Source organism: Phaeodactylibacter xiamenensis (genome assembly GCF_965229835.1).
In the GTDB taxonomy this organism is placed as follows: domain Bacteria; phylum Bacteroidota; class Bacteroidia; order Chitinophagales; family Saprospiraceae; genus Phaeodactylibacter; species Phaeodactylibacter xiamenensis.
In genome coordinates this window covers 749,729-865,071 of sequence record NZ_OZ245931.1, presented here as the reverse complement: position 1 = coordinate 865,071, position 115,343 = coordinate 749,729, and the positions used below count along the sequence as shown (strand labels likewise).

89 protein-coding genes and 1 tRNA gene (2 of these 90 running past the window's edge) are annotated in these 115,343 nt (G+C 51.1%); 45 read left to right on the top strand and 45 right to left on the bottom strand.

Going from position 1 to position 115,343, the window contains the following annotated elements; genetic code table 11:
- The 6 genes in view from ACO08I_RS03235 to ACO08I_RS03210 are tightly spaced (at most 44 nt apart) and all read right to left on the bottom strand, a layout consistent with a single transcriptional unit that may run on beyond the window.
- A protein-coding gene (locus ACO08I_RS03235) for a hypothetical protein (protein ID WP_421948463.1) crosses the window boundary here: on the bottom strand, positions 1-223 show its 5' portion. Its footprint begins 158 nt before the window's first position; only the first 223 of its 381 coding nucleotides appear in the window; the start codon lies at positions 221-223; its stop codon lies beyond the left edge, outside the window.
- Between the two features lie 44 nt (positions 224-267).
- Positions 268-969, bottom strand: coding sequence for a class I SAM-dependent methyltransferase (locus ACO08I_RS03230; RefSeq protein ID WP_282775752.1), 702 nt, complete (start codon positions 967-969; stop codon positions 268-270).
- A 2-nt stretch (positions 970-971) separates the two neighbouring features.
- The gene (locus tag ACO08I_RS03225) at positions 972-2,309 is read right to left on the bottom strand and encodes an NAD(P)/FAD-dependent oxidoreductase (RefSeq protein ID WP_421948462.1); all 1,338 of its coding nucleotides are present in this window, start codon (positions 2,307-2,309) and stop codon (positions 972-974) included.
- A gap of 12 nt (positions 2,310-2,321) precedes the next feature.
- Positions 2,322-3,455, bottom strand: a complete 1,134-nt coding sequence (locus ACO08I_RS03220; RefSeq protein ID WP_282780220.1) for an acyl-CoA dehydrogenase family protein — start codon at positions 3,453-3,455, stop codon at positions 2,322-2,324.
- A complete protein-coding gene (locus ACO08I_RS03215; protein ID WP_282780218.1) occupies positions 3,455-4,954 on the bottom strand; it encodes an amino acid adenylation domain-containing protein in 1,500 nt (499 codons plus the stop codon). The genes ACO08I_RS03220 and ACO08I_RS03215 overlap by 1 nt, the downstream gene beginning before the upstream one ends.
- The gene (locus tag ACO08I_RS03210) at positions 4,938-5,201 is read right to left on the bottom strand and encodes an acyl carrier protein (RefSeq protein ID WP_044227394.1); all 264 of its coding nucleotides are present in this window, start codon (positions 5,199-5,201) and stop codon (positions 4,938-4,940) included. Before ACO08I_RS03210 ends, ACO08I_RS03215 begins: the two co-directional genes overlap by 17 nt.
- 771 nt (positions 5,202-5,972) lie before the next feature.
- On the opposite strand from ACO08I_RS03210, the gene ACO08I_RS03205 reads away from it, so the two are divergent.
- Positions 5,973-7,733, top strand: coding sequence for a sodium:solute symporter (locus tag ACO08I_RS03205; RefSeq protein WP_282780215.1), 1,761 nt, complete (start codon positions 5,973-5,975; stop codon positions 7,731-7,733).
- Positions 7,734-7,816: 83 nt separating this feature from the next.
- Here ACO08I_RS03205 and ACO08I_RS03200 read toward each other — a convergent pair whose 3' ends face one another.
- From ACO08I_RS03200 to ACO08I_RS03190, 3 genes are all read right to left on the bottom strand, one after another.
- Positions 7,817-8,692, bottom strand: coding sequence for a mechanosensitive ion channel family protein (locus ACO08I_RS03200; protein ID WP_282780214.1), 876 nt, complete (start codon positions 8,690-8,692; stop codon positions 7,817-7,819).
- 214 nt (positions 8,693-8,906) lie between these two features.
- Positions 8,907-9,302 carry a hypothetical protein gene (locus tag ACO08I_RS03195; RefSeq protein ID WP_421948461.1) on the bottom strand — a complete coding sequence of 132 codons (396 nt, stop codon included), beginning with the start codon at positions 9,300-9,302 and terminating at the stop codon, positions 8,907-8,909.
- 332 nt (positions 9,303-9,634) lie between these two features.
- Complete coding sequence (locus ACO08I_RS03190) at positions 9,635-10,498, bottom strand: hypothetical protein (protein ID WP_421948460.1); 864 nt, start codon at positions 10,496-10,498, stop codon at positions 9,635-9,637.
- Positions 10,499-10,716: 218 nt separating this feature from the next.
- Here ACO08I_RS03190 and ACO08I_RS03185 point away from each other — a divergent pair, with 218 nt between their 5' ends.
- The 6 genes from ACO08I_RS03185 to ACO08I_RS03160 all read left to right on the top strand — a co-directional run bounded on the left by ACO08I_RS03185 (position 10,717) and on the right by ACO08I_RS03160 (position 19,851).
- The gene (locus ACO08I_RS03185; RefSeq protein WP_421948459.1) at positions 10,717-11,367 is read left to right on the top strand and encodes an ABC transporter ATP-binding protein; all 651 of its coding nucleotides are present in this window, start codon (positions 10,717-10,719) and stop codon (positions 11,365-11,367) included.
- Positions 11,368-11,379: 12 nt separating this feature from the next.
- Positions 11,380-12,855 carry a DUF389 domain-containing protein gene (locus ACO08I_RS03180; RefSeq protein ID WP_282780205.1) on the top strand — a complete coding sequence of 492 codons (1,476 nt, stop codon included), beginning with the start codon at positions 11,380-11,382 and terminating at the stop codon, positions 12,853-12,855.
- 14 nt (positions 12,856-12,869) lie between these two features.
- Positions 12,870-13,490 carry a bifunctional nicotinamidase/pyrazinamidase gene (pncA, locus tag ACO08I_RS03175; RefSeq protein WP_282780203.1) on the top strand — a complete coding sequence of 207 codons (621 nt, stop codon included), beginning with the start codon at positions 12,870-12,872 and terminating at the stop codon, positions 13,488-13,490.
- A gap of 16 nt (positions 13,491-13,506) precedes the next feature.
- Positions 13,507-14,754, top strand: a complete 1,248-nt coding sequence (gene rocD / locus ACO08I_RS03170; protein WP_044227156.1) for an ornithine--oxo-acid transaminase — start codon at positions 13,507-13,509, stop codon at positions 14,752-14,754.
- A 249-nt stretch (positions 14,755-15,003) separates the two neighbouring features.
- Positions 15,004-18,117, top strand: a complete 3,114-nt coding sequence (locus ACO08I_RS03165; RefSeq protein ID WP_282780201.1) for a tetratricopeptide repeat protein — start codon at positions 15,004-15,006, stop codon at positions 18,115-18,117.
- 78 nt (positions 18,118-18,195) lie between these two features.
- Positions 18,196-19,851, top strand: a complete 1,656-nt coding sequence (locus ACO08I_RS03160; protein ID WP_421948458.1) for a hypothetical protein — start codon at positions 18,196-18,198, stop codon at positions 19,849-19,851.
- 79 nt (positions 19,852-19,930) lie between these two features.
- On the opposite strand, the gene ACO08I_RS03155 is transcribed toward ACO08I_RS03160, so the two are convergent.
- Positions 19,931-20,833 (bottom strand): NINE protein, encoded by a 903-nt coding sequence (locus ACO08I_RS03155; RefSeq protein ID WP_282773850.1) that lies wholly within the window; start codon positions 20,831-20,833, stop codon positions 19,931-19,933.
- A 111-nt stretch (positions 20,834-20,944) separates the two neighbouring features.
- Complete coding sequence (locus ACO08I_RS03150) at positions 20,945-24,283, bottom strand: WG repeat-containing protein (protein WP_421948457.1); 3,339 nt, start codon at positions 24,281-24,283, stop codon at positions 20,945-20,947.
- A 303-nt stretch (positions 24,284-24,586) separates the two neighbouring features.
- Here ACO08I_RS03150 and topA point away from each other — a divergent pair, with 303 nt between their 5' ends.
- A complete protein-coding gene (gene topA / locus ACO08I_RS03145; RefSeq protein WP_282773847.1) occupies positions 24,587-27,178 on the top strand; it encodes a type I DNA topoisomerase in 2,592 nt (863 codons plus the stop codon).
- A 4-nt stretch (positions 27,179-27,182) separates the two neighbouring features.
- Here topA and ACO08I_RS03140 read toward each other — a convergent pair whose 3' ends face one another.
- A complete protein-coding gene (locus tag ACO08I_RS03140; RefSeq protein WP_282773845.1) occupies positions 27,183-27,701 on the bottom strand; it encodes a DUF4442 domain-containing protein in 519 nt (172 codons plus the stop codon).
- A gap of 205 nt (positions 27,702-27,906) precedes the next feature.
- Between ACO08I_RS03140 and sucC the strand changes: the two genes are divergently transcribed.
- The 3 genes from sucC to ACO08I_RS03125 all read left to right on the top strand — a co-directional run bounded on the left by sucC (position 27,907) and on the right by ACO08I_RS03125 (position 39,407).
- Positions 27,907-29,109, top strand: a complete 1,203-nt coding sequence (sucC, locus tag ACO08I_RS03135; RefSeq protein WP_044227147.1) for an ADP-forming succinate--CoA ligase subunit beta — start codon at positions 27,907-27,909, stop codon at positions 29,107-29,109.
- A 132-nt stretch (positions 29,110-29,241) separates the two neighbouring features.
- Positions 29,242-29,418: a DUF6435 family protein gene (locus tag ACO08I_RS03130; RefSeq protein ID WP_152605222.1), complete on the top strand. Its 177-nt coding sequence runs from the start codon at positions 29,242-29,244 to the stop codon at positions 29,416-29,418.
- 974 nt (positions 29,419-30,392) lie between these two features.
- Positions 30,393-39,407: a T9SS type A sorting domain-containing protein gene (locus tag ACO08I_RS03125; protein WP_421948456.1), complete on the top strand. Its 9,015-nt coding sequence runs from the start codon at positions 30,393-30,395 to the stop codon at positions 39,405-39,407.
- Between the two features lie 333 nt (positions 39,408-39,740).
- Here the strand turns inward: ACO08I_RS03125 and ACO08I_RS03120 are convergent, their stop codons facing one another.
- Both ACO08I_RS03120 and ACO08I_RS03115 read right to left on the bottom strand, forming a co-directional pair.
- Positions 39,741-41,600, bottom strand: coding sequence for a hypothetical protein (locus tag ACO08I_RS03120; RefSeq protein ID WP_421948455.1), 1,860 nt, complete (start codon positions 41,598-41,600; stop codon positions 39,741-39,743).
- A gap of 120 nt (positions 41,601-41,720) precedes the next feature.
- Complete coding sequence (locus ACO08I_RS03115) at positions 41,721-42,356, bottom strand: N-acetylmuramoyl-L-alanine amidase (protein ID WP_044227135.1); 636 nt, start codon at positions 42,354-42,356, stop codon at positions 41,721-41,723.
- Positions 42,357-42,554: 198 nt separating this feature from the next.
- On the opposite strand from ACO08I_RS03115, the gene ACO08I_RS03110 reads away from it, so the two are divergent.
- A complete protein-coding gene (locus tag ACO08I_RS03110) occupies positions 42,555-43,061 on the top strand; it encodes an FKBP-type peptidyl-prolyl cis-trans isomerase (RefSeq protein ID WP_044227130.1) in 507 nt (168 codons plus the stop codon).
- A 78-nt stretch (positions 43,062-43,139) separates the two neighbouring features.
- On the opposite strand, the gene ACO08I_RS03105 is transcribed toward ACO08I_RS03110, so the two are convergent.
- Positions 43,140-44,033, bottom strand: a complete 894-nt coding sequence (locus ACO08I_RS03105) for a glycerophosphodiester phosphodiesterase family protein (RefSeq protein WP_421948454.1) — start codon at positions 44,031-44,033, stop codon at positions 43,140-43,142.
- A gap of 359 nt (positions 44,034-44,392) precedes the next feature.
- Here ACO08I_RS03105 and ACO08I_RS03100 point away from each other — a divergent pair, with 359 nt between their 5' ends.
- The 3 genes from ACO08I_RS03100 (at position 44,393) to ACO08I_RS03090 (ending at position 51,446) form a co-directional block, all read left to right on the top strand.
- Positions 44,393-47,662 carry a TonB-dependent receptor domain-containing protein gene (locus tag ACO08I_RS03100; RefSeq protein ID WP_421948453.1) on the top strand — a complete coding sequence of 1,090 codons (3,270 nt, stop codon included), beginning with the start codon at positions 44,393-44,395 and terminating at the stop codon, positions 47,660-47,662.
- Between the two features lie 264 nt (positions 47,663-47,926).
- On the top strand, positions 47,927-50,593 hold the full coding sequence (locus ACO08I_RS03095) for a DUF5689 domain-containing protein (RefSeq protein ID WP_421948452.1): 2,667 nt from the start codon (positions 47,927-47,929) through the stop codon (positions 50,591-50,593).
- A 61-nt stretch (positions 50,594-50,654) separates the two neighbouring features.
- The gene (locus tag ACO08I_RS03090) at positions 50,655-51,446 is read left to right on the top strand and encodes a patatin-like phospholipase family protein (RefSeq protein WP_421948451.1); all 792 of its coding nucleotides are present in this window, start codon (positions 50,655-50,657) and stop codon (positions 51,444-51,446) included.
- On the opposite strand, the gene ACO08I_RS03085 is transcribed toward ACO08I_RS03090, so the two are convergent.
- Positions 51,439-51,933 (bottom strand): phosphoribosyltransferase family protein, encoded by a 495-nt coding sequence (locus tag ACO08I_RS03085; RefSeq protein ID WP_421948450.1) that lies wholly within the window; start codon positions 51,931-51,933, stop codon positions 51,439-51,441. The two genes, ACO08I_RS03090 and ACO08I_RS03085, sit on opposite strands and share 8 nt — an antisense overlap.
- 99 nt (positions 51,934-52,032) lie before the next feature.
- Between ACO08I_RS03085 and ACO08I_RS03080 the strand changes: the two genes are divergently transcribed.
- On the top strand, positions 52,033-53,460 hold the full coding sequence (locus ACO08I_RS03080; protein WP_421948449.1) for a 4Fe-4S dicluster domain-containing protein: 1,428 nt from the start codon (positions 52,033-52,035) through the stop codon (positions 53,458-53,460).
- A gap of 28 nt (positions 53,461-53,488) precedes the next feature.
- A complete protein-coding gene (locus ACO08I_RS03075; RefSeq protein WP_421948448.1) occupies positions 53,489-54,280 on the top strand; it encodes a (Fe-S)-binding protein in 792 nt (263 codons plus the stop codon).
- Between the two features lie 195 nt (positions 54,281-54,475).
- On the opposite strand, the gene ACO08I_RS03070 is transcribed toward ACO08I_RS03075, so the two are convergent.
- The 4 genes from ACO08I_RS03070 to fbp form a co-directional block, all read right to left on the bottom strand.
- A complete protein-coding gene (locus tag ACO08I_RS03070; RefSeq protein ID WP_421948447.1) occupies positions 54,476-54,799 on the bottom strand; it encodes a type II toxin-antitoxin system PemK/MazF family toxin in 324 nt (107 codons plus the stop codon).
- Entirely contained in the window at positions 54,796-55,035 is a 240-nt protein-coding gene (locus ACO08I_RS03065) for an AbrB/MazE/SpoVT family DNA-binding domain-containing protein (protein WP_421948446.1), read from the bottom strand. Before ACO08I_RS03065 ends, ACO08I_RS03070 begins: the two co-directional genes overlap by 4 nt.
- 128 nt (positions 55,036-55,163) lie before the next feature.
- Positions 55,164-55,460, bottom strand: a complete 297-nt coding sequence (locus ACO08I_RS03060; protein WP_044227114.1) for a hypothetical protein — start codon at positions 55,458-55,460, stop codon at positions 55,164-55,166.
- 139 nt (positions 55,461-55,599) lie between these two features.
- Positions 55,600-56,604, bottom strand: a complete 1,005-nt coding sequence (gene fbp / locus ACO08I_RS03055; protein WP_421948445.1) for a class 1 fructose-bisphosphatase — start codon at positions 56,602-56,604, stop codon at positions 55,600-55,602.
- A gap of 101 nt (positions 56,605-56,705) precedes the next feature.
- Here fbp and ACO08I_RS03050 point away from each other — a divergent pair, with 101 nt between their 5' ends.
- The 3 genes from ACO08I_RS03050 to ACO08I_RS03040 all read left to right on the top strand — a co-directional run bounded on the left by ACO08I_RS03050 (position 56,706) and on the right by ACO08I_RS03040 (position 58,998).
- A complete protein-coding gene (locus tag ACO08I_RS03050; RefSeq protein WP_421948444.1) occupies positions 56,706-57,185 on the top strand; it encodes a hypothetical protein in 480 nt (159 codons plus the stop codon).
- An 88-nt stretch (positions 57,186-57,273) separates the two neighbouring features.
- Entirely contained in the window at positions 57,274-57,741 is a 468-nt protein-coding gene (locus ACO08I_RS03045; RefSeq protein WP_044151820.1) for a sporulation protein, read from the top strand.
- Positions 57,742-57,750: 9 nt separating this feature from the next.
- Positions 57,751-58,998: an ABC transporter permease gene (locus ACO08I_RS03040; protein WP_421948443.1), complete on the top strand. Its 1,248-nt coding sequence runs from the start codon at positions 57,751-57,753 to the stop codon at positions 58,996-58,998.
- 80 nt (positions 58,999-59,078) lie between these two features.
- On the opposite strand, the gene ACO08I_RS03035 is transcribed toward ACO08I_RS03040, so the two are convergent.
- Both ACO08I_RS03035 and ACO08I_RS03030 read right to left on the bottom strand, forming a co-directional pair.
- A complete protein-coding gene (locus ACO08I_RS03035) occupies positions 59,079-59,702 on the bottom strand; it encodes a DsbA family protein (protein WP_421948442.1) in 624 nt (207 codons plus the stop codon).
- A 292-nt stretch (positions 59,703-59,994) separates the two neighbouring features.
- On the bottom strand, positions 59,995-62,421 hold the full coding sequence (locus tag ACO08I_RS03030) for a prolyl oligopeptidase family serine peptidase (protein WP_421948441.1): 2,427 nt from the start codon (positions 62,419-62,421) through the stop codon (positions 59,995-59,997).
- Positions 62,422-62,635: 214 nt separating this feature from the next.
- Between ACO08I_RS03030 and ACO08I_RS03025 the strand changes: the two genes are divergently transcribed.
- From ACO08I_RS03025 to ACO08I_RS03015, 3 genes are all read left to right on the top strand, one after another.
- The gene (locus tag ACO08I_RS03025) at positions 62,636-63,226 is read left to right on the top strand and encodes a YceI family protein (RefSeq protein ID WP_282782517.1); all 591 of its coding nucleotides are present in this window, start codon (positions 62,636-62,638) and stop codon (positions 63,224-63,226) included.
- Between the two features lie 145 nt (positions 63,227-63,371).
- Positions 63,372-64,688, top strand: a complete 1,317-nt coding sequence (locus tag ACO08I_RS03020) for a hypothetical protein (protein ID WP_421948440.1) — start codon at positions 63,372-63,374, stop codon at positions 64,686-64,688.
- A 98-nt stretch (positions 64,689-64,786) separates the two neighbouring features.
- Positions 64,787-65,386 (top strand): hypothetical protein, encoded by a 600-nt coding sequence (locus tag ACO08I_RS03015; RefSeq protein WP_421948439.1) that lies wholly within the window; start codon positions 64,787-64,789, stop codon positions 65,384-65,386.
- 6 nt (positions 65,387-65,392) lie between these two features.
- On the opposite strand, the gene ACO08I_RS03010 is transcribed toward ACO08I_RS03015, so the two are convergent.
- A complete protein-coding gene (locus ACO08I_RS03010) occupies positions 65,393-67,348 on the bottom strand; it encodes a hypothetical protein (RefSeq protein WP_421948438.1) in 1,956 nt (651 codons plus the stop codon).
- Positions 67,349-67,363: 15 nt separating this feature from the next.
- Positions 67,364-68,374, bottom strand: a complete 1,011-nt coding sequence (locus ACO08I_RS03005; RefSeq protein WP_421948437.1) for a PorP/SprF family type IX secretion system membrane protein — start codon at positions 68,372-68,374, stop codon at positions 67,364-67,366.
- Between the two features lie 61 nt (positions 68,375-68,435).
- Between ACO08I_RS03005 and coaE the strand changes: the two genes are divergently transcribed.
- The 3 genes from coaE (at position 68,436) to rsgA (ending at position 71,470) form a co-directional block, all read left to right on the top strand.
- Entirely contained in the window at positions 68,436-69,059 is a 624-nt protein-coding gene (coaE, locus tag ACO08I_RS03000) for a dephospho-CoA kinase (protein ID WP_282782508.1), read from the top strand.
- Positions 69,016-70,164, top strand: a complete 1,149-nt coding sequence (locus tag ACO08I_RS02995) for an LOG family protein (RefSeq protein ID WP_421948436.1) — start codon at positions 69,016-69,018, stop codon at positions 70,162-70,164. The genes coaE and ACO08I_RS02995 overlap by 44 nt, the downstream gene beginning before the upstream one ends.
- A 238-nt stretch (positions 70,165-70,402) precedes the next feature.
- On the top strand, positions 70,403-71,470 hold the full coding sequence (rsgA, locus tag ACO08I_RS02990) for a ribosome small subunit-dependent GTPase A (RefSeq protein ID WP_421948435.1): 1,068 nt from the start codon (positions 70,403-70,405) through the stop codon (positions 71,468-71,470).
- Here the strand turns inward: rsgA and ACO08I_RS02985 are convergent.
- Both ACO08I_RS02985 and ACO08I_RS02980 read right to left on the bottom strand, forming a co-directional pair.
- Positions 71,467-71,985: a GAF domain-containing protein gene (locus ACO08I_RS02985; RefSeq protein WP_421948434.1), complete on the bottom strand. Its 519-nt coding sequence runs from the start codon at positions 71,983-71,985 to the stop codon at positions 71,467-71,469. The two genes, rsgA and ACO08I_RS02985, sit on opposite strands and share 4 nt — an antisense overlap.
- A gap of 83 nt (positions 71,986-72,068) precedes the next feature.
- Positions 72,069-72,145, bottom strand: a tRNA-His gene (locus ACO08I_RS02980).
- A 128-nt stretch (positions 72,146-72,273) separates the two neighbouring features.
- Here ACO08I_RS02980 and ACO08I_RS02975 point away from each other — a divergent pair.
- Positions 72,274-73,041 (top strand): hypothetical protein, encoded by a 768-nt coding sequence (locus ACO08I_RS02975; protein WP_421948433.1) that lies wholly within the window; start codon positions 72,274-72,276, stop codon positions 73,039-73,041.
- Between the two features lie 10 nt (positions 73,042-73,051).
- Here ACO08I_RS02975 and ACO08I_RS02970 read toward each other — a convergent pair whose 3' ends face one another.
- Complete coding sequence (locus ACO08I_RS02970; RefSeq protein WP_421948432.1) at positions 73,052-73,591, bottom strand: hypothetical protein; 540 nt, start codon at positions 73,589-73,591, stop codon at positions 73,052-73,054.
- A gap of 136 nt (positions 73,592-73,727) precedes the next feature.
- Between ACO08I_RS02970 and ACO08I_RS02965 the strand changes: the two genes are divergently transcribed.
- The 6 genes from ACO08I_RS02965 to ACO08I_RS02940 all read left to right on the top strand — a co-directional run bounded on the left by ACO08I_RS02965 (position 73,728) and on the right by ACO08I_RS02940 (position 80,909).
- Positions 73,728-74,315 carry a Uma2 family endonuclease gene (locus ACO08I_RS02965; protein WP_421948431.1) on the top strand — a complete coding sequence of 196 codons (588 nt, stop codon included), beginning with the start codon at positions 73,728-73,730 and terminating at the stop codon, positions 74,313-74,315.
- 24 nt (positions 74,316-74,339) lie between these two features.
- The gene (locus ACO08I_RS02960) at positions 74,340-75,773 is read left to right on the top strand and encodes an ArnT family glycosyltransferase (protein ID WP_421948430.1); all 1,434 of its coding nucleotides are present in this window, start codon (positions 74,340-74,342) and stop codon (positions 75,771-75,773) included.
- Positions 75,774-75,884: 111 nt separating this feature from the next.
- Entirely contained in the window at positions 75,885-77,645 is a 1,761-nt protein-coding gene (locus tag ACO08I_RS02955) for an NAD(P)H-dependent oxidoreductase subunit E (protein ID WP_421948429.1), read from the top strand.
- 2 nt (positions 77,646-77,647) lie between these two features.
- On the top strand, positions 77,648-78,922 hold the full coding sequence (locus ACO08I_RS02950) for a 2Fe-2S iron-sulfur cluster-binding protein (protein WP_421948428.1): 1,275 nt from the start codon (positions 77,648-77,650) through the stop codon (positions 78,920-78,922).
- A 2-nt stretch (positions 78,923-78,924) separates the two neighbouring features.
- Positions 78,925-80,418: a Ni/Fe hydrogenase subunit alpha gene (locus tag ACO08I_RS02945; protein ID WP_421948427.1), complete on the top strand. Its 1,494-nt coding sequence runs from the start codon at positions 78,925-78,927 to the stop codon at positions 80,416-80,418.
- 23 nt (positions 80,419-80,441) lie between these two features.
- Positions 80,442-80,909 carry a hydrogenase maturation protease gene (locus ACO08I_RS02940; RefSeq protein WP_421948426.1) on the top strand — a complete coding sequence of 156 codons (468 nt, stop codon included), beginning with the start codon at positions 80,442-80,444 and terminating at the stop codon, positions 80,907-80,909.
- A gap of 289 nt (positions 80,910-81,198) precedes the next feature.
- On the opposite strand, the gene ACO08I_RS02935 is transcribed toward ACO08I_RS02940, so the two are convergent.
- Both ACO08I_RS02935 and ACO08I_RS02930 read right to left on the bottom strand, forming a co-directional pair.
- The gene (locus ACO08I_RS02935) at positions 81,199-81,738 is read right to left on the bottom strand and encodes a hypothetical protein (protein ID WP_421948425.1); all 540 of its coding nucleotides are present in this window, start codon (positions 81,736-81,738) and stop codon (positions 81,199-81,201) included.
- 21 nt (positions 81,739-81,759) lie between these two features.
- Positions 81,760-82,890, bottom strand: a complete 1,131-nt coding sequence (locus ACO08I_RS02930) for a hypothetical protein (RefSeq protein ID WP_421948424.1) — start codon at positions 82,888-82,890, stop codon at positions 81,760-81,762.
- Here ACO08I_RS02930 and ACO08I_RS02925 point away from each other — a divergent pair.
- From ACO08I_RS02925 to ACO08I_RS02905, 5 genes are all read left to right on the top strand, one after another.
- The gene (locus tag ACO08I_RS02925) at positions 82,889-83,608 is read left to right on the top strand and encodes a glycosyltransferase (RefSeq protein ID WP_421948423.1); all 720 of its coding nucleotides are present in this window, start codon (positions 82,889-82,891) and stop codon (positions 83,606-83,608) included. The two genes, ACO08I_RS02930 and ACO08I_RS02925, sit on opposite strands and share 2 nt — an antisense overlap.
- A complete protein-coding gene (locus tag ACO08I_RS02920; RefSeq protein WP_421948422.1) occupies positions 83,605-84,525 on the top strand; it encodes an aldo/keto reductase in 921 nt (306 codons plus the stop codon). Before ACO08I_RS02925 ends, ACO08I_RS02920 begins: the two co-directional genes overlap by 4 nt.
- A 2-nt stretch (positions 84,526-84,527) precedes the next feature.
- The gene (locus tag ACO08I_RS02915; protein ID WP_421948421.1) at positions 84,528-85,664 is read left to right on the top strand and encodes an NAD(P)/FAD-dependent oxidoreductase; all 1,137 of its coding nucleotides are present in this window, start codon (positions 84,528-84,530) and stop codon (positions 85,662-85,664) included.
- A 212-nt stretch (positions 85,665-85,876) separates the two neighbouring features.
- Positions 85,877-87,088, top strand: coding sequence for a hypothetical protein (locus ACO08I_RS02910; RefSeq protein WP_421948420.1), 1,212 nt, complete (start codon positions 85,877-85,879; stop codon positions 87,086-87,088).
- A gap of 231 nt (positions 87,089-87,319) precedes the next feature.
- Positions 87,320-88,582: an arginine deiminase family protein gene (locus ACO08I_RS02905; RefSeq protein ID WP_421948419.1), complete on the top strand. Its 1,263-nt coding sequence runs from the start codon at positions 87,320-87,322 to the stop codon at positions 88,580-88,582.
- Positions 88,583-88,637: 55 nt separating this feature from the next.
- Here ACO08I_RS02905 and ACO08I_RS02900 read toward each other — a convergent pair whose 3' ends face one another.
- The 5 genes from ACO08I_RS02900 to ACO08I_RS02880 all read right to left on the bottom strand — a co-directional run bounded on the left by ACO08I_RS02900 (position 88,638) and on the right by ACO08I_RS02880 (position 96,241).
- Positions 88,638-89,759 carry a hypothetical protein gene (locus tag ACO08I_RS02900; RefSeq protein WP_421948418.1) on the bottom strand — a complete coding sequence of 374 codons (1,122 nt, stop codon included), beginning with the start codon at positions 89,757-89,759 and terminating at the stop codon, positions 88,638-88,640.
- Positions 89,760-89,868: 109 nt separating this feature from the next.
- A complete protein-coding gene (locus tag ACO08I_RS02895) occupies positions 89,869-92,148 on the bottom strand; it encodes a gliding motility-associated C-terminal domain-containing protein (protein ID WP_421948417.1) in 2,280 nt (759 codons plus the stop codon).
- 119 nt (positions 92,149-92,267) lie between these two features.
- A complete protein-coding gene (glgP, locus tag ACO08I_RS02890) occupies positions 92,268-93,890 on the bottom strand; it encodes an alpha-glucan family phosphorylase (protein ID WP_421948416.1) in 1,623 nt (540 codons plus the stop codon).
- A gap of 241 nt (positions 93,891-94,131) precedes the next feature.
- On the bottom strand, positions 94,132-95,796 hold the full coding sequence (locus tag ACO08I_RS02885; RefSeq protein ID WP_282784486.1) for a DEAD/DEAH box helicase: 1,665 nt from the start codon (positions 95,794-95,796) through the stop codon (positions 94,132-94,134).
- A 187-nt stretch (positions 95,797-95,983) separates the two neighbouring features.
- Positions 95,984-96,241 carry a hypothetical protein gene (locus ACO08I_RS02880; RefSeq protein WP_282784484.1) on the bottom strand — a complete coding sequence of 86 codons (258 nt, stop codon included), beginning with the start codon at positions 96,239-96,241 and terminating at the stop codon, positions 95,984-95,986.
- A gap of 373 nt (positions 96,242-96,614) precedes the next feature.
- Between ACO08I_RS02880 and ACO08I_RS02875 the strand changes: the two genes are divergently transcribed.
- Positions 96,615-96,992: a hypothetical protein gene (locus tag ACO08I_RS02875; protein ID WP_421948415.1), complete on the top strand. Its 378-nt coding sequence runs from the start codon at positions 96,615-96,617 to the stop codon at positions 96,990-96,992.
- A 282-nt stretch (positions 96,993-97,274) separates the two neighbouring features.
- On the top strand, positions 97,275-98,162 hold the full coding sequence (locus tag ACO08I_RS02870; RefSeq protein WP_282784482.1) for an RNA-binding domain-containing protein: 888 nt from the start codon (positions 97,275-97,277) through the stop codon (positions 98,160-98,162).
- 6 nt (positions 98,163-98,168) lie between these two features.
- Here ACO08I_RS02870 and ACO08I_RS02865 read toward each other — a convergent pair whose 3' ends face one another.
- From ACO08I_RS02865 to sufB, 8 genes are all read right to left on the bottom strand, one after another.
- The gene (locus tag ACO08I_RS02865) at positions 98,169-99,113 is read right to left on the bottom strand and encodes a nucleoside hydrolase (RefSeq protein ID WP_282784480.1); all 945 of its coding nucleotides are present in this window, start codon (positions 99,111-99,113) and stop codon (positions 98,169-98,171) included.
- A gap of 61 nt (positions 99,114-99,174) precedes the next feature.
- Positions 99,175-99,648, bottom strand: coding sequence for an RrF2 family transcriptional regulator (locus ACO08I_RS02860; RefSeq protein ID WP_421948414.1), 474 nt, complete (start codon positions 99,646-99,648; stop codon positions 99,175-99,177).
- A gap of 53 nt (positions 99,649-99,701) precedes the next feature.
- The gene (locus tag ACO08I_RS02855) at positions 99,702-100,013 is read right to left on the bottom strand and encodes an SUF system Fe-S cluster assembly protein (RefSeq protein WP_044227009.1); all 312 of its coding nucleotides are present in this window, start codon (positions 100,011-100,013) and stop codon (positions 99,702-99,704) included.
- A 44-nt stretch (positions 100,014-100,057) separates the two neighbouring features.
- Positions 100,058-100,483, bottom strand: coding sequence for a SufE family protein (locus ACO08I_RS02850; protein WP_282784476.1), 426 nt, complete (start codon positions 100,481-100,483; stop codon positions 100,058-100,060).
- Positions 100,484-100,492: 9 nt separating this feature from the next.
- Entirely contained in the window at positions 100,493-101,731 is a 1,239-nt protein-coding gene (locus ACO08I_RS02845; RefSeq protein ID WP_282784474.1) for an aminotransferase class V-fold PLP-dependent enzyme, read from the bottom strand.
- A 6-nt stretch (positions 101,732-101,737) separates the two neighbouring features.
- Entirely contained in the window at positions 101,738-103,078 is a 1,341-nt protein-coding gene (gene sufD, locus ACO08I_RS02840; RefSeq protein WP_421948413.1) for a Fe-S cluster assembly protein SufD, read from the bottom strand.
- Positions 103,079-103,211: 133 nt separating this feature from the next.
- Positions 103,212-103,973 (bottom strand): Fe-S cluster assembly ATPase SufC, encoded by a 762-nt coding sequence (sufC, locus tag ACO08I_RS02835; protein ID WP_044226995.1) that lies wholly within the window; start codon positions 103,971-103,973, stop codon positions 103,212-103,214.
- Positions 103,974-104,045: 72 nt separating this feature from the next.
- On the bottom strand, positions 104,046-105,491 hold the full coding sequence (gene sufB / locus ACO08I_RS02830; protein ID WP_044226993.1) for a Fe-S cluster assembly protein SufB: 1,446 nt from the start codon (positions 105,489-105,491) through the stop codon (positions 104,046-104,048).
- Positions 105,492-105,993: 502 nt separating this feature from the next.
- Between sufB and ACO08I_RS02825 the strand changes: the two genes are divergently transcribed.
- Complete coding sequence (locus ACO08I_RS02825) at positions 105,994-107,802, top strand: hypothetical protein (RefSeq protein WP_421948412.1); 1,809 nt, start codon at positions 105,994-105,996, stop codon at positions 107,800-107,802.
- A 445-nt stretch (positions 107,803-108,247) separates the two neighbouring features.
- On the opposite strand, the gene gcvP is transcribed toward ACO08I_RS02825, so the two are convergent.
- On the bottom strand, positions 108,248-111,133 hold the full coding sequence (gene gcvP / locus ACO08I_RS02820; RefSeq protein WP_282784468.1) for an aminomethyl-transferring glycine dehydrogenase: 2,886 nt from the start codon (positions 111,131-111,133) through the stop codon (positions 108,248-108,250).
- Positions 111,134-111,286: 153 nt separating this feature from the next.
- Positions 111,287-112,582, bottom strand: coding sequence for an NAD(P)/FAD-dependent oxidoreductase (locus ACO08I_RS02815; RefSeq protein ID WP_421948411.1), 1,296 nt, complete (start codon positions 112,580-112,582; stop codon positions 111,287-111,289).
- A gap of 218 nt (positions 112,583-112,800) precedes the next feature.
- On the opposite strand from ACO08I_RS02815, the gene ACO08I_RS02810 reads away from it, so the two are divergent.
- The 4 genes from ACO08I_RS02810 to ACO08I_RS02795 all read left to right on the top strand — a co-directional run bounded on the left by ACO08I_RS02810 (position 112,801) and on the right by ACO08I_RS02795 (position 114,928).
- Positions 112,801-113,385, top strand: a complete 585-nt coding sequence (locus tag ACO08I_RS02810; RefSeq protein WP_421949746.1) for an FKBP-type peptidyl-prolyl cis-trans isomerase — start codon at positions 112,801-112,803, stop codon at positions 113,383-113,385.
- A gap of 91 nt (positions 113,386-113,476) precedes the next feature.
- Complete coding sequence (locus ACO08I_RS02805; protein WP_282784462.1) at positions 113,477-113,788, top strand: DUF6122 family protein; 312 nt, start codon at positions 113,477-113,479, stop codon at positions 113,786-113,788.
- A gap of 45 nt (positions 113,789-113,833) precedes the next feature.
- Positions 113,834-114,517, top strand: coding sequence for a tRNA (guanosine(37)-N1)-methyltransferase TrmD (gene trmD / locus ACO08I_RS02800; RefSeq protein ID WP_421948410.1), 684 nt, complete (start codon positions 113,834-113,836; stop codon positions 114,515-114,517).
- A 15-nt stretch (positions 114,518-114,532) separates the two neighbouring features.
- Positions 114,533-114,928 (top strand): hypothetical protein, encoded by a 396-nt coding sequence (locus tag ACO08I_RS02795; RefSeq protein WP_282784458.1) that lies wholly within the window; start codon positions 114,533-114,535, stop codon positions 114,926-114,928.
- Between the two features lie 256 nt (positions 114,929-115,184).
- Here the strand turns inward: ACO08I_RS02795 and ACO08I_RS02790 are convergent, their stop codons facing one another.
- Positions 115,185-115,343, bottom strand: partial view of a choice-of-anchor B family protein gene (locus ACO08I_RS02790; RefSeq protein ID WP_421948409.1) — the 3' end only. The gene runs 1,416 nt beyond the window's last position; only the last 159 of its 1,575 coding nucleotides appear in the window; its start codon lies beyond the right edge, outside the window — the gene reads right to left on this strand; its stop codon occupies positions 115,185-115,187.

Here is a 115,343-nt window from a genome sequence, read left to right as displayed (position 1 = left end):
CTCGTTTGTTCAATGCCTTTTTGAGTTTAGCAAGAACAAATTCTTCTGTAGATTGCTCATCAGGAATAGCTATTTTAGTATCATTTGGCTTTGCTGGGACTTCAGTCGCTTCCGTATTGGTGGCAGTTTCTGAATTATTGTTATTGTCGGACTCGCCTCCGGAGCAGGATACCATAAAGAGGCCCAGCATAAAAGCAAAAAACAGGGCTGGTGACTTTTTCATTATCGTTGGTTTTGTATGGATGATAAAATGAGTTTCAAAATAACTCAATTCTTTGCAATCAAACCGAATACGGCGGGAATTTTTACAGGTGTACCGTCTCTCAACAGCAAATTAGTATTTAAAAACCCGCTGCCTTGCCGGCGTAACTGATAGCCTTCCCTGCAGAAAAGGGCAGCGATTTCTGACCCGTCCACGCCGTGGGGCGGCAGGTTGCTGATAAAGGTTTCTTGTACGGCCTCAGGTAGTTCGTGGAAGGAATTGGAGGCAGAGCGGAAGTATTCTTTGATGTTTTTTCCAACCTCTACCAGGTATAAGGCACCTTTATCGCCTATCAATTGGAGTAAGTTGCCAGCGACTTTCTCCCGGTCGGGCTGCCGGATTTGATGGAGCACTCCACGCATGTAGACATTCATATCGCCAAACTGCGACCGGAGCCCATCTATGAAGGCACCGTCAGATAAATCCCCAACCTGAAATTGTACATTGGGTGGATGATCCGAGGCATTGGCAATTTCTATGGCTCGGGGGGCGGCGTCTACCCCAATGACTTTGGTATAGAGCCCCCCCAGGAATTTAGATTGTTCACCTGTACCACAGCCTATATCCAAGACGGTCCCTACCTGCTTGAAAGCCGGGCTGAATACTTCGTAGTCTTTTAGTACGGACTCCTCAGGCGGGACATCCCAAAGGGCTTTTCCGGCAGAATAGGTTTTCTGATAAAAGGCATCCCAGAATTTTCCGTACATAGCTACGCGGGCATTAGGCACACTTCGTGCATTTTCGCTTCATCAGCATGGCCGGTCAGGCTCTTGAACTTTTCAATCATTTCTGCGCTCTTGAGCGTCGCTATCGCTTTGAGGTACCGCTCGTGGTCTTTGAAGAAGTCGCCAGCGAGGATCAGGTGCAAAATAGAATAAGCGGTTTCGAACTTCCTGAAGCCGAAGTTTTTATCCACTGTTATGTCCGAGAAGGCAATCGAGTTAGGCTCATAAAAGGTACAAATGAGTTCTTCCACCACCTGATAGCCACCGGAAATATCCTTGTAAGCTTCTTCAAGGCGCTCTTTGCCTTTGCCTTTCAGCATTTCATCAATCCCGCCTGAGACCAGCTTCGCGCTCATCATGCCCAGGTAAATGCCGCTGGAGAAGATAGGATCGAGGAAGCCACTGGCATCACCAACGATGGCAAACTGATCATCAAACTTTTTCTCACTGTAATAGGAGAAATCACCATTACTGGCCACTTCGTCAATCATTTTGGCACCCTCCAGGACAGACATCACTGCCGGCGAAGACTGCACTTCCTGCAGGTATAGGGCTTTTTCCCAACCATCACGCCCGTGCTCGGCCATCAGCCGTTTGCGCTCCTGTTTGGCATAGCTCATATTGAGCGCCACGCCGATACTCAGGCTGTCTTTGATCGGGATCATCCAGATCCAGCCCAGCTTTTCTCCGCCCAGGTGGACAATTTTGATGTTGCCATTAGCCAGACTGGCGTCCAGCTTCGTATCTACCCAGTGTGCTGAAAGGGCCTGCCGCACATTGAGCCGCTTAAATGGCTTTTGTGTGCCGAGTTTTCGTGCGACAAAAGCATTCTGCCCACTGGCATCCACCAAAAAGCGGGCTTTAAATATTTGCGGAGCACCGTGATCAATTTCAGCAGTGACTTTGACGCCCTGCGGCTCAAAATTCACGGCCGTTACTGCTGCGCCCTCGATAACGGTGGCGCCATTTTTTTCACTATTTCTCAGCAGCAGATCATCAAAGTGGGCACGGCGGGCGTGGAAGGAAAGCGCCTGCGGACCGTCGATGACCCGGTTGAAACACCAATGTGACTCCTGGCTGGCATCCGCATTGGAAAACGTAACCCCGGGCTTTCTGGTAAAGCGGGCTTTCATTTCTTCCAGCAAACCCAGTTCTTCAAAGAGGTCGTAAGTGAAGGGAAGCATGGACTCACCAACGTGTTCGCGCGGGAAATGCTCTTTTTCCAGCACAAGAACGTCATATCCAAGACGGGCGAGGTAAGTGGCTGTGGACGAACCGCTTGGCCCGCCTCCAATAATGATAATGTCTGCTGAGGTGTTCATGATAAAGATGGTTTACAGCCCTATCGACTGAGCTATGATTTGTTTTTGAATTTCGGACGTGCCAGAGTAAATGGTGCTGCTAAGTGCATCTGCCTGCGACCGGTTAAAGTCACCATCAAGATATTGCTTTTCCCCTAAGCAGTTGCAAAGGGCTACTGTCATTTTTTTGTACAATTCACTGATGAGTAGTTTAGAGGAAGCTGCTCCTCGCGGATTAGCCTTCTTTTGGCTCAGTTGCCACGCCTGAGCGTACCCGTTGATCCTTACTGCGTCAAGCTGGGCCTGCCAGTAGGCGATTTCCTGCCGGACGGCTTCGCCGAAGGCGCCTGCATCAGTGTTCTTAATCAGCTTGGCCGCTTTGTCAAGCAATCGCTGCATATTGCCGATATGCGTAGCGCCGAGACAGCTCCGTTCCCACTCCATAGACCGGTTGAAGACCAATGCGCCACGGCCCATTTTACCGAGTACAAAGTGAGCTTCCACCTGGGTTCGGTCGAAAAAAACATCTCCGAGCGGGCAGGTATGCAAGCCTGCCTTTTCAAGAGGGGTTCCGGTTGAAAAGGAGTGTTTTTTGCGATCGATAAGGAAGGCGGTAATGCCTCCCATGTGGGCCCGTTCAGGGTCATTGGCAGCGTAGGCGACCAGCACATCAGCAACCGGAGCATTACTGGAGAAGCACTTGTTGCCATGCAGCATGAAGCCTCCGGATTCAAGCGGCAGGGCGGTCGTTTGCATCCGGAAAGCATTGGAGCCTGATGCAGGTTCTGTCATTGCATTTGCGGCAATGCGTGCCCCATTGGATAAGCCAGGAAGGTATTCCGCTTTGAGTCCTTCCGTCCCAAACAACCAGACCGGCACTGTACAAGCCAGCAGATGGGCGCTAATTGCAAAGTTGAAGCCGTTGTCTTCGGAATGATAACCCAGGGTTTCAAGCGCCAGGAAAACATCCATTGCATCCAGCCCGCACCCACCGTATGTCTCCGGGATGGCGAGCCCCTGTAGCCGTTGCTCACCGGCTTTTGCCCAGGCTTCGGAGGGGAACGTTTTTGCATCGGGATTAAGTAGCGGAGCAAGCTCCTGCCTGATGAATTCGGCAAGAGATATTTGAAGTTGCTGCTGTTTTTCCGACGGTGCAAAAGAGTACATTATAGTAATTGCTTTAGGGCCTGATAGTCGGTTTTCTGGCTGGAAGTCTGTGGGATTTCCGGCAGATGTACAAACCGGTCTGGCAGCATGTATTCCGGTATCCGGCCTGCCAGAAACTCCGTCAATAGGGTATGGGGCAGCGGGCCTTCCGGAGCTACATAAAACACCCATATCGCACTTACCGATTGTTCTTTTTCCAGAGCCAGACAGGCGGCCTGAGCGATAGCTTCATACTGGTGCAGGGCTGCTTCTATCTCGCCAAGTTCTATGCGGTATCCCCGTCGTTTGACCATTCTGCCCCGGCGCCCGTGGTACAGGAGGTCACCATTTGAATCTACTTCCACCAGGTCTCCGGTTTTGTACCACACCCGTTCTTCGTGTTCTACCATCGCCTGACGAGTCTGCTCCGGCATACCAAGGTATCCGGCCATTACAGAAGCACCACTCACCAAAAGCTCGCCACTACCAGTAAGCTCACTGCTAATGCTCCCATCCTCCTTCAATACAGCACACTGATCGTAGGGGCAGGGCTGTCCGATTGGGTAGGGGGCCTGCCGGTCGTCCGTGCCGGTTGGCGGCAGTGGGTGCCAGGTGCAGACGTTGGTTTCTGTAGGGCCGTAGAGATTGTAAAATTTGGCTGTATGCCATATCTCCTGCAGGGCTCTAAGCGCAGGTATTGGAAAGACTTCCCCCGCAAAAAGAACCTGACGGAGTTGACTGTGATTGTAACGACCTGCTTTCCCGAACCGGGGCATCAATTGGAGAAGGGTAGGAGTGGCATAAATTGTAGTCACACCATATTCTGCTATATAGCTGCTGAGGAGCAAGGGGTTTTTGGACTCTGATGGCGTAAGGAGCAAAAGTGTACAGCCCGCACTCAGTCCGCCAAAGATATCAAAGATGGACAGGTCAAAGTGGAGGGGCGCAATGGAGGTGAGCGTATCCTCCGGCCGTAGTACAAAAGTATCACGAGCCCAATCCACAAACGCAAGAGCTGCTGTGTGCGTGACCATCACGCCTTTAGGTACGCCGGTCGAGCCTGAGGTGTAAAGCACATAAGCCAGCCCTTCAGGTAATTTTAAGCCGGATGCCTCTGCAGAAGACCGGTACAGGGCAAGGCCTTCGACCGTACCAGAAGGACTACTCAGTACCGGGAAAGGACTTTCGGCCATTTCTCTGGTCAAAATAACCTGAGCCTGGCTTTGCTCAATGATGAATTGATTCCTTGAATCGGGTGCATCCACATCCAGTGGCAGGTAGGCAAGTTCTGCCATTAAAATACCCAGGATGGCAGCGATTGCTTCCGGCGATTTGTCCAGATAAAGGGCTACAATACTGCCCTTGGGCAGAGAAAGTCTCTCAAGCGCAAGGGTTATCCCGCGTGCCTGAGCATAGAGTTGCCTGTAAGAGAGGTTTCTTTTTTCAAATGGAAATTGAATCGCAACACCTCCAGGGTTATTTGCAGCTTGCTGAAGAATGTCTTTATGCAGCCTTTGCACTAACTTGTTTCTGATTGACGAATGCCTCGATAATGTTTAGGGAGTCAAGATTTTCCGCGGTCACCTCATGTGGCTCAAAGCTGATGTTGAAGGTTTTCTCCAGGTACTCTACCAGCATGAGGGAGGATATGGAATCCATGATACGGTCGCTAACCAGCATGGTATCGTCTTGTAATTCCTCAGGCTGTAAAGGCAGGTTTAATTCATTCAGGAGGTAGTCCCGCAGTTGGGCTTTAATATGTGCCATGTTGATTATGATTTGTTTTTAGCTCATTCCGGTGTAGGTCTGAATACCTAAACAAATGTCGCTTTACTTGCAAAAGTATTTATATTTCGTGAATTTGCAAAGGAAGCCAAGTTGCTTCTGACGGATAATTCGATTCGCCATATTTCAAAAGGCAAAAAAAGAAATCCGGAAGAATTTAACAATGTATGGCTGTTGCCTCGTTGATCAACAGGGAGTCTTTTTCAGTATCGTAGCCTTACCGCCTCTTTCAGCTGAAACAAATATTGGAGCATATATTATAAGGTAGGCAAAGACAACCGGCTTGATATGGCAGGCTATATTCATCCGGGTTAGTATCCAAATTTGGTCTAATGGGAACAAAACCGGGGCATTATCTGTATTTAAAGGTAAGCAACAGCGAATATTCTCTATTTTCATATTAGTGTAAAAACTAAAGGAAATTGGCGAATCTGTTAAGATTGCTTTAACATTTAACTTGTTTTCGTTAACTTTGTTTTGCAATAAACGCACAATCGAGGTGCCAACCTCTGAAAGTATATAAGAATGTATATTTCGAAGAAGGCAACTTCTTCTTAATAACAGTCGGGTGATTTCTTACAAGAGCGGGTCTTTATGACGCCGCTCTTTTTTTGCCCGGTGGTCAGGGTTCCTGCCGTGGATTTGCCAAAAGGCACTGTAAATTCCTTGCAGAAACCAAAAAAGCTCTATTTTAGCCCATGCCTCTGTGACCAAATTTTACCAAAACAAACGTTAAACTAACCAAACTAAATTATGGACCAATTTCAGCTCAGTGGGCTCGACATCGGTATCATGCTGGCCTATGCCGTACTGATTATCGGGTACGGTATCTACCATGGTAAACGCGATAGTTCTGAAGATTACTTCCTGGCCGGCAGAGGCATGACCTGGCCGATTGTGGGGATTGCCCTGTTTTCTGCCAATATTTCCAGTTCCACCCTCATTGGCCTGGCGGGAGATGCCTACAAAACCAATATCCACGTCTACAACTACGAGTGGTTTGCAGTGGTGGTTCTGATTTTCTTTGCCATCTTCTTCCTGCCGTTTTACCTGAAATCGGGTGTATACACCATGCCCGAGTTCCTGGAAAAGCGGTACGACCGGAAATCGCGGTACTATTTCTCTTTCATTACCATCGTCGGTAATGTCATGGTGGATACAGCAGCGGGCCTATACGTTGGCAGCATTGTGCTGAAACTGTTGTTCCCGGCATTGCCCTCCTGGCAGATTATCCTCATGCTGGCGATTGCAGCAGCGGCTTATACCATACCCGGTGGCCTTAACTCCGTAATCCAGACCGAAGTCATTCAGGCGATTCTTCTGGTCATCGGCTCTTGTTTGCTGACCTACTTTGCCTTTCAGGAATTTGGTGGCGGATGGGGCGATATGATGGCTGCCCTCACGGAGCGCCTGCAATCGGGGAGCGTAGCCAGTGTGGAAGCCGCCCGTGCCGCCGGGCATTTTGCGCCCAGTACTGCCGAGGAAGCCTTCAGCCTGGTCCGGCCGGGCAATGATGAGTTTATGCCCTGGTACGGCTTGCTTACCGGTGTGCCCTTGCTTGGGTTCTATTTTTGGGCCAACAACCAGTTCATGGTACAGCGGGTGCTCGGCGCGCGCGACCTCAACCATGGCCGCTGGGGTGCCCTCTTTGCCGGATTGCTCAAACTGCCAGTCATCTTTATCATGGTGGTACCGGGTGTGCTGGCCCTGCTGGTCTACAACGACCTCGATATTTCCGGTTTGAATTACATTACCGCAGATGGCACCCCTTGTCAGGACCTTTCTGAGTGTGCCAACCTGACTTATCCGGTACTGCTCATGCAACTGCTGCCTTCCGGTATCCTCGGGCTGGTCGTCGCTGGTTTGCTGGCCGCGATGATGTCTTCCGTATCTGCGACTTTCAACTCCGCCTCCACGCTAATCACCATGGACTTCGTGCGCAACATTAAGCCCGATATGACCAGTAAGCAGTTGGTTCGTGCCGGGCAGATTGCAACGATCATCCTGGTGGTGCTGGCCGCTGCCTGGGTACCCTTTATTGAGAAGGTGTCCGACTCGCTTTGGCAGTACCTGCAGCTGGTGATCAGTTATACCGCGCCTCCGGCAGTAGCCACCTTTGTCCTTGGCCTGTTTTGGAAAAGAGCCAGTGCCAGAGGGTCAATTGTGAGCCTGTTGTTTGGCTTTGTCTTCGCGGTGATTATGCTCATACTAAAGGTCTACGTAGGCGGGCTGCCCGAAGGTGAAGCCCCGGCCGGCTGGATTGCCGCCCTTACAGATATCCACTTCCTAACCATGGCTTTCATCATGTGGATACTTTGCCTGATCGTGCATGCTCTGGTGAGCCTTTCTTCTCCCGCTCCAACTGAAGAGCAGGTCAACAGCCTGACCTGGAACCGGCGCTTGTTCCGGGAAGAAACAGAGGAACTGCGTAGCTTGCCCTGGTACCAAAACTATCGTTACCTGGCGATTATTCTGCTGTTGATTACGTCGGTGGTGGTGGGGTATTTTTGGTAGTGGGTGATCTGCCGCCGGCGTATTGGGTGTTGGCGGCAGATTACCATCCCATCAGCACAGCAAGCTTTCGAGAGGCGCGTATTCTAATTTTTCATCAGCTGCACAGGAATAGGCTTCCCTTCCTGGTAGATTTTCAGTTCAACAATATCAGCGGGGAGTGAGAAGCCGTTTTTGGTTAAATTCAGAAGAATGCTGTTCATGACTTCTGTTTTTAAACGGGCTATTTGGCCTGTGAAATTATAGGAATTGATCCAGTAGAACACGCGGATATTTACAGTGCTTGTACCGAATTCTTCCAGTAGCATAAAGGGTTCGAGGTCATTTCCCTGTTCGATTCGCTGGTCAGCCTGTATGGACTTTAGAATAAGCCGACGGGCTTCCAGGATATCATTGCCGTAATCGATGCCAATCACGAAATCGTGCCGCAACAGCCCATCGCGGGTGTAATTGATCAAAGGGTTTTTGATTAGCATGGCATTGGGGATAAATATATCTTTCCCTTCAAATGTCCGGATGTGGGTGTTGCGAAAATTCAAGGCTTTTACTATGCCTGTCAGGCCCTCGACTTCAATGTAGTCGCCGGTTCCAAAAGGCCTGCTGAAAGCCAGGAAAAAGCCGGCAAGAAAGTTCTCTCCGATATCTTTAAAAGCGAAACCTAAAATTATAGCCGATACACCGGCGCCAGCAAGTAGTCCGCTTGCTGTTTTGCCAAGGCCTATTTGATTTAAGAAAATGGTGATCCCGCAAATCAGGAAAACCAAGAAAATCATCCTCCCGATAAAATTCACCAACAACCGGTCTTCCACCCGCCTGGAAAGCCTTTTCTGGGTAACCGAACGCAGAAATACCCCCAAAAACGTAAATACAATCAACATCAGTATGCCCACGGCTATCTCCGGTGATTGATCAATGATGGAGTTTTGAAATTCCTCAAAAGACTTAATGAACTCTTGCCACATATTCTAAATATTGGACTATATGAATTAGTCGCCCTGTCTTTTTGTTAAATCCAGGATAGTGCCGGGAGTTGGTTTTGGTGGCAAAACCTTTTTCAAGGAGGTACCCCTATCCGGAAATGCAGAAACGAGCAACGCGCCCATTACTGCATTTCAACTCATCGTAGCTCGAAGAGCGAAGTCAGGCTCTCCTTTCACATTAAAGTATTATCTCTATCTACAGCAAATCCAGTAGCCACAGGAATAAACCTACTACCAACACTACAATACCTATGGTAACCAGGAGATCTGCTATCCCGGCAAAGCCAAGTATGGCGACCAGCAAACCAATCAATACAATGACCAGCCCTGTCCTTACACCGGATCGCTCGTTTGTACCATCCGCAGATCGCTTGCGGTCCAGTTTCTTTTTGATCTTTTTAAACTTCTTCTCCAGTTTTGCCCGCTTTTTGGCAGAAAACTGCTGCAATTTATCCTTCAGGGTTTCTTTGGAGAGTCCCTTTTCTTTTAGGATTTCCGATTGGGCGTCCGGCTGAACGATTACTACTGCATGGGCATTGAATTGAACGCCCGCGAGAAAAATGGCGGTCAGGGTAATGATTCTGAGTATCATAGGTTAAATTTAAAATTGGTAAATCGAAGCGGATCGTGCTTGCCTCCAGAATGCTCAATCCTCTCCTGAAAATCATAATTATTGCTGAAACCCTGAATAGTATCCCTGTGTTCGATCTGTTGGTTTAAGCACGAAGGATTTCACAAATGGATATTTTTCAAGGCTAAAACTTACGCCTCCTTCGAAGAAATTGCTTGAACAGACAGGGTGATAAAAAAAATCGACAACAGTATTGCTTACTGCGGTGGGCATTCCAAAACTTAGCCTTAGCATCTGCCCAACAGACCATCTCAGTGTAGGACGTCAAAAGAAACCGTAAAATAAATTCATAATCAAGGCCTGGCAAGCGCATACTGCGCTCCAAAGTTCAGCCCTGCTTTCAGCCACCTTTTTTGCAGTGTTCCAGACCGTACCTCGTTGTCTCCAAAGATTTGAAAGGTTCCCTGTGCAGATTCAAACCTGGAAACAACAACACTGGTGCCCAGGAATAGCCTCCACCGGCTTTGCCCAAGGGTGCGGCGGTAAGCGAGCTGTATTTCGGGGGCGAAGGCGATATCGTTAGCGTCATTGATGGTCCATTCAGCATCGAAAAGTTGTTCGTTTGGGCCACCATTGGAAAGGACTCCGACACCCAGCCCCACATAACTTCTCACGAAATAACTCGCCTGAAGCCCCAACTGCACCCAAAAGCCATTCTTTTCATTGAATGACTGGTCATACCGTATGGCAGTGAGCAAGGCAAAGTGAAAGATGCTTGCATCAATGTAATTTTCAGAATACCCAAGCCCAAAGCGGTTAAAATCCTTATCTAAAAAAAGATTGATCTTGTAGGAGTCAACGCCAAAGGCAAGGCCATTGACCCAGCGCCAGTTTCCGGAAAGAGGCATGGCATGCCGCAGTTGAAATTCGAAGGTTGGCGATGCACCCGAGCTTATATCCCCGCTTTCGAGTATAGGCATTGAATAATCTCGTTCAATCCAAACAGCATCACTCTGTCCAACCATCAGGTGAAGCTCCAGGCTTGAGGATTGCTGGGCGGATAGCTGAGGCAGGACCCCCGGGGAAAAGAGCAAAAGGATTGCAAAAAAGAGAGGCTCAACAGGTATTTTAGCAAGTTGACCAGTAGCGTTTGTTGCATTTCGGCCGATAAGCTTAAATGGAAGATCGCGCTGTGGAAAGTAGTCGTGCAACTTCATAAAAGTCGTTTTTTGAAAGATGAGGGCGGATTAAAACCCTTTCTTAAATCAAAACGATTGGCACCTGTTTTTTCTGCGCTTCAGAAAAAGATTTAACACACGAAGGACTGATTATTTAGAGATCTCGGTTTTTCATAAAAAGCCAGGCAGGAATACGCCGGACCTGGCGGAAACCTCCTACTTTTTTCTATTTTTACCGCTCACAAAATCCACGGCTTGTGATTCAGGCATCAGGCATTAAAAAAGCATACGGGCAACTCCAGGTACTTAAAGGGGTAGACCTCTCGATTGGGAAAGGGGAGTTTGTTTCCATCGTCGGGAAGTCTGGTGCCGGAAAGAGCACCCTGCTCCATATTTTGGGCACCCTCGACCGCCCGGACAGTGGTGAGCTGCTGATCAATGATACGGCAGTAGAGAAAATGGGCACCAAAAAACTGGCGGCCTTCCGCAACCTGAATATTGGTTTCGTTTTCCAGTTCCACCACCTGCTGCCGGAATTTAGCGCTGTGGAAAATGTGCTCATGCCTGCCCTGATCGCCAAAAAGCCGGAAGGCGAGGCCCGCAAACGCGCAGGCGAGCTCCTGGACTACCTGGGGCTTAGCGACCGCCTGCAGCACAAGCCGGGACAGCTTTCCGGTGGGGAACAGCAGCGGGTGGCCGTGGCGCGCGCGCTGATGAACCAGCCGGGCATTGTTTTTGCAGATGAGCCTTCCGGTAATCTCGATTCTTCCTCCTCTCAGGAACTGCATCAGTTGCTGTTTCAGCTCCGGGATGATTTCCGGCAGACCTTTGTGATTGTCACCCACAATGAAGAACTGGCGCAGATGAGCGACCGGCGTCTGGAAATGAAGGATGGCTTGTTAAGCTAATATATCTACACTATGGCAACGACCCCATCACCCAATTCGTCTTCCAGAACGATCGGCGAGGCACTGTCTGACCTCTGGCAGGCCACACGCGAATGGTTCCACACCCTGCTTGACCTGGAGACCGGGCTCGACCGCGAAGGCACCATCATTGCAATCCGCAACAACAAGCGCATGCAGGGGGCTAATGCCTGGCTCCTCGGCTGCTCTATCATGATTGCCTCTCTCGGGCTTGACCTGAACTCCCCGGCTGTAATTATTGGTGCGATGTTGGTGTCGCCCCTGATGTCGCCTATTCTGGGCATAGGGTTAGGCGTAGCCATCAATGATAAGGACTCCATGTTCACCTCCATGCGGCACTTTGGGATCGCTATTCTGATTGCCCTGTTTGTGAGTACTTTTTATTTCTTCGTCAGCCCGTTTGGGCACATCACCCCGGAAATTCAGGGCAGGACTTCCCCCACGTTCCTGGACGGCCTGGTGGCCATATTCGGCGGTTTTGCCGGTATCATTTCCTCCTCCAGAAAGGATAAAACAAATGCCATACCGGGCGTTGCCATCGCTACGGCTTTGATGCCGCCGCTTTGTGTTACCGGTTTTGGCGTGGCTGAGGTCTTTGAGCTCTGGATACGGAAAGGGAGTATGGAGCCACAGGCGTTTAGCGCTGAAATCAACCGGGCATTTGGGATCATCGGCGGGTCATTTTACCTGTTTTTCCTCAACTCCTTCTTCATTGCGCTGACCACCTACATCATCATCCGGCTGCTGCGTTTCCCCCTCAAATCTTATGTGGATGCCCGGGAGGCGCGCCGCAACCGAATGATCACGGCCTTCTTCAGTCTATTGGTTTCCCTGCCCAGCGGCATCATTTTGTATAACCTCTACGAGATGCAGCAGGACAAAGCGGAGGTGAAGTCCTTTGTGGAGGATTATTTCCCACAAGCCTGCATCAATTATGAACTGACCGCGATAGACGGTGATACCAATAAGCTTATCCTGCAATTACTCGGCCGGCGGATTTCTGAGGATTCTGTGCTGCATTACCAGGAACTCCTGCACGAGAAGTACGACCTGAATACGCCGGTGCGCCTCTTTCCCATGCAGGCCGAAATGAGCCTGGAAGACATCAAGACCTCCCTGCAGGCACAGCGGCAGGAGGTAGTGAAAATGCTGGAAACCGAACGCCGCACAGCCAATTCCGCAGTAGAGGAGACGGAAGCACTCAAACGCGCCCTGGCCCGCCGCCTGAGCGATTCCACCCTTATTGCCAAAAGCCTGCGGGTGGCTCGTGAAACCTTTGGTACGGATATTGAGTCTATTCAGTTTGCCCCGGAAGCCCGGACCGTCAATGATTCGGCTACCGTCAGCCTGCCACCGGTTTTTATGGTCGATTGGGCCAATCGGCGGGGGACTGCGGTAAACAAAGAGCGCCTTGAGCGCATTCTCCGAATAAGCGCAGAGCTGGATACTTTGCAACTGATTTCGTATTAAAAAATCTATACGCGATGAGAGCACTAATCTGTGTTGATATACAAAACGATTTCTGCCCCGGCGGCTCCCTGGAGGTCAGGGAAGGCGATCAGGTTATACCGGTCGCCAACAAGCTGATGGAACACTTCGACCTGGTGGTCGCCACCCAAGACTGGCACCCTGCCAACCATAAGAGCTTTGCCGCTATGCACCCCTGGCGCTACCCGGGTGACGTCATCGACCTGAACGGGCTGCAGCAAATCCTCTGGCCAATCCACTGCGTACAGGGCAGCTTTGGTGCAGAGTTTGCGCCGGGCCTGAATGCGGACGCTTTTGAAAAAGTTTTCGTCAAAGGCACGGATACCGAAATTGACAGCTACAGCGGTTTTTTCGACAACGGGCACCGCAAAGCCACCGGGCTGGGCGACTACCTGAAGGAAAAAGGCGTGGAAGAAGTCTACATTCTCGGCTTAGCCCTTGATGTTTGCGTGAAATTCACCGTACTTGACGCGCTCGGGCTGGGCTTCAAAACCTACCTCGTGGAAGACGGCTGCCGGGGCGTCAATCTCAATGAAGGCGATTCGGATAAAGCCCTTTCGGAAATGCGCGAAAAAGGTGCTATCATTGCGCAGTCAGACCAAATTATAACTTCCTAACAAGAAATTTTTACCCATGGTACAACAGGAAACGCTACGCTCCTCGAAGGACTACATCGCTTTGGAAGACCGCTACGGCGCGCACAATTACCACCCACTGCCTGTAGTGCTCACCCGCGGGGAAGGAGCTTACCTCTGGGACGTCGAAGGTAAAAAATACTACGACTTCCTTGCAGCCTATTCCGCTGTCAATCAGGGGCATTGCCACCCACATATCGTAGAAGCGCTGAAAAAGCAGGCGGAACAACTCACTCTGACTTCCCGGGCCTTCCACAATGACATGCTGGGGCCTTATGAAAAGTTTATCACCGAGTTCTTCGGCTACGACCGCGTACTGCCCATGAATACAGGCGTGGAAGGAGGCGAAACAGCCGTTAAGCTGTGCCGAAAGTGGGCCTACGAAGTCAAAGGCGTGCCTGCCAATCAGGCTAAGATCATCTTCGTCACCGGCAACTTCTGGGGCCGTACCCTGGGGGCGATTTCCTCCTCCACGGATCCCAGCAGCACCACTGGCTTTGGGCCGTATATGCCGGGATACGAAATCATCCCATACAATGACCTTCCTGCGCTGGAGGAAGCCCTGCAGGATGACAACGTGGCGGGCTTCATGGTTGAGCCCATTCAGGGCGAAGCCGGCGTGGTGGTGCCCGATGAAGGGTACCTGCGCAAAGCATACGACCTCTGCCGTTCCCGTAATGTGCTATTCATAGCCGATGAGGTGCAAACCGGCATCGCCCGTACCGGAAAACTAATTGCCTGCGAGCACGAAGGCTTCAAACCGGATATCCTCATTCTGGGCAAAGCCCTTTCCGGCGGTGTATTCCCGGTATCAGCCGTACTGACCAGCGATGAGGTGATGCTTACCATCAAGCCCGGTGAACATGGCTCCACCTTTGGCGGCAACCCGGTAGCTTGTGCAGTGGGTATGGCTGCACTGGAAGTGGTCCGAGATGAGAAGCTGTCCGAAAGAGCAGAACACCTTGGTCAAATCTTCCGCGACCGCATGCAAAAGAACCTGGTGGAAAAAACGGACCTGGTCACGCTGGTCCGTGGCAAAGGGCTGCTGAACGCCATCGTCATCAATGACGAAGAAGACAGCAAAACGGGCTGGAACATTTGCCTGAAGCTGGCGGAAAATGGCCTTTTGGCCAAGCCCACGCATGGCAATAAAATCCGCTTTGCGCCACCTTTGATTATGACCGAAGAACAGCTTAGTGAGTGCTGTGATATCATAGAAGAGACCATCCTCAGCTTCCAGGCTTAAAACAAGCATGGAAGTAAGGCTGAGCCAGGAATAGCTGCCCGGGAGCAGTGGTTCCTGGCTTTTTTTGTGATCAACATGACTTTACCCGGCCATCATCTGCCCGCAGTTCTGCGTAATTTTTTCCACCCACGTGGCGTTATTTGTGGGTGCGAAGTTCAAAAAGCTGGCGTACGGATTATTTTTTTATAAATTCGTGATTCACACAACTGCTCCAGCCGCAGACGCAAAACGATGACAAAACGCTTAAGCATGCTACAAAGAATCGCCCCAATTTTTATGTTCCTCCTGTTGGGCTGGCCTGTTTTGGCCCAGCAAACTGCCGTTTTTACCGAAGCGAATGAAGCTTACAAGACTGGTGAGCTGATGTTCGGGCAGGGCATTTACGGGAAGGCCCGGCACCATTTTGAAAAAGCCCATCGCTTATTACTGCCGGTAAATGAGCCGAAGGCAGAGCTCCTCAGGACGAAAGCAGAACTGAATATCGCCCGTACCGCCGTGCGTATGCAAGCGCCCGATGGCGAAAAGCTCATTCTCGAATTCGTACGCAAGTATGCCCCCAATACCATTGCCAATCAGGCGCTGATAGAAGTAGCTGATTACTACTACAATGCCCGGCAATATGAAAAAGCCATCGACTTCTTTTCCAAAGTGCCGACCACCGGCATGAGCCGGGAGCAAAAAGCCGAAGTAAAGTTTAAATTGGGCTATGCGCTGTTTGTGGAGAAGAAATTCACGCAGGCCAAGGCCAACTTCCGCAGTATCAAGGACCTGGAGAACGATTACTACTATCCAACCAACTATTACCTCGGGCTGTGCTATTTCTTTGAAGGCAGCTATGATGCAGCGATTTCGCAATTCCGCATCGTAGAGCGTTCCCGCAAATACAAGCCTCACGTACCTTACTATCTGGCTCAGATTTACTTTGCAGAGCGCCGCTTCGACGAGCTGATCGCTTATGCGGAGCCCCGGGTCAAGCAGCAGGGCGTACTCAAGGAAACGGAAATCAAGCAGCTCATCGGGCAATCCTATTTCGAAAAAGGGCAGTACCAGAAAGCCCTGCCTTACCTACAGTACTACGCTGAGCGCAACAGCCGGTTGCGGGAAGAAGAACTCTATCAGATCGGCTACACCTATTATCAGGTAGGCGATTATCAGAAAGCCATTCAGTACCTCAAGGATTTGGTTACCGTAGACTCAGAAATCGGGCAGAACGCGATGTTCATTCTCGGCGATTCCTACCTGCGCGTCAATCAGCGGCAGTATGCCCGTACCGCTTTCGGTAACGCCAAGCGCATGCCGTATGATGAGGATATTCAGGAGGATGCGCTTTGGAACTACGCCAAGCTCAGCTACGAGCTCAAAGACCCGCGCGAAGCCATCAACGCTCTCAAAGAGCTGCGCCCTTCCTCCCCGCATTACATTGAGGCACAGGAGCTGATGAGCGAAATCTTTCTCAGCTACCGCGATTACCAACAGGCGATGGACATCATTGAATCCCTGCCCAACCGGACACCGCAGCTACAGGAGACTTACCAAAAGGTATCGTACTACCGGGGCTTGCAGTTGCTGCAAAACGGCGAAATCAATGCCGCCAAGCAATACTTCGAAAAGTCGCTGGATGTTTCCATTGATGCCCGTACCCGCGCCCTGGCCATCTACTGGCTGGGCGATATCGCTCACCGGGAAGAAGCCTACAACGCAAGTATCCGGTTGCTCAACCAATACCTGACACTGGCCAAGACCCTCAGCAATATGCCTGATGAGGCCTCTATCTTCACCGCCAATTATACACAGGGCTACAACTACCTCAAACAGGAGGAATACACCGCTGCCCTTGGCTTCTTCGAAGAAGCAGTGAACGGCATAGACCGCAACCGTTCCTTTATCCGCAACGAGAAAGTACGCAATCAGGTGCTGGGCGACGCCACGCTCCGGGCGGGCGACTGCCTCTTTAAGCGTAATCAGTACCTGCGTGCGGTGGACTACTACGACCGCGCGGTCAATAAACAATACACCGGATTTGTGTACGCGCTTTACCAAAAAGCCATTATCGAAGGGCTGCTGGGGCGCACAAGCAGCAAAATCCTGGCATTGGAGCGCATTGAGCGTGACTATCCGGAGTCTCAGTATGCCGATGATGCCCTTCTGGCACTGGGCACGACCTATCAGGAAATCGGTCAGCTTAGCAAGGCAGCAGCGCCGCTCAAGGAGCTGCTGCGGCGCTATCAGGGTAAGTCTGAACTGGTGACCAAAGCGTTGATCCGCCTCGGACTTATCAGTTATAACCAAGGCAACCTGGACGGTGCCATCAACTACTACAAGCAGGTCTTCTCCACCAATCCTGATGCCAGTGAGTCTAACCTGGCTATGGCCGCCCTGGAAGAGATTTATGTAGACGATCTGGGGCAGCCTGATGCCTACTTTGCCTTCCTGGAAACAGTGCAGGGCAATGTGGAGAATGAGGTCCGGGACTCCATCAACTTCCGGGCAGCGGAGTCTCAGTATGAGAATGCGAATTACGAGCGCGCGATACAGTCCTATACGGATTACCTTCGGAAGTTCCCCCGTGGCTTGTACATCCTTCCGGCTACCTACCACCGGGCAGAGTCCTACGCGGTACTGCGGCAGTACTCCAATGCCCTGGAAGACTATGCGACCGTAGTGGACAAAGGGCCAAGCCCGTATTTTTTGAAGGCATTGGAAAAGGCAGCGCTGATTGCTTATAACCACGATAAAGACTTCCTTTTGGCTTATGATCTCTATACCGAACTGGAGGAAGTGGCTCAGTCTCCGGAGCAGCGGTTTGAAGCTCAGTTAGGCGCCCTGCGTTCAGCCTATCGGGTGGGCAAAAACGATGCGGTCTATTCTCTGGCCCGCAAAGTAGCCACCAACCCTAATGCCTCACAGCTTCAGATCGCCACTGCGAATTTCTACCTCGGCAAAATGGCCTACGACCGTCAGGATTATGAGAATGCCCTTACGGCTTTCAACGAAGTCATCCGCCTGAGCGATAATGAACAAACAGCGGAAGCCCGCTACTTAAAAGCTTATATTTTCTACCTGCGCCGGGATTTGGAGCGGGCACAGGAAATTTGCATCAATGCCAACAAGGAGAGTTCGGGCTATCCGTTTTGGGTAGCGAAAAGTGTGATCCTGCTTTCGGATATCCTCCGGGAAAAAGGAGATCTTTACAATGCTCGGGCCGCACTGGAAGCGTTGCTGGAAAATTATGACGGCGACCAAAAGCTGGTTAGCGAGGCCAGAGAGAAACTCCAAACCATCAACAGCCTCATCAATCAGTCGAGCCGCCTGAATACCAGCCCGGAAGACGATGGCTTCATGGACACAGATGGTGGCCAGTAACAACATCTTTAATGCTCTGTCAGACTGAAGGCAGGGCACTAAACCTTATTCCTTAGACCAAAAATAGCGCATAGCCCGATGAAATACTGCAAGTTTATATTGTTCGTGCTGATTGGAGTTGCCTTTGCCCAACCTGCTCTGGCACAAGACCCGGACGACCTGCCTTCCGGCGAAATTGATATCATTAAAAGCTTCGATGCCCGCCTGGGCGATGCGGAGCGGTTTCGGGTAGACCCGGAATTGCCACCCCTGGACACCTCCGCCCGCCGGCTGGAGTATGATGTGTTTTCCGGCACACTGCCCGTCGAGTACCTGCCGCCCAAAATCCGCCCGCTGGCCATGCGTCGGGAGAAGGAAGAGGAAGGCTACGACGGCTACATCAAAGCAGGCGGTGGTTTCCCGGCAGCTTTATTCGGGCAGGGGTATTACAACATTAACAATAACGACAATCTAAGTATTGACCTCTTTGCCAACCACCATTCTGCCAACAACGGGCAAAATGTCGAAAATCAGCGCTTCAGCAACAGCAACGGTGGGGTAGACGGGACCTACCACTTCGATCAGGGCTTTGCCGTCAATGCCCACCTTGAATACACCTCCAACACCGTGCATTACTATGGCTATAATGAAGTGGCAGAAGCCCTTGACCAGGTGATTACCTTCGACCCGGAAGAGGTGCGGCAACGCTTCTCTATTTTTGATGGGCAAGCCAGCATTTATAATAGTGCCCGCACTGAGGCAGACTTCAACTACTACGCAGGCTTCAAAACCTACCTGATGAACGACAGCTATTCCCCTTCCCGGGAGAATGGCTTCGATCTGGTTTTCCGGGGCACCAAGTGGTTTGACGATACCCACCCGCTTTCGGTGGAAATACAGACCGACTTCACGAGCTACGATGATTTGGAAGGCGACCAAAGCCTGAACAACTTCTTCCTGCGGCCCAATTACACCTACCATGCCGACCGCTTTCGTGTGAAACTCGGTTTCAACCTGGCCTCTAATGATGACAACTTCACTTTCTTTCCGGATATTGAGGCCACAGCCGTCATTCTGGAAGGCATTGTGAACGCCTACGTGGGAGCAGATGGTACTTTACAAAAGAATACATACCGTAGCCTGGTGGCCTACAATCCATTCGTGGGCTCGCCCCTGCGTATCCGTAACACATTGCACTACAACTACTACGGTGGCGCCCGGGGCAATGTAGAGGGTATAGACTATGATTTTCAGGTGGGCTATCAGGCCGTTGATGACCTGGCCACTTTCCGGCTGCTCGACCCTTTCGATGATCAGCCAAGATTTGATGTCCTGTATCAAGATGGAAGCATTGTCACAATCAAAGGCTCTGTAACGGCTCCAATTTTTGAGGGCTTCAAGGTGATCGCAGCCTTCAGCCAAAACATCTACACGCTTGAGGACGATCAGAAGCCCTGGCATTTGCCAGCACTTTCTGTCAATGCAGGGCTGCGCTATACTACGATGGAGGACCGTCTGACCGTTAAGGGGGACTTTTTCCTGGAAAACGGCGTGCCTTACCTGAACCAGGAGACGATGGAAGCCGACAATTTGAATGGCCTTTTCGACCTGAGCCTTGGGGCAGACTTTTTCTTCTCAGAGAAGTTCGGTGGGTTTATTCAAATCAACAACCTGGCTAACAACCGCCGGGAGCGCTGGTTCCGCTACCCGATTTTCGGGATCAATGCTATGGCAGGGGTGATGTTCCGGTTTTAACTGAGACCACCACCGGGTAAACTAAAAACGGGCAGGAACTTCATGGTCCTGCCCGTTTTTAGTTTACTGCCAAAGCATTTTACCCATGCTGCTTCATCAGCAGTTTTTCTTTTTGCTGTGCGAATTCTTCATCAGTGAGGATGCCCCGGTCGCGGAGCTTGCCCAGTTCTACAATTTGCTCCAGTAATTTATCGCTTGGAGGCGCTGCTGCACCTTTGGCGACAGGGGAGGGGCGGGTGGATTTCAACTCCAGTTCTTCAGCTATTTCCGGCCCCTCCAGCCCAAGTGCCGGCAGCCGGTAACCATTGTCTGCAAAAGCCTGAAAAGCCGGGCGGGAGCGCAGGAAAGCCAGGGCGTCGTGGTTATGGATTTTTTCTACCTGGTCAAAGCCACATTCCACCGCCTCCTCAAGGTGCTGGAAAGCCAGCTGCTCGTCCTCCAGCATAGAGTAGGTGGCTGCCAGATTGTAGTGGATGGCCGCATTTTCGGGTTCAATGCTCAGGGCTTGCTCAAAATCCTCAGCGGCTGCCTCAAAGCAGTAATCGCGGAAGTTTTGGATACCTCTCCGCTTGACGATTTCAAACTCAGATTGGTGAACCCTGCGGCGGCGGTTTGGTGCAGGGAAACGGTCGGTGTTTTGGTAGTGCCTGCCATACCAATGGCGGTCTTTATCTTTATTGTAGCGGCGGTCAAAGTCCTCTCTGGGCATAGCAAAGAATAGAACGGCATCCACAAGTGCCAGTATGGCAGGAGCGAGGACAAAAGGTACGCCCTCTTCAGCGGTAATTAAAATAGCAAAAAATGCAATTATCATGTATAGAATACCGAAAGCGCGTTGCCCCAGGTAAAACCGGTGCACACCGAAAAAGCCAAAAATTAATGCCAAAAAACCTGCTACGTTCTTTTTCTTCATAGTTGGAATACTTTCAGAATTGCCCCGGTGTGCGGCACCGGATTGACCGTGGTGTCTAAAATAAGGCATCCCTCAGGTTTTTTCAATAACCTTATGCCAAGGCCGGCAGAAAATAGATAAACGGGGGGAAGTTTTCGGACGGAAGGCCACAATTGGCGAATGGAGCGCTGTGCCGGGTTGTTATCGGTTCAGCGCCCAGACCCACTGTCCGGACTGGTCAAAATAACCAATTTTATCACCCTTTTCCACGCGGTAGAGCCCTTCTCCGGCGTAGCTGATGTACTCATAATCAGGCTGCACCAACAGCTCGCCTTCCAGGCTGGCCAGCCCATTGAAACCCTGAATCCGGACCCGGGCGTACCCATCCCGGAAGGACTCAATTTTGTCGTAGCGTGGGGGGATGATTTCAATGCCTTTCTGGTTGATAATGCCCCATTTCCCATTTACCTGTACCACTGCTACGCCATGTTGGAATTCGGTAGCCTGCTCATAGTAGCCATCGTAGGGGCTGGCCTGTTCGGTGATGTAGTAAAACCGGTATTGTTCGTCCCTGACCAGGCCACGGCCTTCCTGGAAGTTGAGCAGTCGGTCAAGGCTGGGCTCTATGAGCACACTGCCGGATTGGTCGATAAGGCCGGCTTTGCGCATACCTTTGTACACTACTGCGCGGCCATCTTTGAAATCCAGGCATTTGGAAAAATCACAAGGTATGGCCAGTTGCCCGGACCTGTCGATATAGCCACATTGTCCGTCTATCTGCACTGCTGCCAGGCCCTCCGAAAATGGACTGGCTTTAGAAAATCGGTCTTCAATAACCAGATTCCCGCGCACATCAATATAGCCGTACCCATTTTTGGTCTTCACAACAGCTAACCCTTCCCGGAAAGGCTCAATCGACTTGTACTTTTGCTTGGTGACCGCATCGCCCTGTTGATCGATCAGTTCATAGTGTACGGTATGCCCTCCATCCTGTGCAATGGCCAGCCCGTTAGCGTCAAAGGCCTCAATATGAGTAAAACGTGGCCGCTGAACGTATGCTCCATTGACATCAATGAGGCCATAGTTTTGATCCACCATCACCCGGGCGGTGCCATTTTGGAAATCATAAGCACGGTCAAAATCCGGTTGGATGACCATGGTGCCGGCTTCATTAATATAGCCCATGCCATCATCGGTGGCGACCCAAGCCAGCCCGTCGGAAAAACTCCCTACTCTGCGGTACTGCAAATCGATCATGATACGCCCCTGCTTGTCCACAAAACCCCATCCTGAGCCCAGGCGGACAGCCGCCAGGCCCTGGCTGAAGTTTTGAACTTCGCGAAAGCGGCAGGGGATGACTTCCATACCATCGGTGTTTACAAAGCCCCAGAGCCCGTTGCGGCGCACAGCCAGCCTGCCTTCGCTGAAGTACCCCAGCTCGTCGTAGACGGCACTGACCGTGATCTGCCCAAGAGTGTCAACCAGCCCGTATTTTGGTTCCCTAATGTATACCCGGACCATCTGGTTGTCTGTGTTTTCCATAAATTGGACACCATCGTACTCACACGGTAGGATGATCTTCGCATCCCGGTTGACCATGCCCCATTTGTCGTGGCATGCCACAATGCCAACCTGATTGACGAAATCTTTAGCATAAGTATACTGCGGTGGGACAACCACTTGTCCTTCCTGATCAAGGTAGCCCCATTCACAGCCCTCACAAATGAGATTAGCTAGTGCCCTGAACTCAATATCGTACTGTGTGTAATCCTGCATGATACCGGGCGAGGCAAGGTCTCGCAGGTAATCCCGGATGCTCCCGAGGTGCAGTGTTTCCTCCTGGCTTCCGGATAATTGCCCGCTAAAACTAAAACGGGCAATGCCATTAACAAAATCTCCGATATAGGCGAGGTCCTGCCGGACAATCCGGCCTGTCAGGTCAATCAGGCCATGCCTGCCATTGGTGAAAATACAACGGGCCAGGCTGCCGCCCAGGTTAAAGTCACTCAGGCGAATGTCGAGGAACTCCAGCTCGGTAACCATCAGCCCAATCTCATTGTTGACAATACCATAAGTTCGGTCGAACCGGAACCGCGTACGGTCAAATCCAACCGTGTGGGACTGAGGAATGCCCACTAAAGTCAGCCCCAGCTCATGCTCCACCTGTACGTAGGAAAACATAGGTTCGATCTGAACCCCCCCATCACTAAGGCGGCGCAATCCCCACCGGTCTTCCTCCGGGGCATAGAACCATTCAAAATGTTCGAGAAGCTGGCTGTTCAGAGTGGACGCATCGCCCCCATCTGCCTGTTTGCCGGTTAGGGGTTCACCACCTATTTTTACCTGAAAGTGCTGTTGCAGCTGGCTGGCATCACGCAGATGGCCTTCTGTATCGAAAGTCAGGAGGGTAAGCTGTTCTCCTCCGCCGGGGCTTTCGGTGTAAGCCTTAGCTTGCTGCTGCTCGAGCACAATGCGGTTATAGGTGGGGGCTACAATCTCCGTGCCGTCAATATGGACGAGCCCAAACCGCCCGGCTTTTTTGACAATGCAGAGTTTGCCCTTTCGTGGAGCGATATAGTCGTAGATTACAGGGATTAGCAGCTGCCCTTCCTGGGTAGCCACCCCCCAGAGCCCTTCCTGGTTTACCCGGAAGTGATTGCGGGTGTAGGGTTGTATTTCATTGTAGTCTGGCTTAAAGATTTCCTGCCCGCACCAGTTAATGAGCCCCAGGCGCCGATTGTCTTTTACAATCAGATAGCGGGGAGAAAAAGGGTAATAATCGTGATGCCAGCCTGGGGTGATTACCCGGTTGCAGTAAAGGCTAAAGACTTTATTGCCCTTTTCGCTACTTAGCTTGATATACCCTTCATCAATTTTGCTGTAGCCTTTAAATTCACAGGGGATTCTTTCGATACCGTAAAAGTCTACTGCCCCCCAGTGATTGTCCTCTTTGAAAAAGAACAGGCTATCCTGGTATACCTGAATATCTTCTGCCCGGTTGGCAATGATCTGCCGCCCGGTACCGGAGAGCAGGCCCAGTTGCTGGTTTTTGCGGGTCAGGAAAAAAGAGTTGCCAAAAGACTTGATTTCATCGTATTCAGGAGGAGCCAGGCGGTGCCCAAACTGATTGGTAAGCCCCCATTTACCGTCTTTTTGGAAAGTAAGAAAGTTGGGGCGTACGACGTGGACCCGCTCGTAGCCCTTTTCCAGGATGACTTTGCCAAAAAGGTTGACCACCATCCATGATTTATCACTCATAACCGCTATCAGGGTGGAATCCAGTACTTTAATATCCTCATACCGGGGTTCCAGTATCCGCCGCCCATTGTCGCCAAGCAGCCCCACCTTGCCTTCAAACTGCATAACAGCATAGCCAAACTGCTTGAATTCTCCGATGGCATCATAAACCGGAGCCTGTACCAGCTCGCCGGAAGCATCAATCAGGCCCCATTTGTTGTCCTTCTTGATCGGGAAATACCGCTGGCCAGGCAGTGAGCCACTAAATAGCAGTAAAGAGATCAGGATGAAAAACAGGCGCATAAGCAAAAGGTGGAAATGGCGTTTAGAATTTGATGATATTTTTATGTTTAGTTTTCTTTGGAAGGTAAGGCTGGCATTTAAACGCAAAATTGAGGAATTAATTTTACATTTAAATGTTAGCTCTTTCACTCAGGTGCGTTTTGTTATATATGAAGAAAAATAAAAAGTGTCTGTTGTCGCAAATATACACTTTGATTCCAGTTTTTTGCGTATATAAGGGGCAGTGTGCTTGCCCCGGGCTTGAACAATTCATGAATTTTATACCTTTGCAGTCGTAAAAGCGCTTTGTACCAATAAAGAACTATGCCAAAGAACTTACTTATAGTAGAGTCGCCAGCCAAGGCGAAAACCATAGAAAAAATACTCGGCAAAGACTTCACCGTCAAGTCGAGCTTCGGCCATGTCCGTGATTTGGATAAACGGGGCGGAGCTGTGGACATTGAGAACGACTTCGAACCGAAGTATGTCGTTTCTTCCGATAAGAAAAAGGTAGTCAAGGAACTCAAAGACCTGGCTAAAAAGTCGGATGAAGTCTGGCTCGCAACGGATGAAGACCGCGAGGGAGAGGCTATTTCCTGGCACCTTTGTAAGGTGCTCGGGCTTGATGAGGCCTCGACCAAACGGATCGTATTCCGGGAAATTACCAAGCCAGCTATCCAAAAAGCCATCACGCAGCCACGAACGGTGGACGTGAACCTGGTCAATGCTCAGCAGGCCCGGCGCATTTTGGACCGTTTGGTAGGCTATGAACTGTCTGAGATCCTCTGGAAAAAAATCAAGGGGAAACTATCTGCCGGCCGGGTACAATCCGTAGCGGTCAAGCTTCTGGTGGAACGGGAGCGTGAGATTATGAATTTTGAGCCCTCGCCGTTCTTCCGGGTTAATGCACTTTTTGATGTAAAGAATGAGCAAGGCAAATCTGTAAAGCTTAAGGCAGAGAACCCGTCCCGTTTTTCTACTGAGAAGGACGCAGAGCAGTTCCTGCAGGAGTGCCGTGAAGCGGTTTTCAGCATCACCGATATTGACATAAAGCCACTCAAGCGCCGGCCTACAGCCCCCTTCACTACTTCCACCCTTCAACAGGAAGCGAGCCGGAAGCTGGGTTTTAGTGTGCAGCGCACGATGAGTGTGGCGCAACGCCTCTATGAAGCAGGGCATATTACCTATATGCGTACGGATTCTGTGGCTTTAAGCGAAGTGGCGCTTAAGAGCATCTCCAAGGAAATCGAGCATCTCTACGGCTCTAACTATGTGAAAACACGACGCTACAAAGGCAAGTCTGCTTCCGCACAGGAGGCGCACGAGGCGATTCGCCCAACCTATATCAACAAGCAAAATGCTTCCGGCAACCGGGATGAGCAGCGTTTGTACGAACTCATCTGGAAACGGACCATTGCTTCTCAAATGTCTGATGCGGAACTGGAAAAGACCATTGTCAAAATTGGCATTAGTACGGTCCCTGATGCTTACCTCAAGGCAGAGGGCGAAGTGCTTAAGTTTGATGGTTTCCTGAAAGTCTATCTGGAGTCCACAGACGATGAGGATGAAGACCAGGAAGCTAAGGGCATGCTGCCTCCGCTGAAAGTAGGGCAGGACCTTAACCTATTCAATATGACTGCCATTCAGCGGTTTACCCGTCCGCCATCCCGGTACACGGAGGCGGCACTGGTTAAGAAACTGGAAGAGCTGGGCATTGGCCGCCCGTCTACCTACGCGCCCACAATTAGCAAAATCATGGAACCGGAGCGTGGCTATATTATCAAGGAAACGCGTGATGGTACCGAGCGTGACTACCAACTCCTGACCCTGACCAAGGCTGGCGACATCAAAAAGGAAACCCTGACGGAGATGACCGGCGCGGTCAAGAACCGCCTGTTTGCCACCGATATGGGCATTACGGTAGCCGATTTCCTGAGTGAGCACTTTAAGGAAATCATGAACTACAGCTTCACGGCTGATATTGAGAAGCAATTCGACTCTATAGCTGAGGGCAGCAAGGAGTGGACCAACATGCTGAAGGCATTTTACGGGCCGTTCCACGAAACTGTGGAAAAGACGCTCGAAAACGCAGATCGCCCTACCCGGGAGCGGGTGCTTGGTAAAGATCCGGAATCCGGCCGTACTTTACTTACGCGGATGACCCGCAACGGCCCGGTGGCACAAATCGGAGCGCCCGATGAGTTGGACGAGGACGAAAAGCCTAAGTATGCTAATCTTCGTCACGGGCAGTCTATGGAGACCATTACTTACGAGGAGGCACTTAAGCTTTTTGAGCTTCCCCGCGATTTAGGGGAGTATAAAGGTGAGCCCGTTCAGGTTGGCGTTGGACGGTTTGGTCCCTATGTACGAATGGGAGAGAAGTTCTTTGTATCTATCCCAAAAGATGAAGACCCACTGGAGCTTTCCCAGGAGCGGGCTTTCGAGCTGATTAAAGCCAAACAAAAAGAAGATGCACCGGTAGGTACTTACAAAGGCAAACCGATCACTAAAGGCAAAGGCCGTTTTGGACCCTTCCTGAAGTATGATGGCTTGTTTGTGAATGTGCCCCGGAAATACGACTTCGATAATATCTCGCTGGAGGACATGCATGAGCTGATTGAGAAAAAAATCGAAAAGGAAGCCAACCGCTATATCCACCGTTGGGATGACGAAAAAATATCCGTGGAGAATGGCCGTTGGGGGCCCTTTATCCGCTTCAAGCGCAAAAACGTCAAAATTCCTAAAGTGGATGGTGAGCGCATGACCTCAGAGGCTGCCAAAGATCTTACCCTTGAGCAGGTGAAGGCTATTATTGAGGCAGAGTTGCCTGGCTCATTTAAGGAAACAAAGAAAAAGACGGCCGGGAAAAAGGCACCTTCCAAGAAAAAAACGACTACGGCTAAAAAGAAGAAATAGCCTGTCAGGCTTTCTTCCTGAAGGACCAGGTCAGGCGCATTTCGCAAACTACGTCGCCACGGGTATTTCGGCCGGTGGTCAGCACCGTAACTTCCTGCCCGGCACCGGTGGCAATTGCCTGGTCCACTGCCGCGTAGATTTCGGCACCCGCATTACAGGTAAAAGTGGTGCGGGTGTCGGCTTTTTTGATAAACTTTGCTTCGAACCCGGTAATCAGCATGGAGATCTTCCCTTTTCCAGTAAGGGCCAGCAAAGCTAACGTACCGGTGGAAAGCTCAGCTGCTCCGCTAAGCGCGGCGAAGTAAGTGGACCGAAAAGGGTTTTGGGTGGTCCAGCGGTATGGCATGCTCACCACACAGGTATTGGTGTCACAAGCATCCACCCGGATACCCCAAAACCAGCACGAGGGGAGCCGTTTTAGGAAAAACAGGCGCATTTTCCAGACGGTGTTGAAATCCCGCAGCCGTTTTTGAATCAAAGGCGCGATTTCACTGGAAGGGGTAACGGAGGTATTTGTCGCCATAGCATCATTTTAATTTAGCAGTATTGGCAAAGGCCGCCTGATAGTCAGCTTATTAACTTGGCCAAGGCCTTTGTAGTAAGTCTAAAAGTACGAAAAAGCGCGGAGAGTCAAGGGGCTTTACTTTGCCATTTTGCAGCCAAAAGCTTCTGATAGCTGCATAAAATCACTACATTTGGGCATCCATCACAAACCATATTAATAGCGCATGAACCTTCACGAATACCAAGGAAAAGAATTGCTGAAGAGCTATGGCGTAGCCATACAGGAAGGCCTCGTGGCCAATACCGTAGATGAAGCCATTGAGGCCTACGGGAAGATCAAAGAAAAAACAGGCTCTGGCTTTGCCGTAGTCAAAGCTCAAATCCATGCCGGCGGCCGCGGAAAAGGCGGTGGTGTGAAATTGGTGAAAAACGAAGGCGATCTCAAGGAAAAGGCAGATGCTATCCTGGGCATGATGCTGAAGACCCCGCAGACACCGGGGGGCATGGAAGGCCCGGGCAAGCTGGTTAAAAAAATCCTGGTAGCCGAGGATGCATACGTGCCTTCTCCGGACGAGTGCGATGAGTTTTATGTGTCTGTACTCATGGACCGGGAGAAAAAGTGCAATGTCATCATTTACTCCACTGAAGGAGGTATGGACATTGAAACTGTAGCAGAAGAGACGCCACATCTCGTACATAAGGAATACATCGACCCGACACTTGGCCTGCAGGGCTTCCAGGCACGTAAAATTGCCTTTAACCTCGGTCTGAACGGAAAGGCGATGAAAGAGATGGTGAAGTTTATCAGTTCTCTGTACAAAGCTTTTGTAGGTGCAGATGCTTCACTGTTTGAAATCAATCCTTGTCTTAAGACTGGGGACGACCGCATTATCGCTGTGGATTGCAAGGTGACGCTTGACGATAACGCGTTGTACCGCCACCCTGACCTTGCTGAGCTTCGCGATACCGATGAGGAAGACCCAACCGAAGTGGAAGCCAAAGAATACGGCCTGAACTATGTTCAGCTGGATGGCAACGTAGGCTGTATGGTAAATGGTGCCGGCCTGGCCATGGCGACTATGGATATTATCAAGCTTTCTGGTGGTGAACCTGCCAACTTCCTTGATGTTGGCGGTACCGCTGATGCCAAGCGTGTAGAGCAGGCTTTCCGCATCATCCTCAAAGACCCGGAAGTGAAGGCCATCCTCATTAATATTTTTGGTGGCATTGTTCGCTGTGACCGCGTGGCGCAGGGGGTTGTGGATGCATACAAGAATATGGGTAACATTGAGGTGCCCATTATCGTGCGTTTGCAAGGGACTAATGCTGATGTCGCGAAGACTTTGATCGATGAGTCGGGCCTCGCCGTTAAATCTGCTATCCTGCTACAGGAAGCAGCGGATCTGGTGAAGGAAGCTGTGGCTTAAAATCAGGTTCCTCCTCCATGGAGAACAATTGAACAGGCAATAAGAGCCGGGTACCGCTTAACTGGGGTATCCGGCTTTGTTTTTGACAACCATTTTCAGGCATTAGTGTTTCCTTCAAAAAACCAGTGGATTATGTTTGGACTATTCAAAAAAGACCCGGTCAAGAAGCTCGAAAAGAAGTATCTTAAGCTTATGGAAGAAGCCATGGAAATACAGCGGGGAGGTGATATCAAAGCCTACGCGCAAAAGTCCGCAGAGGCAGAAAAAGTCGCTGAAGAAATAGAACGCTTAAAAAACGAAAAACCATAGTGTTCCTCTTGTGAGCTCTGGGTATTCCGAAAATCATATTGCTGTTCACGATTTGAACGAAACTTATTTTGTAAGTCAATAGACAGTTTTGCATTTATTTCATTGTTGGTTATGCATCGTTTTGATAAATCAAAAACAGTTATTATATTTGCTATGCTTTGATTCGACACGCTAAAGTATTATCAGAGAATTGTAACCTCGCTCAAGTATGCACTCCTAAACCACTTTCTGTGGTCATGACAGTATGCGCAAAAACCGAGTCAGAATAAGTACTTGTTGCTTCCCTGATTCGTGGCTCCTTTAGGAGCAAAATTTTTTATTATTTTTGATTGAAGCTGTCACATTTTATTGCAGTATTTTGCATGAAGACATTTGTGTACCTGGACGGACTTAGTAAGATCAGCGGGCACTTCCAAGCCTCCTAACTTGATGCGTCTGTTGACCTACTTGTTTTCCAGTGTATAAAAAGGTATACGTACAAAATTCCCTCCTTACCTGACTATGTATGCTGTCTTCATACACGTTTTGCTGCTCAAACAACTTAATGGTAGATACAGGTAAGCATATCTGTATAGGTACTTTACTATCTTCTGTTATGGGTCTATTTGCCATACCTGGTGATTAAAAGACGCTGTGTTGGAAGATAAGTAGTTATGTGGGTAGCTAAGACAGTTACAGTAACACCGGCAACGCATAGGCTGCCCTTTAAGAGGTACGCCCGGCTGAAAGGTTTTGCCTTCAAGGCTATATGTGTATTGTCTGAGGTTGTTCAACGTCAAAAGTATGCACATTTAAGGCTCGCTGCGGCTCTGGAGACTACATATTGCCCAAGGTCAGCGTGAGGAGCATTAAATTTTAAAAACCCTTTCTGCGAACAATGAAAGTAATGGTCATTTGACCAAAAGATAAATCTATGCCCATAATTGGCCTATGGTCATAAATAAACGCTAAACAATCACAAACCTCGAATGCTTATGAATTACACTAACACTTTTTTTCGAAGGCGGAAGCCTGAAAGCAGTGTCTTACCTTTAAGGTATTCCCATGCTTTCCATCTTCCCCTGCAGTTAGCGATACCGCTGCGCTCGGCGCTGGGTTTGCTTGCTTTTATCCTTGTATTTGCAGCTGGGGCAGGCAGCCTGAGTGCACAGACACTCCTTAAAGCCTGGGACTTTGGTGGAAATAGCGGTGACGAATTCTCCGTATTGGCAACTACCAATGCTCCGGGCATCAACGCTACCTCTGGCGATGTACGGCGCGGAGGCGGACTTAACACAGCCGGTACGCCTGCACGAGCCAATACCTTCACGGCCCGAAACTGGGACGGCTCCGACCTGGCAACTGCCCGGGGTGCTGCAGATTACTACAAAATCACGATTCGCCCCAGCAATGGAAACTGCATGACCCTCACTGAGCTAAGGCTTTATCTGGGTACTTTCAACGGAGCTCCTATCCCCAACGCTGTAGTGTACAGTGATGCAGGAGGCGATAATTTTAATACTCCGCTGGGCACTTTTTCCGTTTCGGGTGTAGGTCAATACACCGTGCCGCTCAATGGTCCTGGTTTTGAACAGGTAACCGGAGCCATATCCTTTAGGGTGTATGGTTTTCATGATGGCAGTCAGGGCACCTTTGATCAGCTCTGGCTGGGTAACACCGCAGACAATGGAATTGATGACATTGAATTCTACGGTTACGTAGCGCCAACACCTGGCACTTTGAGTACTACCGTTTTTGATGACCCCCATTGCTACGGAGAGTCTCAGAATACGTTGCGGCGGCTGCAAGTTGGCGGTGCCAGCCTGAACGCGAATGAAGTCGTTGTTTGGCGTATCGTTAACTTCGTTCCTTTTCCTGGCAGTGATACGCCAGCTTTTGCCAGTGGCGAATACACGCAGGCTGATAATTCGACGACCAATGATGAGTTTTCCATCTTTAATGGTGGTTTCAGTTTCCGGCCTTCCGAACTGGCTACCGGTGTGAATAATATGCCTCTTTACGGTACTTATGAAGTGGAAGCCTTTATTCGCAATACGGAAACAGGTTGTGAAGGTGGTGTGCTTACCGGCCTGACTAAAACCATCAATCAGGTACCGGATATTAGTATTCAGCCTTTTGCGCAGAATCCGTTCAACGCGGTATGCCTTGGAGAAGAAGCACGGTTCCTGGCTTCTCCTGCCGCTGCCGGTAGTACGATGCTTCCGCCCGTGCAAACTTACAAGTGGTCCTTCTCTGGTTCCCCATCCGTTATGGATTATGGGCAGACAGCTGCAGATGGTGTCACCAAACGTAATCAGGGTGCTACCTATGGTATGGCTGACCTCGGTCCGCAAACCGTTGATCTTGATGTGACTTTTACAAATGGATGTACTTCAACTGCACCTACGCATACCATCACTGTGAATGATAACCCCAGTGATGCCTTCCGAACAGCGGGTACAGATGTGGCTTTCCCTTTCGCTGAAACCCTGGATTTTGATGCAGACCACGACGCTTGTCCCGGCGATGTATTCGAATACGGTACAGAAGCTAACACTGCAGGTATCAATAATGTAAGCTGGACCTTGTCTGGCGGCGGTAACATCATCGCTGGCCAGGGGGCTCGCAATATACAGATTGAGTGGACGACGCCAGGCACGCATACCCTGTCTTTCCTGGTGACGAATATTGCTACGGGTTGCACATCTGCCAATTCCCTTGATGTAACGGTACTGGATGCGCCCGCTATTACAATTGGCTCATTTGCAGGCAATCCATTTGATGCGCTTTGCCCGGATGAGCAGGGCGTATACCTGGCTTCCATTTCTTCTTCCGGCCCACCGCCGGTAGCCAGTTATTCCTGGGCTTTCAGCAGTAATGCCAGTAGCCCGGTTACCGTATCAGGTGCAGGTGGTGGTGGCACCGGCCAGTTAGCTACCGATGGAACACCCCGCCGTATTGGTGCGGCCTGGGCAAGCCCCGGAGCCGAATCTGTCAATCTTGATGTCACTTACGACAACGGCTGTAGTGTGAGTGCGCCTCAGCTGGATGTGGCGGTTAATACTCCACCGAGCGATATGTTCCGAACAGCGGGTACAGATGTGGCTTTCCCTTTCGCTGAAACTCTGGATTTTGATGCAGACCACGACGCTTGTCCCGGCGATGTATTCGAATACGGTACAGAAGCTAATACTGCAGGTATCAATAATGTAAGCTGGACCTTGTCTGGTGGCGGTAACATCATCGCTGGCCAGGGGGCTCGCAATATACAGATTGAGTGGACGACGCCAGGCACGCATACCCTGTCTTTCCTGGTGACGAATATTGCTACGGGTTGCACATCTGCCAATTCCCTTGACGTAACGGTACTGGATGCGCCAGCTATTACAATTGGCTCATTTGCAGGCAATCCATTTGATGCGCTTTGCCCGGATGAGCAGGGCGTATACCTGGCTTCCATTTCTTCTTCCGGCCCACCGCCGGTAGCCAGTTATTCCTGGGCTTTCAGCAGTAATGCCAGTAGCCCGGTTACCGTATCAGGTGCAGGTGGTGGTGGCACCGGCCAGTTAGCTACCGATGGAACACCCCGCCGTATTGGTGCGGCCTGGGCAAGCCCCGGAGCCGAATCTGTCAATCTTGATGTCACTTACGACAACGGCTGTAGTGTGAGTGCGCCTCAGCTGGATGTGGTGGTTAATACTCCACCGAGCGATATGTTCCGAACAGCGGGTACAGATGTGGCTTTCCCTTTCGCTGAAACTCTGGATTTTGATGCAGACCACGACGCTTGTCCCGGCGATGTATTCGAATACGGTACAGAAGCTAATACTGCAGGTATCAATAATGTAAGCTGGACCTTGTCTGGCGGCGGTAACATCATCGCTGGCCAGGGGGTTCGCAATATACAGATTGAGTGGACGACGCCAGGCACGCATACCCTGTCTTTCCTGGTGACGAATATTGCTACGGGTTGCACATCTGCCAATTCCCTTGACGTAACGGTACTGGATGCGCCCGCTATCACAATTGGCTCATTTGGTGGCAACCCATTTGACGAAGTATGTGAAGGTGATCAGGCCATCTTTTTGGCATCGATCTCCTCTTCCGGCCCGCCCCCTGTGGCCAACTACAGCTGGAGCTTTTCCGGCAGCCCCGTTGAAGATCCGGGTGCAGGCACAGGAGGCACAGGTCAGTTGGCATTAGATAATACACCACGGCGTATTGGTGCCACCTGGGCTGATGCCGGCTCAGAGTCGGTAGATTTAATGGTAACTTATGACAATGGCTGCTCAGTAGATGCGCCAACCCACATGGTAACAGTTAACCCGTTGCCAACGGTTGAAATTCAACAGTTTGCAGGTAATCCCTTTGCGGAGGTGTGTTCTGGTGGGACCGGCGTTTACCTCGCGAATCTGGGCAATCCTACTCCCGGAGGAAGCGTAAACAGCTATAGTTGGAGTGTAAGCCCTGCGGCACCGATCACCCTTGCCGGGCAGTCAGGTGACGTAAGTGGGCGCCGCCGGGCGGAGATTGTATTCCCGCCAAATATGGGAACTGCTCCGGTGATGTATACCGTGGAACTGACGATAGAAGATGCAAATGGCTGCGTGAACACCGCTACACAGGTAGTAGAAGTACGCCCTGAGCTGAAACTGGCATTTGACTTTAAAAACCCTCCGGGCTTTGCCAATAATGAGATTTGCAACGGAGGTACTGTTGATATAGACCTTGATGTCCTGCCCGGACAAGAAGTATTCTACAGCGAGGGCAGCGACTATGAAATTCGCAACGTTATTGTCCGCCACCGTACAGCCAGCGCTAGCAGCTTTGTTGCCGGATATGGCCCGGTAAGCGGCGGTACACTGAACAGTGGAGATGTGATTTCGGGTGTAAACGAAACCCTGTCTCACAGTGAAGCTGAGCCGGTACTCATACAGTACAACTTTGTACTGGAGGATCTGGTATGCGGAACACAGGATTTCCGTTCTGTAGTGGTTGAGGTTCGCCCTGAGCTGAAGCTGGCATTTGACTTTTCTGCTCCTCCCGGCTTCGCCAACAACGCCCTCTGCAATGGCAGCACCGTTGATATCGGCGTAGACGCTTTGCCTGCTCAGGCAGCGCTCTATGGACTGGGCAGTGATTACCAGGTTGAGGTAGTGGTGGTACGCCATCAGGTAGGTAGCTCTGGCGGCTATACCAATGGCTATGGCCCTTTAATGGGTGGTACATTGAGCAATGGTGACGTGATCACTCAGATTAATGAGTCGCTTTCGCACGACGAAACTGCTTCTGTATTCGTACAGTACAATCTGGTGTTGAGAGACCTGAAATGTGGCAGTAATGACTTCCGGTCAGTTGTAGTGGAAATCAAGCCACAGCCAAAAATCGGGTTTGTCTTCAAGAACCCACCGAGTGCTTTCTGCCCGAATTCGAACGAAATATGCAACGGAGATGAGGTCAACTTTGACCTGGTATCCGAAGCTGAAGGCCTTGTGGAAGGAACAGACTTTGAGTTCCGTCTGCTCGGTGCGGCTTATAAGGTAGGCGGTAACTGCCAGGGAGGCGGCTACACCAATGGCTATGGCCCGGTAAGTGGCGGTATCGCCAGCGGCACTACGCTGTCTGATTATGTAGCAACGCTCAGCCATGGTGAAGCAGACATCGTTTGGATCCGCCTAAGCTTTATAGCTGAGGATCTTTCCGGCTGTGGAAACAACGATTTCCGTAGTGTATGGGTAGGCGTATGGCCTTCACCAGCGGGTACCATCAGCAACTCAGGCCCGGTTTGTGCCAATGCCGATGCTTTCCTGACTTTCGAAGGCACAATTGGCCAGCCGCCTTACGAGGTTGCTGTTGCTGAGCTCAATGGTGGTAACTACACTTCAGCTGGTGCGGGCAACGGTAATCCATTCTGGACCCTGCAGGGACTGGAGCCAGGTTCTTACACTTATACCCTGACGGCTATCCGGGATGCCAATGGTTGTGAAACTACAGGGCTGAACCAGCAAACTACGGTAGTGGTGCTGCCTGAGCCTGTGATTAGCTGCCCCGGGAGTATTATTGTGCAAACCAGTAACAACGGCACTGGTGATTGTACGGCTTCCGCCAGCTGGTCTAACCCAACTGAAAGTGCTGGCGCATGTACCCCAATCACCTTAACCATTAGTATTGATAATGGTACACCGCAAACAGTTGTACAGGGTGAAACCTTCACGACTACCCTGAGCGGTGGTGAGTATACCGTGACTTATGTGGTTACAGATGGCAACAACAACCAGGATGACTGCAGCTTCACCGTAACTGTTGAAGATGACGAGCGCCCATCCAGCATCGCACTGCCTGATGTCTCGCTGACAACAGAGGAAGATGGTGCTGAATGCCCCGGTACTGCCAATACCAGCCTGGTCGTTGATCAGGTTAATCCGATTGCCACCGCAGCGGATACCTGGAGCTACTTCGTGCATGGTGTGGAAATCGATGGATTCAATAACATCACCGACAATTGCAGTGACCCTGCTAATATTGATATTTATGTTTGGGAAATCAATGAGATTTCCACTGATGCCTGCGAAAGCAGCTTCAAAGTATTTTTCCGTTATTACGATGAAGCCGGCAACTGGCGTCAGCGTGGTAAGGAATTTACTATTGTCGACGATACCCGCCCGAGCAGCATCGCTTTGCAGGACATGACCTTCACTACTGAGGATGGCGCAACCTGCCCCGGATCAGCAGATACCGATCTGGTGGTTGATCAAAGCAACCCTATTGCTACGGCAGCCGACAACTGGAGCTTTACAGTACACGGCAACACCGTACAGGGCTTCAATAATATCACGGATAATTGCAGCGACCCTTCAGAGATTGAAATCTTCGTTTGGGAAATCAACGAAATCGCTACGGGTGACTGCGAGAGCAGCTTCAAGGTGTTCTTCCGTTACTTCGATGCCTGCGGTAACTTCCGTCAGCGCGGACAGACCTTTACGATTCAGGATAACACCAAGCCGGACTTCAACAAAGGCGGGTTCTCTGAGGAGTTCACGCTGACAACTGAGGATGGTGCGGACTGCCCGGCCAACGCAACAGTAGACGGCCTGGAAACAGGTGATGTACTGACGCCAGGTGTAGCAGTGCCCTTCACTGTGGCGGGTGTGTCCTTCACTACGCCAACGGACATGGTAAGCGACAACTGCGTAGCGCAGAGTGACCTGCTGCTGACCGTAGATGTGGTAAACGAGAACGTAATGAACGAAGGCGACGACTGCAGCAAGCAACTACGCGTACGCTACAAGCTGGAAGACGGCTGTGGCAATCAGCGTTTCTTCACGCAGGAGTTCTCCGTAACGGACAACACCAAGCCGGACTTCAACAAAGGCGGGTTCTCTGAGGAGTTCACGCTGACAACTGAGGATGGTGCGGACTGCCCGGCCAACGCAACAGTAGATGGCCTGGAAACAGGTGATGTACTGACGCCAGGCGTAGCAGTGGCCTTCACCGTGGCGGGTGTATCCTTCACTACGCCAACGGACATGGTAAGCGACAACTGCGTAGCGCAGAGCGACCTGCTGCTGACCGTAGATGTGGTGAACGAGAACGTAATGAACGAAGGCGACGACTGCAGTAAGCAACTACGCGTACGCTACAAGCTGGAAGATGGCTGTGGCAATCAGCGTTTCTTTACGCAGGAGTTCTCCGTAACGGACAACACCAAGCCCGACTTCAACAAAGGCGGGTTCTCTGAGGAGTTCACGCTGACAACTGAGGATGGTGCGGACTGCCCGGCCAACGCAACAGTAGATGGTCTGGAAACAGGTGATGTACTGACGCCAGGCGTAGCAGTGCCCTTCACCGTGGCGGGTGTATCCTTCACTACGCCAACGGACATGGTAAGCGACAACTGCGTAGCGCAGAGCGACCTGCTGCTGACCGTAGATGTGGTGAACGAGAACGTAATGAACGAAGGCGACGACTGCAGTAAGCAACTACGCGTACGCTACAAGCTGGAAGACGGCTGTGGTAATCAGCGTTTCTTTACGCAGGAGTTCTCCGTAACGGACAACACCAAGCCCGACTTCGCTGTGCCTGCCGATATTACGATCTTTACCGATGCTGATTGCAATTTTGATGCGTCTGTAGCCGAAACCGGTGACGTAACAGATATCACTGATAACTGCACATACGGGCCCGTACCGGGCGCAACCGGACTTGAGGCTACTTTCAGTGATCAGGTAGAAGCAGGGAATTGCGAAGGTGAGCAGATCATTACCCGTACCTGGTCTGTGGATGATGGATGTGGCAATGTCACCACCAAGGTGCAAACCATCACAGTGGAAGACAACATCGATCCTGAATTTACCGTACCAGCCAATACCACCATCTTCACGGATGCCAACTGCGGATTTAATGCAGATCCTTCAGAAACAGGTGATGTGGAAGATGAGTCAGACAATTGCACTGCCGATCTTGATGCGACTTACAGCGATGAAGTAGAGGCAGGAGATTGTGAGGGAGAGCAGGTTATTACCCGTACCTGGAGCCTGACAGATGATTGTGGCAATACCACCACTCAAGTGCAGATCATTACGGTGGAGGATAATACAGATCCTACCTTTACGGTACCAGACAATACGACCATCTTTACCGATGCTGATTGTGATTACGATGCTGATCCTTCCATTACCGGAACGGTGGACGATGAGTCAGATAACTGCTCTGCAGACTTGACGGCCAAGTACGCTGATGTGATTGTGCCGGGCAGCTGTGCCGGGGAAGTCATTATCACCCGTACCTGGACGCTTACCGATGATTGTGGCAATGTGACAGAGCAGGATCAGATCATTACCGTAGAGGACAACACGGCTCCAACGCCGGTTTGCCTTAATGGCGTGCTCATCCCGCTTGACCCGGATGGAGAACGGACGCTTGTTGCAGAAGATGTATTCGACTTTAGCGCATCCTTCGATAACTGCAGTACCGTTTCCGTTACGGATATCAGCCCGGCGATCATCGATTGTGATGATGTTGGCGGACTGACAAGTATTCAGGTGACTGCTTCTGATGATTGCGGCAATGAAGCGACTTGTACTGCTACCATTGAGGTTTCTGATATCACTGCGCTGCCCTCACCATGGGAAGGCGTGGATATTGGTAACCCCGGAAGTGGCAATACTTACAGCTACAATCCTTGTGTTGATGAGTTCACCATTGAAGGAGGAGCTTACAACACTCCGACGCCCACGGATAACCTGGCTACTATTTCACAGACCCTGTGCAGCAATGGCAACGGACTGGTCGGTATTCAGCTGAAGGTAGAGTCCGTATCTGGTGGATTTGGTGGCGTATTCATTCGCGAGAGCAATGCGCCTAACGCCAAGTACGTAGCTCTGCTCAAGCAGAATGACACCAACCTGTTGTCATGGGAGCGCCGTACCTCTACTGGTGGAAGCTTAGACCGGGGTACAGGTGGGGCAACTTTCCCATTCTGGTTGAGAATTTTCCGTCAGGGGAATCTTATCCGGGCGCAGTATAGCAACACTGGCAACAACTGGATCCCATACCGTCAGATTTACCTGGAAATGGGATCGTGTGTTGAGGTAGGCATGGTGGCTTACACCACGCATCCAAATGGAACCGTAGATGCTGTGTTTAGCAACGTACAGGTTGCAGGTAGTAGTACTGCCGGTACTAACAGCCTGGCTGTTGATCAGGGTAGCAACGGAGTCCTGCCTGGTTTAGATCAGGAGGCCCTGTTCACTACAGAAAGCATGGACTTGTCTGTATTCCCGAACCCGGCTACTGATCAGCTCACACTGAAGTTTGGAACCGAACTGCCTGAACTTTCCACGATCACACTCCGCAATCAGCTGGGGCAGATCATGAAGCAGGAGCAGTTGCGCACACCGGATACACAGATGGACTGGGATATCTCCAACCTAAGCACAGGCACTTATTTCCTTGAAGTTCGTACCTCAGATGGTGCCCCGCAGGTGGTGAAATTCCTGAAAACACGATAAGGTTCTAAACCTTAATGGATAGATTTACTGGCTGGCGCCTGGTGCAAACACTTTGCACCAGGCGCTTTTAATTTATGACCCTAAGGGAAGCCGGCTTTGGCAAACCTTTTCATCTGTTAGAGATGCTAACATAGCATCTCTTAAAGGCAGGCAGTGTCGCATAACAGGCCTGTCAGGAGACTATGAACCTGATGACGATTGATACCCGGCTCGTTAAGATTAGCCGTAAAAAACCAAAAAGCCAGTGAAACCGTATCCACTGGCTTTTTTTTTGAATTGAAGTCATCGAGAGAACAGGGCTTGCAAAATGGCAAAACCTACGTATAACCCTGATCAATTTCCCGGGTCCGCACTATTGTTGACATCCCCCGATTTTATGCCTATAAAGTCGAAATCCGGAATATTCCCGGTAATGTTACTGATCATGAAAACGCCGGGCAGAGGGGCTGCCATCGGATCATTGGGGCCGCTCAATGGCCAGGCGGCGGGTGCAAAACGCCAAATATCCACAGCATCATAGTCTATGTTGATACCAAGGATAGCTTTTCGAATCGCAATTTGATCCAATACGGAGATAGACTGGGAATTGTTGACATCAGCGGCAATTTCCTTGTAGGGGCTATCGAGGCTGAGCAGGCCCAGGTTATGCTGCCCGATACGGATGAGGTCGAGATTGGAAATCCCTTCCTGAATATCATCGTCCTTGAAGGCATGCAGGCCTACTACGCTGCCGGTCGGGACATCAAAAAAAGTATACAGCCCATCAGCTCCTGTGGTAACGGTATCATTGACCGGGCCTGAAAGGTAAACGGTGGTATTGGCAACCGGAACGCCATCTTCGTTTGTGATGATCCCGCCGATACTTACCATAGCGGGGGGCGAAGCATCAAGCCCGCCGAGAGTGTCGGCATTAGTCCCGGCAGGGTCCAGCCAATCCATCAGGCGGGTATCAGGGGTACTGCCTTCATCCCACGAAAGCGTGAAGCGGCCATAGAAGGCATTGGTGTCATCGCAGCCATTAAACCCACCGTGCAACTGCCCTCTGATCTTGCCAGTGCCATCAAACAAACCGCTTCCTGAAGAGCCCAGCTCAAAGGTACCCACGCTAAAATCTACATTAAAATGGTGGTTGGGCGGAGTAGCCCCTGCCTGCCAGTTGATGCTGCTGGGGTGTATCTGTGCCTGATCGTAAGCAGAAACCTTTTTGATATCTCCGCTTGGGTGGTGAAACATGATACCTGCATCCGGAGCGTCAGGCCGGCGGTCCCAGCCTGCGAAGTAAGCTTCAAAACCCGGAGGAATGGCATTATTGAGCTCGAATAAAACAAAGTCGCTCTCTCTGCGGCTGGCCCGGCGCTGACAACCCATCAGAGATTGGAAGGCGGGCTCTGTAGCTGGGTTGCCACAGTTTTCACCCTCATAATTAAAGTCGAACCGCCACATGTCATATAGGGGGGTATAACCTTCATCACAGTGGTAGGCACTGAGGATATAAGGCGTTTCATCTTCCGCGGTATTGTTGATCAGCGTGCCGCTGCAATAACCGGTGCCTTCTTCCAGTACCATCACAATCCGGCAAACGCTGCGCTGAATATCCCGGAAGCCGTCCCCGGCATCACAATTGGCATTGGGGTGACAGGCCAGGCTTGTCCCAAAACCAAAATTGAGCACGCTACGGTTCGGGCTTTCGCGGTAGCCGTAGTCTACGCGGCGGATGTGAATGCGGCCTTGCTGACGGGCATGAGCGGGCTCCCGGTAAGTAAGTTGGGCCGTGGCCCCTTTGGTGAAGCCGGAGAAAAACTGCCCGCCGGGCTGATTGTCCTGAAAAGTATAGATGGCTTTTTGCGTTTCTTCCGGGCCTGATAGCTCAAGGGTACTGCCAGGTGGCAGGTAAAAGGCATCGTAGATGAAACCAAGCCCCAAAGCACCAGGAACGTGTATAGTACAGGTCCAGGTAGCACTGCCGTCGGCATGGATGGTCCAGGTTCCGGCATTATCAAGCCCAATATCAGCAGTTAGGGGAGCGGCAACCCGGCTGTGCAGACCGTTGGACTCATCTTCGCGGATCAACCGCTCGACGTTGGGTGGCGAGAGCTGAACCGTGGCGTTGGGTAAAGAGCCGGATTGAGCATTAGTACTGAACCATTGTAACAGGCATAAGCTCAGAGTGGGGAGTAAAAGCTTAAGTTTCATAGGATTATGTTCTTTGTCTTCTTCGTTTACCGCCACGTTGTTACCACAGCGGTAAGGCTCAAAAGTACAAAGAACTTATGGGAAGACCATACGATATTTTAGGATTGCAATTGGAGTAGACTACAGGCTGTTAACATATTCGATGATAGTCCGTACCTGTGCTTCGGCAAAGCGGTCCACAATTTCGGGGTCCATGAGGAGTTGGGCATCCTGGAAATTGTCGAAAAACAGGTGCTCAATCAGTACTGCAGGCATCACCGTGCGGGTAAGAACGTAGAACCGGGCTTCCTTGTCGTAGTCGCCATCAGACCGGTCTGTGCGCATCGTAATTCGGTCGCCCAGCAGGTCGCGGACGTGCCCCCAGTGCGCATCGGCAATACGGTCAGAAGCGGTGATGCCGGGGGAGGTGTAAATTTCATATCCGCGTGCCCCAACCCCGGATGCATTGGCATGGGTAGACAGGAAAATGCCCCGCCGGTAATTGCGGAAATACCAGTTGGCCTGATCAACGCGGTACTGCAGGGGGAAGTCTACATATTCATGGTAAACAGGCAGGTAACGAATGCCCAGGATGTCGAGTTTCTGAATGACCCGGGCAACCAAAGTCCGGTTCCAAACCCCTTCATAAAACCAGGAGCCATTATGAAACTGGCCCTGCTGATGCTGAAACTGCTTACTGGGTGCTGTGGTGTATTGCCCTGAAGGTGAAACACCACCGTGCCCTGCATCGAGGAATACACAGAAATTGTCATTCATGGTTGCGTCTGTTTGGCGTAATATAAGAACTTACCGTATATGAAGGCGCGAAAATGAACACAAAGGCGTTATTACCTTAGTGGTTAAGGTAACGTTGCGGACGTTGTTTTTAGCTTATCCAGGCGCAGAGTTCGTGTTTTTTTCCTTTTTTTGCGTTTGGAAACATTGCAAATCTCGAATAACTCAAATATACAAGCTATGAAAAAGCTTTTCTTTCTGTTGCTGACCGGTACGGTACTTTTAGGTTTAGGCTGCGAGCGGCAGCAGTTTGGATTAGAGCCGGAGGAAGACCGTAAAGATGAAGATGAAATTATTATTGTTGATTACCTGCAGGCCAATAACCTCATGGAAGATGCTGTACGGCATGAGTCTGGCGTTTATTACATTATTGAAGAAGAAGGAGAGGGGGCTTCATCTCCAACTGCAAGCTCGCAGATACTGGTACGTTATAAGGGCACGTTACTGGATGGAACGGTATTTGATGAAACTGAGGAAGAGGATGCTGTTTTGTTAAACTTGTCAAGAACGATTGATGGTTGGCGCTTTGCAATCCCGCTCATCAAGAGGGGAGGGAAAATTAAGTTTTTTGTGCCCTCTAATTTAGCCTATGGTATTAATGATGGCAACAGGGGACGAGCCATCGCACCGGGCATACCCGAATACGCGGTCCTTTACTTTGAGGTAGAATTGGTTAATTTTCTCTGAGCAGATAATTTTGAAGCCATAAAGTATAGCGTTTTGAAGTATTGGGCTATCTCAGCATACTTTGTGGCTTCAAAATTATTAATCCAAAAACGCCTTATGAACGGCCAGCGGGCGGTCTGTAGCCAAAATATCAGCACCTGCTTTGTAGAGTTGGTGGTAAACGCGGTCGCCCTTTGCAGTCGCGCTTTGGTCGAGGTTGCCGATCGTTCCGATAATCACCGTGATACCAGCGTCTTTAAGCTGCCGGTAAAATGAGGCGGACCGCTCTGTGAGGCCGGTAAAAGCCATAAGATTTTTAAGGTTAAACGGTCCATCTATGTAGCGTTTGAGTTCTTCCTCATTGCGAATGCTGACGGAGATTTTGATCCGCGGGTCTTCAAGATAAGCCCTAAGTGCATCTTCATAATTATAGGTGATGACAGAGGCGTAATCAATCGCCCCCATATTCCGTACCGTTTTCACTACCATTTCTACAGGTACGCCCCGTTTCACATCAAGTGTAACTTGATATCCTCTGCCTGCCCAGTGCAGGACCTCCTCCAGGCTGGGCGGGTGGTAACGGGTAACGGTGCCATAGTCATCCTTGAGGAAAAGATGGTGTATGGCTGCCCAAGGGGTTTCCTGCGCTGGCCCGCAGCCAGTGGTGGTCCGGTTCAGGGTGTTGTCATGGAGCAGGAAAAGGACACTGTCGACGGACATATTCACATCACACTCTACTATAACCGGCGCTTGTTTAGCAACAAACTGGAACGTCTCCAAGGCATTTTCCGGGTAGCCGGCAATAAAGCGCCCACCTCTGTGCGCACTGATCAGAGGCCTGCTAACTGAACTATTTACGGAAGAAACAGCAGAGGAAGGAATACGCTGCTCGTAGACAGCAGCCAGAGCGTCGAACGAAGGGTTCGACATTTTTTGCCCCCCGAGGGCAGGTGCGAGCAGTAGTAAGCCCACACAGATTAAAAGTGTTCTCATGAGTTTGGGTTAGGTTTTTGTGCATTTGTTAGGCTAATAACGAGGCTAATAAGGTATTTGTTTCTAAATCCTATAGAAAAAAAACGAATCGTATACGTATTAGGTTTCGGGATAAAATTTGGAGTGCCTGTCTTTTCTTAGAAACGTTTTGGCATAGCCCCCCCAAACGAAAGTATAAGGTTTTGACCGGGAAGTGTGTTGTGCCGGGGCAGGAGATTTTTATACACAAAATAAAACCTTATTTACATTAACTTAACATACCGTATTTACCTTTGCGTAAATTATAGGAAATGCCCTGTAATGATTTAAATTTCAGAACTCACTATTTTTTACACTCCGAACTTTAAATTTCAACTCTTATGAGGACCAAACTCCTTAGTTTGTGTGCATTTTTGCTGCTAAGCCTGGCAGTTAATGCTCAGATCACGACTAGTAGTATCAGCGGTCGTGTCGTTGATACCGATGGCACAGAACTAGTTGGTGCTACCATCCGTGCCGTACACACGCCTTCCGGTTCAACTTACGGGACTTTTACAAACGCCTCTGGTTACTATACGATCCAGGGTATGCGTGTTGGCGGCCCGTACGAAATTGAAGTCACCTATGTTGGGTACGAAAGCCAAAAGCAGGAAGGGATTTTCCTTACGCTGGGCAACTCTTCCATCATTGACTTTGAACTGAGCGATGGCGCAGTTGCTATTGACGAGGTACTCGTCTTAGCGGATCGCGACAGCCGCTTTACTGATGGCAAAACAGGCTCTGCCGTGAACATTTCTTCAGAAAAGATCACTGCACTGCCAACCATCAGCCGTAGCATCAATGACTTTACGCGTTTGACGCCACAGTCTAACGGAACGTCTTTTGCGGGTACCAACTCCCGTTTTAACAACTACACCATAGATGGTAACATCTATAACAACAACTTTGGTCTTGGCTCTGCACAGTTTGCAGGCGGCAATCCAATTTCTCTGGATGCCATCGAAGCGGTTAGTGTAAACCTGGCACCTTACGACGTGCGTTATTCTGGCTTTACCGGTGCTTCTGTCAACGCAGTGACCAAGTCTGGTACCAACAAGTTTAGTGGTTCTGCCTACTACCTCATCCGCAACGATCAGATGCAGGGTAACAGAGTTGGCGATTTGTCGATAGACATTCCTGACTCCCGCAACGAGATTTACGGTGCTACACTGGGCGGGCCAATCATCAAGAACAAACTGTTCTTCTTTGCTGCTTACGAAAGAGAAGTGGAAACCTCTCCTCCTCCTTTCATCAAGAGTGCTGCACGGCCAGGTGAAGAGCCAGATGGTCTGGTAATCTCACGCGTGCCAATTGAGGAAGCCAACTTCGTACGTGACCAGATTCAGAGCCTCTATGGCTATGACGTTGGTGCTCCCGATGGATATGGTTTCGCTTCTGAGCAGCAGCGTATCAATGTTCGCCTTGACTATAACATCAGCGAGAATCACAAAGCGAGCTTCCGCTTCAATGATTACTCTTCTTTCAGCGATGTGCCTACCAACAACAACTCGATTCGCTTCATTCAGACCCGCTACCGGAACACTACCCGTCAGGGCGTGGAGAACATCAACTTCCGTAACAACAACTACACTAATGACCGCAATGTGCGCTCATATGTAGCGGAACTCAACTCTCTCTTCGGTAACAAAGTGTCCAATCAGTTGAACGTAGGTTACACTCAGATTGCTGACCCCCGCCGTGGTATTCCTGGTGATCAGGCCTTCCCCTTCATCGAAGTCCTGGAGCCGGATGCTTCTGGCAACCTCCTTTACTACATGAGTATGGGTAACGAGCTGTTCAGCGTGGGTAACCTGCTTGAAAATAACGTGCTCAACGTTACCAATAATACTACTTTCTTCCTCGATCGCCACACGGTTACTGCCGGTGTCAACTTCGAGTACATGACCTTCGACAATGCCTTTAACCCGGTATTCAACGGCTTCTACCGTTTTATCGGTTATCAGAACTTTGTTGATGCGGTCATCAATCAGGATCAGTCTGTATTCCCTGACGCTTTCGCAAAAAGCTACGCACTTGACGGCTCTACCACGCCTCCTACTGATGAGACCCGGTTCGGTCAGATTGGTGTATACATTCAGGACGAATATCAGGTCAATGAAAACTTCAAGCTTACTGGTGGTTTGCGCGTAGACCTGCCGTTCTACCCAATCGATCTGCCTCAGAACGAACTGCTCGCTGCAGAGAACAAAACATTCACGGACAATGATGGCGATACCTTTATGCCTGACGTAAGCGTATTCCCTGATGTCAACCCACTGTTCTCTCCACGTGTAGGTTTCAACTATGATGTGAATGGTGACCGCAGCACGGTTATCCGTGGTGGTACAGGTCTGTTCTCCGGCCGTATTCCTTTCGTATGGCTTTCCAACCAGGTTAACGGCTCCGGTGTAGTTCGGGGTGGCCTTGGCTTCGAAGGTCAGGAAGTAATCGATGAGGGTATCGTCTTTAACCCTGACGTAACCGCTTACAATCCTGAAAATCCAGGTCAGACGCTTTCCAATGAGCTGAACCTGACAGACACAGACTTCCGCCTGCCACAGGTTTGGAGATCAAACATTGGTCTTGACCAGAAACTGCCTGGTGGTATTGATCTGACGTTGGAGTTCATGTACAACCGTGACGTGCACACGCCTGTTGCTTACAACGCCGTACTGCGTGATGCTGACGAGACCTTCAACGGTCCTGATCAGCGTGGCTACTGGACAGATCAGCCAGGTTTGAGTGGTTACAGCAATGACGAAGACTTCCGCAACGTTTTCTACCTGACCAATGCAAGCGAAAAGGCAGACTACTTCGCGGCGACTGTTCAGCTTTCCAAGCAATTTGATAATGGCTTCTTTGCCATGGCTGCTTACACGCGTTCACGTGCACGTGATCTTGATGCAGCTGGTGGTTCTCAGGCTGTTTCTCTGTGGACAGCTACTGTTCAGGAAAACCGTAACAACCCGGAGCTTGGTTTCGCTGGATTCGATCAGCCTAACCGTGTAATTGGTAACCTCGGCTATCAGAAGGGAGGAACAACACTTAGCGTATTCTACGAAGGCGGCGACTTTGGCCGATTCTCCTACACCTACTCTGGTAACTTCGGTGATGCTTCTGATCGCTTGATTTACGTTCCTAATTCTGCAAGTGAGCTGAATTTTGAAGCCTTCGAACTTGACGGTGAGACCATCTCTGAGTCTCGTCAGCAGGCATTGCTTGACGCTTACATCGACCAGGATCCTTACCTGAGCGAAATTCGCGGTGAAGTAGCTGAGCGAAACGGCGCACTCTTGCCTTGGGTGAACCGCTTTGACTTGCGTATTCTTCAGGATGTGAACTTTTTTGGAAAAGAGGACATGCCTAAGCTGCAGCTTTCTTTTGACTTTATCAATATTGGAAACATGTTTAAGAGTGAGTGGGGTGTGCCTGAAGTGCCATGGCAGCGTAACCTCCTCAACTACCGCGGTGTGAACGATGCTGGCGAGCCGGTATACCGTTTGAACACAATTGGAGGTACATCTGAGTTTCCAACTGAAACTTACCGCACAACAACCAACGTTCTTGGCAACACCTGGCGCCTGCAGATAGGTGCGAAAGTGATTTTCTAAGCGTTGATGACGTTCCGTTTTTGTGCAGTTGCAACAGAAGTGCCTAAGCTACTTCTTGCTATCTGCGCTTAGTTTACGAAACACTTATGACGAAGCGTCTGCCGGCACTGCCTGGCAGGCGCTTCGTGTTTTTGGACAGCCCAAAAACCGGCGCTCATTTCCTCAGTCAAATACTTAACACAAAGATTTAGGCTGGCATTCAGCCATTTGCTTCCATTTGCCCTATTTTTGTGCTGCACTCAGTCAAAACTAAAATTCCGTTTTATGAAAAGAATGATGACACTTCTCCTGCTGATCACTGCACTTTCGTTTTGTGTGCAGGCTCAACAGAACTTTGCCGTCGATGTGCAAAGCAACTTTTACAGCCCCGAAAACCTGACCATCAGCGTAGGGGATACCGTTACCTGGACTAACCTCAACGGCTTCCATAATGTAAACGGCGACCAATCGGTCTATCCGGACAATCCGGAAAGCTTCGGTAACGGTAATGCCAGCTCCAGCGCCTGGACTTACCAATATGTATTTACTATCCCCGGGACTTACACCTATCAGTGTGACCCGCATGCGGGGCTGGGCATGGTGGGCACCGTCACCGCGGAAAACGCACCTGCTGGCAACTCTGCGCTTATTCTGACCGCAGTATACGACGGACCGCTGCCCGGTGGCCTGCCTAAAGGCATTGAGGTCTACGCCACTGCAGATATTGCCGACCTGAGTGCCTACGGTGTAGGTTCTGCCACCAACGGCGGTGGTACGGATGGGGAAGAATACACCTTCCCGGCCGTTAGCGCTTCCGAAGGGCAATACCTTTATCTCACAAGTGGGGACGGTATGGCCTTCCAGGAATTTTTTGGCTTCGCCCCGGATTTTACGGATGAAAGTGGTGCTGCCGTAAGTATCAACGGTGACGATGCGATAGAGCTTTTCTTCGAAGGCAACGTCATCGACGTCTTCGGTGAGATCAATGTGGATGGCACTGGTACTGCATGGGAATACCAGGATGGATGGGCCTACCGGGTTGATGGTACCGGGCCGGATGGCAGTACTTTTGTGCTCGGTAACTGGTCCTTTAGCGGCCCGAATGCGCTGGACGATGAGGCGACTAATGCCGGTGCGGCTGTTCCCGTACCGGTTGGCACCTACAGCCCAAGTGGCACAGCTATGATTTCCGCCAATAATGATGTCGTGACTACCGATTTTGAAACCGGGATCACCATTGATATCCTGGCCAATGACCAAACCCCCAACCCACTGACTTCCGTGGAACTGACGACCGGTGCAAATACCAATGGTACAGCTGTGCTCAATGCAGACAATCAGGTGGACTACGCTCCGGATGCCGGTTTCTGTGGCGAGGCGACTTTCGATTATGAAATTTGTGATGCGGATGGCTGTTCCTCCGCAACGGTAACCGTGAATGTGCTTTGCCCCGTGGATTATCCGGAGTACCCAATTGGTACGGTGACCACCACTGATGCAGATGGCGCAGCAGATTCTCTTGGTGTGACCTGCGCCCTTCGTGGTGTGGTGCATGGGGTAAACCTCCGTCCGGAGGGCCTGCAGTTCACTATCATTGACGAGGCTGGAGATGGCATCGGCGTATTTAGTGGCAACCAAAACTTTGGCTATACTGTCACTGAAGGTGATCAGGTGCTCGTGGAAGGTGTGGTTGATCAGTTCAATGGCCTGATACAGGTTGAAGTGGAGAACGTCACTTTTATTTCAGCTGATAATGCCCTGCAAACTCCTGATATTATCACCGCACTTGGCGAAGCAACCGAGTCTCAGCTCGTCACGATTGAAAACGTCACACTGGTTGATCCCGCTGCATGGGGAGACGGCTTCTCCGGCTTCAACGTAGACGTCACCGATGGCACCAACACCATTACTGTGCGTATTGATAACGATGTGGACCTCTTCGATTTGCCCGCTCCAACCGGCACTTTCAATGTGACGGGTATTGGCGGGCAGTTTGACAGCAGTTCACCGTTTGATGAAGGCTATCAGCTGCTGCCCCGCTATATGGCAGATATTGACCCTTATGACTCAGGCAGTGGTGGATCAGACTTCCCACCCTACAGCATAGGCACTGTGACTACTGTAGATAATGATGGCGTGGCCGATTCCCTGGGCGTTGCCTGTGAATTGCAGGGTATCGTATATGGTGTCAATCTGCGTGGCAGTGGCCTGCAATTCACCCTCATAGATGCAACCGGCGAAGGCATTGGCGTCTTCAGTGCCAGCGAGGACTTTGGCTATACGGTCACCGAGGGCGATGAGTTGGTGGTCCGGGGTATGATTGAGCAGTTTAATGGCTTAACGCAAATTGCATTGGAAGAGCTGGAGGTGGTGAGCACAGGTAATAACTTACTTGATCCGAACAATGTATCTGCACTTGATGAAACAACAGAATCCAGTCTGATTACCCTATTGGGCGTAACCTTAGCAGACCCTGCTGCATGGGATGACTCTGGCGCTTCCTTTAATGTGGAAGTAACCGATGGAACAAATACCTTCACGGTACGGATAGATAATAACACGACTTTGGCGGGAACCACCTCCCCAAGTGACGCATTGCTTTCGATTACCGGCATCGGTGGTCAGTTTGACTCCGACAGCCCGTTTGATGAGGGTTATCAGATCATTCCCCGCTACCTGGAGGACGTGCAGTTCATCGATAATACGGTGGATCAGCAACTCGGGCAGCAGGTGAAGGTCTTCCCGAACCCTGCAAAAGGTACGGTAGTGGTAGAAACCACAGTAGATGTTGAACAGGTTACCCTCTTCAATGCTTTGGGGCAGCCTGTGCAGCAACTGCGCAACCTTTATGGTACGCATACGCTCAGCCTCGGCCAACTGCCAGCGGGCCTCTACAACGTTGTTTTCCGCAATGGGCAGCATATCTGGACAGAGCCGCTGATGGTTAAATAAAGATCAAAAACAACCTGCAAGGCGGGCCCTGGCAACAGGCCCGCCTTGTTAATCTTCCAACATGGAAAAACCATATCAACTGGGAATCGCCCTTTCCGGAGGAGGCGCACGCGGTATTGCGCATATCGGTGTGCTTCAGGCTTTAGAAGACTATGGCATCAAACCGGATGTGCTATCCGGTACCAGTGCCGGAGCTATCGTGGCCGCGCTGTACGCATCCGGCAAATCGCCGGTTGAAATACTGGCACTGGTCAAGCAGGCCAGCTTGTTCAAGTTTTTTAAAGTGGGGCTGCCCTATGCAGGTCTTACCAAGCATACCTACCTGCAAGAGCGCCTAAAGGAAACCATTGCCGAGGATAGCTTTGAGGCGCTCAAACTGCCTTGCTATATTGCCATTGCCAATCTGAATACCGGTGCGTGTGAAATCCGGAACAGTGGGCCGCTTTTCGATGTGGTTGCTGCTTCCTCTGCCATCCCGCTCATTTTTCAGCCAGTGGAAATTGATGGGCAGCATTATGTAGACGGAGGGCTGCTTGAAAATATGCCGGTGGCAGCTATCCGCGAACAGGCCGGTTTTGTGATCGGGGTGAATGTTATGCCAACGCTGATTGCTGAGAATAACGAAGTAAAAAATGTATTCGGTATCGCCCAGCGTTGCTTCGATTTATCCATTTTAGCCAATACCCAACATAGTATTGATTTATGCGACCTGCTCATCGAACCCGAGGGCATTCGGAAGTACACCATTTTACACCTGAACAGATACCAGGAAATTCATGATATCGGCTACGCAGCAATGAAAGCGAAAATGCCTGAACTACAGGCTGCGTTATCTGCTAAAAGCACTAGTTGAGAAATACCGATTGCTCGTTCACATCACGGATTCGAACATCTATGTCTTCCATAAGCGTGGTGGCAAGGGAAAGGCCCACATAGTCCACCCGTATCGGGAACGTCTTGTGCGTCCGGTCTATCAGGACGGCGACCTCCACCTTTTTGGGGAGTACGGTCATGAGTGGCTGCGTAGCGTAAAAAATGGTGCGCCCGGTATTGGCCACATCATCCACAATAATGATGGTTTTACCCTCTAGTTCTGAGGCGGGCATTTCCAGGTTGATACCCTCTTTAAGCGGAGCGGCAGGATTGAGCCGGATGCGCGTGAGCGTGATGTGCTGATCGGTAATGTCGAGCAATGCCTGCATCAACATCTGCGCGAACTCCATACCATTATTATTGATGCCCGCCAGAATGAGTTCCGGTTCTTCGTAATTGTCTTCCAGTATTTCTATGGCCAGCCGCTTGATTTTCTGTTGAATCTGACTGTGGTTGAGTATCTTCATTGTGGTCGGCATTTTATTGCGCTATGCGTCCCTCAAAATTAGTGAAATACGCCGCAATCTGCCCGACTGCGTCTCACTTTTTAGTAAAGAACCGGAAATATGGCTTATATTTCCGCAGGGATACCTTATTTTAGCGAAAATTCGCTGAGCAAAGATAATAAGTATATGGTACAACAGATTGCCTTCATTCTGATAAGCGCAGTAGCCATAGGTGTTGCTGTAAAGGCTTTTGGTAAAGTCCGGCGCAATATCCTGCTGGGGCAGGACGAAGCGGTAACCGGTGATACAGGAGAGCGCTGGCGCAATGTACTGCTGGTGGCGTTCGGGCAGCGGAAGATGTTCAAGCGCTGGATTCCGGCGGTTCTGCACTTCATTATTTACGCCGCATTTGTCATCACTCAGGTTGAGCTGATCGAAATCTTCATTGACGGGATCATTGGTGAGCACCGCTTTTTCGCGGACAAATTGGGCGGCTTCTACACCTTTGTCATCAGCTTTATTGAAGTACTGTCCCTGCTGACCTTCTTCGCCACCTTTATCTTCTTGGCCCGCCGCAACCTGCTGAAGCTGCCCCGCTTTAAAAAGCCCGAAATGAAGGGCTGGCCGAGCCTGGATGGTAACCTCATCCTTATCTTTGAGATCATCCTGCTCATTGGCATTTTTACCATGAATGGCACGGATGTGGTGCTGCAGCAAATGGACCCGGAGCACTTCAAAGACACTGGTACGCTGGCCGTAAGCAGCTGGCTCGGCCCGGCCTTGTTCGGCGGCATGAGCGAAGGCACGCTGATCATCCTGGAAAGGGTGGGGTGGTGGCTTCACTTTGCGATGGTGCTGACCTTCCTCAACTACCTGCCATACTCCAAGCACCTGCACATTCTGCTGGCTTTCCCCAATACCTACTACGCCCGGCTCAAGCCCCGCGGCGAGATGGACAATATGGACGAAATCACCAAAGAGGTCCGCAGTATGATGGACCCGGAGGCTGCTTTTGATGAAGCGGACATGAGCGAAGAGCTGCCCGAGTTTGGTGCAAGTGATGTATTTGGATTGAGCTGGAAAAACGTCATGGATGCCTACAGCTGTACGGAATGTGGCCGCTGCACGGCGGTTTGCCCGGCCAACATCACCGGCAAAAAACTGTCTCCACGTAAGGTGATGATGGACATCCGCGACCGGGCTGAGGAAATTGGCCGCAACCTGGATTCGGGTTCCGAAGAATTTGCCAAAGACAAGAGTCAGCCGCTCAGCAAAGATAACTACGACGACGGCAAGACGCTGTTCGACTATACCACACCGGAAGAACTGCACGCTTGTACGACCTGCAATGCCTGTGTGGAGGCCTGCCCGGTCCTTATCAATCCGCTCGAGCCCATTCTGAAGATGAGGCGCTACGAAATCCTGACCCTCTCGCAGGGCCCGCAGGATTGGCTGCCGATGTTCAACAGCTTGGAAAACAGTGGTTCTGCCTGGGCTATCCCCGACGACCGCGACAAGTGGGCGAAGGAAGCTATGAAAGAAGGGTAATTCAGCAAGAAAGAAAAGCAAATAAGATATGAGTAATCTCCGTATACCAACGATGGCAGAAATAGCCGCAGAAGGCCGGGAGCCGGAAATTTTGTTTTGGGTAGGCTGTGCCGGCAGTTTTGACAGCCGGGCGCAGAAAGTCACCGTGGCCTTTTGCAAAATCCTCAATGCCGTTGGCGTTGATTTCGCCATTCTGGGCAACGAAGAAAGCTGCACCGGTGACCCCGCCCGCCGTGCCGGCAATGAGTTCCTTTTTCAGATGCAGGCGTTGCAGAATATTGAGGTGCTCAATATGTACAACGTAAAGAAAATGGTGACGGCCTGCCCCCACTGTTTCAATACCATCAAGAACGAGTACCCGGCTTTGGGCGGCAACTACGAGGTGGTACACCACACGCAATTGCTACAGGAGCTCATCAACGAGGGCCGCATCAAAATGAAAGAGGGCGGTGAGTTCAAAGGCAAGCGCATCACCTACCACGACTCCTGCTATATGGGTCGCGTGAACGGCGTGTACGAAGCCCCGCGCGAAGTGCTGCAAACCCTCGATGCCGACCTGGTGGAAATGAAGCGCTGCAAGTCCAACGGCCTATGCTGTGGGGCCGGCGGTGCCCAAATGTGGAAGGAAGACGAGCCCGGCAATAAGCGCATCAACATCGAGCGTGCCGAGGAAGCCCTGGAAACCGGCGCTAAAGTCGTAGCCGCCAACTGCCCCTTCTGCCTGACAATGATGGGCGATGGCATCAAAGCCAAAGACAAGCAGGAAGAGGTGATGGTCTATGATTTGGCGGAGTTGATTTTGAATAATATGGAGGGGTAGTGGGGTAGGCCGGGTAGTGGTCACTTTTGATTAGTATTCGCATCCGCTAAAGCCGAAATGCTAAGTTGTTCCGCATCTATATCACTCATTTCTGAAAACACCGGAGGTTGAGCTCTAACGGTCTTTGTGTGCAAGGTTTGGGCGTTTAAGCAACGGGAGTGAGCACATACACTTTGTTCTGCAAAGGCGTCTTTTTTAATCAACAAATGTTTCTTTAATCACCTTTTTTACTTCTGAAATTTCAGCATCCGTCAAATTTCCGACCTTTTTATACACTCGTCTTTTATCTATTGTCCTGATCTGTTCAATGACCACCCAATTTTTCTTCCCTTTCACTTTTATTTCAATCCTTGTTGGATAATTTTTAGATTTTGAAGTAATCGGAGCAATGATTATGGTCCTTAAATAATCGTTTATTTCATTCGGTGAAACGACTACGCAAGGTCTTGTTTTTTTTATCTCACTACCAATTGTGGGATCTAAATTCACTATGACTATTTCATATTGCGATATTTTCATAGCTCCCAGTTTTCATCTTCAAAAACATCATCAATCAATAATTCATCGTCTCCTCTCTCTGCCATTTTTTTGAAGGCTTCGTCCCATCCCTCCCGGGGCTTTTTGACAGGTTTCAAAATCAAAAACCCTTCTTTGAAAATCAACTCAACCTTATCCGTGATATCATATCTCTCTAAGATAGTTTTTGCAAGTCTAATCCCTTTGGAATTTCCGATTTGAATGATTGAAATCTCCATATACTACGATTTAAATGTAAGTACTTTGTATTTACAAAGTTGTCTTCTTTTTTACTCGAATCCAAGTTTCATTCCCTTTTTTTACCTGTGTGGAACGGCTATCCACGCTCTACTTCATAGGGGCAACATTAATCAGCAATGTCTGCTAACAACTCGTCAATATCTCCTTCAATACCAATTTGATCTGCCAACTGTTTGAAGGCCGCATAATTCAAAGGCTCGTATGGCTGTTCCTGATCAATATCTGCTAAAGTAACTTGAGTGCGTATTGAACGTACAGCAGATTCAAGTTCATTCTGTTTTTTGAAGTTCTGATCTGACGCCTTATTTATTGCATTCTCGACTTTATCCAGTGTCTGTTTGTCCTCGATAGCCATGATGTACTCAATCAACCGGTACTTTTTGTCTCTTAGATCTATAGTCATGAGGCATTTTTTTTAGCTTAAATACTTTAATCTGTACGATAACAAATTCATGAAAGGATAGAGTTCCATTCGCTAAACAGCACAGTGAACTGAGGCACGAATATTTCCCCTAAAATAAGAAAAATCATCTAACACAACCTCACTTTAAAAAACGCATCGCCTCCTCCACCATCCGCTCCGAGCCAATGATTAGCGGCACGCGCTGATGCATATCCACCGGAGCAATCTCCATGATACGCTGACCGTTACCGTAGGCGAGCCCGCCGGCCTGTTCTGCAATAAATGCGAGCGGATTGCATTCGTACAGCAGCCGAAGCTTGCCTTCCGGATATACACCGGGCGTGGCAGGGTAGAGGTAGATGCCGCCCTTGATCAGGCTGCGGTGGAAGTCGGCCACCAGGGAGCCAATGTAGCGGGCGGTATAGCCTTCGCGCTTGCAGTGGTTGAGGTAGTGCTGCACCGCTTCCCCGTATTTGAAATAATGGCTTTCGTTGATAGAGTAGATATTGCCTTCGGCCGGGAAGCGCATTTTCGGATGAGACAGGTAGAATTCACCCAGAGAGGGATCGTAGGTGAAACCGTTGACCCCATATCCGGTGGTGTACACCAGCATCGTGCTCGAACCGAACAGGACGTAGCCTCCGGCAATCTGCTCTGCACCCTTTTGCAGGGCATCTTTAGCCACCTCTGGAGGAGTGCCGATCTCTGTCTTCCTTCGGTAAATACCAAAGACGGTCCCAATTGGGACATTCACCTCGATGTTGGAAGAACCATCCAACGGGTCCATCGCGATGACGTATTTGGCATCATCCTTTCCGGTTAGTACCAACTCTTCCTTTTCCTCAGAAACGATGCAACAGACCTGACCGCCCATCTTCAGCGCCCGCACAAAGCGGATGTGCCCGACGATATCCAGCATTTTCTGGTCCTCACCCTGCACATTTTCCGAGCCTGCCATGCCGGTAATGTCGCCCAGGCCGGCCCGGTTGATTTCCCGGCCCAGGATTTTTGCTGCAAGGCCGATATCCCGAAGCAGCCTGGACAGCTCACCGGTAGCGTAGGGGAACTGATCCTGATTGAGGTCAATCCAGCGGTCAAGGGTGGTGCCAACCGGAGCGCTGAGCGCTTTGATTTTTTCGTTCATGGTTTTTTCTCAAGGTACGAAAATGAACCAACTGCCCCACCTCAGTTGTATACCTAATTATTGACGCACATTAATTATGTTTGAGGTAAAATTGAAGCAAAATGACACTTCCCGATACCCTTTCCAATACCACCCGCCTTTGGGTATACCAGGCCAATAAGCCATTTCCGGCGGACGCGGTGCCGGAAATCAGATCAAACCTGCAAGCCTTTGCCCGCCAATGGGTGAGCCACAACCGTCAGCTGAAAGCGGACGCCGATGTGCTGCACGACCGGTTTGTGATCCTTATGGTGGATGAAAGCCAGGCTGATGCCAGTGGCTGCTCCATTGATTCCTCCGTACACTTTCTGAAGAAGCTACAGGCGGAATACGGGGTGGATTTATTCGACCGCATGTACTTCAGTTATCAGGATGGCGATGGCGTACATACCGTCAGCCGGGAGGAGTTTGCCCGCCGGTATGCCGAAGGGCAAATCAATGACCAAACCCTGGTTTTTGATACCCTTGTTGAATCCAAGGCGGCTTTCGATGCAGGCTGGCTAAAGCCGCTTAGTGAAAGCTGGCACGCGCGATTGGTATAATTTCCACCTGCCTTGATAGAAAAAGCATGGCGCTTTGACTGGGGTAGCCTACCTTGGCTGATGCGAAACAACAGATTTGCAATACACCATGATCGGACGAGTCAAAAAATGGTTGGGTATTGAAGGCGTCAAACTGGAGCTGGTCCTTCCTGAAACAATGGAAGGGACCGACCGTGTGCTTCAAGGGCGTGTTCGGCTGCAATCCTTAAACCCACAGGTTGTCCGCCGCATTCGTATCATCCTCATTGAGCGGTACAGCCGCGGGCGGGGCAAGGAAAAGCTGGTGGATGAATACGAGTTGGGTCAGGTACAGCTGGACCACCGGCTGGAAGTCCTGCCCGGTGAGGTGCGCGAATTGCCGTTTGAGCTGCCCTTCGAACTCGTCCGCTCCGGTATCGATGATTTTGGCAAGCGCAATTTGTTGTTCAGCGGTTTAGCGAAAGCCGCCAAAGCCATTAATGCGGTGGGTTCTGAGTTCCGCGTGGAAGCCGAAGCAGAGGTGGAAGGCGTTGCGCTGAACCCCTTTGACAAAAAAGCCATCGCCATAAAAGGATAAGCCACTACCATGATTGTACTGCGCATCATCTACGAAGCCATTGCCCAAGCCTGGCAACAGCTCTATTCCAACCGCCTGCGGAGCCTCCTCTCCCTGCTGGGCATTTCCATCGGCATCTTTTGCATTATCGGTGTACTGTCGGCAGTGGATTCGCTGGAAGACAACATCCGGGGCAGCCTCGACAAACTGGGCAGCGATGTAGTGTACGTGAAGAAGTGGCCCTGGGCGGATGTCAGCGGTGCCTGGTGGCATTACATCAAGCGCCCCAACCCTGACCACGCTGATTACGAGGTGATCAACGAAAAAGCGAAAACCGTTGACCTGGCTTCCTTCCATGTGGTGATTGGTTTCAAAAGCGTACGCTTTAAGTCCAATACGGTTGAAAATGCCGTCCTGATTGGTTCCTCTCTGGAGTTTGTAGAGATGTTCCAAATTGATTTCGAAAAAGGGCGTTACTTTTCTCCGGCCGAATACCATTACGGCAGCAACAAAATGGTCATAGGGGCTGTAGTGGCCGAGGAGCTCTTTGGCGAGATTGACCCCATTGGGCGGACCATCAAAATGATGGGGCGTAAGTATGAAGTCATCGGTGTGATTGAAAAATCAGGAGATGCCCTGCTGAATCCACTCGACTTTGATGACTGCCTGCTCGTTTCCTACAACAATGCCCGTGGGCTGGCCAACCTGAAAGCCCGGCAGATTTTCGACACTTCCGTAAATGCCAAAGCAGCAGAAGGCGTCAGCATGCAGCAAATGAAAGACGAAATCAGAGGCATTCTCAGAGCCCACCACCGCCTGCCACCCCGTGCGGATGATGACTTTGCGCTCAACGAGTTGTCCATGATTTCCAGTGTCTTCGATAGCTTCTTCGGCATTCTCAACCTGGTGGGCATTGTGATTGGGCTGTTTGCTATGCTTGTGGGCATCGTCAGTGTAGCCAATATCATGTTCGTTTCCGTCAAGGAGCGCACCAACCTGATAGGCGTAAAAAAAGCACTGGGCGCCAAACGCATCGTCATCTTGCTGGAATTCCTGATCGAGTCCGTGGTCCTTTGCTTTATCGGCGGGCTGGCGGGGCTCGGGCTGATTTACGCCATCATCACGATGCTCTCCAATATTATCGACTTTGACATGTACCTGTCCTTTGGGAATATGGTGCTGGGCGTGGTGGTCTCCGTGCTGGTCGGTGTAGCCTCCGGGCTGATCCCTGCCATACAGGCCTCCCGCATGGACCCGGTGGAGGCGATGCGGCAGTAAGGCTTTCTGACAAGAGCAGTTTCCCCTTTGCCGCATCTTATGCCCGTTCGGGCATGCCTGCTAGTCGTGCCTTGTACCACTTATTCCATCGCTTGCTGATAGGCTGCTTCCAACCTGGGAAGCGGCATATAGCCCCGGGCGAGTACAGTGGTTTGCCCGTTGTGCTGAAGCAGGACCGTAGGGAAGCCCGTAACCCCGAAACCAGAAGCACGCTGAAATTCTTCCCGGGCGCGCTGCAGGTTTTCATTTTGTTTCATCTCCGCAACAAATGAGCTGGGCTCCAGCCCAAATTCAGCAGCCAACTCCCCGTAAGCTTCATAATCAACCGGTTCGATTCCATCATAATAAATGGCTTTTTGAAGGCGGGCTGCAAAGGCAACGGCCTGACCGGGCTGATGCTGCTTGAAGACCGTAAGCGCTATCGCAGGCGGAATGGATGTGAAAACAGCAGACCCTTCCTCTAGGATATCTTCCAGAAAGCTTTGGCCAAAAGTTACGCCGGTGGCGCGTTCCACATCTTTGTATGCCTTACTGATGTAACCGGCCACCTCGCCGATAGGGCCAATCCGGCTACCGGTTATCATTCCTCCGGAGAGGACTTCAAAATCCAGCTCCTCCTCATGGTTTTGATGGAATTCAGTAATGACCGGAGAAAAGCCGTAGCACCATCCGCAGAGGGCATCGTACACATAGATCAGTTTCATGTTGTCCTGAGTTGTTTGTTGGCCCTGAGCACAACTACTAATGAGCAAGACCATTGCAAAAACAAAAAATCGCATATAGTTTTGGAAATAATAAGTGCGCAGAGCGTGTTTGGGTTGTGCCTGTAGCAACTAACAATTTTGTTAGAATGCCAATCCGAAGATTAGATTCGCTTTGAGACAGGTGGTCATCGAAAAACCCCACTCACGTACAAGGTAAATGAGTGGGGTTTAGTTTAGAAGGGCCTGTATTGCGGGTCGGAAGCAATAAGCCTGAAATCTCTGGCCGATGACCTTAAGGCTTCACCTCCCGGTTTTTCACATACTTCTCCAGCCAGGCATCCTGCTCGTACAGCATATGCATGATGGATTCTTTGGCGCGGTAGCCATGGCTTTCATGCGGCAGCATAACCAACCGGGCTTTGCCGCCCAAGCCGTTGATGGCCTGATACATCCGTTCGCTTTGCAGCGGGAAGGTCCCACTGTTGTTGTCTGCCTCTCCATGAATCATCAGGAGTGGCTCGTTGACTTTGTCGGCGTGCATGAAGGGCGACATGGTGTAGTAGACCTCCGGTGCATCCCAGTACGTCCGTTCCTCGCTTTGGAAGCCAAAGGGGGTCAGGGTCCGGTTGTAAGCCCCGCTGCGTGCAATGCCCGCTGCGAAGAGGTCAGAATGGGCCAGCAGGTTAGCCGTCATAAAGGCGCCGTAGGAATGCCCGCCCACAGCGATGCGGTTGCGGTCGGCAACGCCCCGTTCTGCCAGCACGTCTATAGCGGCTTCGGCATTGCCCACCAGCTGCTCCCGGAAGTAGTCATTGGGTTCCTCATCTTCCTCTCCAACAATAGGCATGGCCACCTGATCGAATACCGCATATCCCTGCGTAAGCCAGTAGAGAGGCGATCCCCAGTACAGGCGCACAAACTCGTAAGGCGAGCCTTGTACCTGACCTGCATCTCCCTTGCTCTTGAATTCTCTGGGGTATGCCCACATGATCACAGGCAGCGGGCCATCTGTTTCCGGATTGTAGCCTTTTGGCAAATACAGATCACCCTGCAAGTCGAGCCCATCTTTGCGTTGGTACTGTACCACTTCCTTTTCGATACCTGCCAGGGCCGGGTAGGGGTGCGGGAAGTCCGTGATGGCATCAAGGTCGCCGGTCTTCCAGTTGCGGATATAGTAGTTGGGCGGATCGTCCGGTGATTCGCGTCGGGTCACGACCAGTCCTTTTTTTGCATCCAAAATGAAAGCAGGGGATTCGTAATAAGGAGCCTCAGAGCGCCAAAGCTCTTCTGTTTCACTGGTCTTTAGGTCAAAAGTGCGGACAAAAGGCCGGTTCCCTTCCGGTGAAGCGCCCTGCCCGGTGAGGAAGAGGGTGCGCCCGCCATCTGCCATCAGCAGTACTTGTTCGCCAAACTCATTATAGGTCGTTTCAAAGCTGCCGGGGTCGCTGTAGCGGTCCTGATAGGAACGATCAAACAGCACCTTTTTGCTATCCGGTTTTCCCGGTGTAAACAGGCTCGTTTTAATATTGCGGGTGGCCCACCAGTATTCATAGGCAATGGCAGTGGAAGCGTTGCCCCAAACGATGCCGCTAAAGCGAAGCTCAAAGTCCAGCCCCGCCTTTACTTCACCATCTTTAAAGGGTGCTGACCAGTAAAACAGTTTGTCCCGGACGTCCACTTCCCGCTGCGGGTCGCCACCATCCTGAGCTTCCACCCAGTAAAGCGTTGCCGGCTGATCGTCCCGCCAGCTGATGCGGCGCTTGCCTTCCGGTACAGCCCCGAAGCCTTTAGGCAGTTGCTCGATCAAAGGCTGCTCATCAATTAGCTTCACCAGGTTTCCGTCCAGGTCGTATACCTCCGTGGTGGTTGGGAAGCGATAATAAGGCACCAGATAGGAAAAAGGCCGGTGGATGGTCTCCACCATAATATACTGGTCATTGGGCGAGGGGCTGGCACCGGCTATCATTCCTGCTTTCGCAAAAGGCTTTGAGGTACCTTTTTCCAAATCATGCATTACCAGCTCGGAAGTGGTGTAGTATTCAAACAGATCCTCATCGTAGGGATTCTCTAAAAGGTCCTGATACGTCCGGAGGGTGGTTTTCTGCCCGGCAGACTCCTGAATGACTGGCCCGGCGGGCACCAGGATTTCCTCCGGGCGTTCGCCCCGGTCTTTGGGCACCATTTTGACCAGGATTTGATCACTGCCAATCCAGTCGTAAGGCGTGCCGCCCATGGCGTCATTGACCCTGGAATCAGTTAAGGGGCTGGCAGACTTGTCGGCTACTGTACCGGTCCAAAGCGCAATGCCTTTCTGAGTGGTAATGGTGAAGGCAAACCGTTTACCATCGGGCGACCAGCTCAGGTTTTCGATTTGTGCAGCGTCCGGTAATCCGGAAACGCTGAAGGTCCTTCCGCTGTCCATATGTTTCAGGGTAAGGCTGGAGTAGCTGTAACTCCGGCTGCTCCCGTTGGTCCGGGGATTCATGCGCAGGCCCGCCAGGCGCAGTTCCGGTTGTGCCAGTTCCTCAATGGAAGGGTAGCCGGGGCGCTCCATGAGCATCATCCACTCCCGGCTGCTGTTGATGCGCAGGGCAGGCGGCTGGGGGGCGTTGGCAAGGTCGGCGATAGCCTTGGGAGGCATTTGGTAGCCCGATGGGGCTTGTGCCAAAAGGCTGTCAGAGAGTAGCAAAAGGGTGAAAACCCACAAAAGATGTTTCATAAAGTCAGGTTTGTTATGGTGATTTGGAAATAATTCAAAAGAGAATCCTCCTTAAATATCGTAAAAAGGCTCGAAATACTGTCACTACAATAAAGCATTGTTGGCGGTTTTGGGCTTGAGTGATAAAGGTCACACAGGGTTTTGACGAATGTCACCAATCCCCACCTGCCAAGTAGGATATCTTTGGACCAACAACAACAAAAAACAGATCGTTATGAAATACCTGCTATTGAACTTACTTGCACTATTTGTGGCGGTTTCGCTTTCCGGGCAGGCCTACGAGGTGGAAGATTTTGAGATGACCGTATCTGGCACCTCAACTTTGCACGATTGGACATCGGATATCACGAAGATAAATGCTGAAGCATATATCGACTGGGCAGATGGTAAGGTAGGTAATGTTAGGAACCTGTCTGTGACTGTCCCGGTTGAAAGCATTATTAGTACCAAGGGCCGGATTATGGACGGCAAAACCTGGGATGCCCTCAAAAAAGACAAGCACCCCAACATCACCTTTAAAGCGAGCGCTGCGGATGTGAAATGGGTTAACGGAAGCTACCTGATCACCGCCAACGGTAAGCTTACGGTAGCCGGACAAACCAAAAACGTCACCCTCAAAGCGAACGGAAAGCCGGTAGCCAATGGCGGATTAGTATTCTCCGGCAGCTACGACATCAACATGCCTGACTATGGAATGGAACCTCCCACTGCACTGATGGGCTCCATCAAAACCGGTGAAAAAGTCACCATTGAATACAGTGTCAGAATGCAGCCTTCCAACGGCAATGCCGGCCTGGACCGGTAAGACTTAAAGATTCGTCTGGATTTTCTCGAAAAACAGCGCCCTTGCTAACAGGACTTCTGACCGGGATAGTCATGCCCGGTCCTGCCTGAACGGTGCGTGTGTTAGCGATTCACATAAAACAACCACGTTAAAAAACCTACTCGTCATGAAATTATTCAAAGCACTATTTAGCTTCATCGCACTGCTCGCGGTGACCTCACTGATGGCTCAGCAAGCCAGGATTGACAACCTTCGCCCTTACGATCAGGAAGGTGTGAATGAATTCGAATACCTCAAAAAGGATAGTCTTGATTTCGAAGGCGTGAAAGTCCGCCTGGGCGGTAACTTCGCTCAACAGTTCCAGGCACTCGACCACAGCAACACCCTCATGGATGTGGACGGCGACGGCCAGTTTGACAATGAACTGTACAATCTTGAAAATGGCTTCAACTTGGCCACAGCCAACCTAAACATCGACGTGGAACTGGCCAAAGGCGTTCGCCTGAACCTGGTGACCTATCTGTCTTCCCGCCACCACCCGGAAGCATGGGTAAAAGGCGGCTTCATACAAGTCGATGACCTGTCCTTCCTCAACAGCGATTTTGCGGACAAGCTGATGGAAAACATCACCATCCGTGCTGGTCATATGGAAATCAACTACGGTGACGCCCACTTCCGCCGTACGGACAACGGTAATGCCATGTACAACCCATTCGTAGGCAACTACATCGTTGATGCCTTCAATACAGAGATTGGTGGTGAAGTTTACTACCAGAAAGAAGGCTGGATTGCCATGTTGGGGATCACCGGTGGTGAAATCAATGGTAACATTACTGCACCAAACACAAGTGAAGTAGACGAAAACTCCAAGCGTGCCCCTTCTATCATTGGTAAGATTGGCTACGATAGCGAGGTAGCAGATAACGTACGCCTCCGGATAACTGGTTCTGCCTACCACACTGCCAGCTCCGCTGTTAACCACCTTTACAGTGGTGACCGTGGCGGCTCCCGTTACTACCTCGTGATGTCTCCTCCGGGTGCTCGTGCAGGCGATAGCGGCATCTTCTCCTCCGGCCGTTACAGCCCTGGTTTCATGGACGAAGTGACTGCCTTCATGGGCAACGCATTTGTCAAAGCCGGTGGATTCGAGTTTTTCGGAACCTACGAAATGTCTAGCGGACGTAACTGGTTCGAACCTGAAAAGCGCAACATGACGCAGGTTGCTGCGGATGTACTGTACCGCTTCGGCAAGAATGAGGATTTCTACATCGGTGGCCGTTACAATACCGTTAATGCAGATGTATCCAGTGACGCTTCTGTGACCATTAACCGCTACCAAATCGGCGGTGGCTGGTTCGTCATCGACAACATCCTGCTGAAAGCGGAGTATGTGAACCAGGAATACCTTGACTTTGCACCAGGCTCATTGCTTTCTGACGGCAATTTCAGCGGCCTGATGATTGAAGCAGTAGTTGGCTTCTAAGGAAAAGAAAAACGTAGAGTCGAAAGACTAGCAAAAACAGGCTCCCGGCCGGCGCTCCATGCCTGCCGGGAGTCCTTTTTTCATCCAAACTCAAAGCCATGCGTTACCCTGTCCGCTTTACTTTCCTGCTGTTGGTGCTGACTATCCTGCTTTCCGGATATGCCGATCGGGAGCGGGCTTACATTCTTGAAGAGTCTGAACTGACGCTCATCGGAACGTCCAATATCAAGCCCTTCTCCTGCGTTTGCGATGAAGACTTCGAGCCCATTACCTATGAGTTGGAGCAGCACTGCGACGGGCACTATATCTTTAAAGGTACCCGCCTGCGGATTCCCGTCCGCGCATTGGATTGTGGCAACCGCATTATGAATAAAGACCTCTATGAGGCACTGAAGGCAGATGCCTATCCGGAAATTGTGATTCAGCCCGAGGAATTGCACCTGCCTCTGGCTTTAAATGCAGTCGAAGGATGGTCTGATTTGACGGCTGAGGCCTCTGTAAGACTTGCGGGCCGCTCCCGGCAAATCTCTCTGCCTGTACGGGTAAAGGCACTGGGCAAAGCGAAGTTCCGGATTCAATCCAGAAAGACCCTTTGTATGCGGGATTTTGGCATTACGCCACCTACCGCTATGGGTGGACTGATCAAAGTGGAGGAAGAAATTGACATTCGCTTCGACCTCGTTGTAGCCACACAATAAGCTTTTTCAATCTTTAATCTCCACGATTTCCACCCGCCGTTCCCGGGCTGCATCCGGATGGTAGATGCTGTTGCGTAAATCATCCAGGGCATCACTGACGGTATTGGAAGCAGTGGCTTCACCAAAGGGGCGTTCTGATAAGATCAGCTGCCCGTTTTCGAGGTAAGGCAGGAAAACCCCGCCTTCATAGGTCCGGAAGTGATTGCGCACACTGCTGATGCGCCGCTTACTGAGGGCCAGGTTATAGTCCTTTTTGGCCCTTGGGCTCGTGTAGCCTTTCATGAAAATCTCGACGGTATCCCCACTTTCAAGGCGTTGCAATAATATTTCTGAAAACCGCCCCAGGAATACATGTCCTTTCTCTGCTTCTTCCTCAAAAAAAGCCTCTACAGCGTAGGTCGCTTCTTCCCTTAACTCAGCCTCCAGCGGATCGGCAAAGCGGTCCAGGTATTCTGGTTTTCGGGCGGCATAGGCTTCATAAGTTTCCCCGTAAGTGCGCTGCGTAGTGGTGCGCCGGGTGCGTTTGTCGGGCTCATCGTTGTCGAAGTAGAGGGCCAGGGGCAAAAAATCCTGTAGCGTATTGGGGACGGGTTCTGGCTCAGGGATGCCGGGCCGCATCGGCTCAGGCATGTCCGGGACTTCTGTCAGTGCCGGGGTATCTGGCATGGGCAAAAGGTATTGTACGGCGTACAGGTCATTGCAGCAAGCCTCAAAGTCGTCATCGAGGTAGTAGGCACCGGTCCGGTTGCTGGCCAGAAAAGCCAGGGTCGTGTCCCCACTCAGGCTGTAGTAAAGATCATTGTAGCTGGAATTGACGGGCAGCCCAAGATTGACCGGGGGCGTCCAGCCTTCAGCCGTACGTCTTGACCGGAAAACATCATATCCTCCAAAATTATCCCGCCCGGTGGAGCTGAAGTAGAGGGTCTGCGTAGGCGTATGGAAAAAGGGGGTAATGTCGTCCTGAGCAGTGTTTAGCCCTGATAAGGATACAGGTTCTCCCACCTGACCAGCGGTATCAATATCCGCACGGAACAGTTCAAGGTCTCCGGCATCGCTTTCCTGTACAAAAAAGAGCACTTCGGTTTGTGCCGTGGAGTCGTACCCCAGGCTCGGTTGCGTGGCGGTCTTCCCCTTTTGATTGACCGTGTTTGGCAAAAAGGTTACCTTCTGCTCCCAACGCCCCCGTCTGTCCCGCTCCCGGTAGCCCAGCTGACAGTGGATTTCCGAAGCATTGACATAATCGCAAATGGTGAAATACACCCGGTTCCCATCAAAGCTAAAGGCCGTATGGGCGGTATGCAACTGATCGTCATTGAAGCCCCGGCGCAGCGGGCGGCCCCGGCCTTGCCCCTTTCGGTAGAGCACCTTGGTAATGCGGCGCGGTGGGGCGTAGTCGTCTTCTTCCCGTTCGTAGCGGAAAGAGGAATAGTAAAAGGTATCGTTGTGCAGCAGGGGTGCAAATTCGGAGTAATCGGTATTCACGCTTCTTCCCAGATGAGCAACCTTGGTCAGGGTATCAGCTGTTTGCCGGAGCGCCCACCGGCACTGCTGTAGTATTCGTTCGGCTTTTGCGCGGTCTTCCGGAGCAAGGCCCGGCCGTTTAAGGAAGGCGGTCAGGTAGCCAACCGCCTGATCGTAATCCCCGGTACGCTGATAGACCTCGCTCAAGCCAAGCAGAGCTTGCGGGAAGCGGTCGCCCTGCGGGCTGTCCAGTACTTTTTGAAAGTGCTCAACCGCCTGCTGATAGGCATGAAAGCGCAGCGCGACCTGTGCGAATTTCAGGCTGATGGCTGGGGTCTCCGCGCGGAGTTCAAGTGCCCCGCTGTAGTGCTGCAGCGCCGCCTGATAATCTTGCCGGGCGAGGGCTTCATCACCCGCTTTTACAAAAGCTTTGAAGGTCTGCCCAGGCAACAGCAACGGGGCAAGGAGCAGCATGGAAAACAAGAGCAATCGGTGAATCATAAGCATTAGGTTGGGCTAAAAGACCGGGCAGGCTTTGAAGGCTTTGGGTGGTTTGACCTCGGTAATAAAATATTGCAGGGATAACTCCGTCCCGCCCCTGCCGTTGGTGGCCTGCCGGAAAGGGGAGGTGTTGATATCGTAGCTCAGCCCCAGCCGCCAGTCCCGGTAAAAGACTTCCAGCAAGACAATAGCGGCATCACTGAGCCGGTAGCCGCCACTTAATTGTAGGGCTAAGGGCAGGCCCGTTAACTCATTTAGGTGGTAGCGCCCGCCGGCCAGGCCTACGATTTCCCGGTAGCTGCCCTGCCGCTGTCCGAGTAGGTAGGCTGCAAGGTCCCAGGTTTCATCCAATTCTACGACACCTGTAACATGAAGGTTGACCAAAATGGGCAGAGGGACCGCTTCATTTTCCAAAAAGGACAAAGAAGGCTGATTAAGGTGAGCGCTGCCCAGGCCGGCATTAATTTCGGTACGGCTGCGGGTATCAGCATAGCGGTAGTTCACGCCTGCCCCCAGGCTGCTATAGCCGGCGGCGGTGCGGGGCAGCACCTCAGCGGAAGGCGTGGTGGGATCGAAGAAGTTGTCGGTAAACTGATCACCAAACTGAAAGGCACCGGGTTGCAGGGTCCGTTGCCCAAAGCGGCCCTGAATGCCTGCGGAAAGCGTTTGTTCCTCCGAAAGTTGCAAGTGGTACGCCAGCGAAAGCCCCACCTGAACCCAACTCAGCTGCCCGTCCCCCGCCTGATCATATAAAAAATGCGCCCCCGCTCCAAACAGATGATTCCGCAGCTTCGGCAACCGCACCTTTCGGCTGTAGCCGGCCACAATAGTCTCGTAAGCCACCGGCACGGATTGCCACTGCGACCGGTAATTGGCACCAAAGCGGTGGTCCGGCCGGTAAGCTCCTGCCAAAGCGGGGTTGATTTGCTGAGGCGCATTATGGAATTGCGAAAAGTGCAGGTCTTGCGCCAGGAGCACGCAACTAAGCAGCAGAAACGGTAAGAGGAGGGTTGCTTTTCTCGCCATGATTCTAAAAATAGGCCGATTGTGCGGCATTTTAAACTTCAGGCACTTATTTTTATCGCCTATGGAAAGCAAATTGCCAAAACCACCCCTGAAAATAGGGATCACCGGAGGTATCGGCAGTGGAAAAACCACCGCCTGCCGTATTTTCGAAACTCTGGGCATCCCGGTCTACTATGCCGATGACCGTGCCAAATGGCTGATGGTCAACGATGACCAACTCAAAGCGAGGATCATTGCACTGTTCGGCTCCGAAGCTTACGATGTATCCGGAGCGCTGAACCGGGCACATATTGCTCAAAAAGCCTTCAGTGACTCCAGTTTGCTGGAACAGCTCAACGCAGCCGTCCACCCCGCAGTTGGGGCGGATGCAGAACGTTGGCAGCGGGCACAATCCGGTGTGCCATACACGCTCAAGGAAGCTGCTCTGCTCTATGAGAGTGGGAGTTTCAAAGCCCTTGATGCGGTGATTGTGGTGAGCGCTCCGGAGGAAGTGCGCCTCAGGCGGGTGATGCAGCGGGATGGGGTAGAGGAGGAGGCCGTTCGTGCCCGCATGCGCAAACAAATGCCGGAGGAAGAGAAAGTCCGGCGCGCCGATTACCTCATTCAGAACGACGGGCAGCAGTCCATTATCCGGCAGATACATGCCATTCACCAACAACTCCAACAACGCTATGACGAAATTTGATCATCCTCAGGAAATACTGATCACCGAATGGGCAGCACTGCAAGGCCGGACGGATTTAACGAATTGCACGGTTCAGGGCGTCGACTTGCGGGAGCAAAGCCTGGATTGGGACAAGTGCCGCATCGGCAATACAGCTTTCCTGGGTTGCCCTATGGACCTGGAAACCGAGCTACAGTTACGGCGTATCGGTGCCCATATCTATACGCCACCGGCACAACCTTTACCCTACAATCCATTCAGGAAGGCGCTTTACACCTGGCAGGAGCTCATCACCCCGGTGGAAGGCAAGCAGGCGGACTTGCACATTTACGAGCATTTTTCGGCTTCCAAGCTCAATCCGCCCATCAATGAGGCCCTGTGGCAACGCATTCACGACCACTCTATTGATGAGGGGCTGCGGCAGTTGCTGCAATTTGATGAAGAAGGCATGACCAGCCGCCGCTGCGTGGGCATCATGGGCGGGCATAGCACGTTGCGCACGGATCCGTATTTTGAAAAAACCGCCCTTACCGCCCTGCTTTTGGCGAAAGCCGGCTACTTTGTCGTTTCCGGGGGCGGGCCGGGCATCATGGAAGCCGCCAATCTTGGCGCATACTTGTCGCCTTATGGAGCAGAGGCCCTCAAACAAGCCCTACGCACCTTAAAGTCTGCGCCCCACTACACTGATCCCGGTTATCACGAGGCAGCGCAGGCAGTCCTTCAGGACTACCCGGATGGCGCAGAAAACCTTGCCATCCCCACCTGGTTCTACGGGCATGAGCCCAGCAATTTGTTCGCCAGCCATATCGCCAAGTATTTTTCGAACAGCATTCGGGAAGACACCCTGCTGGCCATCAGTCTGTACGGTATTATTTGTGCCCCCGGCAGTGCAGGGACTACGCAGGAAATCTTCATGGATGCCACGCAGAACCACTACGGTACCTTTAATTACTACAGCCCTATGGTTTTCCTCGGCCGGCAGCGGTATGAAATTGAAACGCTGATCTATCCACTGCTGCGGCAGCTGGCCTGGGGCCGGGAATATTACGATTTGCTTTGCCTTACGGACGAGCCGGAAGAAGTGGTGCATTTCCTGCAAGCCCATCCGCCCAGGAAAGTAGGCTAGGCTTGAAATAAATTACAGCTACAGGGGCACTTATTTGAACAGGTGGATGTTATACGCAATACGAAGTGGTCACCTACTGGCGCTAACGGCCAGCACGGGGAACGATAAATGTCGGGATCTTGGATTTGCGACATCGGAGCAAGCCACTTCCCAGCGTAAATGCTGACATTGAGTAGGTTTGCTGTGGCAAACCACTTAATCTTCAGTATATCGCTTTGTAAACAACGCAGGACGATCAATGAATCTGGAAGATCTTGGATACAATGAAGCCCTTGAGGCCTACCGGCAGGAACACGGCTATAGCCAGCATTTAGTGGGCAGGGTGACGGTAGAGCACCGTGAACGCTATATGGTAAGCAGTGAAGAAGGAGAATTTGACGCCGAATTACTGGGCAACTTACGGTACGCAGCAGCTTCAAAAAACGATCTGCCCGCAGTGGGTGATTGGGTCGCTATTTCTGAATACGACGAAGGCAAAGCTCTGATTCATGCGGTATTTCCCCGCCATACCGTTTTGGAGCGGCAGGCGGTTGGCAAGCTTGGCGAACGGCAAATCATCGCTACCAATATTGACTATGGGATTATTGTCCAATCGGTGAATAGAGATTTCAGCATCAACCGGTTGGAGCGATATCTGACGCTTTGCCACGCTGCAAAAATACAGCCCCTGATTGTGGTCACCAAGGTGGATTTGATATCGGAAGCAGAGCAGGAAAGTCTGCTCGGAAAAATAAGGTCCCGTGTTGCTGATGTCCCGGTTTTTGCGGTCAGCAATGAAACACAAGAGGGGATTAATGCGCTGAAAGATCTGGTTGTAAGGGGAAAAACCTACTGTTTACTGGGCTCCTCCGGTGTTGGGAAATCCTCTCTGATCAATAGCCTTAGCGGTGTGGAGCGTATGAAAACAGGCGCCATCAGCGAAGGGATCGACCGGGGTAAGCATGTAACCACCCACCGGGAGCTGGTCCCCCTGGTCAACGGCGCTGTGTTGATCGATAACCCCGGCATGCGGGAAGTAGGCATCACTGACCGTTCGGGAGGGCTGGAACAAACCTTTGAGCAAATTTATGCCTTGTCTGACGCCTGTAAGTTTTCAGACTGTACGCATACCTCTGAGATTGGCTGTGCTGTTTTGGCTGCTTTGGATTCAGGTGATCTTGAGGAGGCCACGCTGGAAAACTTCTATAAAATGGAGAACGAGCAGGCGCATTTTTCCTCTACTGTCTTGGAACGAAGGGCTAGAGATAAAAAATTTGGCAAAATGTACAGGGAGGTCAAAAAACACAAAAAGAAAACCAAGTACTAAAACACTTCCTTCATCAGGCGTTCCAGGTATTTTTGATCCACTTCATCAAAGGAGTCCTTTAGCGTACTGTCTACATCAAAAACAGCAGTCAGCGCACCATCTTTCCCAAAAACCGGCACTACGATTTCAGAGCAGGAATTGGGGTCACAGGCAATATGGTCGGTGCCCTGCTGCAGGGCGTGGGTGTCGGGCACAATTTGCGTTTTCTCCTCCCGGGCCGCTCTTCCACAAACCCCTTTATCGTAGCTGATGTGCAGGCAGCCCAGAGTACCCTGATAGGGCCCTACCGACAACTGGCGCTCACCGCTTTTGACATAAAAGCCCACCCAATAGTAATACGGCAGATAAGTTTTGAGCAGACAGTTGATGGTAGCCATTTTAAGGGTGGTATCCGTTTCCCCTTCCAGATTAGCCTGAATGGCCATCAGTGCCTGCTCGTAGGCTTCCGTTTTTGCCGCCCGGTCGAGGTTGACGGAAGGCTTGATGAAATAGGGCATTGCTGCGGATGCGCTCATGTCAGGTTTTTTGTATTCCAAACATCACCAACCGGGGAGCGGTTGCATAAAAAAAGCCCGCCGGAATAACCGGCAGGCTTTAGTGGGGTGGAAGACCGGATTTGAACCGGCGACCTCTGGAACCACAATCCAGCGCTCTAACCAACTGAGCTACAACCACCATTTTGAGGATTTGGACGCCACTTTTTGACTTCCTTTTTATCAAAGCGATGCAAAGATAAAATAGTTCCGGAATTAGTGAAAAACTTTTTTAGAAAAAACTGTTATCTTTATCAAAACGGAAAAACCATGCGCCAACCGATTATTCTCCCTTTCCTCTTTGCTCTTGGCCTGATGGCCTTTGGGTGTGCACCCGATCAGGAAGCTGCTCAGGACTTTAGTGTCCGTTTGCTCTGCGAGTCCAAGGGCGAAAGTGGCGCAGGTATTCCCAAAAGTGCCGTTTACACATTAGTCGAAGAGCAAAAAGTCAAGATTGCCAATATTGCCGCCTGTGACAGCATCCCGCCCGCTGCTTTTTCAGATTATGGCATTCCGGACTCCGCCCTTGCTGCCGCTGGTGGCTGGTACGCTGGCGCAGGAGATTACCTCTATGCTATCCGTGAAGGGGAGGCTATCGTCTACTATCAGGGCTGGCAGGATGAAATGCAGGAGGATGAAGGCTTCCATTACACCCAATTGGGCGTATACAAAAACGGGAAGTTTGAGTTGCAGCTGCCGCCCACGCGGGAAGAACTCGTGGGGACCTATACTCTTAGCCAGGAAACAGGCTCTCATATCCTGTTCGTAGGCATGCATGAAGATACGCTGATTGGGGAGCATTTTGTTCTTGATGGCGTTTTGCCCCCGCTCAATCAGCTGAATGTACTGATGACCGGTATGGCGCCTCAGGACTCCGCCACTTTGGACTTAATCGATCAGGGCTTCCGTTTTTCTTCCGCTATGGGGGATGGGACTTTTCAGCGCTCGGGAGACGGGCTGGAGGTAAGCCTGAACCTGGACGGGCAGCAGGTGCGCCTGCAAAAAGCCCTCAGCAAAGACTACAGCATACCCCAATAACAGATTCGGTTTAGTTTTCCCAGAACCGCCAGTTGATGCCTTCTTTTTGGCGGCGTCTTTTCCGTTGCTTTTTCTTCAGCCAGTTGCGCTTCAGAATGACGTAGCGCAGCGAAATGCCAGTTTGGGTGTAAACCGTACGTTCGCCGCCAATGAGATTGATTGCCGGCTTGATATCATACGTCAGGTTGAGCTTGCCGAGTGACAATTCGATCCCGCCGATAAGGGTTAGCCCAAAAGGATCCTCGTACGGGCTGCCCTCAGTAGTAGTCGGCACGCTGCCCCAGCCTTTATGCAGCCCGCCGCCACCGTATATGTTCAATCGTTTGGTAATGAATGGCATGTGTTGCGTACCGAGGAGCGTTACAAGTGCCTCTTCCCGCTGCAGGCTCGTTTGCAGGATAGCCTCAAGGGTGGTCTTATCAAAAATCCGCTGCTTGACCGTTAGCCCCCAGTCGGTCCCCAGGCGCATGCCAAACGCGGTATCATAAGATTGGGCGCCTAGGCTCAGCGCTGTACAACAAATAAAGAAGGTGAGTAATCTTGCTTTCATGGTGCTAGGAACGCAAGACAAGGGTTGCATATTTTCCGGCAAAGAACAATTGGTCCGGGCAAACCGGAATACCGCCACTGAGTTGAAAGGCTGGCGGAATATAGCTATCTTTGAAAGGCATAAACAACGTGATTTTATGGCAGAGCAGCAAACCGAATACTATTCTATTGAGGATTACCTGGCCCTGGAAGCGCAGGCAGAGGAGCGTCATGAATACGAAGCAGGGCGGATCCATGCGATGAGTGGGGGCTCAATTCATCACAGTCTGATCGGGACCAATATCACAAATTCACTCTACAACAAACTTGAGGGCTCGAGTTGCCTGGTGTTGAATGGTGATGCCCGACTTTGGATAGACCATGCTCATTCCTTTGTTTACCCCGATGCCATGGTGATTTGTGGTAAAATTCAAGCAGCGGATAAAGATCCCCATGCCGTTGTTAATCCGGTTTTGATCGTGGAGGTATTGTCAAAATCAACCGTTGGCTACGACCGGGGCGATAAATTCCACAAGTACTGCTCCCTGCCTTCTTTTCAGGAGTACGTTCTAATTGATCAGGACAAGCCCGTTGTGGATGTCCTTTTCCGGGAGGAGCCCGGCTACTGGAAGATGACAACAGCGATCGGGCTGGACAAATCTATCAGCCTGGCAAGTTTAGGCTTTGACATTCCACTTTCAGCGATCTACCGCAACGTGCAGGACCTGGGTGAGCCCATCTTTTGACACAGCTATCTTTCAAGATAAAGAATGACCAATTCTCCAATTTGGTGGGGCGTGTTGCTCGGGGCGGTCTTCTGCTTCGGTTGCGCCTGGCGGTTACACACAAAATCAAAGCACGAAACAGCTGTCTTACTACTGGTGCTGGGCGGCTTTTTGCTGCGCCTTTTCAGCGCCAATGACCCGTTTCTCAACCCCTGGGATGAGCGCTTCCATGCCCTGGTGGCTAAGCATATGATGAGCTACCCTTTTCGCCCCATGCTGTATGTCCACCCCGTTTTGCCCTATCCGCCAGAGGACTGGTCCGCCAATCACATCTGGCTCCATAAGCAACCTTTTGCGCTATGGCTGATGAGTGGCAGCATGAAACTTTTTGGTACCCATTTACTGGCACTTCGACTGCCAAGTGTGCTGATCACCACCCTGGGGATAGGAGCGATGTACGGACTGGGTAAGCGCCTTTACCATGCCCGTATTGGTTTTGTTGCTGCTTTCCTTTGGGCGATACACGGTATGCTGGTGGAGCTGGCTGGTGGGCGGCGGGCTACTGACCATGTCGACGCTGTATTTGTTGCGCTGATTCTATTCGGGGCGTACTGGGCACTGCGGGCGGCACAGCAGAAGCGGATAGGCTTCGCCTTGATTACAGGCCTGTTAACCGGGCTGGCTGTGCTCACCAAGTGGCTTCCCGGGCTTATTGTACTGCCCGTTTGGGCACTTTGGGCGATTCACTACCGGCAGCATTCCTGGAAAAGCTGGCTTGGGCATGGCCTGCTGATGACCTGTGCTGTATTTGTCGTGGCGGCACCCTGGCAAATATACACTCATCAAGCTTTTCCGGTAGAAGCCCGCTGGGAACAATACTACAACTACCTCCACCTGTTTGAAGGGCTCGAAGGGCACGATCAACCCTGGTATTTCCACCTCAATAACATACGGATACTGTTTGGCGAATTCATCTACCTGCCTTTGGTTTGGTGGGCATGGGTTGCTCTCCGCAAGCGATCGGATGCCAGCCGGTGGGCACTACTGGTCTGGATAGCGATCCCACTGGGGTTCTTCTCCTTCGCTGCCACCAAAATGCCCGCCTACATTCTCATTTCGGCACCTGCCATTTTCCTAATCACTGCTCTGGCCTGGCAGCATTTTAAGATTTACCAATACCGGTTTGGGCGCTGGCGGCGGTTGGTGCAGGTTTTTATAATGGGCTTGCTCCTCCTTCCGGTCCGTTACAGCTTTGAACGCCTCAAGCCTTTGGATAGAGACGAAGCCGCGTGGGCAAAACGGATTGAAGTGGAAGGCCTGCGGCAGACGTCCCCTGCTGATTCTGTGATTTACTTTAATGTGCCGCATCCGATTGAGACGATGTTCTTTCTCGGGGGGACGGCTTATGGGTATGCGCCGGCGCCACAGGTGGTGGATAGTTTGCGGGGGCAGGGCTATCGGATAATTGTGCGGGAGTAGACATTCTGATACAGGGCTTTTGATGGACGAAGTAAATGGGCTGGCATTGACCAAAATCAGTGCATGGTATTTTAGGAAGGGGTAACTTAATTAGTGACCCAACCCTAGCCTATGAAACCAGCAACTGACCTTCCGGACCGCCGCACGTTGCTGAACGACCTGTGGGCCATTCAGCTGGAGAAGCGGCACATTAGCGATCAGAGCATTAAGACTCTGGCAGCGCGGTATCAGCTTTCTGAAGTGGAAATTGAAGGGGTCGTATCCTTTTATCATTTCTTTCACCGGCAGCCTGCCGGGCAGTACACCATTTATGTCAACAACAGCGTCACTGCTGTGCACAGTGGTATGGGTGCTGTCATTTCTGCTTTTGAGGAAGCGACTGGCGCCCGGATTGGGCAAACCGACCCTACGGGTACTTTCGGGCTTTACGAGACTTCCTGCATCGGGCTATGTGACCTGGAGCCTGCCTGCCTGATCAACTTTCAGCCTTTCACCCATCTGACACCCCAAAAGGTAAAGGCACTGGTCTGGCAATTGCGGCGCGGCGTGCCCGTTGAACAACTCGCCAATCCAATTCCTCAGCATCTGCGGTACCAGTTGACGCCGGACCGGGCAGTGCTCCTTCGCCCTTTTGTTCCCGGAGAAACCCTAAAGCCATTGCTGCAGCTTGACCCGGAGGAAGTCCTTTCCACCCTCGAAGCTTCCGGGCTAAGGGGCATGGGCGGTGCCTTCTTCCCGGTAGGTAAGAAATGGCGCCTTTGCCGGGAGCAGCCGGGCAACGAGAAATACATACTCTGCAATGCCGACGAAGGGGAACCCGGTACCTTCAAGGACCGTATGCTGCTACAGTACCTGCCGGGGCTGGTCATTGAAGGGATGATACATGCCGCTTATGCTACCGGTGCGGCAGAAGGCTGGATCTACCTGCGTGCGGAATACCGCTGGCTTTTGCCTGAACTGGAAGCGGCGGTAGCAGCGTACTACGACCGGGGATGGCTGGGGGCGCAGATCCCTGCTAAAACGCCTTTCCGGTTTGATATCCATATTCAGTTGGGGGCCGGGGCCTACGTTTGTGGCGAAGAGACTGCCATGATGAACTCCCTGGAAGGCTTGAGGGGCGAGCCACGCGTCCGAACCTATTTCCCGGTGGAAAGAGGTTACCGCCAAAAGCCCACCGTGGTCAATAATGTGGAAACCTTTGCTGCCGCTGCCCGTGTACTTGAAGTTGGGGCTGAACGATTTGCTGCCCTGGGCACGCCTCAGATGAAAGGCACCCGCCTGCTCAGCATTGCCGGCGATTGTGAGCGCCCTGGGATTTACGAAATAGAGTGGGGGACCCGCCTTGCAGAAGTCCTGGATTGGGCTGGTGCCAAATCTACACTGGCCGTGCAAATCAGCGGGCCTTCCGGGCAATGCATCGACCCTAACTACGGTGACCCGTGCTTCGACTGGGACGACCTGCGGTGCGGGGGCGCCGTAACGATATTCAACACCCAACGCGATCTGCTTCAGATCCTCCGAAACTTTTCGAGCTTCTTTGCTGAAGAATCCTGCGGCGTTTGTACCCCCTGCCGGGCAGGGAATTTCATTTTTACCCGTAAGCTGGACAAACTCGCCAAGGGGCTGGGCCGGGCGGATGACTACGTTGAAATAAAGAACTGGAGCAACATCATGCGGCAAACCAGCCGGTGCGGGCTGGGCCGGGCCGCCACCCATGCCTTGCTCACGGCAATGGAGCATTTCCCAGGGTACTTTTCCCAGTATTTCACTCCTGAAGCCGCGGCGGGCGCTCAACCCTTTGACCTGGAGGCGGCGGTCAGCGACTACCGGGAAACGGTGAATAAAACCTTAGGAACCAATAAAACCAACTGATTATGGCAAAGGCTGTTTCCATCCAAATTGACGGTATTGAGGTTCAGGCTGAGGAAGGGCAAAACCTGGTGGATGCCATACGCGGAGCAGGCGTGTTTATCCCATCCCTCTGTTATTATGAACACATTCAGCCACCGTTGGGCACTTGCCGGGTGTGTACGGTGCTGGTCAATGGAAAACCTACTGCTTCCTGCACGGCTACGGTGAAGCCCGGGATGAAGGTGGTAACTCAAACAAAGGAATTGGAGGATGTGCGCAAGGGTATGGTGGAAATGTTATTTGCCGAAGGCAATCATTTCTGTCCGGCCTGCGAAAAAAGCGGCGATTGCGATTTGCAGGGGCTGGGCTACCGGCTCGGGGTGACCGCAACCCGATTCCCCCATCTGTTCGTCAACCGGCTGATTGATTACCGGCCGGAGCGTATGGTCATTGATCACAATCGTTGCATCCGGTGCCGGCGCTGTGTGGAGGAAGTACGTACCGATGCTGGGAAAGCCGTATTTTCTTTTGTGAACCGCGGCAAAGACACAGAAGTAGCCATCGATTACAAAGCTGAAACCGAGTTGACCGAGGCTCAGGCTCTGCAGGCTATGCACCTTTGCCCCGTAGGTGCAATTCTGGTTCGTGGTAAAAGCCTGGCCCGGCCCGTTGGAGAGCGGAAATACGATCAACCAGAGCAAGGCTGGGAAAAGGAAGAAGGAGCGATAGAGGTGCCAACGCCTAAGCCCGGAGCACCCAAAAAAGTAGTGGCAACTACTTCACTGGCCGGTTGCTTCGGTTGCCACATGTCTCTCTTAGATATTGACGAAGAACTGCTGGATGTTATTGAGCTCGTTGATTTCAATAAATCCCCGCTGACCGATATTAAGGAATTTAGCCGGCGCTGCGACGTAGGTATCGTCGAAGGCGGCTGCTGTAACAGCGAAAATGTAGAGGTGCTGCGAGCTTTCCGGGAGCACTGTGATATGCTCATTGGAGTAGGGGAATGCGCCATATGGGGCGGACTGCCTGCCATGCGCAACTTCATCCCCATAGAGGAATGCCTGTTGGAAGCCTACGGGCGCACAACGGAGTTGGAGGATAGTAAGGTCGTCATCCCCAAACATGAGGACCTGCCGGAACTCCTCGACCGGGTTTATGGCTGCCAGGAAATCGTACGGATGGACTACTTCATCCCCGGCTGCCCGCCCGATGCCCGCCACATTTGGAAAGTATTGAAACATGCGCTGTTTGGGCAACCCTATGCCCTGACGCATGAGGAATTTAAATACGACTAATCATGCCCAACCAAAAGACCACCAAGATTACCATTGACCCTGTCACCCGGGTAGAAGGGCACGGCAGGGTGACCATTCATCTGGACGAACAGGGGGAAGTCTGCGAAGCCCGCTTCCATATCGTCGAGTTCCGTGGCTTTGAGCGGTTCATTCAGGGGCATCCGTACTGGGAGGTGCCGGTGCTTGTGCAACGCCTTTGTGGTATCTGCCCGGTAAGCCACCACCTGGCCGCTGCCAAAGCCATCGACCAATTGCATGGACTGATGCCCGGAGACTTGTCGCCTACAGCCACCAAGCTGAGGCGGCTTTTGCACTATGGGCAGGTCTTTCAATCACACGCCCTGCACTTTTTCTACCTGGCTTCGCCCGACTTGCTACTTAAGGGAGATACACCGGCAGCCGAGCGCAATATTGTTGGGGTAGTTATGGCCAACAAAGACCTGGCGAAGCGAGGCATTCTGATGCGGAAATTCGGGCAGGAAATTATCAAAGCTATTGCCGGAAAGCGCATACATGGCGTAGCGGCAGTACCGGGCGGTAATTACAAGACCTTCACCCCCGAAGAACGTCGGTTTTTCCTGGATGGGAAAGCTATCCCTTCGGTAGACACCATGATTGAGTGGACACAGGAGACCCTGCAGATGCTCCGGCAGTATCACGAAACCAACCGGGCCTGGCTGGATAACTTTGCGGATTACCCCTCCGGCCATCTTGGGCTGGTTGGCGCTCAGGGCGAACTGGAGCTTTACGATGGGCAGCTTAGGGCTATTGACGCAAGCGGGCAGCGTACCCTGAATGACGTGCCGGCACAGGACTACCGCAAGTATTTCGGAGAGGCGGTAGAGCCCTGGACCTACCTTAAGTTCCCGTACCTGAAACACCTGGGCAGAGCCGATGGCTGGAACCGCGTAGGCCCACTCGCCCGGCTGAATGTCTGTAGCCATATTGGCACGCCTCTGGCAGAGCAGGAACGGCAGCACTTCTTCGGGTTTTCGGGCCACAGCCCGGTCAACCGGACGCTGTATTATCACTGGGCACGCCTCATCGAAATGTTACACTGTGCCGAAGTTGCCCGGCAGCTCCTGAATGATCCGGAAATCCTGAGCGATGACCTGATTCGGGAAGGACAGCGGCAGGAAGAAGGCGTGGGCGTCGTGGAAGCCCCACGGGGCACGTTGATGCATCATTACCGGGCAGATGAAAAGGGGAAGGTCACCTGGTGTAACCTTATTGTCTCCACCACCCACAATAACGAGCCCATGAACCGGGCCGTACGTGAAGTGGCCAGGCGGGAGCTCAGCCACCAAAAGGAAATCACTGAGCCCATGCTCAATCAGGTGGAGGTGGCCATCCGGGCTTACGACCCTTGTCTGAGCTGTGCCACCCACGCCATCGGGGATATGCCGCTTCGGATTGAGCTGTTCAGCCATGATGGCCAGCTGATGGGGCAACGTACAAAAAACAGTAGCCTGTACAGTAATCCGCTGGGCGTATGACCCGCTTAAATCCCGAATTGCACATGAACCCACTCGAATCCAAACCGGCAAATGAACTTTTGTTGATTGCCATCGGTAATGATGCCCGGCAGGACGATGGGCTGGGGTGGGCGTTTGGGCAGGCGATGGAGGCAGGCAAAGGCTTCCGGGGGGCTGTGGTTTATCGTTATCAGCTGCAGGTAGAGGATGCACTGCTTATCGCCGGTTACCGCACCGTCCTATTTGTAGATGCCTGTCGGGAGGAGTTGCCAATGGGTTTTGAGTTCACTCCGCTAAAGGCCGATGCGGATTTTGGGTTTACAACGCATCAGTTGTCACCGGCAACCGTGCTGGCACTGTCGAGGCAGTTGTATGGAGCTGCGCCACAGGCATTTTTGCTGAAAATATCGGGGACAGCATGGGCGTTGGAGCGGGGGTTGTCGAAGGCTGGGGCGCAAAATTTAGCCTCCGCTTTGAAAGAAGCAGAAGCCTTGCAAGGGGCTAAGAAATGAAGGGTTGGAGCGGGATTTGGAGGCCGGGCAGGATATTTTCCCCGCTAATACTGACTCAGCCATATTACTTGAATTATCTAATCTCAAGGTAAGGAATTTAGGGATGGAATGCAATATTGATGGAAAAGGTGCGCTGACACATTCCGTACCTACAGCACGGACCTGCCTTCAAGCCTGGATTATCTACCGATGTTTCTTGCCTAAAGGCACGGTATTTATCTATGGTTTACGCTAAACCCGGAATTGTTTTCGGGAATTACTAATACTTCATAATGTCTGATGAAAATACTCATCCTGTGATATATACCTTTAATGCTTTCGATAGCTGGAATGAATCTAATTGAGCTTGTAACCCTGCCGCAAAAAGATCGAACAAACCATTATCTGTTTCCATAAAGATTTTACCTCCCATAACAAGAGCGGCTGAAACAAACCTCAGTTGTATACGCCTTCCGTCGATGCTGTAATATCTCCCCTGTGCGTAGGCGTCATTTTGAAGATTATAAAAACTTGCTTCAGAAAGTCTTTCAAACCAGGATTCGGGCGGGTATGACTTGAAGTTATTTATAACTTCCTTACTGTCGTCCAGTCTGGTAAAAGGTTGTAGTTTGGCATATACTGCCTGAAGGAAGTCTAACAACTCTGTTTCGACTATTGATGGCTTAAGTTGACCATCCCAAGTCTCGCCATACTGCTGCCCGTTGTAAATGCTCAGGTCGATACCCTGGTTTTCTAGACCCTCCTGAAGGGTATTAAAATCAATTGGATCGGAAGGAATGGGGTGCAACTGTAGTTTTGTTACTATCCCCACTGCAAGGAATTGGCCCATAAATATTTGGTTGAATACAGGCTAATCAAAAAAAGTATCATATTGATTGCGCCGCCCTTCCTGCCGCACCGGCTCCTTGATGGGCTGGTCCAGGTCCAGCACATCGCTGTCGTTGGCGGCCTGAGAAAGCAGGTTTTGTTTTTCGTCTTCGCCCAAAATGAGTGAAGTGCTCTCTTTTTCCCACTTTTCCAGCATTTTGAGCCCTTCTTCCTCGAAAATGCCATTCTGGAGGTCGATCGAGTTCATGAAGTTGGAGGACATTTCCATAAAGCGGTCCATTTCTCCCACTTTGTTGGCTACATCGTCGGTGATGGCTTCCATAGCGGCATCAAACATCGCGCGCTTGTCCGGGTCGCCCTGCATGATGCTCATAGCGGAGTTCATCGCCCCATGGCTGGCGTGGATGGCTTTGCGCTCCTGCTCCTTGATCATAACCTGGTCCTTCACGTCCTCGGCAAGGATAAGCGAATTCTCGTGCATCTTGGTGAGCACGCGGTACAGTACCTCCATTTTCTGATAAAGGTCTTCCAGCCGGACATTGGAGTCCTTCAGGCGGCCAGCTTTGCGCGACTTCAGGATCATCACCGTTTGCTTGTTGCTGGCTTTGGCTTTGCTGGCCAGTTGGAGGTTGGCTTCAATCTCTTTTTTATTGTTGTGGATCAACTCCCGCAATTTGTGCATTTGCCCGCGCAGGATATTGATCTGCTTTTCCATCTGCTTGACCTTCTTTTTGAGGTCGTCCACATAGTTTTTGAGAATGCCGATGGGGTCGAGCTCTACGAAAATGCCGGTAATCCAGCGCATCACGCTGCGGTACATGTACCAGATAAGGTTGCGCATACGTGGGTCGAGCACCATATAAACGATGGCAGCCAGTACAGCAAGCATACCTGCCAGGTAGAGCGTATTTTGCGCCAAAGCAATCAGAGTCGGCAACGCCGTATACAGCAGGTAGCCGCCACCAACGAGGAGCGCTCCCAGAAAGACAGCGCCAGTGACGCCTTCGGGGCGCTTCCAGAATGGTTTGGGCTGTACGTGAGAATTGTTGTTCATGATCATCATTGAGTTGAGGACTACAAATAACGCAAAATTCAGGTAGTTGTACAACCGCAGTTGTTTATCTTCGCCGCTAATGACCAATCCCGTACGCATGAAGACCTTTGACGTCACCATTCCGGTGCTGAACGAAGAGCCGACTTTGGCCCGGCAGGTAGAGCAGTTGCATGCCTTTCTGAAAACCCATTTCCCCATCGAAGGGCAGTGGCAGATCGTCATTGCCGACAATGGCTCTACCGACCGCACCCTGGAAATCGCGCAGGAACTCAGCAACCGTATTGCGGAAGTCACTTTCGTGAAAGTGCCCCGCCGCGGCGTTGGGCTGGCACTGAAGACCTCCTGGGGGCAGTCTAAAGCAGATATTGTAGGGTATATGGATCTCGACCTGGCCACTGACCTGCCACACTTCCTGGAAGCCTACCGGGCGATTGCTGAAGAGGATTACGATGTGGTCTACGCTTCCCGCCTGCACTCCAAATCACAAGTCGTCAACCGGCCTTTCAAGCGCGAAGTGGCCAGCCGGGTGTTTAACCTGATGCTTAAAACGTACCTCGGCGTAGGCTTCTCGGATGGGATGTGCGGATTCAAATGGTTGAAGCGGGAGGTGTACCCGGAGCTACACGAAGCCGGGGCGCAAAATGATGGCTGGTTCTTTTCCACGGAGTTGCTCACTACCGCCGAGTGGCTCAACAAACGTATTTACGAACTGCCTGTAAAATGGACGGACGACATCAGCAGCAGCCGGGTTGAAATCCTGCCCCTGGCTAAGCGATACATCAACTCCATGATCGAACTCAAAAAACGACGGCCATGAGCACCGCGCCGACACTAATACTAGGCACTGCAATGTGGGGGTGGACGACCGAAAGAGCTACCGCCTTTCAACTCCTCGACCAATTTTACGACCGGGGCTACCGGGAGGTGGATGGGGCTACCAACTATCCTATTAATAAAAACCCGGAGGACTTCCGGCGGGCAGAGCAAATCCTCCTGCAATGGATCAACGCCCACGGTATCAATGATCTCCGGGTGATGATGAAAGTGGGGAGTGTCAATAATATGCGTACACCAGAGTGCAATTTGTCCAAAAGTTTCCTGCTCATCATGCTCGACGAGTACCGCTATGCCTTTGGGGATAACCTCGACACCTTCATGCTCCACTGGGATAACCGGGAGGCTGCCGAAGAAATCGAGGCTACGTTTGAGGCTTTTCAGCGCGCAAAGGACCTGGGCTACCGGTTGGGGCTGTCCGGTATCCGTCATCCGGAGGTGCATGCTAAGGTGAACGAAGCCTATGGTTTCGACTTCCGCATACAAATGAAACACAACCTGCTGCAATCGGATTACGAGCGCTACAAACCCTTCCACGGGCAGCCCCGATTCATTACCTACGGGGTGAATGCCGGAGGGATCAAGCTTGATGCGGCGGCTTATCATCAGGGCAGTTCCCTGAAAGCACGGGGCGGAGATACGGACAAGCCACACCCCATCGTCGGGCCCTTGCAAGAAGTACTCGCGGCGGCCAATGAACAGCCCGGTCGCCCTGCGGTCTCCAATATGAACCACTGTGGCATGGCTTATGCCTTTCACAGCCCGGATGTAGGCGGCATACTGATTGGCCCTTCCCGGCCGGAGCAATTGGAGCATACGGTCAACTTCCATGAGGCCCTGCAGCGTTATGATTACAGTGACTTTTACGAAGGGCTCAAACAGATAGCGGCACAATTGTAAATATGGAGCAATACGATTTCCTGATCGTCGGCGGCGGTATTTTTGGTATATATGCGGCTCTGTTTCTCCGGGAACAGGGGCAGCGGGTACTGCTCGTGGAGAAGGAAAAGGTATTGCTAAAAAAGGCTTCTATCGTCAATCAGGCGCGGCTGCACAGCGGGTACCACTATCCGCGAAGCGTAGCAACGGCCCGTATGTCCGACGACAACAAAGCGCGCTTTACCGCTGACCATCAGGGTTTTATCAACTTTGAGTTCGAGAAGTACTACGCCATCGACCGCTTCGGCTCCTTTACGGATGCCGCGCAGTTTGAGCGGTTCTGCGCTTTCATTGGCATCCCCTGTGAGCCGGTGGAGCGACATCCGTACTTCAACTATCACCGCTTGGAGGCCTTGTACAAGACCGTGGAGTACACCTTCGACCCCATTCTCATCGCAGAATACTACCGGCAGCGGCTCTACGAGGCAAGCCCGGAGGTGACGCCCCGGCTTTTCACGGAAGTAGTCAATGCAACAGCTGATGGCGACCGATGGGAGGTCGGCTTGAAAGACCTGGAAAGCGGTAATCGTGAGTCCGTCAAAGCCCGTCAGGTGATCAACGCGACCTACGCCGGCAGCAACGCCATCAACCGCCTCTTTGGCGTACGTGATATTGACCTGATGCACGAGATTTCGGAAATGGCTTTCGTCAATTCCCCTCAGGTCCGGGATATCGGGCTGACGATTATGGACGGTCCCTTTGGCTCCATTATGCCTTACGGCAAAAGCGGGCTGCTGTCCCTGTCGAGCGTAGCCTACACGCACCACAAAGTCTCCTACGACAACCTGCCCACCTTCGACTGTCAGCAGGTGAACACCAACTGCCGCCCGGACTTTACGGACATCTGCAAATTCTGCCCCGCCAAACCGGCCAGCAATTACCGCAAAATGCTGGGGCAAATCCGGCATTACTTTACTGACAAGGTGGAGTTTCAGTACTTCACCTCGATGTTTACCATCAAGTCTAAACTTAAAGCCAGTTATATTGACGATGGGCGGCCTACGGAGATTTCTGTTTTGCACGACAATCCCCGGTTCTATTGCATTTTTGCGGGTAAGATTAATTCTATATATGAGATTGAGAAGGTCGTAGCTCTATGAGTGCTTTCATCCTTTTGGCACAATGTTTTTTTTGTAAATAAACAATGAAATATTTGGAATTTTGCAAGGGGGCGGTACCTTTGTAAGGTGGTTTGATGAAATTTTGAAATATTAAAACGGTGCGCGCCACAACTGTATTTCCCATCTTTCATCTATTGTAATTTTTTTGCCGGGATGGGGCAAAGGTCCCTTCCTCATAAAACCCCAGCCTCATGAAACGCCATATCTTTCCGTTACTATTCATGTTCTTCCTTTTTACAGTTTCCTCCTGTTTAAACGACAAAACCGTTGTCACCCCCCAAGAGTTACCGGCCCCTGAACTTACAGATACCTTGGATTTAAGCGGATGGCTAACAGATTCCGATCAGCTGTTTTTCTATTCCCTTAAATTGGTGAATGGCAGATACCTGTTGATTTTCGAATCAGGCGCCTCTATTGGTTATTCTAATATTTACCGGTATGACCTTGAAAACCAACAGCTCATCAATCTGGATGATTTGACCTGGGGCGATTTGCGGTCCTCAACGATTTCCATAAAAGCAGATGAACTCATCCTTATGAGACGTGCAGGAGCGCCACTCCCTCAGCAAGAGGTGGCGATTATTGGAATTCCGGAGTTAGAGATCCGAAGCCGGATTCCTATTGAAACAACCAATTACGAGCATAAACTGACAGGCTCTAATCTGTATTTTAAGCAGTACGGGTCATCCGCCACAATAAACTTAAGGGAGGTTGATCTGGAAAGCGGGGAAGTAAGAACGGCCTATCAGATGAACAGGGAGTATGAAAAGGACTTTGACTTGAAAATCGAGTGGGACTTTTTCACCTCCGAAGACTATGGCAATGCAGTTGTTACATTGGACCGCTTTCCTGAAGGGGGCATTCAGCTTATCAATTTTAGCCTCACTGAAAGCGCAGAAATATGGCGGAACCCTTTGGTTGAGTTCGGTGAGAGTGACCTCAAACCCTACAAAGTGATTGCCGGTGATGACCGGGTATATATTTTCAGTAAAGACAAAATGAGTTGCCGGGACCTTTCAACCGGTGCTTTGTTGTGGTCTGAATACACGCAGGCCGCTCAGGACGAGCATAATGCATGGCTTAAGGGGGACAAGGCCTTTATTGTTAGTGACGAAAAAATAGCTGCCTATAGCGCAGTGGATGGTGTGCAAATCTGGTCAAAACCCAAGTTTCAGTTGGGCCCTGTAGCAAATTTGGAAAGGTACGAGGATTACCTTTTTGTGAATCAGGTTCCATTTTCGGTTGAAGCCGGTGATGCGCTCTGGACGGAACCCGTTTTGTGGGATGAGCAAGATCCTTTTTCCAAAATCTATAATCAGCCAGCCGTTGATTTAGAAGCTGGCAAGATTTATTATCTCATTGATTTCAAATTGTACACTGTGGCGCTGCCACCTTTAGAATAATACACAGCGTTCTTATTTGCAGTTACTCCGTATGGCCTCTCGTTTTCGGAATGGGGTAAATTCCTATGTCCCAATTTGGCGCGTTGCCCGATGTATATCATTTTGATGCGTTGCGCCTGATGCAAGTGCGCTGCGCTTCCAAAATTCCCCAATTTTATTGCATCTTTGCCGGAAAAATCAATTCCATTTACGAGATCGAAAAAGTTGTATCCCTTTAAATCCTAACCAAGTATGGCTGTAACTGTAAACGTGGCTTCAGAAATTGCGCCACTCAAACGCGTGATCATTCACCGCCCCGATGAGGGCATTGCCCGCATTAGCCCAAAGCGGGCCGAAGAGCTCCTGTTTGACGATATCGTGTACCTGCCGCAGATGCAGGAAGAGCACGATGTGTTTTCGGAAATTCTAAAGCATTTTGTAGGAGAAGACAATGTCCTCGAAACAGAAGACCTCCTCTTTGAAGCCCTGGAGGCTGCCTCGGAAGCTGACAAAAGAGAGATGATCGAGAAAATTATCGACTACGAGGAACTGCCACGCTCCTACGAGGATATGCTCCTGAAACTGGACAACAAAGCACTGACGGAGACGCTGATCACGGGCTACCTGCAGCAGGAAGACATGATTCTCTTTGATCCTATCCCGAACTTCATCTTCACCCGGGACATCGCAGTCACGGTCAACGACCATGTCATCATCACCAAAGCGGCCAAGGAGGCGCGCTTCCGCGAAAATTTCCTTACCCGCTATATTTTCTGGGCGCACCCTATCTTTAATGCGCTGAGCAAAGAGGGGCGTATCATCAACCTGAACAACGTAGAACTATTCCCGCCTTCCCGCCGCCGCGAAATGGTGAGCATCGAAGGTGGAGATGTGATGGTCATTAACGAAGACTACCTGCTCATTGGCTGCAGTGAGCGGACGACCGCCCATGCCATTCAGTCGCTCAAAGAAGTCCTTTTCAAAAAAGGCGTGGTGAAGCATGTCGTGCAGATCAATATCCCGACCGACCGCAGCTACATGCACATTGATACCATTTTTACGCAAATCAATACCAACCACATCGTGGCTTTCAAGCCAATTGTGCTGGATGGGCTGGGGTCTTATGTCGAAGTATTTTCTTCCAACGGTGCTACCCGCCGTTATCCTTCCATCAAAGAGTTTTTCCATGCAGAAATCAACCCCGGCATGGAATTCATTCTCAGCGGGGAAGGCATATCGCCCTATCAGGACCGGGAGCAGTGGACAGATGGTTGCAACCTCGTGGCCCTGAAGCCTGGTGTGGCGATAACCTACGACCGCAATCCTTACACGGAGAAGGCTTTCCGCAGCGCCGGTTACCAAATCATTCACGCCACGAGTATGCTTCAAGCGTTTCAGGATGGTTCGCTCAAGCCGGAGGAAGTGGAGAATACCATCATTGCATTGCCTTCCAATGAGCTTTCCCGGGCCCGGGGCGGCTCGCACTGTATGACTTGTCCGGTGGAAAGAGGTTGATCTTTTGGTTGAATGGCAGGTCATCTTTCAGGGGATGACCTGCCATCCTGAATGCCTACCGCTCAAACTGTACCGACAGATTCACCTTTGCACTCAGCCCGATGAAGGGGCGCACAAAGAGTTCCTGCCGGTCGCCGGCGGTGGTTTCTTCCAATAAGGTGGCTCCGAGATTCAGGTAGACAAACTGGAAAAGCTTATAGTCCAGGCTGGCGTAAATGGGGAGCCCGGTGATGGGACCGGTGAGCTTTTGCTCGTCTGCATTTTCAAAGTCTTGCAGGAATAAGCCAAATCCAATGTACGTATTGCTGAAAAAGCGGGGCGCGAAGGCACTGTTACCCAAGGGGAAGGACAAACCCACGTAGGGCGCCGTATCGTAATCCAGGTCTTCCCCAAGGTCGCCACTGAAGTAAACGCCTCCGTAACCGGCATTGACAGCCAGGGCGCCTTTCTTAGACTCGGTCGGGCAGTCTTCCAGCAAACGGGCGTCCGCAATTTTGTAAAGCGGTGCAGGCAGCATGCGATCGAGCTCGTCCTGCAGCAGTTGCCGCAGCAGCACCCGTTCTTCCGCCATACGGACCTGCCCCACGCTGTCCCGCATGCGCATATCCGCCATTTTTTCCATCTGCAGGGCTACCAGGTTGGACAACTCCTGAGCCGGAGCGGCAATACCGGTGCGGTAGTTTTGAAGATCGGCCTGCAGCAAGTCGTTCATCTCCTGTAGTAGGCGCTTAGGTTTGTTTTCCCATTCGATGGTTTTGGACTCCTGAGTGAGCTGCGTTTCCAAAAACAGCTGCAGCCGTTTGTTGAGAGTCTGTACAAGTGCTGTCCGCTGCGCATTACTTAGGGTTTGAAAATACAAGACCTCAATATCATAACTGGCGGAGGAGCGGAACTTGTAATTGACAGGCAGGCTGTAGGTTTTTTCCTTATTGTCCAGCGGGCGCTGCCATACGGCTGAATGCAGTATGTTGGATTTCCCTTTGGGAGGCTTAATATTCAGCTCGACCCGGTCGATGTAAGAAGGGATGGACCCGGTAAAGAGGATATTCGTCTCCGCCGGAAGCGGGTTGTTATCCCCAATGTAGGTGCTTTCAAAGTCCAGGCTGACTGTTTTGTACTGGGCAAGCAGAAAAAATGGGCATAGTACGAGAAGGAATAGTAAAGATGGCTTTTGCATAGAAATGTGTTTGTGGAGTTTTTACGGTTCCTATAATATAATTACGAGAACCGTTATTTGTTTGGACGTTCACTTACAGTAAAGTCACTCCACGCCGCACAGATCAACGCTATCGGATCAAATGTACCATACCGGACTGCACCTGTTGCTGCCCGGCCTGTTCGTAAGTTAGCTGCCAAATATAGGCGCCAGGGTTCATCGGTTCATTGCCGGATTTACCATCCCACCTTTGCCCAGGCTGATCGCTTTCGAACACAAGCTCACCCCAACGGGAGAAGATTTGCAGGCGGTAGTTTTGCACCGGGCAAAGGTCTATAGGCAGAAAACCGTCGTTGATGCCATCGTCATTTGGAGAGAAGGCATTGGGGACGTAAAAGCAATTCTCACACCCAATAGGCTGCAGATCAATACTATCGACCGCACTGCCGCAAGTGTTGGTGACGGTAACGGTATAAACGCCCGGGGTGGTAAACGTAGTGAGGGCGGCTGTGCTTCCGTTGGACCATTGTACGTCGTTTTGAGGTTCCGTTGCTGCTTCGAGTTGCACGGAACCACCCGGGCAGAGTGGGGCAGCTCCTTGTATCTCCAGAGTAGGGAAAGTCAGGCTGTCTACGGTGAAGACCGTATCAAACTCCCCGCACCCATTGGTCACTGTAATGTGATAAGTGCCGCCACCGGTCAGTGTTACGCTGTCGCCCACGCTGCCATTTGACCAGGTATAACCCGTAGCGCCTTCCGAAAACACACTTGCTCCGGCTGTTTCGTCGGGGCAAAGGGCGTCGGGGGCCTGAAGAAGTATAGGCGGCACGTCCAGCACATTCAGCATTAGGGTATCCGTTGCCTGCCGGCCACAGAGGTCGGTAAACAAAACGGTGTAGAGCCCGCCGGTGGCTACCTGTATCGTTGCCGTGGTGTCCCCGGTAGACCAGAGCAAAGTACCTGATATATTTGCCGTTGCTGTGAAAGTGGCGGTATCGCCTGTGCAGAGCGTGTTCGGGCCGTTGATATTCACAATGACCGTGTCTGTCAGTTCCTCCACTTCGATGGTGTCGCTCACCATACCACAATCGGCAGTAACAGTCAGGCTATAAATCCCGGGCTCGGTAACGGTCAGACTGGTATCGGTGGAGCCATCCGACCACAGGAAGGCATCGCCATTGGTCTGGGGAATAAGGGTGATGGGGCCATTATCACAACTAAAGGTGGTATCCGGGCCCAGATCAGCGATCAGGGTTTCCTGGGTATCAAAGATGTAGTCCATGAAGTTGGGGAGGCCCAGGAAGGGCTGATCCGGGGTCTGAAAACTAAAGACTTCCTCCTCCAGGTTGGCTTGTTCTGAATTGGGGCAATTAATGGCGTGCAGGTGGGTGACCTGAGGGGCATCTTCATCGTAGGAGACCAGGTAAATGCGGCCGTCCGGAGCGAGCTGCATGGCGCCCAGGCGCTCATTTGGGCCCGGCCCAATTATGGTTCTTGAAGACAGAAAACTGGGATTGAGCGGTTCGTAGCGCACCAGCAGCGAACCACTAACGGTAGGCTCCATCACATACAGGTAATTGCCGTTGGGGGAGAAGGAGTAGCTAATGGAGTTGACGGCTCCGGGCAGGGTCCGGGGAGTAGAAATATTGCCATTATTGGCATTGAAATTATACAGCACACCTCCAACGAACAGCCGGTTGCGCGCCGGAGAAATCTTAATCGGGCCAGCCAGGGAATCAATGACGTCCCGCTCTTCCAAAGTTGGGCCGAGGACTTCGGTGGGCGTCACACGGTAGTTGAAAAAATCACCGGTATTGTCATCTACGATGATGACCCAGAAGTCGGTACCGTTCCCGTGCAGGGTGCCGCTTAGAGATTCAAAGCTGGGGACATGCAGCCGGTCATCCTCAAAAACAGTGCCCCCGAGCCCGCCATTAAGGGTGCGGTTGAGCAAAAAGTGCGTGAGACCGCGTCCCTGCAACTGACCGGCAGGCAGCCCGTCGCTGGCAAACTCCCGCTCTTCCATGGTGAAGAGGTAATGCTCATCGGCATTGCCAGGATTAGGCACAAAGAGGGCAGACTGAACGGCACCAAAGCCACCGCCCCGGAGCCCTTCCATATCGTACAATACATTATGGCTGGCGTTCCAGATGCTTCCCGAGGGTTGTCCCGGGGTAGTGCGTCCGCCTCCGTTGGTATAGTACAAAAGGTTGCCATCTGCATCACAAACTGAGGCACAACCTTCCGATGTTCGCAGCGCACCATTGGTGATCAGGACCGGGTCACCGGAAGAGAAGTCAATACCCTGTTGGTTGCCAAAGTACCAGATGTTGCCTTCATTTTGGCTCAGCGCGGCAAAAGACAGGAAAAGGAGGGGTAGAATCAGTCCAGCAAAGGGCGTTTTTTTCATACTGCACGGTTTTGCCCAAAAGTAAGGGTAACCGGCCAATTTTTCGGTCGGTTACCCTTCAATACTGATTTTTGCAGGTTGGTAGAGGTTTAAATATCTCCCAACCTGCTTGTTTTTCATTACGCGGTGTACAGCAAATCGTAGTATTCTTCCAGCATCCGCTTGACCCCAAAGGCATCGCGGGTGCTTTGAATGCTGGCGTGCATCATTTTCAGCCATTTTTGCCGGTCGTCGTAGTAGGTGGGCACGACTTTGTTCAGCAGCACGTCGTAGAGGGCTTCCCGGTCGTTGTCATCCTGTTCTTCCACGTTGTCGCTTTCGAAGGCATTGCCGATCTGCCAGCCATTGACGCCATCCTGGCAGGCTTCCGGCCACCAGCCGTCGAGCACGCTAAGATTGAGCACCCCGTTCATAGAGGCTTTCATGCCGGAAGTTCCACTTGCTTCCTTAGGGCGGCGTGGGTTGTTGAGCCACACATCGGAGCCACGGGTGATGGCGGCACCAATTTCCATATCGTAGTTTTCCAGGAAGACTACCGCATTGGGGTAGAGTTTGGACATGCGCACGAGGTTGGCTGCAATCGCTTTGCCGGTATCGTCCAGGGGGTGGGCACGGCCGGAAAAGACGAGCTGAATTTTGCCTTCCTTCAGGTAAGGCTCAATAACTTCAGGTTTGGAGAAGATCAGATCGCTGCGCTTGTAAGGCACGGAGCGGCGGGCGAAGCCTATGATCAGCTTTTCTTCGTCGAGGGTAACGCCATTCTTGCGCTTGACAAGATCAATGAGCGCCCGCTTGTTCTTCAGGTGCGGTTCCCAGAGATCTTTGCCAGCCTCAGCAGCATCAAGCATCGCCTGATCCACCCATGTACCCTGATGAATGCCATTGGTAATGGCAACGATGTCGGAGCGGTCGTGGATGTGCTTCCACATTTGGTTTGCCGTCTCGCCGTGCAGTTGAGCTACGGCGTTCGATTTTTTGGAAAGGCGCAATGCCCCCACGGTCATATTGAAGGGGTCGCCGGCCAGGCGGCGGAGTTGGCTGGGTTTCATGCCCAGGTTGGCGCCCATATACATCAGGCGGTCGACCGGGTGGGACTCATTGCCCTGAATCACAGGAGTGTGGGTGGTGAATACGATTTCATTTTTGCTTGCAGCCCAGGCTTCCTCGAAAGTCATACCGTCTTCCATCTTTTCGCGCATCAGCTCAAAGCCGGCAAACAGGGCATGCCCTTCATTAAAGTGGTAAACATCTACCTCAATGCCCAGGGAGCGGAGAGCCCTCACACCGCCTACACCGAGGACGAGTTCCTGCGCGATCCGCTCTTCTCCAAACCATCCGTAGAGCTGCCCGGTAATCCAGCCATCTTCATTGCCCGGTACATCTGTATCGAGCAGGTAGAGTGGGGCGTTACCGAAAGCCTCGAGTTTCCAGACCTTGCAGGCGACGTTACGGTCACGGATTTCGACATTTACAGTGATGCCGGTATCCTCCATGAAGTCGTCGTAGTTGTAGTTGCGGTAGGAATCGTAGGGCTTGCCATCCTCCCCAATGAATTGATCGGTATAACCTTGTTTCCATTTAATGCCGATGCCAACGATAGGGTAGTCATACTGCTTAGCGCCTTTCATATAGTCGCCTGCAAGGATACCCAGGCCACCGGCGTAAGCTTTGAAGCGGTTGTCCAGCCCGTATTCCATACAAAAGTAGGCTACGCGTGGCAAGGTGCCTTTTGAATCTGCCATAATGTGGGTTTTCTGTTTGTTGTGATCAAAGAAACAATGGGGCATGGTATTGCCGCGCCCCGGCAACCAATATAGCAGAAAACCCTTTAAATCTGAAACCTTAACAGGTTGACGGAAATAAATGACACAATTTTCCTGAGGATTTGCCAGTATTTCCACGCAACCTCCTTAAAGTCAGTTGTTTAGAGAGCTTTGGCGTGTCAAAATTGTATCATTTATTTTTTCTCCGTCCCTTACAGGCCTACTTTACAAACTTCTTTTTGCTTTTTTTTCGCTTTGGGAATGGGCGGCGCTTTTTGTTAGACTGCCCGGGCTGTGGACCGCCATCGTTTACCCGCAGTGTGCGGCCATCGTAGGTTTGGCCATCGAGTTTGTTTATCAGTGAGGCAGCAGCCTGCACTTCAACCTGTACGAAGGCATGCTTTTTCTGCAGGTCGATTTTTCCGACGTCAGCACCGTTGATGCCCCCTTTTTCGCACAGGTAGGCGAGGAGTTCCCCTTTGCCATTGATATCCATTTGACCGATATTGACGAATACCCGGCGGGACTCATTGGGTTTCAGGAAAGCTTTGTCCGCCCGTGGCTTTTGTCCTATCGGCTTACTTTTGGCATAATCCTGCATCTTCTTGGGCATAGTGGCAGAGGCAACCCGGAGCAGCAGTTCTTCCCGGGACAAGCCTTCGAATTTAGCTGCGATTCCCGGGAGATAGTCCAGCAGGTCTGAATTCGGAGTGGCTTCACTGATTTTATCAAAAAAGCGCATGAGCCGCTGTTCGAAAATCGCATTTCCGGAAGGGATTTCAACGGCTTCAAAGGAGATTTTAGAGACTTTTTCCAGTTTCCGTAGCAGATGACGGTCTTTTGGATGGGCGAGCACCAGGCTAATCCCTTTATTGCCTGCCCGTCCGGTACGTCCGGAGCGGTGGGTATAGAAGTTGAGGTCGTCCGGGATGTTAAAATGGAAGACGTGGGTGATGTTATCGACATCAATGCCCCTTGCGGCAACGTCCGTGGCGACCAGAATACGCAGCCGCCGGTCGCGGAAGCCCTGCATGACCCGGTCGCGTTGTGTCTGATTAAGGTCACCGTGTATAGCATCTGCTTTGTAGCCATCGCGGGTAAGTTGTTCTGCCACCTCTGCTGTCTCCCGGCGTGTGCGGCAAAATACGAGCCCGAAGAGGTCCGGCTCCATATCGAGAAAGCGGCGTAGTGCCTCGTAGCGTTCTGCGGGGCGCAGGACCACGTATTGATGGCTGATATCTACGTTGCCGGAGTTTTGAGCACCTACTGAAAGTTCAAACGGGTTGTCCATGTAGTCTTCTGAAATGCGGCGGACTTCCGGTGGCATAGTAGCAGAGAACAGCCAGGTACGGCGCTGCTCAGGTACGGCTTCCAGTATTTCATCAATTTCCTCCTTGAAGCCCATATTGAGCATTTCATCGGCTTCATCCAGCACCACCTGTTGGAGGTGCGTATAATCTACCTTTCCGCGGCGCATGAGGTCACGCAGGCGGCCCGGTGTTGCAACCAGCACCTGTACACCCTGTTCCAGGGCTTTCATCTGCCTGCGGATATCCGCACCTCCGTACACCGGGAGGATTCTGAGGTTAGGCTGATTCTTGGAAAAAGACTCCAGCTCGCGGCAAATTTGCAGGCAAAGCTCCCGGGTAGGGGCCAGGACAAGCGACTGAATGAATGGCAATGCCACATCGGTACGGTGCAGGAGCGGCAGGCCAAAAGCCGCTGTTTTGCCGGTACCCGTTTGGGCCAGGCCCACGAAGTCTTCCTCGCCGGAAAGCAGGCGGGGAATGGCTTGTTCCTGAATGGCAGTTGGAGATTCGAAGCCGATAGCAGACACAGCTTCAGTGATAGACTGGGAGAGGCCCAGTGACTCAAAAGTACTCATGATCAAATGTTAGGCTGCACTCCGCAGCAGCAATGATGAGTAGCATTTGAGCTTTGCAGTATTGGGCGGAGCATCACCGTCCTGAGCAGGTTATTCAAGCCTGCAGCTTGAGCACAAACCCGTCTTGTGCGTTCATTCTAAGCTTCCGCTACTCGAAATCGGGGACAAAGGTAATGTTTTTTCCTGATTATTCCGGCAATTGTTCAATCATTTGCCAAAGTCCCTGTTTGAGCTGCATATTGAGCCTTACTGTATCCGGAGACGAGTGTGCGTCACTGTTGCGTTTCCTTTGTAGTTCCTGCCAGCGCTGATAACACAGTACTGCATCGTTCAGGAGCAGGTTGTTGCCCATTTGATCTGATAAGGTAATCAGGGATTTGATCACTCCTTCAAAGTCTTCTTCAAGGAGCCTTTTTTGAAGCGCTTTCTTAAAGGATTGACGCATATCATTGTGCTTTCTCTGAATAATCTTTATATTTGGGGTGCCCTACCGTTAATGATTTAAGCAAACACTAGAACTGATAACCCCGGGAGACTTCATAACTGTTGAGTTCCTGTCCAATTTATGTTCCTGAAGCACCGTTTGCTTCAGGAAAGCAAAACTGGATTATTGAACCTTTTAGGAAACAACTATTTACTCAATGCCCAGCATGAAAAACCTGTTCTATCTATTTTTGTTTGCTTCTTGTATTTCGTTTTTCCGACCCCAAACGGTGGCTGCCAATACGCCAAAGGCAGTAGACGTCCAGAATGTCCAATTTGTCAGCGAAAGTATCGTTGCATCTTCCAGTTCCCATTTCACACGATCTGCTATGGGTATGGATCGGTCTTTACAGTTGAGCAGCTTTGTTGCCAAAGCTCACCATGTATCCGTTTTACTGTCATGGGTAGTAGATAAGCCTGCAGATGAGGTGTCTTTTATTATTGAGCGGGCCCTCGAAAACAATACCTGGAAAAAGGTAGGGCGGGTTACTGCGGCAGCAGGTCAGCGCGAGTTTAGTTTTTGGGATGTGCGCGTCCAGCCAGGTGAAGCCTACGAATACCGTCTTGTGAATGAGTCGGACGGCGTTTCGTTTCAGGCTTCCGAGCCCGTAATCCTTCAGGTGGATAACCCGTTCGATGAATACCTTATCATTTTGGGGCTGCTTGGGTTCATTGGTTATATTGCGCATCAGACCAGGAATCTCGTTCACTGACCCACTGTGTCAGGTGTGTGCATAACAAATTGCACTTTTTGAATAGCTTGCCAGCATTTGCCGTTTGCCTCTCCTGGATAAGCTGGAGCAGAGCGGGAAGCTCTACCCCAGCAGCCATAGGGCTTAAATGCAGAGGGTTGCCTTTGTGTTTTGTGCAATTTGTTATACACACGTGTCAGGTTTTCTTCAGGCCAGTTTCATTTTTTTCCTTAGCTTTATTGCGCAGGTATTTGGTTGATCTGAATGCCATATTAAAAGGACTGAATAAAACGATGCCAAACGATGAACGAAGATATTTTTAAAACCCTGCGCGCTTGCAAAGAACTGGTCAATTTAGACGATTCGGAAATCAAACAACTGGCCAGTGTAGGTAAGCTTGTGGACTACGAAGCAGGGCATGAGGTTTTTTCTATCGAACAGAAAGGGGAGTCTTTTTATATCGTCCATTACGGCCGTTTGATCCTCTATTTAACCCGCAAGGAGCCTAAATCCTACACCAAGGGGCAGCTTTTCGGTGAAATTGCCATCTTCAACAAAACATCCCGCCTTGGCACTATCCGCGCAACGGAGCCGTCTAAACTTATCGTTTTTGATAAATCAGAAGTATTTGATGACACCAAAATCCCCGAAGAGCTCAAACTTAAGCTTTCGTGGGCACTGACTCAGAAAATCATCACTTATCTCGTTGCTGATGAATCAGCCAACAGCAAGCGCATCATCGATAAAGGAGAAAGCGATATGGTGGAATTTAAGGAGTCTATTGACAAGTACCACCGCGATAAGATCATTCAAACCCTTTCTGCATTCATGAATCTAAATGGAGGCACTGTCTTTTGCGGAGTAGACGACGAGGGCAAGATTATTGGGCTGGATGCCACTACTTCAGATATTGATAACTTCAAGCGCAGCATCACAAGTGCGGTACAGCGCAATCTTGGTTCCTTCTTCGCTACACAGTTGTCCTTTGATATTGAGAAGATTGATGATCATATGATTTTTCGGATTGATACGCCACCTGCCAAGTCGCCCGTGTTCTACCGTGATGTAGACAAAAAAGGCAACGAACAGGAGGTCTTCTACATCCGGACGGGATCCGCAAATATCAAAATCAAGAAAAGTAGTGAAATTATCAAATACATTGGAGACCGCTACCGTTTCGCAGGCCAGTAGTCCGATTTAAGGGGCCTGCCAGCTTAGCAGAGACTGCCAAAAGCCGGCTTCCATTAGTGGTGCATTGATAGCAGTGCAAAGCTTGATTGTTCGCCTGTTGTTTTCCGGCGGTGTGCGTACTTTCTTCCATTTTGCCCACTCGGGGTGCAGCACAGCCTCCACCAGTGCGAGGTCCCACATGATCCAGCTTGTCCCGGCGTTTACAGAATCCCATCTTTTAGTTAGCCGCCGGCATAAAGGTGTACGGCATTCTGTAAGTTTCTGAAAGGAAGACTTTCGCTGGAAGGTCAAGGACTGGGCAATATTGGCCGGCATGACCCAAAGTTCCAGTTCAGCAGTGTTGAGCAGAAGGTCAAAGGCATTGAGGTCGTTGCGGATGTTGAATTCGTTCTTGTCCCAGGCTTTACTTCTTAGGTCATATCTTGCACCCAGCAGATAAACCCTTAAGTTGCCAGCAATCTCCGGTGCGGCAGCGATGGCTGCGGCTACATTAGTGGAAGGGCCGAGGCAGATAATATTTAGTTTGTTTTCGGTATCCGCTTTACCGGCTTTATCGATGATAAATCTTGTTGCAGGGCTTGTGGGAACAGGTGCGCCAGCATAATACCCCCATGCAAACCCCAGCATACGGTCACAGCCGCTGAGGGTTGGTACCATCCAATTGCCGGTTTCCGCAGCAAGGTGCTCATTGAGCTGCTGACTGATTTCCAGCGTGTTGATGCTGTCCGTCGAATAGTTATTCCAGCTAGGGTCTGTAAGCAGTTGTGGGTTATTAAAATGCGCTGACTGTAGCGAAAGCACTTTGAGCCCATCCGGGGCGAGCGCTCTTGCAATGGCATAGAGATCATCCATTTCGTTGCCGGTGTCTGCATCAATGATGTAAGCCGGTTGGGCTGCAATAGCGCAAGGCAAGATTATTGAAAAGAGGAAGATGGATAGCCGGGTTCTCATAAGCAGTGTGTTTTCTCACTGCCAAAGATAGGGTTTTGAGCGCGAATTGAAAGCTGAGCTCTTATGCTGTAGCGGGTTGTATCTGAGATAGGATTTGCTCCAGTGCTGAATTGGTTTCGGCTTCAGAAGCGAGCAGGTCTTTCAGACTGATTTGTCCCAGTACATGATCAAGCGACTGCTGCACCACCCGCCATAAAGACCGCACGGAACAGTCTACGGAATTTGTGCAAATCCGAAAGCCAGCAGAGTGCTTATTGCAAAACCCTTCATCAAATAGAGCTCCGCCCAATGCGCGCAGGACTTCCCCAACGTTAATATTTTCCGGCGGCTGTGCCAGTACATAGCCGCCTTTTTGGCCACGGGTGCTTTCGATAAAGCCCGCCAGGCGGAGCGTTCGGGTCAGTTTGCCAACATAGCTGTCTGACATACCCTCCAGTTCGCCGAGTTGCGGAATACTAAGCCCATTTTGTTCATCGGCTTCCGCAATGCGGATGAGAATGCGCAGTCCGTACTCGTCTTGGGCGGAAATTTTCATAGCCTTTTGCGGTTAGGATCGGTGGTGAATAATGTTTGTTTTGTAAGTTCGGGTCAAAACATGTCCAGGGCAAACCGGGCTTCTTCGCTCATCATGTCCTTGCTCCAAGGCGGATCGTAGACGACTTCCAGCTCTACATCACTGACGCCCTCCACCATCGCAACCTTCTGTTGTACTTCCATAGGCAGGGAATCCGCTACCGGGCACATGGGTGTAGTAAGCGTCATACGCAGATTGACGATACCCTGATCACTGATATCGATACTGTAAATCAGCCCCAGTTCGTAAATGTCCACTGGGATTTCCGGGTCATAAACAGTTTTGGTGGCTTCTACGATTTTGGCTTCTAATGCTGCTTTGTCCATGATTGATCTTCTTTGACGTTGCGTGCGCTAAACAAATGTCGTCGTTACTGGCTTTTCGCGTTGATTGCCAGACCATACATTTTCATCTGCCTGACCATGCTGACCAGCCCGTTGGACCGGGTGGGGGAGAGATGCTCCTTCAGCCCTATCTTGTCGATAAAATAGAGGTCTGCCTGCGCAATCTCCTCTGCCTTTTGCCCGGACAGCACCCGAACCAGCAAAGCGATGATGCCTTTGGTGATGACCGCGTCACTATCGGCCGTAAAACTCACTTTGCCTTCTGCTTCATCTGCATGCAGCCAAACCTGACTCTGACACCCCTTGATCAGGTGGTCTTCATCTTTGTACTGCTCATCGATCAGAGGCAGAGATTTGCCCAAATCGATGATATACTCGTACTTCTCCATCCAGTCGCCGAAGAAGGCAAACTCCTCGATGATTTCGTCTTGTATGCTGTTGATTGGGTTCATTGTGAAATTTTACTTTAACATCAAAACCGCCCTGTTAATTCCCGCCACCAGCGCATCAATATCCGCTTTGTTGTTGTAGAAGGCGAAGGAAGCCCGCACCGTACCGGGGATTTCATACCGTGCCATTAGGGGCTGGGTGCAGTGGTGCCCGGTGCGTACTGCAATGCCGAGTTTGTCCAGTATGGCGCCCAGATCGTAGGGGTGTACGCCATCGACGATGAAGGAGACCACGCTGGCTTTTTCTTTTGCTGTCCCGATGATACGCAGGCCTTCGATTTGCTCCAGTTGTTCTGTAGCGTAGACCAGCAGTTCGTGCTCGTGCCGGCTGATATTGTCATAGCCCACACTTTGCATGTACTTCACAGCTTCCCCCAAACCGATGACGCCCGAAATATCCGGTGTGCCGGCTTCGAACTTATGCGGCAATTCGTTGTAGGTGGTCTTTTCGAAAGTCACCGTTTTGATCATCTCGCCTCCGCCATGGTAGGGCGGCATTTGTTCCAGCCATTCTTCCTTACCATATAGCACTCCGATACCCGTTGGGCCAAACATCTTGTGCCCGGAGAAGGTGTAAAAATCCGCATCGAGTGCCTGCACATCTACCTGGGTATGAGGGATGGCTTGTGCGCCGTCCACCAGCACCGGGATGTTCAGTTCGTGCGCCCGGTCGATAATGGCTTTCACGGGGTTGACCGTGCCCAAAGCATTAGACACATGTACCAGAGAAACGATTTTCACGCGCTCATCCAGTAGCTCGTAAAGGGCGTCCAGGTCAATTTCGCCCGCATCGTTGACCGGTGCCACCCGAAGTTCTGCTCCGCGCTCCTCACAAATCATCTGCCAGGGCACAATATTGGAATGGTGCTCCATGGCTGTAATCAGTACCGCATCACCCTGATTGATAAATTTCCGCCCGTAGGAAGAAGCAACGAGGTTGATCCCTTCGGTGCAGCCCCGGACAAAGATGACCTCCTTTTCGGAAGGAGCATTGATGAATTGGCGCACAAGCTCCCGTGCCTCTTCAAAAGCCGTAGTTGCTTCCTGGCTCAGCTGATACACCCCCCGGTGCACATTCGCATGCCCGGTACGATAGTAATCATTGAGCCGGTCGATGACCTGTGCCGGCTTTTGGCTTGAGGCTGCGCTGTCCAGGAAGATGATGGGCTTGCCGTTCATCTCCTGTTCCAGCAGCGGGAAATCCTTGCGGATTTTTTCAATATCAAACGCTTGTTGAGCGGTAACTTCCATGTTGTTCTACTGTTCGAATTTCTGGTTGATCAGCATCTCTGCAAAATCGCGGACCTGCTCGTGCTTAAAGTACTCCAGCACTTCTGCGATGAAGGCGTGTTGCAGCATAGCCCGTGCCTGATGGTCGTTGAGACCGCGGCTGCGCAGGTAGAAAACGGAGGACTCATCGAGCTGCCCGATTGTGGCACCGTGGCTGCACTTCACATCATCAGCAAAGATTTCCAGCTGTGGCTTGCTGTCCATTTCGGCTTTATTGGACAGCACCAGGCTGCTACTCTGCTGGAAGGCGTTGGTCTTTTGTGCATCCTTGCGCACCATTACTTTGCCATTGAATACACCGCGGGCGCTGTCGGTTACGATGCCTTTGTAAAGCTCATTGCTTTGACAGTGCGGTACGGCGTGATCAATGAAGGTATGGTTGTCAATGTGCTGTTGCTCCTTGCCAAAGTAAACGCCGTAGTAGTTGGTGGTCAGGTTAGACCCCTTGTGCACGGTGTTCAGGTTGTTGCGCACGATGCGGCCACCCAGGTCTACGGTATAGTTTGAGAATTGGCTGTCGCGGTCCTGCTCCGCATCCACCCGGTTGACTACGAAGCCTTCTGCGCCTTCCTGCTGCAGGCAATAGTGGTGGATGTGAGCATTAGGACCCACTGCGACGCGGTTATAAATATTGTTGAAGTAAGTGCCGGTAGCGCCCTGCTTTTCAAACTGCCCTTCTATGTAGGCAAATTCACTGCCTGTCTCCGCCACTGCGATATTCATGTGGCTGTTGAGGATGGGCGTTTCGGCATTGGAAGACAGGTGAAGGATATAGACAGGCTTTTCGCAAGCGACATTCTTCTCGCTGTACAGGAATAAACTGTGCTGTGAGAATGCGGCATTAAGGGCTACGAAGATATCATCCTGATCCTTCAGAATACGGTCCATATGCTCGCGGGCAATGCTGCCAAATCGGTCGCTGTCCATAGCGTCCCGAAGCAGCATTACATGCATCCCAGCCGGTAGTTCGGCAAATTGTGATAAAGAATCGCTGAGCTGGCCATTTACAAAAACAATCAGGTGCGCGTCCATGCCTTCCGGCAGGTATTTTTTGATGTCAGCTGCGTCCACACCCTGTACCTGCCCTATGGCATAATCCGGTTGAAGAATGCGGTTAACACTAGTGTATTTGTACTCCTCCCAGCGGCGGGTAGGGAAGTCCAATTGTCCCACCATTGCCATGGCTCGCTGACGGTACTCGTCCAGCGGATGAGCCGGCTGCTGATTCGCGGCCTCAGTTTGGTCAAACAGCTCCTGAAACTTTTGTTTTTCGGCTGTGTATCTGTCCTGAGCTACGGTTGTTGACATGTCGTAAGCTATTATTTGAAGTGCGGCTTGATGACGGAGAAAAAATGGTATCATTTTCCGTCAAACTACTTAGTTGCACAAGCCGGCAGCTTAGGTTCGTAAATAAATGACTTTGAGGGTAGACCAGGAGAAGTTACACCGCTACTGCATCTACTTCTTCCTTAATCCAGTCATAGCCCTTGTCTTCCAGCTCCAGTGCGAGTGACTTGTCGCCGGATTTTACAATACGGCCCTTGTACAGCACATGCACGAAGTCAGGCTCAATGTAGTTGAGCAGGCGCTGATAGTGGGTAACGATGATGAAGGAGCGGTCCTGTGTGCGGAGCTTGTTCACCGCCTCCGACACAATGCGCAGCGCATCAATATCCAGTCCGGAATCGGTCTCATCAAGGATAGCCAGTGAAGGCTCAAGCAGCGCCATTTGCAGCATTTCACTGCGTTTTTTTTCACCACCGGAGAAGCCTTCGTTGAGGGAGCGGCGCAGGAACTTCTCGTCCATGCCCACCAGTTCAATTTTCTCGCGGATGTACTTCAGCATCTGCATTGCATTCATGGCTTCCAGCCCGCGTGCTTCACGGTTGGCATTAACGATGCTCTTGAGGAAGTTAGAGGTGCTCACGCCCGGAATTTCGACCGGGTACTGAAAAGCCATAAAGATACCGGCTAAAGCGCGCTCGTCCACTTCCATCTCAAGAAGGTCTTCGCCTTTATATAGTACGCTGCCGCTTTCCACTTCGTAGTCTTCGCGGCCCGCGATGACATTGGCGAACGTACTCTTGCCCGAGCCGTTAGGGCCCATGATAGCGTGTACTTCGCCCGGTTTAACTTCCAGGTTAATACCGTTCAGGATGGTTTTGTCTTCAACCGCAACTTTCAGGTCTTTAACAGTCAACATTATGGTTTGGTATTTTTGTCGTGATCAATTTGGGTAAGGAAGGGAAACCCCTTCCCGGGTTAATGTTTAAGGTTAGCCAACGCTGCCTTCCAGGCTGATTGCGAGGAGCTTCTGTGCTTCCACTGCGAATTCCATCGGGAGCTCGTTGAAGACTTCCTTGGCAAAGCCGTTGACGATAGTATTCACTGCGTTTTCCTCGCTCAGCCCGCGCTGCATAAGGTAGAACAGCTGATCTTCGCCAATTTTGGAGGTCGTAGCCTCGTGTTCCACTTTGGCCGTGTTGTTTTGCACTTCCAGGTAGGGGAAGGTGTGCGCGCCACACTTGTCGCCCATGAGCAGGGAGTCACAAACGGAGAAGTTATGGGCATTTTCAGCCTTCTTGCCAATTTTTACCAGTCCGCGGTAGGAGTTGTGGCTGTGGCCGGCAGAGATACCTTTGGAGATGATGGTACTGCGGGTGTTCTTGCCCAGGTGGGTCATTTTGGTCCCTGTGTCTGCCTGCTGACGGTTGTTAGTTACCGCTACAGAATAGAATTCGCCCACAGAGTTGTCGCCCAGCAAAACGCAGCTTGGATACTTCCAGGTCACGGCAGAGCCAGTTTCCACCTGTGTCCAGGTAATTTTGGAATTGACGCCTTTGCAAAGGCCCCGCTTGGTAACGAAGTTGTAGATACCTCCTTTCCCTTCTTTATCGCCAGGATACCAGTTTTGTACCGTGGAATACTTGATGGTGGCATCATCCATAGCTACGAGTTCCACCACCGCTGCGTGCAACTGATTCTCATCGCGCATTGGAGCCGTACAGCCTTCCAGGTAGCTTACCTGACTGCCTTCTTCGGCGACGATGAGGGTGCGCTCAAACTGTCCGGTGTCCCGCTCGTTGATACGGAAATAGGTGCTCAGCTCCATGGGGCACTTCACGCCTTTAGGCAGGTACACGAAGGACCCATCGCTAAATACCGCGGAGTTCAGAGCGGCGAAGTAGTTGTCGTTGGCAGGTACTACAGAACCGATATATTTTTTTATCAGTTCGGGGTGTTCCTGCACCGCTTCGCTGAAAGAGCAAAAGATAATACCCAACTCAGCCAGCTTCTCTTTATAAGTGGTCTTCACAGAAACCGAGTCGATTACGGCGTCTACCGCAACACCGGCCAGCATCTTCTGCTCGTCGAGTGGGATACCAAGCTTGTTGAAGGTATCTAGCAGCTCCGGATCTACCTCATCAAGGCTGTTGAGCTTTTTCTTCTTCTTAGGCGCAGCGTAGTAGATGATATCCTGAAGGTCGACCGGCGGGTAGTCCACGTTTGGCCATTTGGGCTCGGTCATTTCCAGGAATTGGCGGTAAGCTTTAAGGCGCCACTCGGTCATCCACTCCGGCTCATTCTTTTTGGCGGAGATCGCACGGACTACATCTTCGCTCAGCCCCTTGGGCAGTTTGTCCGTTTCGATGTTGCTGGTGAAGCCATATTTATAGTCGCTCTTGGTATGCTGCTCCAGCGTCTGCATGGAATCGCTCATAATCTATGCGGTTTTTCCAGTGTTATTTAGACTAATTCTAATGCAAATGTCAGGAATTTATACAAAAAAGTACAAATAAGGTTTAGAGAATATTACACCTTTTTAGGTATTGGTGGTTTAGGCTAGGCCGTGCTGGTTTTGAAATTGGCATAAATTCTGGAATGTTGCCGGGCATAGTCGGTTTTAATAGGGTTTTATTTGGTAAAATGACGGTGTAGTGTTTTAAAATTTTGGCATAGTTGTTTCTGAATTAGGTATAGGTAATAACTATTATTAGGTATTGAGCGTCAACTTTTCCACTACACTACAGGTGAAGGCAACTGGAAAATGCTCATAATGAAAGCACAAATCAGCCAATCTCATCGGTATTAACACTGAACTGACTCATTCTTTACTATTTATTTCTGAGGCAATCAGGCAGCCTGACGAATCCTCGCTACCTTTAAGCAATTATTAGGGGGGCTCACCTGGCAGCTCTCAGGCCTGTAAATGACGTATAAATATGAGTTTCCGAAAAAACAAGAACCGCATCACCTGCTATTTGATCCTGGTATGCTTTATGAGTGTGGCGCCTGGGAGCGTAGTTGGCCAGCAGATCAGCAATAGGACTGTGATGCCGATAGATTTGGAGCTGCCTCTGAAATACCTTTCCCTTAACCACGCAGCCTACGAGGCATCAGCGCAGTATAATTACCTGGGGCTTGAGTACGGACACCTGCCTTTGACCGCTAATGGTGAGTTGATTGCCCCCGGGGGGCGTATTTTCCTCGATAGTAAGGGCAATTATTACTATGTGCTTCAGTTGGACGACGAAAATGAAGTCCAGGGATATACTAATTTGTACATTAAAGGGTTTGAAGAGGATTGGGGCAACTGGAACGTGGCGGCTACCGGTTCTAATGTTGGCATGATTGCTAAAAATGATTTAGTCTATATATATGGCTCGGTCAGCCGTACGGACAGCCTTTTTGTTAAAGACGAATTTGTCAGAAGTATCCCCGGGAACGCAGCATTTGTGTTGACGTTCAATGAGAATCTGGAACTGACAGATGACTTTTTCTATGGTTTGGATACGCTCGCTGCGCACGGAGATGTCCATTTAAAAGTTGACGATGATGGCGATTACCATATAGCGGGAAAGTTTTTCAACTCCAGTGCCAACAACTTTCAGCTGGAGATTGGTGGAGCCCTAATTGACCCTATACGAGACGGGTATAATACGCAGACCTTTTATTATGCCATTGTAGACCATGCGACAAAGCTGGCAAAAACCAGCCATAGCTTTGGGGGCATCAACAGCAGCATGACAAAATTGCTGGACTTTGAACTCCACGATAACCAAGATGCTCTAATCCTGTTTGAGCAGTCTGATGAACTAGAACTTAATGGCGAATGGCTCTCTAATGAGGTGTTCCCTGGCGACATCACACTTTTATGCCTGAATGGCGATAGCCTGAGGTACCACGTCAACTATGAAGGCCCGGCGCTGCAAACCGGGCACCTGCTCAAAAAGTTAAGGAACAACCACACCTGCGAGTATATACGAACGGAGGGCGGCGAAGCCCCCTTTGTCATAAACGGGGAGTCTATTCTATATGATTCTACGCTGAATAATTTGATTATAAACAGAAACCCTGCCGGTGAAGTAGCATGGATTCAAAACATACAAGGCCCTGGTGGCGGAGGAAACGACATTTTTGACATTACGCTATCCGATGATCAGACAAAGATCTGGGTTAGTGGCCGCTTAAGGCAGGCAGAACCCTTTCTGATTGACGGCCAAACGTTGATGGTCAATGATCAGTTCGGCGGTTTCCTTATGGCTTTGGATGCAGAGACTGGTGCATTTATAGAGGTACTTTACCCGAGAATGGATGCTGACCCGGGCATACAGCCCTATACTGATATCAGGCAAATAGATGGCATAGACGACGGCAGCCTGAAAGTCATCACCCAGGTAGGTTTCAGAGAAAATGTACTAAGTCCCACTTATGATTATACTATTGGTGATTTGACCATTCCCGTGGCTGGCAAAGGAGAGTTATTGATCTATGATTTGAAACTGGATACCGGAGTATCTGCTCAGGAGGTTTCGGTACAAAAAACCAGAGCCTATCCTAATCCTGTAAGCCCTGGGCAAGGCATTTATTTTTCAGATGACAGCAATAATGCTTACACGCTGTTTTCGTTATCGGGCAAAAACCTGGGTAGCCTCAAAAATGAGGATACGTTTCCCTTCGTCTCTCCGGGGCTCTACTTGCTGAAAGGAAATAGGGATGGCAGGGCTTTTAAAGTTTTGGTTGTTGATTGACCAATGAAGTAGTGCGAAAACAGATACCTGCAAAGGGCGTCATTTTAAAGCGCCGTAACGGATGGGGGAGGCTTGTTTTGAGGGAGGAGGGTGATAGTTAGGTATTGTTATCCCAACCTAAAGAAACCGGGTGATGCTTGGCTTGTGCACTCAACCCTTCGAACTCCAAATCTCGTAGAAATCAGGAAATATTCCCCTATGTTGAAGGTAAAACATAAACAGCCCGTCAATACCCCGGATTCTGCACCAAATTCGGGTTCGTATCCAGCTGATCCAGTATCTGCTCGTTACCCCTGTAAACCCCAGTTTTGATGGCAGCCCTGTTGATGGTTCATCGGCAGAGCTGTCTTTTGGTGAATGGCTCCGATGGGCTTCCGGGAAAATAAATCACCCTCAAGCTCAATAAGAACCTGAGGGTGAAGTAAAGTTCATCTAAAGTTCAATCCTAGCTCAACGCATCCTCCTCATAAGCCTCCATCGGCGGGCAGGTACAGACCAGGTTGCGGTCGCCGAAGGCGTTATCTACGCGGCCTACGCTGACCCAAAACTTATGCTCGAAGCGCAAGTGGGGTAGAGGGAAGGCCGCTTTGGACCGGGAGTAAGGCAGGTGCCAATCATCCATGGTGATCAGCTGCAGGGCGTGTGGGGCGTTGACCAGCACGTTGTTGTCCTCGGCAGCTTCGCCCCGGGCAATCTCATCGATCTCTTCCCGAATGCAAAGCATGGCATCGCAGAAGCGGTCGAGCTCGTCTTTGCTTTCACTTTCTGTAGGCTCGATCATAATCGTGCCGGGCACAGGCCAGGATAGGGTGGGGGCATGGAAGCCATAGTCAATCAGGCGCTTGGCTACATCCTCTGCGGAAGCCACAGATTTATAGGGGCGCAGGTCAATAATGAGCTCGTGAGCTGAATGGCCGTATCTGCCGGTAAAGAGCACATCATAGGCGCTTTCAAGGCGGGCTTTGATGTAATTGGCATTCAAGATGGCTGCTTTTGAGGCATCCGTGAGCCCCTTCTTGCCTAACATTCTGATGTAAGCGTAAGAAATCAGCAGGATACTGGCACTGCCAAATGGCGCTGCGCTGACTGCTCCGATGCCTTGCTTGCCACCAGTTTGAATCATACCGTGATTAGGCAGGAAGGGCTTCAGGCTCTCGTTGACGCAAATCGGGCCCATGCCGGGGCCACCGCCACCGTGTGGGATGGCAAAGGTCTTGTGCAGGTTGAGGTGGCAAACATCGGCATCAATAATGCCTGGGCTTGTCAGGCCGACCTGCGCGTTCATATTGGCACCGTCCATATAGACCTTGCCGCCGTTATCGTGGATGATTTTGCAGATTTCCTGAATTTCAGTCTCAAATACACCGTGGGTAGATGGGTAGGTGACCATCAGAGCGGACAGCTCATTGCTGTGCTTCTCGGCTTTTGCGCGAAGGTCTTCCAGGTCGATATTGCCCTGATTATCACACTTCACAACCACGACTTTCATGCCTGCCATGACTGCGCTTGCCGGGTTGGTACCGTGAGCAGAGTCCGGGATGAGCGCCACATTGCGGTGAAAGTCGCTGTTGGCTTCGTGGTAGGCACGGATGGTCAGCAAGCCGGCGTACTCGCCCTGTGCGCCCGAGTTGGGCTGCAAAGAACAAGCGGCAAAGCCGGTAATTTCGCTCAGCCAGGCTTCCAGTTCGCGGAAGATTTGGAAGTAACCTGCTGCCTGATCGACAGGAGCAAAAGGGTGGACGTTGGCAAACTCTGGCCAGCTTACCGGGATCAGTTCTGTAGCCGCATTCAGTTTCATGGTACAGCTACCTAAAGGGATCATCGAATGCATGAGGGACAAGTCCTTGTTTTCCAGTGACTTGAGGTAGCGCATCATTTCCGTTTCGGTATGATAGCTGTTGAATTTCGGATGCGTCAGATAGCCGGAGGAACGCTCCAGTGCAGTTGGCAATTGAAGCCCTTCTTTCACTTCTGCTGTGAAGCTGGCAGATTGCCCTTTCACTTTAGCGAAAAGTGCAGCGAGGCGCTCAATTTCTGCGAGGTTTACCGTTTCGTCCAGGCTGATTTGTATGCTGTCTTCGGTGTACCAGAAGTTGGTCTCCTGGTTCAAGGCTTCAGTTTTGATGGCCTGAATAAGTTCGGCGTCCGCTTTGATACTCAGGGTGTCGAAGTAATGCCCGTTCTGCTGCTCATAACCCAGGGCTTGCAGGTTTTGGTCCAGAATCTTTGCGAGTTCATGTACCCGGCGGGCAATGGCTTTGATGCCTTTAGGCCCGTGGTATACAGCGTACATGCTAGCCATTACAGCCAGAAGTGCCTGTGCGGTGCAGATATTTGAGGTCGCTTTCTCCCGGCGGATGTGCTGCTCGCGGGTCTGAAGTGCCATACGGTAGGCAGCCTGTCCATGCCGGTCCACAGAAACCCCAATGATGCGCCCGGGAATCTGCCGCTTAAATTGCTCACGTGTGGCAAAGAAAGCAGCATGCGGGCCACCGTAGCCCATGGGGACTCCAAAACGCTGCGTATTGCCTACCACAGCATCTGCGCCCCATTCACCAGGAGGGGTGAGCAGGGCAAGGCTGAGGATATCGGCTGCAACAGTCAGATAGACCTCCTTGTCATTGGCTTGTTCTGCCAGTGCCCGGTAATCCTCTACCTTACCGGTACGGTCCGGATACTGCAGCAGCATACCGAAGACTTTATCTGTCAATTCAAAGGACTTCCAGTTGCCTACCACTACTTCGATGTCAAGCGGCTTGGCCCGGGTCATCAATACCTCAATGGTTTGTGGCAGGACGGTATCGGCAACGAGGAACTGATTGATGGCTTCCCCTTTGTTGCGTTTGTTCTTCTGGCTGTAGAACATGGTCATTGCCTCCGCTGCAGCTGTGCCTTCGTCCAGGAGTGAAGCATTAGCGATCGGCAGAGCCGTGAGATCGCTCACCATGGTCTGGAAGTTGAGCAATGCCTCCAGGCGGCCCTGGGATATTTCAGCCTGATAAGGGGTGTACTGTGTGTACCAGCCCGGATTTTGGAAGACGTTGCGGAGAATAACCGAAGGCGTGATCGTGCCGTGGTAGCCCATGCCGATGTAGGTTTTGTAAACCTTGTTCTTGGCAGCGGTGCGCTTCAGCTCGTTGAGGAAGTCAAACTCCGTCAGGGCTTCCGGCAGGTCCATTTCCCTTTTTAAGCGGATTTTGTCCGGCACAGTCTCGTCGATAAGCTGATCCAGTGACTGTACGCCAATGGTTTCAAGCATTTTCGGCAGATCTTTATTAGAAACCCCGTTGTGGCGGTTCACAAACTGATCGAAGGAGGTGGTGTGTTTCATTATCCGTCGCTTGTATTGTTATATTCGGTTAGGATTTTTGGAATGGAGCTCATGCCCCGCACCGTAATTTTGAGCCGCAAAGGTACGACTTTTTTCTGTCCGCCTAACAAGCAATCCGGAATTTGGGTTGCTCCTTTTTATGTAAAAATTCTATCATTCCCGGGCGACGTCCGCAGGGCCTTCTTTGGGGCGGATGATCAGGCGCAGGGATTGGTCGTAAGTCAGGTAGTTCCAGACCCAGTTGACGAATATGAACACTTTGTTTTTGGCTCCCAAAATCTGGAAGAGGTGTACAAACAGCCATATCAACCATGCGAAAGCCCCCTGGAATTTAAAGCCGGGCAGGTCGGCTACGGCACGGTTGCGGCCGATAGTGGCCATAGAACCGAGGTCCTTGTAGGAGAAAGGTTCCATTTCTTTGCCCTTTGATAGCCTTTTGAAGTTTTTGCCCAATTGTTTGGCGTGCTGCATCGCAGCCTGTGCCACCTGTGGGTGCCCTTTGGGGTAGTCGGGCTCTTCCATGTAAGCAATATCGCCAATGGCAAAAATATCCTGCGTGCCCTGTACCCGGTTGAAGCGGTCTACGGCGAGCCTGCGGCCTTTTACTAACGCTTCATCTGGCAGCCCCGGCATTTTATTGCCTGCTACACCGGCTGCCCAGATGAGCTTATGGGTCGGAATTTTAGAATCGTCGCTCAGTGTGGCGTGCTGCCCATCAAATCCGGTGACCATTGCATTGAGTTTGACTTTGACATCAAGCCCTTCCAAGAATTCCTGTGCTTTTTGAGCGGCTTCTTCTGACATGCCCAGCAGCAGGCGGTCAGCGCCTTCCACTAAGTGTATGTCAATCTCATCGGTATTCAGCTGTGGATAGTCTTTCGGGAGGACATAGCGCTTCATTTCTGCCAGAGCGCCCGCTACTTCCACACCGGTAGGCCCTCCACCAACGATGACGATGTCAATCAGTTGTTGCCGTTTTTCGTAATCCGTTACGGATAATGCGATTTCGTAATCGGTGAGGATACGATTGCGCAGATGGAGCGCTTCTGAAACGGATTTCATGGGCAGGGCTTTCTGTGCAATTTCCTCATTGCCAAAGAAATTGGTATCTGCGCCAATGGCCAGGACCAGATAATCGTAGTTGCAGATGCCGAGTGGGGTATGGAGCTGCTTTTGGTCCGTGTCCACCCGTTCCACCTCCGTTACCCGGATGAAGATGTTCTTTTCGCCCTGAAAAGCTTTCCGGAAGGGAAAAACGATGGAGCTGGGCTCCAGGCCGGACATAGCCACCTGATAAAACAGTGGCTGGAACTGGTGGTAGTTGTGCTTGTCAATCAGAACGATCTGGTAGTTTTGTTTTTTGAGTTCGCGGGCAAGAGTCAGCCCGCCAAATCCACCGCCTACAATAACGATGCGTTCCTGGTCGGATTCAGGTATGTTGATTTTCATAAAGTGAGGTCTGTCGTAAAAAAGTCTACGGTATTGAAAGGTCTTATACAGGTCAATGTTTGCAGCTTTTTTTACCTGGGTTATTGAAAGCGTTATAATTTTCTTTTCTTCGCAGCGTTTCAGCAGAACAGAAAATCAAAGTATTTATGAATAAAACAATTCTATCAGCCCTTATGTTAGCAGGGCTGTTCACAATGACCACAGCAAAAGCACAGGAAATGGATTCACTTAGTTACGCTCTGGGCGTACTTTTAGCGCAAAACCTGCAAAGCCAGGGCTTTGACAACCTGGACGAAACGTCTATGACTACGGCTATCCACGATGTATTGTCGGGCAACGAGCCAAAGTTTACCGCAGAGGAGGCCAATCAGGTTGTACAGCAGTACATGATGAAAAAGCAGCAGGCGAAGCACGCTGATGCAATTGAAGCCGGCAAAGCTTTTCTGGCAGAGAATGCTAAGCGCGAAGAAATAAAAGTTACGGACAGTGGCTTGCAGTATGAAATTCTCAAGGAAGGCAGTGGCCCTAAGCCTACTGAAACCAGCAAGGTGAAAGTCCATTACCACGGCACACTTACCGATGGCACTGTGTTTGACAGTTCCGTAGAACGTGGCGAGCCTACTTCATTTGGGGTAAACCAGGTCATCAAGGGCTGGACGGAAGCGCTGCAGCTTATGCCTCAGGGATCTAAGTGGAAGTTGTATATTCCATCTGATCTGGCCTACGGGCCACGGGGCGCGGGCGGAAAGATCGGCCCATACGAAACCCTGATTTTCGAAGTGGAACTGCTGGAAATCCAGTAAGCCCTTTCAGAATAAGAAAATGTCGACAGGTGCTTCCGGGATAGCCGGGAGTGCCTGTTGTGTTTTTACAGCATCGTAAAATTGCTTGGAAATGGCATTGCTCCAACCGCTGGTCCACTACAGCCTGCACTTTCTGGCGCCCGGCTTATTGGCTTACCTGTTTTTCCGTTCGCAATGGCAGCGGGCGTGGCTGATCATGGTTGCCACTATGCTCGTAGACCTGGACCATCTGCTGGCAGACCCTATCTTTGACCCGGGGCGCTGCAGTATTGGCTTCCACCCGTTGCATTCCTATCCGGCTATCGGTGCTTACTTTTTGCTGCTATTCTTGCCCAAAACACGAATTGTAGCGGTCGGGTTGTTATTTCATATGCTGACCGATTATCAGGACTGTTTGTGGTAGGGCGGACTTCCGTCCGAATTGCTACATTTGCAGAAAAAAGGGAACATGCGCATCGACATCATCACCGTTTTGCCGGAGCTTTTGGAAAGCCCGCTCAGCCACTCCATCATGCAACGGGCGCAGGACAAAGGCCTGCTGGAGGTACACTTGCAGAATCTGAGGGAATATGGCATCGGCAAGCACCGGCAGGTAGATGACTACCAATACGGCGGTGGAGCAGGTATGGTGATGATGCTGGAGCCCCTGGTCAACTGCATTGAGGACCTGCAATCTCAACGTGCCTACGATGAGATCATCTACATGACCCCTGATGGGGAACGCCTGCACCAAGGCCTGTCCAACCGCCTTTCCCTAAAGGAAAACCTGATGATCATCTGCGGGCATTACAAAGGCATTGACGAGCGCATCAGGGAGCATTTGGTGACGATGGAGATTTCCATTGGTGATTTTGTGCTCTCGGGGGGCGAGTTGCCTGCTGCAGTGCTGGTAGATTCGATCGGGCGCCTGCTGCCGGGGGTGTTGAATGATGAAACTTCGGCTTTGTTTGATTCTTTTCAGGACAATCTATTAGCGCCACCTGTGTACACGCGCCCGGAGGAGTTTAGGGGATGGAAAGTACCGGAAATCCTTAAGTCCGGCAACTTCAAAAAGATTGAAGAATGGCGGATGGATAAGGCGGTGGAGCGCACCCGTACCCGTCGCCCGGATTTGCTGAAGGGGGAGGAGTAGGATATGTTTTCCCGGATGAAATACTTGTTGCTTCTGCTCTTACCCTACCTGATTATGGTAGTGGTCAATGAGGTTTCCCGATGGCAGCAGCCTCTTGCCTACGAGTACAAAGGAGGCGTTACCTATGGCGTTTCCATTCCTGCCATCAATCCATCTGAAGGTGATCCCGACCGCTGCACCTGGCGTTGCCATGATGATACTGAATACTGCCTCCGTCACCATGTTGAGTACCCACCTGCGGAGTGGCTGAAATCGGGTTACTTTGGGGTTATCCGGTTACTGGCTGGCACCGGAACATATGGGCTGTCGAATGTTTTACTGCTTGGGGCGGGGTGGCCATTTATGATGTTGCTGCTATTGATTGGCGTGGTCCGAATGCGGCGAAAAATCAAATCACTTCGGTATGAGTAGTGGTATGGAATGGATTATTAGGGCTTATGTGTATTGTACTGATTTTATAATCAATGTGGCTAATGGCACGGGTTTGTCTTATTTTGAGGTGAATGCGTTGCTTTTTATACTGGTTTGGCCTGTTGTTTCCCTGGGGCTGCTGGGGTATTTGGTTTGGCTTTGTTTTCGGTATTGGCAGCTCGAAAAGGAGATTCACCCATAGAAGAGAGTTGCAGGCTAAGCAAGCTTAACAAAACTAAGCTTGCAAGATTACGGATTAACGAAAAACGACAGGGGCAGTGGTCAGTATTGTTCCCTGCGAAGCATAGACCACAAAAAGGTATTGCCCGGCCGGAATGCTGCTTCGTTCTACGCGCAGCTGATTTTTGGGTAGCGCAGGCCAACTTTTCAGGACTTTCCCTGCTGTAGACAGTAA

What these genes read in the sequence shown, in the direction of transcription:
- ACO08I_RS03230 (WP_282775752.1), bottom strand. Translation starts at nt 969, where the DNA reads ATGTACGGAAAATTCTGGGATGCCTTTTATCAGAAAACCTATTCTGCC.
- ACO08I_RS03225 (WP_421948462.1), bottom strand. Translation starts at nt 2,309, where the DNA reads ATGAACACCTCAGCAGACATTATCATTATTGGAGGCGGGCCAAGCGGT.
- ACO08I_RS03220 (WP_282780220.1), bottom strand. Translation starts at nt 3,455, where the DNA reads ATGTACTCTTTTGCACCGTCGGAAAAACAGCAGCAACTTCAAATATCT.
- ACO08I_RS03210 (WP_044227394.1), bottom strand. Translation starts at nt 5,201, where the DNA reads ATGGCACATATTAAAGCCCAACTGCGGGACTACCTCCTGAATGAATTA.
- ACO08I_RS03205 (WP_282780215.1), top strand. Translation starts at nt 5,973, where the DNA reads ATGGACCAATTTCAGCTCAGTGGGCTCGACATCGGTATCATGCTGGCC.
- ACO08I_RS03200 (WP_282780214.1), bottom strand. Translation starts at nt 8,692, where the DNA reads ATGTGGCAAGAGTTCATTAAGTCTTTTGAGGAATTTCAAAACTCCATC.
- ACO08I_RS03195 (WP_421948461.1), bottom strand. Translation starts at nt 9,302, where the DNA reads ATGATACTCAGAATCATTACCCTGACCGCCATTTTTCTCGCGGGCGTT.
- ACO08I_RS03190 (WP_421948460.1), bottom strand. Translation starts at nt 10,498, where the DNA reads ATGAAGTTGCACGACTACTTTCCACAGCGCGATCTTCCATTTAAGCTT.
- ACO08I_RS03180 (WP_282780205.1), top strand. Translation starts at nt 11,380, where the DNA reads ATGGCAACGACCCCATCACCCAATTCGTCTTCCAGAACGATCGGCGAG.
- pncA (WP_282780203.1), top strand. Translation starts at nt 12,870, where the DNA reads ATGAGAGCACTAATCTGTGTTGATATACAAAACGATTTCTGCCCCGGC.
- rocD (WP_044227156.1), top strand. Translation starts at nt 13,507, where the DNA reads ATGGTACAACAGGAAACGCTACGCTCCTCGAAGGACTACATCGCTTTG.
- ACO08I_RS03165 (WP_282780201.1), top strand. Translation starts at nt 15,004, where the DNA reads ATGCTACAAAGAATCGCCCCAATTTTTATGTTCCTCCTGTTGGGCTGG.
- ACO08I_RS03160 (WP_421948458.1), top strand. Translation starts at nt 18,196, where the DNA reads ATGAAATACTGCAAGTTTATATTGTTCGTGCTGATTGGAGTTGCCTTT.
- ACO08I_RS03155 (WP_282773850.1), bottom strand. Translation starts at nt 20,833, where the DNA reads ATGCCTTATTTTAGACACCACGGTCAATCCGGTGCCGCACACCGGGGC.
- ACO08I_RS03150 (WP_421948457.1), bottom strand. Translation starts at nt 24,283, where the DNA reads ATGCGCCTGTTTTTCATCCTGATCTCTTTACTGCTATTTAGTGGCTCA.
- topA (WP_282773847.1), top strand. Translation starts at nt 24,587, where the DNA reads ATGCCAAAGAACTTACTTATAGTAGAGTCGCCAGCCAAGGCGAAAACC.
- ACO08I_RS03140 (WP_282773845.1), bottom strand. Translation starts at nt 27,701, where the DNA reads ATGGCGACAAATACCTCCGTTACCCCTTCCAGTGAAATCGCGCCTTTG.
- sucC (WP_044227147.1), top strand. Translation starts at nt 27,907, where the DNA reads ATGAACCTTCACGAATACCAAGGAAAAGAATTGCTGAAGAGCTATGGC.
- ACO08I_RS03130 (WP_152605222.1), top strand. Translation starts at nt 29,242, where the DNA reads ATGTTTGGACTATTCAAAAAAGACCCGGTCAAGAAGCTCGAAAAGAAG.
- ACO08I_RS03125 (WP_421948456.1), top strand. Translation starts at nt 30,393, where the DNA reads ATGAATTACACTAACACTTTTTTTCGAAGGCGGAAGCCTGAAAGCAGT.
- ACO08I_RS03120 (WP_421948455.1), bottom strand. Translation starts at nt 41,600, where the DNA reads ATGAAACTTAAGCTTTTACTCCCCACTCTGAGCTTATGCCTGTTACAA.
- ACO08I_RS03115 (WP_044227135.1), bottom strand. Translation starts at nt 42,356, where the DNA reads ATGAATGACAATTTCTGTGTATTCCTCGATGCAGGGCACGGTGGTGTT.
- ACO08I_RS03110 (WP_044227130.1), top strand. Translation starts at nt 42,555, where the DNA reads ATGAAAAAGCTTTTCTTTCTGTTGCTGACCGGTACGGTACTTTTAGGT.
- ACO08I_RS03105 (WP_421948454.1), bottom strand. Translation starts at nt 44,033, where the DNA reads ATGAGAACACTTTTAATCTGTGTGGGCTTACTACTGCTCGCACCTGCC.
- ACO08I_RS03100 (WP_421948453.1), top strand. Translation starts at nt 44,393, where the DNA reads ATGAGGACCAAACTCCTTAGTTTGTGTGCATTTTTGCTGCTAAGCCTG.
- ACO08I_RS03095 (WP_421948452.1), top strand. Translation starts at nt 47,927, where the DNA reads ATGAAAAGAATGATGACACTTCTCCTGCTGATCACTGCACTTTCGTTT.
- ACO08I_RS03090 (WP_421948451.1), top strand. Translation starts at nt 50,655, where the DNA reads ATGGAAAAACCATATCAACTGGGAATCGCCCTTTCCGGAGGAGGCGCA.
- ACO08I_RS03085 (WP_421948450.1), bottom strand. Translation starts at nt 51,933, where the DNA reads ATGAAGATACTCAACCACAGTCAGATTCAACAGAAAATCAAGCGGCTG.
- ACO08I_RS03080 (WP_421948449.1), top strand. Translation starts at nt 52,033, where the DNA reads ATGGCTTATATTTCCGCAGGGATACCTTATTTTAGCGAAAATTCGCTG.
- ACO08I_RS03075 (WP_421948448.1), top strand. Translation starts at nt 53,489, where the DNA reads ATGAGTAATCTCCGTATACCAACGATGGCAGAAATAGCCGCAGAAGGC.
- ACO08I_RS03070 (WP_421948447.1), bottom strand. Translation starts at nt 54,799, where the DNA reads ATGAAAATATCGCAATATGAAATAGTCATAGTGAATTTAGATCCCACA.
- ACO08I_RS03065 (WP_421948446.1), bottom strand. Translation starts at nt 55,035, where the DNA reads ATGGAGATTTCAATCATTCAAATCGGAAATTCCAAAGGGATTAGACTT.
- ACO08I_RS03060 (WP_044227114.1), bottom strand. Translation starts at nt 55,460, where the DNA reads ATGACTATAGATCTAAGAGACAAAAAGTACCGGTTGATTGAGTACATC.
- fbp (WP_421948445.1), bottom strand. Translation starts at nt 56,604, where the DNA reads ATGAACGAAAAAATCAAAGCGCTCAGCGCTCCGGTTGGCACCACCCTT.
- ACO08I_RS03050 (WP_421948444.1), top strand. Translation starts at nt 56,706, where the DNA reads ATGACACTTCCCGATACCCTTTCCAATACCACCCGCCTTTGGGTATAC.
- ACO08I_RS03045 (WP_044151820.1), top strand. Translation starts at nt 57,274, where the DNA reads ATGATCGGACGAGTCAAAAAATGGTTGGGTATTGAAGGCGTCAAACTG.
- ACO08I_RS03040 (WP_421948443.1), top strand. Translation starts at nt 57,751, where the DNA reads ATGATTGTACTGCGCATCATCTACGAAGCCATTGCCCAAGCCTGGCAA.
- ACO08I_RS03035 (WP_421948442.1), bottom strand. Translation starts at nt 59,702, where the DNA reads ATGAAACTGATCTATGTGTACGATGCCCTCTGCGGATGGTGCTACGGC.
- ACO08I_RS03030 (WP_421948441.1), bottom strand. Translation starts at nt 62,421, where the DNA reads ATGAAACATCTTTTGTGGGTTTTCACCCTTTTGCTACTCTCTGACAGC.
- ACO08I_RS03025 (WP_282782517.1), top strand. Translation starts at nt 62,636, where the DNA reads ATGAAATACCTGCTATTGAACTTACTTGCACTATTTGTGGCGGTTTCG.
- ACO08I_RS03020 (WP_421948440.1), top strand. Translation starts at nt 63,372, where the DNA reads ATGAAATTATTCAAAGCACTATTTAGCTTCATCGCACTGCTCGCGGTG.
- ACO08I_RS03015 (WP_421948439.1), top strand. Translation starts at nt 64,787, where the DNA reads ATGCGTTACCCTGTCCGCTTTACTTTCCTGCTGTTGGTGCTGACTATC.
- ACO08I_RS03010 (WP_421948438.1), bottom strand. Translation starts at nt 67,348, where the DNA reads ATGATTCACCGATTGCTCTTGTTTTCCATGCTGCTCCTTGCCCCGTTG.
- ACO08I_RS03005 (WP_421948437.1), bottom strand. Translation starts at nt 68,374, where the DNA reads ATGGCGAGAAAAGCAACCCTCCTCTTACCGTTTCTGCTGCTTAGTTGC.
- coaE (WP_282782508.1), top strand. Translation starts at nt 68,436, where the DNA reads ATGGAAAGCAAATTGCCAAAACCACCCCTGAAAATAGGGATCACCGGA.
- ACO08I_RS02995 (WP_421948436.1), top strand. Translation starts at nt 69,016, where the DNA reads ATGCCATTCACCAACAACTCCAACAACGCTATGACGAAATTTGATCAT.
- rsgA (WP_421948435.1), top strand. Translation starts at nt 70,403, where the DNA reads ATGAATCTGGAAGATCTTGGATACAATGAAGCCCTTGAGGCCTACCGG.
- ACO08I_RS02985 (WP_421948434.1), bottom strand. Translation starts at nt 71,985, where the DNA reads ATGAGCGCATCCGCAGCAATGCCCTATTTCATCAAGCCTTCCGTCAAC.
- ACO08I_RS02975 (WP_421948433.1), top strand. Translation starts at nt 72,274, where the DNA reads ATGCGCCAACCGATTATTCTCCCTTTCCTCTTTGCTCTTGGCCTGATG.
- ACO08I_RS02970 (WP_421948432.1), bottom strand. Translation starts at nt 73,591, where the DNA reads ATGAAAGCAAGATTACTCACCTTCTTTATTTGTTGTACAGCGCTGAGC.
- ACO08I_RS02965 (WP_421948431.1), top strand. Translation starts at nt 73,728, where the DNA reads ATGGCAGAGCAGCAAACCGAATACTATTCTATTGAGGATTACCTGGCC.
- ACO08I_RS02960 (WP_421948430.1), top strand. Translation starts at nt 74,340, where the DNA reads ATGACCAATTCTCCAATTTGGTGGGGCGTGTTGCTCGGGGCGGTCTTC.
- ACO08I_RS02955 (WP_421948429.1), top strand. Translation starts at nt 75,885, where the DNA reads ATGAAACCAGCAACTGACCTTCCGGACCGCCGCACGTTGCTGAACGAC.
- ACO08I_RS02950 (WP_421948428.1), top strand. Translation starts at nt 77,648, where the DNA reads ATGGCAAAGGCTGTTTCCATCCAAATTGACGGTATTGAGGTTCAGGCT.
- ACO08I_RS02945 (WP_421948427.1), top strand. Translation starts at nt 78,925, where the DNA reads ATGCCCAACCAAAAGACCACCAAGATTACCATTGACCCTGTCACCCGG.
- ACO08I_RS02940 (WP_421948426.1), top strand. Translation starts at nt 80,442, where the DNA reads ATGAACCCACTCGAATCCAAACCGGCAAATGAACTTTTGTTGATTGCC.
- ACO08I_RS02935 (WP_421948425.1), bottom strand. Translation starts at nt 81,738, where the DNA reads ATGGGCCAATTCCTTGCAGTGGGGATAGTAACAAAACTACAGTTGCAC.
- ACO08I_RS02925 (WP_421948423.1), top strand. Translation starts at nt 82,889, where the DNA reads ATGAAGACCTTTGACGTCACCATTCCGGTGCTGAACGAAGAGCCGACT.
- ACO08I_RS02930 (WP_421948424.1), bottom strand. Translation starts at nt 82,890, where the DNA reads ATGCGTACGGGATTGGTCATTAGCGGCGAAGATAAACAACTGCGGTTG.
- ACO08I_RS02920 (WP_421948422.1), top strand. Translation starts at nt 83,605, where the DNA reads ATGAGCACCGCGCCGACACTAATACTAGGCACTGCAATGTGGGGGTGG.
- ACO08I_RS02915 (WP_421948421.1), top strand. Translation starts at nt 84,528, where the DNA reads ATGGAGCAATACGATTTCCTGATCGTCGGCGGCGGTATTTTTGGTATA.
- ACO08I_RS02910 (WP_421948420.1), top strand. Translation starts at nt 85,877, where the DNA reads ATGAAACGCCATATCTTTCCGTTACTATTCATGTTCTTCCTTTTTACA.
- ACO08I_RS02905 (WP_421948419.1), top strand. Translation starts at nt 87,320, where the DNA reads ATGGCTGTAACTGTAAACGTGGCTTCAGAAATTGCGCCACTCAAACGC.
- ACO08I_RS02900 (WP_421948418.1), bottom strand. Translation starts at nt 89,759, where the DNA reads ATGCAAAAGCCATCTTTACTATTCCTTCTCGTACTATGCCCATTTTTT.
- ACO08I_RS02895 (WP_421948417.1), bottom strand. Translation starts at nt 92,148, where the DNA reads ATGAAAAAAACGCCCTTTGCTGGACTGATTCTACCCCTCCTTTTCCTG.
- glgP (WP_421948416.1), bottom strand. Translation starts at nt 93,890, where the DNA reads ATGGCAGATTCAAAAGGCACCTTGCCACGCGTAGCCTACTTTTGTATG.
- ACO08I_RS02885 (WP_282784486.1), bottom strand. Translation starts at nt 95,796, where the DNA reads ATGAGTACTTTTGAGTCACTGGGCCTCTCCCAGTCTATCACTGAAGCT.
- ACO08I_RS02880 (WP_282784484.1), bottom strand. Translation starts at nt 96,241, where the DNA reads ATGCGTCAATCCTTTAAGAAAGCGCTTCAAAAAAGGCTCCTTGAAGAA.
- ACO08I_RS02875 (WP_421948415.1), top strand. Translation starts at nt 96,615, where the DNA reads ATGGATCGGTCTTTACAGTTGAGCAGCTTTGTTGCCAAAGCTCACCAT.
- ACO08I_RS02870 (WP_282784482.1), top strand. Translation starts at nt 97,275, where the DNA reads ATGAACGAAGATATTTTTAAAACCCTGCGCGCTTGCAAAGAACTGGTC.
- ACO08I_RS02865 (WP_282784480.1), bottom strand. Translation starts at nt 99,113, where the DNA reads ATGAGAACCCGGCTATCCATCTTCCTCTTTTCAATAATCTTGCCTTGC.
- ACO08I_RS02860 (WP_421948414.1), bottom strand. Translation starts at nt 99,648, where the DNA reads ATGAAAATTTCCGCCCAAGACGAGTACGGACTGCGCATTCTCATCCGC.
- ACO08I_RS02855 (WP_044227009.1), bottom strand. Translation starts at nt 100,013, where the DNA reads ATGGACAAAGCAGCATTAGAAGCCAAAATCGTAGAAGCCACCAAAACT.
- ACO08I_RS02850 (WP_282784476.1), bottom strand. Translation starts at nt 100,483, where the DNA reads ATGAACCCAATCAACAGCATACAAGACGAAATCATCGAGGAGTTTGCC.
- ACO08I_RS02845 (WP_282784474.1), bottom strand. Translation starts at nt 101,731, where the DNA reads ATGGAAGTTACCGCTCAACAAGCGTTTGATATTGAAAAAATCCGCAAG.
- sufD (WP_421948413.1), bottom strand. Translation starts at nt 103,078, where the DNA reads ATGTCAACAACCGTAGCTCAGGACAGATACACAGCCGAAAAACAAAAG.
- sufC (WP_044226995.1), bottom strand. Translation starts at nt 103,973, where the DNA reads ATGTTGACTGTTAAAGACCTGAAAGTTGCGGTTGAAGACAAAACCATC.
- sufB (WP_044226993.1), bottom strand. Translation starts at nt 105,491, where the DNA reads ATGAGCGATTCCATGCAGACGCTGGAGCAGCATACCAAGAGCGACTAT.
- ACO08I_RS02825 (WP_421948412.1), top strand. Translation starts at nt 105,994, where the DNA reads ATGAGTTTCCGAAAAAACAAGAACCGCATCACCTGCTATTTGATCCTG.
- gcvP (WP_282784468.1), bottom strand. Translation starts at nt 111,133, where the DNA reads ATGAAACACACCACCTCCTTCGATCAGTTTGTGAACCGCCACAACGGG.
- ACO08I_RS02815 (WP_421948411.1), bottom strand. Translation starts at nt 112,582, where the DNA reads ATGAAAATCAACATACCTGAATCCGACCAGGAACGCATCGTTATTGTA.
- ACO08I_RS02810 (WP_421949746.1), top strand. Translation starts at nt 112,801, where the DNA reads ATGGATTCACTTAGTTACGCTCTGGGCGTACTTTTAGCGCAAAACCTG.
- ACO08I_RS02805 (WP_282784462.1), top strand. Translation starts at nt 113,477, where the DNA reads ATGGCATTGCTCCAACCGCTGGTCCACTACAGCCTGCACTTTCTGGCG.
- trmD (WP_421948410.1), top strand. Translation starts at nt 113,834, where the DNA reads ATGCGCATCGACATCATCACCGTTTTGCCGGAGCTTTTGGAAAGCCCG.
- ACO08I_RS02795 (WP_282784458.1), top strand. Translation starts at nt 114,533, where the DNA reads ATGAAATACTTGTTGCTTCTGCTCTTACCCTACCTGATTATGGTAGTG.